This is a genomic window from Burkholderia aenigmatica (assembly GCF_048627025.1).
GTDB lineage: Bacteria > Pseudomonadota > Gammaproteobacteria > Burkholderiales > Burkholderiaceae > Burkholderia > Burkholderia aenigmatica.
In genome coordinates this window covers 3,131,370-3,244,005 of sequence record NZ_CP184469.1, presented here as the reverse complement: position 1 = coordinate 3,244,005, position 112,636 = coordinate 3,131,370, and the positions used below count along the sequence as shown (strand labels likewise).

The window sequence follows — 112,636 nt, the reverse complement described above, 5'->3', positions numbered from 1 at the left end:
AGGAAGTCGAATGGCTGGCGCAGTGGGACGACGCGCGTCTGCCGCTGGCCGCGAAGAAGGAATTGGGCAAGCGCGAAGAACCGGCGATCGCCGCGCGCTGAAGGAAGCACGCCGCCGCGCCCGAACGGATGAACGGACGCAGCGGCGGCGGATGGCCGGCTTACTGCAGGCCGAAGTCGACGCGGGTCGTCGCGCCCTTGTCCTCGATGCCCTTCGCGTCGAGCTTCGGCGCGACGACGAACACGCGGCTCGAATCGATCTTGCCGTCGAGGTACTGGCGCACGGCCTGCGCGCGCTGCTGCGCGAGCGCACGCAGCGCGTTGTCGTCGGCCGGCGCGTGCTCGGCGAGCGCCTTCTTCATGTCGGCGTCGGGTAGCGTCTTCTGCAGGCCGATCAGGTTGCGCGGCTTCTTGAAGTCGGCGGCCTTGTACGCGCGCGTCAGGTACTTGCTGTACTCGGCCGGCTCGACCTTCACCGACATCGGGTCGATGCTCTCGCCCTGCCCGACCACGTCCTTCAGCTTCTGCTGGCGCACCAGCCGGTCGACGTACGCGTCGCCGAGCCCCGACGTGTCCTTCGCCGGATCGACGCGGCCGATCAGGTCGAGGCGGATCGACGGCTTCTCGGTCAGCATCTTCACGACGGTGTCGAGCTTCTTCTGCTGCGCATCGTCGAGCTGGTACGAGCCCGGCGCGAATTCGACATAGCCGAGATCCTCGCCGCCGCTACCGAACGCATGCGCGAGCAGCGAGAACGGCGACGTGACGGCCTTCGCGATCAGGTTCAGCACCGCGCGCCAGATCAGCCCGCCGACGCTGAACTCCGGATTCGACAGCGATCCGGACACCGGCAGGTTCACGTCGATCTGGCCGCGCGTGTTCTTCAGCAGCGAGATCGCGAGCTTCACCGGCAGCTTGGTCGCCGTGTCGTTCTCCACATGGTCGCCGAACGTGAGCTGGTCGATGAAGATGTGGTTGTTCGCCTTCAACTGGTCGTTCTCGAGCGCGTAATGCAGGTCGACGTTGAGCTTGCCCTTCGTGATCGGGTAGCCGGCGTACTTCGCCGAGTACGGCGTCAGGTTGGTCAGCTCGATGTCGTGCGCGGTCGCGGTGAGGTCGAGCGCCGGCTTCTCGATCAGCGGGTTCACCGAACCCTTGATCGAGATCGGCCCGTTGCCCGCGAGGTTCGCGGCCACGTCGACCGGCGCGGACGTCGTCGAATCCGTGCCGAACGCGCCGACCGTGCCCTTGATCGCGACGAGGTTCGCCGTGTAGTTCGGCTTGATGAAGTTGTCGGTGTAGGTGACACGGCCGCTCTGCAGCAGCAACTCGCCGAAATGCATCCGCACCGGGTTCTGCGGCGGCGTCGCCGCCTTCACGACCACCGTCGCGGATGCGGCGGCCGGCGCCGACGCCTGCTGCGCGGCCGCAGCCGATGCTGCCTGGGCGGCGGCCGGCGGCGTCATGCCCGGCGACAGCGGCACCGGTTCGCTCTTGCTCGCATCGCGCGTGAGCGACTGCGCGGGGCCCGACTCCTTCGCGACGACGTCCTTCAGGTTCAGCCGCCCCTGCGCATCGAGCAGCACGCGGCCGTAGAAGTTCGAGAACGTCACGCGCGACGCATCGACGTCGGTGCCCTTCTCGTCGTAGTTCGCCTTCAGGTTCGTCAGCGCGAGGGAGCGCCAGCCCGCGAACGGGTCGGAGGTCGCCTTGTCGAGCATCCGCACGTCGACCAGCGCGACGTCGCCGCGGTAGGTCGCGCGCGGCGTGTCCTTCACCTGCGCAAATGTCAGGTTGCCCTGCGCGTTGAGCAGCGCGCTAGCGATCGTCGCGTTCAGCGCACTGCCGAAGTACGGCTCGAACGCGGCTGCATCGAGGCGGTTGCCGTTGATCTTCAGGCCGAGTTTCAGCGGCTGCGCGGTCACGTCGCCCGTCACGTTCAGCGAGCCCTTGCGGTTCAGCGTCGCCTTCAACTGCACGGGCAGCGGCTTGGTCATGTCGTCGCTGATCTTCTGCACCGACAGGTCCAGCGGCTTGATCGCGAGCTTCACCGGGCGCGGCGTCGACAAGTCGGTGAAGTTCGCGGACGAATCCTTCACGTTCAGCGCGTCGATCCGGTAATGCCACGACGGCGCGGCGGCCTCGGCCTTGCGCGCGACCGTGCGCTTCGGCACCGACGCCTGCGCGGGTTCGGCCAGCGCCGCGAGGTCGATCTTGCCGTCCTTCAGGCGCTGCACGTCGAGCGCGAGCCCGCTGGCGTCGACGCTCGCGATCTCCGCGGTGCGCGCGGCCACGTCGACCTTCGCGATCTTCGCGCTCGCGTCGGGCAGCACGATCGCCGGCGCCTTCGCGTCGGGCGTCGCGATCTTCAGCGACTTCAGGCTGATCGTGCTGTCGGCGACCTGCGCGGCGAGCGGCGTCTTGCCCCAGTCGGCCTTCGCGTTGACGGTCGCGCCGAGCGTGCCGTCGAGCACGCGCGCACGCGTCGCTTCGCCCAGGTACGGCTGCAACGCCGGCAGCGCGAGCGCGGCGACCGTCAGCTTGCTCTCGGCCTGCTTCTCCGCGAGATTGAAGGTGCCTTCGGCCGTCACGTCGCCGCCGCGCGACAGCGACGTCGACAGCGTGTATTTCGCGGGCGTCTTGCCCTGCATCGAGAAGCCGTCGAGCGTCGCGGCGAGCTTCGTGAGCGACAGCGCGGTCGGCGTCGCCGGCACGCGGTCGTCGACGTTGACCGTGCCGCCGTCGATCGCGAAGTGACGGATCGTCAGGTCGAGCGGCGGCGCCTCCTTCGCGCCGGCTTCGGCCTTCACGCCGCTGGCGGCGGCAACGGCCGCGGCGGAAGCGGCCGCGACGCCCGACGCCGCCGGCTTGCCCTCGGCGGCCTTCGATGCGGCGGCCGGCTGTGCGGCGAGCTTCTCGACGTTCAATACGCCCTGCTTGTCGCGCGACAGGTCGACCACCGGCTGGTCGATCCGGATCTCGTCGAAGTGCATCGCGTTGCGCAGCGGCTCGAGGCTGGCCGCCGCGACGTGCACGCTACGCGCGGCGAACAGCGGCGCGGATGCGTGATCGGTCACCTTCGCGTCGTTCAGGTCGACGGTGCCCGATACGCGCAGCGCGGGCGTCTCGCCGCTCATCACGAAATTGACCTTGAGGTCGCTGCTCAGCAGGCCGCTCGTCACGGCCACCGGCAGCTTCGCCGGCACGTACGAGATCAGCTTCGGCACGTCGAGGCCGTCGAATTTCAGCGCGATCTCCGATTCGCGCGACTGCGCGAACGGCTTGGTCTTGCCGTCGATCGCGATCGGGCTGCCGTCGAAGCGTGCGCGCAGCTTCGGTTCGACGAAGATGTCGGTCTTCGATGCCAGCGTCGCGATATACGGAATGCCGAGCGTCCAGTTGTCGACGACGTGCTTTTCGTTCAGCAAGCGGTCGTCGAAATCGATCCGGCCGTTGTTGACCTGGATGTTCGACACCGAGAACTGCGTCGGCTTGCTTTCGGGTTTCGGCGACGGCGTCGAGAACTTCTCGATCAGGTCGGTGAAGTTGAAGCGCTGCGCGTCATAGCGGACGATATGGAAGCGCGGCGAATCGAGACGGACTTCATTGACGATCGGCGCGCCGCGGAACAGCGACGACCACGACGGCCGCACGACGAGCTTCGCGATGTCGATGAAGTCGCCCTGCCCGCCTTTGTCGCCGAGATGAATACCGTCGGCTTCGAGGTTCAGCGTGTACGGGTTCAGCGCGATGCGCTGGATCGTGGCGGGCCGGTCGAGCTGCTTGCTCAACTGCTGTTCGGCGATATGGCGGATCAGCGGCGGCGCTGCGAAGAACCCGAGCAGTCCGAATAAAACGATGAAGATCAGCAGGCCGATGCCGATGCGCCGGGTCCGGCGCGAGCGTGCAACGCCACCGAGGGCATGGAGGGTCGAGGATACGGTTTCTTTGTCTGCGCTTGCCATGCTTGAATGCCTCGGGATGGAATGCCGGGCCGCACCGGACAACCGGGCGGCCGCGCACGCTATCCCGAAAGTATAGGCTCAGGAGGTGACGGTACGGGGTTCGGGCGCCGTCGCGCCCGCCGGTCGGACAACGCCGCCGGTCATCCGTTCATTTCCGGACGATCACGGGCGGCATCCACGACCCGTCGCTCGCCTGCGGCTTCGGGGCGTACAGGCGCAATGCGAGTGCGAAATCGGCGCGCGGCGCCGGCAGCCAGTTGGCCGCGTGCGTGCCGCCCGGCGACGCCGACACGACGATGTCGATCGAGCCGTCGTGGTTGCGGCGCAGCCGGTCGCGATCGCCGAGCGAGCGGCGCGCCGATCCGACGTCGGGCAGCGCGCCGTTCGTCGAATAGGGCGTGAGCGTCCAGAACGCGCGCACCGGCGGCAGCGCGCCCGGCGCGAAATGCAGCATGTAGCGGTTCGCACCGTTCAGCGGATGGCCATCGCTGTCGACGCGGACGACCGCGAGCGTTTCGTCGTCGCGCGTCGCGGTGCCGAATTGCGTGTAGGCCGCGTACGCGCGCAGCGTGTAATCCTGGCCGTACTTGCCGGCCGTATCGCCGATCCAGCTCCAGCCGTTCGCGTTCAGCAGGTTCGACGGCGGCGTCGCCAGCCGCGCGCGCGCCTCGGCCACGCCGGCCGTCGCGGCCGCCAGGCGGTCGCCCGTCCACAGTACCGGGTAGCCGGGCGACACGCCGATGTCGCCGAGCAACGCCTGCGCGTGCGCGTCGTCGGCCGGTGCCGGGTTGTCCTGCAGCGCCTGCGCGAAGCGCGTGAAGAACGCCTTCGGGTCGAGCGCGGCCACCTGCTCGGCCGGCGTGCCGCCGCCCACCGCTTCGGACGGCGCGCTGCCCGCATGGACCGCGACCGACGCGCCGCGCGCGGCGCCCGTGTAGACCGACAGCGGCACCACGCGGATCGCGCGCTGCAGTTTCTTCACGTTCGTCAGGTCGCGCCCGCCGCTCGTCTGCAGCCGGACTTCGAGCCACGCGTTGGCCGACGGGACGTCGATCCGGACCGCGCCCTTCGGCAGCGTGCCCTGCCAGTCCTTTGCGGCGAAGGCAATCGTTTGCGATCGCGCGCCGCCGCGGACACCGCGTGCCGCCACGCTCGGCCCCGACCACAGCACGTTGGTCCACATGTCGAGCGCACGCGCGTCCCAGTAGCGGCCGCGCGTGTCGGGCAGCGTGACGATCACGGGTTCGGCGGCGACGTCGAGCCAGCCGGTCGAGTCGAGCGTGTCGACGCCCGGCAGCGGCGGATTGACCGCGCCGACGGGCGGCAGCGCCTGCGCGTGGCGCAGCGTGTTGAGGGGCGCCTGCCCCGGTTGCGCGCCGTCGCCGCCCGTCGCCGCTTCCTTCGCGACGTCCATCAGCACGAGCGGATACGCATAAACATAGGAGTCGGCGACTTCCGCGCGCATCCAGCCGGTTTTCCGCTGGATCGCATCCGGTTGCGACGCGCACCCCGCCAGCAGCGCCGCCATGGCCAGCGGCACGCACGCGCGCCGCAGAGCCACGGATTCTCGTAGGTTTTCAATCATCGATTCTGGCCGAATATTCTTTCTTTTCAGTCAACGCCCGGTTCGGCTCGAAAACGGCGAACCCGGGCACCTCAGCCCGCCCGGATGGCCGTTTCGTCACGTTTCGCTACGGTGGGCGCTGATGTCAGCGCCGGTATCATAGCGCCTAAGGGCATCCCCCAATATGCCGAATAACAGGCGGGGCCTAGCTGCGGCATGGGGACGCCGCCGATATTTCGTCCGAGCTGCCCAATCAATCGGGGCGAGATCGCATCGGTTTCGGCCTGTGCGGGCTCGATCCGAACGCGAATCGAACCGCCGCCCGGATTGAAAAATGGTGTCATTATTGACACCATTCGGTATGGCACGCGATTGGAAGATCCTCGAGCAAATGAGATGCGAGCCCGCGAATGTGCGATTCAACGATCTGTTCAAGGTCTGCGAGGCGCACTTCGGACCGGCCCGCCAATCCGGTTCCAGCCATGCCATTTTCAAGACACCGTGGCAAGGCGACCCCCGAGTGAATATCCAGAACGATCAAGGGAAAGCAAAGGCTGATCAGGTGCGGCAGGTTCTCGACGCGATCGATCGGCTGAAGGAACAGAAATCATGAACCAAGACCACTTTACGTACCGCGTGACGTGGTCCCCGGAGGACGGGGAGCACGTCGGCCTGTGTGCGGAGTTCCCATCTCTTTCGTGGCTCGACGGAACACCGGAAGGCGCGCTGGCCGGCATTCGCCGGCTCGTCGCCGAGGTCGTGCGCGACCTGACCGCGAACGGAGAGAAAGTGCCCGAGCCGATCGCCGACCGAACCTACAGCGGCGAATTCAAGGTTCGCATCCCGCCGCAGGCGCACCGCGCGCTGGTGATCCAGGCCGCCGAACAAGGCGTCAGCCTGAATCGTCTCGCGAGCGCCAAGCTCTGCGCCTGACCGCGCCATCGCGCTCGCCAGTATGAGTTGCCCGGCTTTCCGTCTGGAGGCCGGGCATCTGACTTTTCGGGACCGTGGCACCCTGTGTGCATCGACGACCTCGCACCGATCCGCTCGACCTGCGTCACATCGTCATCGCCGCTTGACCTTACCATCATGGGAATGTTGATACTGGAACCATTCGCGGCATGAACCGCGCATTTGGGGAATCCGACATGACTGAACCACTCGCCTCCACCGCACTGCAAACCATCGAACTGAGCGTCGACGGCATGCATTGCGGCGGCTGCACGGGCCGCGTGCAGCGCGCGCTGGCCGCCGTGCCGGGCGTCGTCGACGCGACGGTCGATCTCGATGGCCACTCGGCGACCGTGACCGCGCAGGAAACGATCGACGCCGCGCAACTCGTCGATGCGGTCGGCGCTGCCGGCTACCGCGCGGCCGTGCGCGAGCCGGCGCTCGAAACCGCTGTGCCCGTGCCTCGTGCCGAAGCGTCGCCCGCACCGGCGGCCACAGCCGTTTCGACCACGAGCCAGCCGCTTCCGGCTGAAACCACGATCGAACTCGATATCGACGGCATGACCTGTGCGTCGTGCGTGTCGCGGGTCGAAAAGGCGCTGGCGAAGGTGCCGGGTGTCACGCGTGCGTCGGTCAATCTGGCAACCGAACGCGCCACCGTCGATGCCACGGCGGACGTTTCCGCTGCGCGACTGGTGGAAACCGTGAAACAAGCCGGCTACGGCGCAACGCCGACCATAACGGATACAGGCGTCGCCACGTTCGTCCCTTCCCCGCCTGCCGCGCCCGCCAGCATCGAACTCGACATCGACGGGATGACCTGCGCGTCCTGCGTGTCGCGTGTCGAAAAGGCGCTGGCGAAGGTGCCGGGCGTCACGCGCGCGTCGGTCAACCTTGCGACCGAGCGAGCCACCATCGACGCGACACCCGACGTGACCGCCGCACGGCTCGCCGAAGCCGTGACACAAGCCGGCTATGGCGCGACGCCGGTTGCCGGCGCGGCCATCCCGCCGGCAGCCTCCACGGCCTCCGCCGATCTCGAACTCGACATCGGCGGGATGACCTGCGCGTCCTGCGCCGGCCGCGTCGAAAAGGCGCTGGCCGCCGTGCCGGGCGTCGCGCGCGCTTCCGTCAACCTCGCGACCGAGCGCGCATCGGTGCATGGCGCCGGCGCGCTCGACGCCGCCACGCTGATCGCCGCCGTCACCACCGCCGGCTACCGCGCGTCGCTCGCCGCCGCGTCATCGGCCGTTGCCACGGCCGGCGCTGACGCGCAACCGGCCAACGCCGCGCAGGACCCCGATGCGCGCAAGCGCCGCGAAGCGATTCGCGAACGCAACCTGGTGATCGGGGCCGCCGTGCTGAGCGCGCCGCTCGTCGCGCCGATGCTCGTCGCGCCGTTCGGCATCGACCTGATGCTGAACGGCTGGCTCCAGCTCGTGCTCGCATCGATCGTCCAGTTCGGCTTCGGCGCGCGCTTCTATCGTGCCGCCTGGCATGCGGTGAAGGCGCGCGCCGGCAACATGGACCTGCTCGTCGCGCTCGGCACGTCGGCCGCGTACGGGTTGAGCCTGTGGATGCTGCTGCGCGACCCCGCACATCCCGGCCACCTGTATTTCGAGGCGTCGGCCGTCATCGTCACGCTGGTGCGCTTCGGCAAATGGCTCGAATCGCGCGCGAAGCGCCAGACCACCGACGCGATCCGCGCGCTGAACGCGCTGCGGCCCGACCGGGCGCGCGTCGTCGAGCACGGCGTCGAGCGCGACGTGCCGCTGGCGCAGGTGCGCGTCGGCACCCGCGTCAGCATCCGCCCCGGCGAACGCGTGCCCGTCGACGGCCGGATCGTGTCGGGCCGCTCGCACATCGACGAATCGCTGATCACCGGCGAAAGCCTGCCGGTGCCGAAGGACGACGGCGACCCCGTCACGGCCGGCTCGATCAACGGTGAAGGTGCGCTCGTCGTCGAAACCACCGCGATCGGCGCGGAGACGACGCTCGCGCGCATCATCCGCCTCGTCGAATCCGCGCAGGCCGAGAAGGCGCCGATCCAGCGGCTCGTCGATCGCGTGAGCGAGGTGTTCGTGCCGGCGATCCTCGGCATCGCGGTGCTGACGCTGGCCGGCTGGCTGATCGCCGGCGCCGGGACGGAAACCGCGATCCTCAACGCGGTCGCGGTGCTCGTCATCGCGTGCCCGTGCGCGCTCGGCCTCGCGACGCCCGCCGCGATCATGGCCGGTACGGGTGTCGCGGCCCGGCACGGCGTGCTGATCAAGGATGCGCAAGCGCTCGAACTCGCGCAGCGCGCGACCGTGATCGCGTTCGACAAGACCGGCACGCTGACCGAAGGCAAGCCGTCCGTGACGGCGTTCGAAGCCGTTGGCGTGCCGCATGACGAAGCGCTCGCGCTCGCGGCGGCGGTGCAGCGCCAGAGCGACCATCCGCTCGCGCGCGCCGTGGTCGCCGCGCACGACGCCGACGTTGCCGCGCGCGGCAATGCGGTGCCGCCGGCCGTCGCGGCCGATGCGCGCGCGGTGGCCGGACGCGGCGTGGAAGCGCGCGTCGGCGGGCAGTTGCTCGCGCTCGGCAGCACGCGCTGGCGCGACGAACTCGGCATCGCAGTGCCGCCCGCGCTCGACGCCCGCGCGGCAGAGCTCGAACGCGCGGGCAACACGATCTCGTGGCTGATGCGCGCCGATGCGCCGCGCGCCTTGCTCGCGCTGATCGCTTTCGGCGACACCGTGAAGCCCAGTGCCCGCGACGCGATCGCGGCACTGTCGGCGCGCGGCATCGCGAGCGTGCTCGTGACGGGCGACAACCGCGGCAGCGCGGCGGCCGTCGCGGCGGCGCTCGGCATCGGCGAAGTGCATGCTCAGGTGCTGCCCGACGACAAGGCACGCGTCGTCGCCGAACTGAAGCGCACGCACAGCGGAATCGTCGCGATGGTGGGCGACGGGATCAACGACGCGCCCGCGCTCGCCGCGGCCGATGTCGGCATCGCGATGGCGACCGGCACGGACGTCGCAATGCACACGGCCGGCATCACGCTGATGCGCGGCGATCCGGCGCTCGTCGCCGACGCGATCGACATCTCCAGACGCACGTACCGGAAGATCCAGCAGAACCTGTTCTGGGCGTTCGTCTACAACCTGGTCGGCGTGCCGCTTGCGGCGCTCGGCTGGCTGAACCCGGTGATCGCGGGCGCGGCGATGGCGTTTTCCAGCGTCAGCGTCGTGACCAACGCGTTGCTGTTGCGGAGATGGAAGGGTCGCGCGCGGTGACGTGTGCCGGTGACGTGTGCCGGTGACGTGTGCCGGTGACGTGTGCCGGTGACGTGTGCCGGTGACGTGTGCCGGTGACGTGTGCCGAACGGCCTGACGGCCGTTCGGCGCTTTCGGCAGGCGGAAGAAGCGGGAGGGTTGGCCGGTGTTGGCCGATCGCGGCGAGTCGAATCGCCAGCGCATGACGACGCCGTGCCGGCCTGTGGCTTCAGTCCGAAATGACCGGCTTGATCAAGGTCGTCGTGATCGGCACGAAGCCGCACGCGCGATACAGCGCACGGGCCGCCGCGTTGTGATTGAACACCGACAGCCCGATCTCGGTGACGCCATACTGACGTGCTTCGGCGTCAAGCGCCTCGAGCGCGCGTGTGGCCCAGCCCTGGCGGCGCCGGGACGGGGCGATGTCGAGGTCGTAGATGAACAGCGTGCGGTTCGGCCCTTCGGGCACGATCGCGTACCAAAGGTCGCCCACCGCGTCGCCGCTGGCGCCGTCGATGAGCACGACGAGGGTCTGGCCGGAAGTACGCAGGCCGTCCGGCAGCAGCGTGTCGAAACAGGAGCGCGCCCGGCTGGTCGCGTCTTCGACAGCATTTTGTCCGGATGAGACGAGATCGCGCGCGTAGCCGTCGATGGCTCGCGTGCGGTACGCGTGGAATTCGCTGGCCGTCATCGGCCGCATCTGCAGCATGGCCCGGTCACCGTGAACGGAATCGGACTTCCAGTGTAGCGGGACGGTCGCGCCGGCGCGCGATGCGGCGGCGGAAAGCGGGCGGGCAGGTGCGGCGGGCGCCGCGCCGAATCAGCGAATCAGCGAATCAGCGAATCAGCGAATCAGCGAATCAGCGAATCAGCGAATCAGCGAATCAGCGAATCAGCGACGATACAGGACGATCGGCACGAGGTGCGCACGGCGCACGCGCTCGGCTTCGGCACGACGCGCAGCGTACGAGTATTCGGCGTCGAGCGGCAGGTGCGGGGACACGAACAGGTCGTCGATCTTTTGCAGCAGGGCGAGGATGAAGCTCATGTGAGACTCCTGACAGATATGGCTAGGGTTTTCCCTAGGACGGACTCCATTCTAAGGGTTTTCCCTGAACTCTGCCAGCGCGCCGCATCAGTTTGCCGCATGCGCGCGACGACCGATCGCCGATGCAGAACGGCGATCCTTGCTCCGTCTAGCTCCCAGGATAGGGTCGAAACGATTAACGCGTGCGGCGAGCACGCTTCGCGACGGCCGCCTCGCGATTCGCGTTGCGCTGCAGCCGGTCGACTTGCGACAGCAGCGCTTCGTGATGCTCCTCGAGCGTCATCAGCGTTGCCTGTTGTGTCGACAGATCGGCCGTGAGGCGATCGATCCGCTGCTGCTTCGTGGCCACGTCCTGCTTCAGGTGCGCGATCTGCCGCGTCTGCATCACCAGCGCGACGAGCCCGGCCAGCACGACGACAGCCAACGCCAGCAGCAGGCGGTTGACGCGACGCATCTCGCGATCGGCCGCGTGCGTCAGCCCGTCCACGTCGGCTTGCAGGGCAGCGAGCCGGTCGGTCAGCGGGCGCAGGTGCGTATCCGGATCGAAGGCTGGCGCGGCCGGCTGCGCGCGTTCCGCCGACGGCTTGGTAACGAAGGATGCAGAGGAAGCCACCGGCTGCGTCATCGGGGATACGCTGGCATCGGCCGACGGTGCGGCGTCATGGGTGTTCGCGGTGTTCGCGGTGTTCGCCGTGTTCGCCGGCTGCGCCGACGTCTGCGGCTCGACCGTCGACACCACTTCCGGTGCCGGGCCCGCCTCGCCCGATTCAGCCGCCGTGTCGACGCTCGTCACGACCGACGCGACTTGCACCGCTGTCGCGTCGCTTGTACCGGCAGCCGCCCGGCGTTTGCCGCCAGACGATGCACGACGCTCTTTCACGGCGTCACCGGAAGATCGCCCGGCGCGGGATTTGACCGTGGTGGCGTCGACAACAGCCTTCTCGACTTCACCGCCAGCCGCTTGCGATTCGATCGCCTTCGCCGCAGCACCATCGGCCGCTTGCTGTTCGGTCGTCACCGTCGTGACGCCGTCGACCGCAGACACATCGGCGGCCTTCGCTGCAACCTCATCGGCCAGAGGAACATCGACTGCCTTCACCGCAACACCGCCAGCAGCCGGCGCGACATCAGCGTTCGCGACATCCCCACCTTCAGGCACCGAAACACCGTGCACCACCGTCGCGACTTCCTGCGTCACCGCGCCGTCAGCCGCTTCCGCATGCCCTGCCGCGGCCGCCCTCCCGCGCGCATCGAACCCGTCCAGCGCGGGCTGCCGCCCGGAGGCCACGTCGTCCGCGATATCGACCACCGCATCGGCTTGCGCGCCCGCTTCGTCGCGCGCCGCAACCGCCGCGCGCTCACCCGGCTCGAGCACCGGATCGCCGAACAGGTCGAGCGTCCGTTCGTCCCGCGCCCCCTCGCCGGCCGGCGCACTGCCGGACCGCGCCGTCGCCCTCGCGGACGTACTGCTCGCGGCAGCAGCCGAACGCTGGCGGGAACGGGTCGACGAACGATTGGAACGGGAGCGGGAGCGAGGCGAGGAAACGGATTCGGTCATGGAAATCGGATAGCAGGGCCCGCGAGCGCGGAACCGGATGTCGAACGGAATCGGTACTCGGTCATTGTCGCATGCCCCGATGACGATTCCGCCTATTCGTCGCCCGACAACCCGTTGCCCTCTTCGAAACGCGTCACCCCCTTCAGCGTGCGCAGCTTGTCGCAGATCGCCTGGTATTCGAGCTCCGACACCCGCGCGAGTGCGATGCGCACCTCGTCGTGCTCACCCGTGTCGTCGGCGCGCTGCACGATGAACTGCTTCACGCGCGCGCTGTCCGCGCCGAGCGCCGCGTGCAGCGAATCGAAGTTCAGCGTGCCGCTCACGACCGTCAGCGCGAGCTGGCGCCGCTGGCGCACCGTGAAGTAGCGCCGCTCCAGCGGCTTGATGCCGGCCAGGATGATCAGGATGATGATCGTCGCCGAAATCGACGCGACGTAGAGCCCGCCGCCCACCGCGAGGCCGATCGCCGCGACCGACCACAGGCTCGCGGCGGTCGTCAGCCCACGCACGATCTCCCCGCGCAGCAGGATCGACCCCGCGCCGAGGAAGCCGATGCCCGACACGACCTGCGCGGCGATCCGCGACGGATCGAGCACGATGTGCTCGCTACTGCCGAGAACGTCGGCGAACCCGAACGCCGACACGATCATGATCAGCGTCGAGCCGACGCATACAAGCATGTGCGTGCGCAGGCCGGCCGCCCACGACAGGCGCTCGCGCTCGAAGCCGATGACGCTGCCCAGCGCCGCCGCGAGAACGAGCCGCATCACGAGTTCCAGGTTGCTCAGCATGCGATTTATCTCCTTTTTTGGTGCCGGCCGTGCGGAATGTTTTATCCTTGGCCCCGGCCGCGCCGATCCTCCGGGCCGCGCCGACACGTTTCGAACCCAGCGCTCAACCCCGTCATGTCCGTTTCCGACTCCGCTTCCGCCCAGGCCGCCCAGCTGCGCCACCATTTCGCGCACGTCGTCTTGCCGATCTGGCGAGGTTCAGGGTTCGACCAGACATTACAGTTGCCGTTCGAAGCCGTCGATCCGGCCACCCACGCGCCGCTGCCCGTGACCCGTTATCGCGCAATGGCCTGCGCACGGCAATTGTTCGTGTTCGCGCAGGCCGGCGACACCGCGCACGCGGCCACGCTGTTCGACGCACTGGGCCGGCGCTTTCGCGACCCGCGCCACGGCGGCTGGGTCTACAGCGTCGACGCGCAGGGCGCGCCGCTCGACACGACCAAGGATCTCTACACGCACGCATTCATCGTGTTCGCGTGCGCCGCGTGGTATGCGGCGTCGGGCGACGCCGCCGCTCGCCAGGCGGCCGAGGAGACCGCCGCGCTGATCCAGGACCGCTTCGCGCCGCGCCCCGGCGACGCGCGGCTCGATGCGGCGCGCCACGCCGACTTCTCGTCATCCGGGAGCGGTGCGCTGCAGAATCCGCTGATGCACCTGACCGAAGCGTGGCTCGCGGCTGCCGATGCATTCGGCGACGCGGCGTTCGACGACGCGCTCGCGCGCACCGCGCAGGCCATCGAGCACACGTTCGTCGACCCGGCGACCGGCTGCGTGGCCGAGCTGCCGCTCGGCTCCGCCGACAACCGTTTCGAGCCCGGCCATCAGTTCGAATGGTTCTACCTGGTCGATGCGGCCGGTGCGCGGCTCGCGCAGACCGGGCTCCCCGGCGCGCTGGCGCGCGCGTTTGCGTTCGCGGAGCAATACGGCGTCGATCCGCAGACGGGCGGCGTCTGCGCGGCGCTCGACGCGCAAGGCGCGTGCGTCGACGGCACGCAGCGGATCTGGGCGCAAACCGAGTACCTGCGCGCGCTCGCGACGCACGGCGGCACGCCGGCCTCCGCGCCGCTCGCGCGGCAGATCGAGCGCTTCGCCGCGCGCTTTCTGCATCCGCGCGGCTGGTTCGAGTGCAAGACGGCGGACGGGCAGGTGTCGCGCGCCGACATGCCGTCGACGACGCCCTACCACCTCGCGACCGCCTACGCGGCGCTGCCCGCCGGCGCGTAATCCGTCTCGGCGAACGACGGCGCCGCGCGTTCGCCGCGTGCGGCGCGTCCATCGCCGAGTTCGAACACCGACACCGCCTGCATCAGGTGCGCGGTCTGGTCGTTCAGCGACGCGGCCGCCGCCGCGACCTCCTCCACCAGCGCCGCGTTCTGCTGCGTGAGCTGATCCATCTGCGTGACGGCCTGGTTCACCTGCTCGATCCCGACACTCTGCTCGACCGACGCCGACGTGATCTCGGACATCGTCTGCACGACGCGCGTGATCGACGTCGACACCGTCCGCATCGCTTCGCCGGCGCGCTCGACGAGCTCCGCGCCGCCGTTGATCTGCGCGACCGAATCCTCGATCAGCGCCTTGATCTCCTTCGCCGATTGCGCGCTACGCTGCGCGAGCGAGCGCACTTCGCCCGCGACGACCGCGAAGCCGCGCCCCTGTTCGCCGGCCCGCGCGGCCTCCACCGCCGCGTTCAGCGCCAGGATGTTGGTCTGGAACGCGATGCCGTCGATCACCGAGATGATCTCCGCGATCCGGCCCGAGCTCTGCGCGATGCCGCGCATCCGGTCGATCACGCTGTCGACCACGCCGCCGCCGTGGCTCGTCGCCTCGAGCGCCGCATCAGCCAGCGCGCTCGCCGCGCGTGCGCTGTCGGTGTTCTGCCGGACGGTCGCCGTCAGTTCCTCCATGCTCGCGGCCGTTTCCTCCAGCGACGCGGCTTGCGTACCGGTGCGCGCCGACAGGTCGGCGTTGCCGCCCGCGATTTCGCCCGCGCCGAGGTGGATCGCGTCGGACGCGTGGCGCACCGTGCGCACGGTGCCCGCGATGCTCGTCTGCATCGCGGCGAGGCCGCGCAGCATCCGGTCGATCTCGAACACGCCGCCCGCCCGCACGACTTCATCGAGCCGGCCCTGCGCGATCCGCTCGAAATGGCGGCCGGCTTCCTCCAGCGGCGCGACGACCGCGCGCCGCGCGGCCGCGTAGATCGCCGCACTCGCGACGAGCATCGCCACCAGCAGCACGATGCCGACCGACTTGAACCAGAGCATGCCGCCGTCGATCGTGTCGAGCGCCGTGCGGCTCGATGCGCCGCCATAGTCGGTGAAGCGGTGCAGCTCGGCGATATAGGCGTCCTGGATGCTCTGCGTCGGCTGGTCGAGGAAGGCCTGGATGTTGTCGGCATCGAGGAACTGCACGAGTTCGCCCAGCGCACCGCGCAGCGCGCGATAGCGCTCGGCGAGCGCCGCGACGCGCGCACGGTTGGTATCGTCGACCGGCTGCGCGGCCGTCAGCGCGGCGAACGCCTTGTCCGCCTCCGCGAGCGAAGCGCCGGCATGGCGGATGATGTCTTCCGGCTTCGGGCCGCCGCGCACCATCCGCGTGCCGGCGCGCGACAGGTTGATACGCGCGTCGAGCAACTGCTGGGTCGCCTGGCTGGCCGCGTCGACCTGCGCGATCGCGACGTTCGACAGATCGTCGACGCCGCTACGCGTCGACTTGAGCGCCCAAAAACCGAGCGCCTCGATCGCGAACAGGAAGAGGCAGAACACGGTCAACACGCCGAGCAGACCCGACGCGAGCTTGATTTTTCCGAACATGGGGGAATTCCTGAAAGCGGACGATGAGGCAATGCCCCGGCATTAGCGGCATTTCTTCGTCGGACTTTAGGAACGGACGGTGACGAAGTGCGCGTTGCCCGCGCATTCCCGCCGAATGTCCCGCAAACGGGGAAATCTACGGCGTTCGACGCAATAATCGCGTCGCATCGCACCAGAATTCGCACGAAACGCGGACGAATTTCCTTGCTTATCCGCAGCCCCCTTCCTAGAGTTCAGCGCAAGCGGGCACTCATTTCGAGGAAAGTCGATGACCGACATCACGGATCACGCGCGCGGCGCATTGCGTGCGCAACCGTTCAGCATGCTGCTGGGCACGGAGCTGATGCATATCGGCGACAACGAGGTGTCGCTGTGCCTGCCCGTGCGCGAAGAACTGCGGCAACAGCACGGTTTCGTGCACGGCGGCGTCATCAGCTACCTCGCGGACAACGCGCTGACGTTCGCCGGCGCGCTCGTGCTCGGCCCGCGCGTGATCACCGCCGAATACAAGATCAACTACCTGCGGCCGGCCGTGAACGGCACGCTCGTCGCCCGCGCGAAGCTCGTCTATGCGGGCCGGCACCAGGCGACCTGCCAGTGTCATGTGTTCGTCATCGACGGCGATCACGAGCGGCTCGTCGCGATCGCGCAGGGCACGATCAACCGCGTTGGCGACGGCAAGATGCCGGATGCGCCGGAGGAAACGGCGTGAGCGGGCGGCAGCCGGTTTCGCGCTAACCCGCCCCGCCCCCCGCCAGCGGCAAAAACCGCGGCGCCACGCGCGCCCGCACGTTGCCGTTCTCATCCGTCCGATAGATCCCGCGTGCCGCGTTGTGCGGATGCGTAGCCGCGTCGGCCACGCTCAGCAGCGGCGCAAAGCACACATCGGTACCCTCCAGCAGCGCGCGCCAGTGCGCGGACGGCTGCTGCGCGAACACCTCGGCGAAGCGCACCTTCAGCGCAGGCCAGCGCGCGCGGTCGTACTGCGACGCCGGATCGACGTCGGTCAGCCCGAGCCGTTCGACCAGCAGCGCATAAAACGGCGGCTCCAGCGCGCCGATCGTCACGCATTCGCCATCCGCGCAGCGGTACACGTCGTAGAACGGCGCGTCGTGAAAGAGGCTCGGCTGCGCGCCGTCGAGCTGCCCGTTCGCGCGCGCCCACAGCGCGAGCGAACCGAGCATCGATACGATGTCGACGATCGCACCGTCGACCACGCGCCCCGGCCCGCCGCCACGCACGTCGAACAGCGCACAGACGATCCCGAACGCGAGCCCGAGCGCGCCGCCCGCATCGCCGACGACGGTCGGCGGCACCCCCGGCCGGCCGTCGCGCGGTGCCGATAGCGACAACAGCCCCGTCAACGCGACGTAATTCAGGTCGTGTCCGGCCGCAGCTGCGAGCGGGCCGTGCTGCCCCCAGCCGGTCATCCGCCCGTACACGAGCGTCGGATGGCGGCGTGCGCAATCGTCAGGCCCGAGGCCGAGCCGCTCCATCACGCCGGGCCGCAGGCCCTCGATCAGCGCATCGGCCTGTGCGATCAGGTCGAGCGCGGCGTCGCGGCCGGCCGGCGACTTCAGGTCGAGTTCGACGATCGTCTTGCCTTCGCGCAGCAAGTCGCCGTCGCCTGACTTCAACGCGTCCGGCGCGCTCGTGCGGCCGGCCGGGCGCGCGATCAGCGTGATCCGCGCGCCCATCCCGGCGAGGATCCAGCCCGCAAGCGGGCCGGGGCCGAGCCCTTCGAATTCGATGATGTGGATGCCGGAAAGCGGCGTGTTCAATGGCATGGCGACCTCGCTGAAATGCAGCCGGGACAGAAGCAACGAAACCTCCCGATTCTATGCGAATGCCTGCGCGCGCCAACTTCAGCCGGCTAGCCCGCCGCGGCATCCGGCCCCTGCCCGGCCAGCACCTCCCGCATCGCCCGCACGATCGCGTCGCGCTGCGCTTCGATCCGCTCGACCGGCCCGGCCACGCCCATGGCCAGCGGCAGGCCGTTCCAGCCGTCCGCGATCACCATCGAGATCATCGCGGCGCCCTGCGTGACCGTGTGCGCCGAATAGGAGTAGCCGAACCGGCGCGTCTGTTCGACCTTGTCGAGCACGACATCTTCGTCGATCGTCCGGCCCGTCTTGCCGAGCCGGCGGATGCTGCGCGACACGAGCCGGCGGATCACGCTGTCCGGCTGGAGACTCAGCAGCGCCCAGCCGAGGCTCGACATGCAGATCTCGCGACGCGTGCCGATCGGCGCGTAGAACTGGATCGGAAGCGTATGCGCACCCTCGACCGCATCGATGTACTGCACGTACAGGTCGCTCTGCACCGCGATCACGACGGCCTCGCGCGTGCGGACCGCCAGCCGCTTTGCGACGGCATGCCAGTACCGTCGGCTGCCTGCGGTCGAATCGACGAGCGCTTCACCGAGATTGACGAGCCGCGCCGTGGGCGCATACGTATGGGTGGCATCGTCGTACGCGAGATAGCCGAGCGCCTTCATGCTGGTCAGCAACGCCGCCGCGCTCGACCCCGGATAGCCGCAGCGCGTCGAGATCTCCCGCACGCTCAGCGGCCGCTGCAATGCGCTGAACAGCTCCAGCACTTCAAACACGCGCGCCGCGCTCTTGACCACGTTTCCGCTCATCCCGCCGTCTCCTCACGCCACCGGGCGAGCCTTCCACGTATGTGGAACGGAATTTCCCGCCGCCAACCGTCGTGACGATACTAGGCTTCGGCCGGCGGCGTGAAGTCGCGCGGCACGGAACATTCGGAGACACCATGACAGCCTTTCTGATCCGTGAACGGCAGGGACCGATCCTGACCGTCACGATGAACCGTCCGGAAACACGCAACGCCATTTCGGACAACGATGCGATCGACGCACTGACCGAATGCTGCGACGACGCGAACCGCGACGAATCGATCCGCGTGCTGGTCCTGACCGGTGCCGGCACGACGTTCTCGTCGGGCGGCAACGTGAAGGCGATGCGTGCGTTCATGGAATCGGACCCGCACGACCTCACCGCGATCCGGACACGCTATCGCCGCGGCATCCAGCGCATTGCGCACGCGTTCCAGCACCTCGAAGTGCCGGCCATCGCGGCGATCAACGGCCCGGCCATCGGCGCCGGCACCGATCTCGCGTGCATGTGCGACATCCGCATCGCCGCCGAACGCGCCCGCTTCGCCGAAAGCTTCATCGCCCTCGGCCTCGTGCCCGGTGACGGCGGCGCGTGGTTCCTGCCGCAGATCGTCGGCGCCGCCGTCGCCGCGGAAATGTCATTCACGGGCGATGCGCTGGACGCACAGGCGGCGCTGCGCTGCGGGCTCGTATCGCGTGTCGTTCCCGATGGCGACCTCCTTGCGCACGCGCTTGAACTGGCCGGCCGCATCGCCCGGCATTCGGGCACCGCGTTGCGCCTGACCAAGCGGCTGCTGCGCGAAGGCCGCCACGCGAGCCTCGACACGCTACTCGACCTGTCGGCGTCGTACCAGGCGTTCGCGCACGCCACCCCCGAACACCGCGAAGCCGTGAACGCACTGTTCGCCGCGCGCGGTTGAATCCGCGCCGCATCGCATGCCGGCGTGCCGGCCCGCCGAATCCCACATCGAAGGAAACATCGTCATGACAAGCAGTACCGAAGGCGCACTCGCAGGCGTGCGCGTGGTCGACCTGAGCCGCGTCTACGCGGGGCCATTCTGCGCGCAGACGCTCGCCGACCACGGCGCGGACGTCATCAAGATCGAACCGCCGCAAGGCGACGAAACGCGCGACTGGGGGCCCGCGATGCCGAGCGGCATCTCCAGCTACTACTGGGGGCTCAACCGCAACAAGCGCAATCTCGCGCTCGACCTGTCGCATCCGGACGGGCGCGACGTGCTGTTCCGCCTGCTCGACACGGCCGACGTGCTGATCGACAACTTCAAGCAGGGCACGCTCGAACGCTGGGGCATCGGCTACGAGGGCTGCCTGCGCGAGCGCTTCCCGCGCCTCGTCCACTGCTCGATCTCCGGATACGGCACCGACGGCCCGCTGGCGCGGTTTCCGGGCTACGACGCCGTCGCGCAGGGTCTCGCCGGCTTCATGTCGATCAACGGCGAACCGGGCGGCATGCCGCTCAAGGTGCCGTTCCCGGTCGTCGACTACGCGGCGGGCCTGAGTGCCGTGTCGAGCGTCCTGCTCGCGCTGGTCGAACGGACCCGCTCCGGTCTCGGCCAGCACGTCGACATCGACCTATTCAGCACCGCGCTGTCGATGCTGCATCCGGTCAGCACGACCTGGATGGCGACCGGCGACGTACCCGTCGCGACCGGCAACGTGTATGCCGCGATCGCGCCGTACGGCGTCTATCCGTGCAAGGACAAGCCGATCTCGACCGGCGCCGGCAACAACCGCACGTTCGCGCGGCTCGTCGAAGCGCTCGGCGTGCCCGAGCTGGCGCGCGATCCACGGTTCACGACCAACGCGAAGCGCGTCGCGCATCGCGATGCGCTCGATACGCTGCTCGGCCAGCTGACTGGCGAACTGCATGCCGACGACATCGTCGAGCGGCTGCTGAATGCCGGCGTCGCGACGGGCCCGGTGAACACCGTCGCCGATGCGTTCGGCCATCCGCAAGCCGCGCACAACGCGATGTTCGTCAAGACCGACACGTACACCGGCGCGGGCGTCCCCGCCAAACTCTCCCGCACGCCCGGATCGATACGCCGGCCGCCCCAGCTGTTCGCCGCCGACACCGACGCCGTGCTCGACGCGCTCGGCATCGACGCGGCGCGCCGGGACGCGCTGCGGCAAGCGGGTGTGCTCCACGACACGCGTGCAGACGCCACCGGGAGCGCGTCATGACCCCATCCGGCTCGTTCTCTTCGCTGACGGGCGACGACGCCCCGTCGATCCTGCGCAACGACGACAGCGGCATCGCGTGGCTGACGATCCATCGTCCGCACGTCGCCAATGCGCTGTCCGCCGAAGCCATCCGGCGGCTGTGCGACGAACTCGTCACGCTCGACGACGACCCGTCAATCCGCGTCATAGTGATCCGCGGCGCGGGCGAACGCGCGTACTGCGCGGGCGTCGATCTCGGCGATCCCGAGATGCGCGGCATGCAGCCGATGCGCGGGCTCGCGCGCAACGTGCACGAGCTGATCCTCGAGCTGCGCAAGCCGACCATCGCGGCGATCAACGGCTACGCGATCGGCGGCGGCTTCGAGATCGCGCTCGCGTGCGACCTGCGGATCGCCGCCGACCACGCGACCTTCGCATTGCCCGAAGCGCGCGTCGGCATGGGCGCGAACTTCGCGAGCGTGCTGCTGCCGCGCTTGCTGCCGCGCGCGATCGCGATGGAGCTGCTGTTCACGGGCCGCCGCTTCGACGTGGACGAGGCGCAGCGCGCCGGGTTGCTGAACCGCGTCGTCCCCGGCGCCGCACTCGACGACACCGTGCGCGAACTCGCGCAGACGATCGCCGGGAACGCGCCGCTCACGATCCGCCGCATCAAGGAAACCGCGACCCGCAGCCAGGGGCTGCCGGTGGCCGTCGCGCTGCGGCTGGACGTCGGCCCCGACGTCTATGCGAGCGAAGACCGGATCGAGGGCGCCCGCGCGTTCCTCGAGAAGCGCAAGCCGGCATTCAAGGGGCGCTGAGCCCGACGCGACACGGCGGCATCACGCGCGCAACCGCTCCCAGAACGCGGGCGCGCGAAAAAAGACATGGAACGGAGACACCTTCATGCAACGGAAAGCATTCCTGGTCGGCGCGTGCGTGCTATGCGCCACATCGGCGCACGCGTCGTCGGTCACGCTGTACGGGATCGTCGACAGCTACGTCGAATTCGATCGCATCGGCAGCCTGTCGAGCGTGCGGCAAAGCGGCGGCGGCTCGTCGACGAGCCGGTTCGGGCTGACGGGCGTCGAGGATCTCGGCGGCGGCACGTCGACGAAGTTCGTGCTGGAAAGCGGCTTCTCGCCGGCCGACGGGTCGTTCCAGGGCGGCGCGCTGTTCTACCGGCAGGCCTATGTCGCGCTGCAGAACACGCGCTACGGCGACCTCCGGCTCGGCCGGCAATACACGCCGTCGTTCTACATCGTCTATGACGGCGATCCGTTCGGGCTCAACGAACGACTGTCGCCGCTCGCGCTGCTCGCGACGTCGACGGACACGATCACCGCCAACACGACGCCGCCGATTCCGCGCTTCAACCAGGCGGCGTCGTACCTGAGCCCCGACTGGAACGGCCTGCGCGTGATGGCCACGTACGGCTTCCCGACGCCGAACGCGCTGTCCACGCAGGCCGGACGCAACTACGGCGCGGGGCTCCAGTACCGGATCGGCGGGCTCTACGTCGGCGCCGGCTTCCAGGGCGACACGTCGGCCGGCAACCTGTCGCCCGTCGTCTCCCCGTCGACGACCCGCCACTACGTGTTCGCCGCCAACTATGCATTCGCGCGCGTCAAGCTGTACGCCGCGTTTCTCTATGGCGTCAGCACGGCGCGCAACCTGCCTGCGTTCTCGACCGCAAGTGCCGGCGCGTCGATCAACGTCGGCGCGCTCGATCGCGTGCTCGTCTCGATCGTACGCCGCGACGTGAAAGGCTCGGCGAACGACGCGACCGCGCTCGGCATCGGGTACGACCACCCGCTGTCGAAGCGGACGTCGCTCTACGCACGCTATCTCTACATGAAGAACGGCGGCGACGCCCGCAACACGGTCGTCGTCGGCCTGCAGCCGCAACCGGGCGGCACCGAGCAGGTGTTCGCGCTCGGCCTCGTTCACCGCTTCTGACGGAGTGCTCATGACCCCGACCCTTTCGACCCACCCGGCCACGGTTGACGATGGCACGACGCCGGCGCTCTACCGCCGGATCTCGCGCCGGCTGCTGCCGTTCCTGATCCTCTGCTACACGCTGTCGTTCATCGACCGGATCAACATCGGCTTCGCGCACGCGCAGATGGCGGCCGAGCTGCACTTCTCCGACGCCGTCTACGGGCTCGGCGCGGGCATCTTCTTCATCGGCTACATGGCGTTCGAGATTCCGAGCAACGCGCTGCTTGCGCGGATCGGCGCGCGCAGGACGATCGCCCGGATCATGGTGCTGTGGGGGCTCGGCTCGGCCGCGACGATGTTCGTCACGACGCCCGCGCAGTTCTATGCGTGCCGCTTCCTGCTGGGTGTGTTCGAGGCCGGCTTCTTCCCCGGCATCCTGTTCTATCTCGGCGCATGGTATCCGCCGAAGCAGCGCGCGAAGGCGTTCGCGCTCTTCATGACCGCGCTGTACCTCGCGGGGATGATCGCCGGCCCCGCGTCGGGCGCGATCCTGTCGTACTTCGACGGCGCCGCGGGCCTGAGCGGCTGGCAGTGGCTGTTCCTCGTGGAAGGACTGCCGAGCAGCGTGCTCGGCTTCGTCGCGCTGCGGTTTCTCGACGACCGGCCGGACGACGCACGCTGGCTGTCGGACGCCGACAAGGCCGCGCTGCACGCCGCGCACACGCGGGCCGAAGCCAGCACGCCGGAGGCGAACATGACCCGCCCGCTGCTCGCGCACCGCGATTTCTGGCTGCTGTGCGCGGCCAATTTCGCGATCGCGGCCGCCGGCTATGCGCTGGTGTTCTGGATGCCCGTGATTCTTCATCGCGGCGGCCTGCATGGCGCGATGCAGATCGGGCTGCTGTCCGCGCTGCCCTACCTGTGCGGCATCGTCGGCATGCTCGGGATGGGCTGGCGCACCGAACGCCGGCGCGAATGGCGCGGGCATGGCGCGATCGCGATGATCGCGTGCGCGGCGGCGCTCGTCGGGCTGGCGCGCGTCAGCGGCACGACCCACATGATGATCGCCCTCTGCGTCGCGGTCGCGACGCACGCCGCGACGTTACCGGCGTTCTGGGTGCTGCCGGGGCTCGCGCTGCCGAAGCGCTCGATGGCGGTCGCGATCGCGGCGATCACGATGTCCGGCGCGATCGGCGGGTTCGCGAGCCCGTTCCTGATGGGCGTGCTCAACACGGCCACCGGGTCGATGCGCGGCGGACTCTATTTCAACGCCGCGCTGCTCGCAGCCGGCGCCATCGCGTTGCTGTTCACACTGCGCGCCCGCGCATCGTCTCGTCCGGACGCGGGCTGACCGCGTCGGTCTTTCCTCCCTCACTCTCATCGACCCTCATGAATTTCGAACTCGAACTCGACCACCGGATGATCCGGGACCTCGTCGCACGTTTCGTGAAAGACGAACTGATTCCACTCGAAGCCGCCGTGATGGCGCGCGAGGCCGACGGCCAGCGCTTCGGGCTGCTCGACGACGAGCGCGCGCACCTCGACGAGCGCTCGCGGCAGCTCGGCCTGTGGGGGCTCGACGCGCCGCTCGATGCAGGCGGCGCCGACCTGCCGGCCGTCGCGATGGTCGGTGTAAACGAAGCGATCGGCACGACCGTGACCCCGTACATCCTGCCGCCGGACTCGCCGAACCTGCGGATGCTGTGCGAAGTGGCCGACGACGCGCAGCGCGCGCGCTATCTCGATCCGTACGCACGCGGCGTCACGCGTGCCGCGATGGCGATCTCCGAGCCGGGCGCCGGTTCGGATCCGGGCGCGTTGTCCACGACGGCCGTGCGTGACGGCGACAGCTGGGTGCTGAACGGCCGCAAGATCTGGATCAGCCATGCGACCGAAGCCGACTGGACGATCGTGATGGCGCTCACCGATCGAAGCAAGGGCAAGCGCGGCGGCATGTCGGCGTTCATCGTCGACCGCGATACGCCGGGCTTCATCATCGAACGCCGGATCCCGATGATCGGCGGGCTGTCCACGTATGAAATCGTGCTGGAGAACTGCCGCATTCCCGCCGCGCAACTGCTGGGCCGGGAAGGCGCCGGGTTCGCGCCGATGCAAGCACGGCTCGCGAACCGGCGGCTGGAGATGGCCGCCTGGTGCATCGGCCGCGCCGAGCGCGCGGTCGCGATGCTGTGCGACCATGCGAAACAGCGCACGACCTTCGGTGTGCCGCTCGCGGAACGCCAGGCTGTCCAGTGGTGGGTCGCCGACGCGCTCACGCAAATCCACGCGTGCCGCCTCATGACCTACGAAGCGGCCGCGCGTGTGGATGCCGGGCAGGACGCGCGCACGCAGATCTCGATGGTCAAGGTATTCGCGACCGAAATGGCATCGAGCGTCATCGATCATGCGATGCAGACGCTCGGCGCGATGGGCATGACGAAGGAAATGCCGCTACAGCAGATGGCCAGCGAAGCGCGGTTGATGCGCATCTTCGAGGGCCCGACCGAGGTACACCGTTGGGTCGTCGCGCGCAGCGTGCTGTGATCGCGCGGCCCACCGTCACGATGGAGCCATGCGTTGGATACCCTGCATCTCGTCGATCCTGAAATCCGCCCGCTGCTCGCGATCTGGCCGACCGTCACGCTCAGCACCGACAACCTCGCGCAGTCGCGCGAACGCGTGCTGCCGCTGCCACCGCCCGACCTCGCCGGCAGTACGCTCGAACGCCGCGCGGTGCCCGGCCCTGCCGGCGCGCCGGACGTCCCGGTCCTCGTCTATCTGCCCGAGGCCGGCGCACGCCCGCTCCCGGCGATCGTCCACATGCACGGCGGCGGTTACGTGCGCGGCGCGGCAAAGGACCTCGAGGCGGTACACCGGTCGCTCGTGACGCAGCTCGGCTGCGCGCTGATCTCGATCGATTACCGCCTCGCGCCGGAAACCGTGTTTCCCGGCGCGATCGAGGACTGCTACGCGGCGCTCGCGTGGGTCTTCCGCCACGCCGATGCACTCGGCATCGATGCGGCGCGGATCGGCGTGGCAGGCGAAAGCGCGGGTGGCGGGCTCGCCGCCGCGCTGGCGCTGCTGGCACGCGACCGCGGTGAATACCGGCTCGCGTTCCAGCACCTGATCTATCCGATGCTCGACGATCGCACCTGCACGCGCACGCCGCATCCGCATGCCGGCGAGTTCGTCTGGCATGCGGCCAACAACCGGTTCGGCTGGAGCGCGTTGCTCGGTCATGCGCCGGGCCTCGACGGCGTGTCGCCGTACGCCGCCGCCGCACGCGCCACGCGGCTCGACGGCCTGCCGCCCGCGTTCCTGTCGGTCGGCTCGCTCGACCTGTTCCTCGACGAAAATCTCGACTACGCGCAGCGCCTGCTTCGCGCGGGCGTGCCGACCGAACTGCACGTGCTCCCCGGCGGCGTACACGGTTTCGACATCGTGCCCGGTGCGCGCGTGTCCGAAACGGCGCGCCGCCTCAGCCACGATGCACTGCGCCGGTTCCTGCACGGATGACGAAAACGACGCGGGCGGCCGAAGCCGCCCGCATCCGTACCGCTCAACCGGCTACGCTCAGAACGCGTCGCCCGGCACGCGCACCCAGCCTTCCATCAGCACGCGTGCGCTGCGGCTCATGATCGCCTTGGTGACGGTCCACTCGCCGTTTTCGAGCTGCGCTTCCGCGCCGACGCGCAGCGTGCCCGACGGATGCCCGAAGCGCACCGCGTTGCGTGCGCCGCCGCCCGCCGCCAGGTTGACGAGCGTGCCGGGGATCGCCGCGGCCGTGCCGATCGCGACCGCCGCCGTGCCCATCATCGCGTGGTGCAGCTTGCCCATCGACATCGCGCGCACCAGCAGGTCGACGTCGCCCGCATTCACGCGCTTGCCGCTCGACGCGACGTAATCGGCCGGCTTCGCGACGAACGCGATCTTCGGCGTGTGCTGCCGCGTCGCGATTTCGTCGAGCGTGTCGATCAGGCCCATGCGCAGCGCGCCGTGCGCACGAATCGTCTCGAACTTCTCGAGCGCCTTCGCATCGCCGTTGATCGCGTCCTGCAGCTCGGTACCCGTGTAGCCGATCGCTTCCGCTTCGACGAAGATCGTCGGGATCCCCGCGTTGATCATCGTCGCCTTCAGCGTACCGACGCCCGGCACCGCGAGATCGTCGACGAGGTTGCCGGTCGGGAACATCGACCCGCCCGCGCCTTCTTCCTCGGCGGCCGGATCCATGAATTCGAGCTGCACTTCGGCGGCCGGGAACGTGACGCCGTCCAGCTCGAAGTCGCCCGTCTCCTGCACCGCGCCGTTCGTCACCGGCACATGCGCGACGATCGTCTTGCCGATGTTCGCCTGCCAGATCCGCACGGTCGCGACGCCGTCGCGCGGCACGCGCGCCGGATCGACCAGCCCGCCGCTGATCGCGAACGGGCCGACCGCCGCCGACAGGTTGCCGCAGTTGCCGGTCCAGTCGACGAACGCCTTGTCGATCGACACCTGACCGAACAGGTAGTCGACGTCGTGGCCGGGCCGCGCGCTCTTCGACACGATCACCGTCTTGCTGGTGGACGACGTCGCGCCGCCCATCCCGTCGATCTGCTTGCCGTACGGATCGGGGCTGCCGATCACGCGCAGCAGCAGCGCGTCGCGCGCGGCGCCCGGCGCCTGCGCGGCGTCCGGCAGGTCCTGCAGCCGGAAGAACACGCCCTTGCTGGTGCCGCCGCGGATATAGGTCGCGGGAATCCTGATTTGAGGAGTGTGAGCCATGTGTGCGTTATCCCTGTGTGACTCGATCAAGCCGCCTGCGACGATTCGAGGAAGTCCTGTGCGAAGCGCTGCAGCACGCCGCCCGCCTCGTAGATCGACACTTCCTCGGCCGTATCGAGCCGGCACGTCATCGGCACCTCGACGCGCTCGCCGTTCTTGCGGTGAATCACGAGCGTCAGGTCGGCGCGCGGCGTGCGCTCGCCGATCACGTCGAAGGTCTCGGTGCCGTCGATGCCGAGCGTCGTCCGGTTGGTACCCGGCTTGAACTCGAGCGGCAGCACGCCCATCCCGATCAGGTTCGTGCGGTGGATCCGCTCGAAGCCTTCGGCGGCGATCGCCTCGACACCCGCGAGCCGCACGCCCTTCGCGGCCCAGTCGCGCGACGAGCCCTGGCCGTAGTCGGCACCGGCCACGACGATCAGCGGCTGCTTGCGATTCATGTACGTCTCGATCGCTTCCCACATCCGCATGACCTTGCCTTCCGGCTCGACGCGCGCGAGCGAGCCCTTCTTCACCGCGCCGTCGACGATCGCCATCTCGTTGATCAGCGTCGGGTTCGCGAAGGTCGCGCGCTGCGCGGTCAGGTGGTCTCCCCGGTGCGTCGCGTACGAGTTGAAGTCTTCTTCCGGCAGGCCCATCTTCGCGAGGTATTCGCCGGCCGCGCTGTCCAGCAGGATCGCATTCGACGGCGACAGGTGGTCGGTCGTGATGTTGTCGCCGAGCACCGCGAGCGGGCGCATGCCTTGCAGCGTGCGCTCGCCGGCCAGCGCGCCTTCCCAGTACGGCGGACGGCGGATGTACGTGCTCTGCGCACGCCAGTCGTACAGCGGCGCCGCGCGCTCGCCCGCATCGGCGCCACGCGCGAACATCGGCTCGTAGACCTTGCGGAACTGCTCGGGCTTCACGCTCGACGCGACGATCGCATCGATCTCCTCGTCGGTCGGCCAGATGTCCTTCAGCGTGACGGGCTGGCCGTTCTGGTCGTGGCCCAGCACGTCCTTCTCGATGTCGAAGCGGATCGTACCGGCGATCGCATACGCGACGACCAGCGGCGGCGACGCGAGGAACGCCTGCTTCGCATACGGGTGGATGCGGCCGTCGAAGTTGCGGTTGCCGGACAGCACGGCCGTCGCGTACAGGTCGCGATCGACGATCTCCTGCTGGATCTTCGGGTCGAGCGCGCCCGACATCCCGTTGCAGGTCGTGCACGCGAACGCGACGATGCCGAAGCCGAGCTTCTCGAGTTCGGGCAGCAGGTTCGCTTCTTCCAGATACAGCTCGACCGCCTTCGAGCCGGGCGCGAGCGAGCTCTTCACCCACGGCTTGCGCGTGAGGCCGCGCGCATTCGCGTTGCGTGCGAGCAAGGCCGCTGCGATCACGTTGCGCGGGTTGCTGGTGTTCGTGCAGCTCGTGATCGCGGCGATGATCACCGCGCCGTCGGGCATCTCGCCCGCTTTCTCTTCCCACGCACCGGCAATGCCGCGCGCGGCGAGGTCGGACGTCGGCAGCCGCTTGTGCGGGTTCGACGGGCCGGCCATGTTGCGCACGACGCTCGACAGGTCGAACGTCAGCGTGCGTTCGTACTGCGCGTTGGCGAGCGTATCGGCCCACAGGCCCGCCGCCTTCGCGTAGGTCTCGACGAGCTTCACCTGCTCGTCGCTGCGGCCGGTGAGGCGCAGGTAATCGGTCGTCTGGCCGTCGATGAAGAACATCGCGGCCGTCGCGCCGTATTCGGGCGCCATGTTCGAGATCGTCGCGCGATCGCCGAGCGTGAGGCTCGCCGCGCCTTCGCCACGGAATTCCAGATACGCGCCGACCACCTTTTCCTTGCGCAGGAACTCGGTCAGGGCGAGCACGACGTCGGTCGCGGTGATGCCGGGCTGGCGCTTGCCGGTCAGCTCGACGCCGACGATGTCGGGCAGGCGCATCCACGATGCGCGGCCGAGCATCACGTTCTCCGCTTCGAGGCCGCCGACGCCGATCGCGATCACGCCGAGCGCATCGACGTGCGGCGTGTGACTGTCGGTGCCGACGCAGGTGTCCGGATACGCGACGCCGTCTTGCGCCTGGATCACCGGCGACATCTTCTCGAGGTTGATCTGGTGCATGATGCCGTTGCCCGGCGGGATCACGTCGACGTTCTCGAACGCCTTCTTCGTCCACTCGATGAAGTGGAAGCGATCCTCGTTGCGGCGATCCTCGATCGCGCGGTTCTTCGCGAACGCGTCCGGATCGAAGCCGCCGCATTCGACGGCGAGCGAGTGGTCGACGATCAGCTGCACGGGCACGACCGGGTTGACCTTCGCCGGGTCGCCGCCGCCGTCGGCGATCGCATCGCGCAGGCCGGCGAGATCGACGAGCGCGGTCTGCCCGAGGATGTCGTGGCACACGACACGCGCCGGGAACCACGGGAAATCACGTTCGCGCTTGCGCTCGATGATCTGCTTCAGCGAATCGGCAAGGATCGCCGGATCGCAGCGGCGCACGAGGTTTTCGGCGAGCACGCGCGACGTGTACGGCAGCGTGTCGTAGGCACCGGGCGCGATCGCTTCGACCGCGGCGCGCGCGTCGAAATAGTCCAGCGACGTGCCGGGCAGGGGTTTGCGGTTGGCGGTATTCATGGTGTGGGGAACTCGGGTATGGCGTCCGGCGCACGCCGGCCCCCGTCACGCGGGAGGCCGGTGTGCACGGTGGGCGATCAGCGCTTCTCGATCGGCACGAACTGCAGGTCTTCCGGACCGGTGTAGTTCGCGCTCGGGCGGATGATCTTGTTGTCGATGCGTTGCTCGATGATGTGCGCGCTCCAGCCCGACGTGCGCGAGATCACGAACAGCGGCGTGAACATCGCGGTCGGCACGCCCATCATGTGATACGACACCGCGCTGAACCAGTCGAGGTTCGGGAACATCTTCTTCGCTTCCCACATCACCGATTCGAGGCGCTCGGCGATGTTGTACAGCTTCAGGTCGCCCGCTTCCTTCGACAGCTTGTGCGCGACGCCCTTGATCACCTTGTTGCGCGGATCGGAGATCGTGTAGACCGGGTGGCCGAAGCCGATCACGACTTCCTTGTTCTCGACGCGGCGGCGGATGTCGGCTTCGGCGTCGTCCGGCGAGCTGTAGCGGCTCTGGATCTCATACGCGACTTCGTTCGCACCGCCATGCTTCGGCCCGCGCAGCGCGCCGATCGCGCCGGTGATCGCCGAGTAGATGTCCGAGCCCGTGCCCGCGATCACGCGGCCGGTAAACGTCGACGCGTTGAATTCGTGCTCTGCGTACAGGATCAGCGACGTGTGCATCGCCTCGACCCACGACTTCGACGGCGTCTTGCCGTGCAGCAGGTGCAGGAAGTGGCCGCCGATCGAGTCGTCGTCGGTTTCCGTCTCGATGCGCTTGCCGTTGTGCGAGAAGTGATACCAGTACAGCAGCATCGAGCCGAGCGATGCCATCAGGCGGTCGGCGATGTCGCGCGCGCCCGGCAGGTTGTGGTCGTCCTTCTCCGGCAGCACGGTGCCGAGCACCGACACGCCCGTGCGCATCACGTCCATCGGGTGCGCGGACGCCGGGATCTGCTCGAGCGCCGCCTTCAGCGCGCTCGGCAGGCCGCGCAGTGCGCGCAGCTTGGTCTTGTAGGCGGCCAGTTCGGTCAGGTTCGGCAGCGTGCCGTGAACGAGCAGGTGCGCGATTTCCTCGAATTCGCACGATTCGGCGACATCGAGAATGTCGTAGCCGCGATAGTGCAGGTCGTTGCCGGTCTTGCCGACCGTGCACAGCGCCGTGTTGCCGGCCGTCACGCCCGACAGCGCCACCGACTTCTTCGGCTTGAATGCGCCTGCGGCGGCCGGTGCTGCTGCGTCTTTCGTCTCGCTCATGTTTCTGCTCTCCAATGTGTATCGGGGGGATCAGCTGTCGGCCGGACTTGGCGCTTTAGCGCCTAGTGCGGCCCCATGCTTCGCGGTCGGCCGGACTTGGCGCTTCAGCGCCTGGCCCGGCCCCATGCAAAACGCTCCGGAATCGAATCCCGGCGCGCGGGCACGTTACTTCTTGCCCTGCGCGAACAGCTCGTCGAGCTTGCGCTCGTATTCGTGATAACCGAGGAAGTCATACAGCTCGGCGCGCGTCTGCATCGTCGGCACGGCTGCCTTCTGCGTGCCGTCGCGGCGCAGCGTCTCGTAGAAGTTCAGCGCGGCCTTGTTCATCGCGCGATAGGCGCCGCAGCAGTACAGCGCGATGTCGACGTTCGCCTCGCGCAGCTCGTCGAGCGTGAACAGCGGCGTCGAGCCGAATTCGGTCAGGTTCGCGAGGATCGGCACCTTCACGGCTGCCTTGAAGCGGCGGTAGTCGTCGAGCGACTTCATCGCTTCCGGGAAGATCATGTCCGCGCCGGCTTCGACGTAAGCCACTGCGCGCTCGATCGCCGAGTCGATCCCTTCGGCGGCAGCGGCGTCGGTACGCGCCATGATCACGAACTGGTCGTCGGTACGCGCATCGACCGCGGCCTTGACGCGATCGACCATTTCTTCGACCGGCACGACTTCCTTGCCCGGACGGTGGCCGCAGCGCTTCTGGCCGACCTGGTCTTCCAGGTGCACGGCCGCGACGCCGGCCTTGATGAACGAACGCACCGTGCGCGCGATGTTGAACGCGCCGCCCCAACCGGTGTCGATGTCGACCAGCAGCGGCAGGTCGGTTGCGTTGGTGATCCGGTTCGCGTCGATCAGCACGTCTTCCATCGTGCTGATGCCGAGGTCGGGGATCCCGAGCGAGTTCGCGGCGACGCCGCCACCCGACAGATACACGGCCTTGAAGCCGACGGCCTGTGCCATTTTGGCTGCGTACGCGGTGATCGCGCCGACCACCTGCAGCGGCTGCTCCGCCGCGACTGCCGCGCGGAATTTCGCGCCGGCGCTCTGAAGATGCGTATTGCTCATGAACGGCCTCCTGAAGGAACGACCATTAACAGCAAGGACCGGGCCAGCTCGCGCAACGTCGCTAACCCACTGATTCTTAAGCAACCGGCCCAGGCATCGCACTGCCTTGCGATTTCAATCCAGCAATTTCAAGTTTCAAAAATGAAATCGCACGCGCATAATCGACCGTCATGGACCTCTCCTCGACCAAACCCGTCGGCCCGGCCGATCGCGCGGCGCGCCCGCGCATCTGGGCGATGGGCATCAGCCGCCTGCGCGACCTCTTTCGCGAGATCGCCGGCGAATTCGACGAACGCGCCGACGTGCGCATCGTGACGCGCGCCTATGAGGATGCGCTCAGCGCGATCGCCGAGGCCGGCACCGCGCGGCCCGACGTGATCGTCGCGGCCGGCTCGAACGGCGGCTTCCTGAAGACGCGTGCGCAGGTGCCGGTGGTGGTCGTGTCGCCGACCGGCTTCGACGTGATGCAGGCGCTCGCGCGCGCCCGGCGCGACGCGTCGCGGATCGCACTCGTCAGCGCCGGAGAAACGCCGCCCGAAGTGCGCCGCTTCGTCGCCGCGTACGGCCTCGACGTGCAGTTTGCGTCATATCAGTCCGCGCAGGAAGCGGAAGCCTGCGTGCACGAGCTGCGCGACCGCGGCATCGAGACGATCGTCGGCCCCGGCCTCGTCACCGATCTCGCGGCCAGCGCCGGCATGGGCGCGGTGTTCCTGTATTCGCACGCATCGGTGCGCAAGGCCGTCGATACGGCGCTCGAAGTCGCGTATGCGACGCATGCCGAGGCATTCCGCCGCCAGCGGCTCGACAACCTGCTCCAGCACCTGCGCGACGGCGTGGTCGCACTCGACGCGCGCGGCCGCGTGGAAGCGATCAACGAACGGCTCGCGTCGGCGCTCGGGGTCGAACCCGCGGCGGCCGTCGGCCGCGCGCTCGTCGACCTGCGGCCCGAGCTGCGCACGCTGCGCGGCGAGGACGGCGACGCGCTCGCCACCGTGCGCGGCGTGCGCTATGTCGTGCATCGCGGGCCGCTCGTCGATCGCGGCGTCACGTCGGGCAGCGTGCTGACGTTCCAGGAATCGCGCGCGGTCGAACGGCTCGACCGCGCGCTGCGTTCGCAGCCCACCACACAGCAGTTCGCGGCGCGCTACGCGCTCGACGACGTGGTCGGCGCGTCGGCGCCGATGGCGCGCGTGCGCGATCTCGTGCGCCGCTACGCGAAATCCGACGCGACCGTGCTCGTGCTCGGCGAAAGCGGCACCGGCAAGGAGATGATCGCGCAAAGCCTGCACGCGCTGTCCGCGCGGCGCAGCTACCCGTTCGTCGCGGTCAACTGCGGCGCGTTCCCGGAAGCGCTGCTCGAGAGCGAGTTGTTCGGCTATGAGGAAGGCGCGTTCACGGGCGCGCGGCGCGGCGGCAAGACCGGCCTGTTCGAAGCCGCCCACCGCGGCACGCTGTTTCTCGACGAGATCGGCGAAATGCCGCCGTCGCTGCAGAGCCGGCTGCTGCGCGTGCTGCAGGAGCGCGAGGTGATCCGCCTCGGCTCGACCGAGCCGATCCGCATCGACGTGCGCGTGATCGCCGCGACGCACCGCCCGCTGCTCGCTGCCGTCGAGGCCGGCACGTTCCGCGCGGATCTCTACTACCGGCTCAACATCCTGAACGTCGGCCTGCCGCCGCTGCGCGAGCGCGCAGCCGATATCCCGGCGCTCGCGGCCACGCTGCTCGTGCAGGCCGCACGACGTGAACCGCGCCTCGCCGAACGCCTGCGCGACGCCGCCGACGCCGCGCGCGTGCTCGGCACGACGCAGGCCGCGCTCGCGCGCTACCGGTGGCCCGGCAACGTGCGCGAACTGCAGAACGTGATCGAGCGGATCGCGGTGGAGCTGGCCGAGGAAGTCGACGAAAGCGACCCGGCCGCCGCGTGCGGCGCGCTCGATCCCGGCGCGCTGCAGGCCATCGCGCCCGAGCTGTTCGCGGTGCCCGCCGACACGGCCGACGCCGACGATGCGCAGACGCTGCACGCGCGCCGCCGTCGCGCGGAAGCCGACGAGATCCGCGCGGTACTCGATGCATGCGGCGGCGACCGCGACCGCGCGTGCGCGATGCTCGGCATCAGCAAGACGACACTGTGGCGGAAGTTGTCGGTGAAGTAGGTCGGGCGCTGCGCCGTGAACGAGCCGACCGTCAGCCGGCCTTGTGATAGTGGCGGTACGCCTTCGCGCGATTGCCGCACGACGACATCGAACACCAGCGGCGGCTGCCGTTCTTGCTGTCGTCGATGAACAACCACTGGCAGGCGTCGTTCGCGCAACGCTTGACCTTCGCGAGCCGCGCACCGCCGAGCAGGTCGATCGCCGACCACAGTACCGGGCTCAACAGCCCGGCCAGCGTCGCACGCCCCTCCCCGACCCGCCACGCATAGCCGCCATCGATGCGCGCCAGCGCGACGCGCGGCGCCGCTTCCGCCAGAAAACCGCCCAGCAGGGCAAGATCGTCGGCCTGCGGCTCGCGCTGCTCGGCCTGCGCATGGAAAAGCCGGTACAGCGCCTCGCGCAATGCGAGCGCGCGCGTCAGCATCGCCGGCCCACTCTCCTCTTCGCCGCGCGCGCGGCACGCTTCCGCCAGACCGGCCGGCACGCCAGCCTGCTCGCGACACCACGCCAGCAGGTCGTCCATCGTGCCGAAGGTCTCCGTCGGCGGGTCGCTGCCACGCCAGTAAAGCGTGTTCGCGAAATCGATGCTCAGGGTCTCGGGCGGTGCCGGAATCAGGCAGTCCATCGTGACGGAAGGTTGCGTTTTGCTCATGACGCGATCGTATCTAACCATCATGCCGGTTGACAAGCCCACGGGCGCTTCCTAACATAACCAGCATGGTAGTTATAAAAAGGTTTGCTGCACTGACACCCGCCTCAGTTCAAGGAGCCACAGATGATCGATCGCCTTTCGTCCGGCGTTATCCACAACAACAGCGGCCGCGCGTTCTACGACCGCACACTCGGCGCACTGCGCTACAAGCGGCTGGCATGGTGGTTATAAGCAGGTTTGCTGCACTGACGTCCCTCTTCAGTCCAAGGAGCCACAGATGATCGATCACCTTTCGTTCGGCGTTGCACACATCGGCCGCAGCCGGACGTTCTACGACAGCACGCTTGGCGCGCTCGGCTACAAACGGCTATACAGCGACGACGGCTCCATCGGGTACGGCACGACCGAGCCGGAGCTGTGGTTGCAGCACGCGGCTCGCCCCATCGCCGCCGATCCCGACTCGGGGCTGCACCTGTCGTTCAAGGCCGCGTCGCCGGTCGAAGTCGACGCGTTCTACCGTGCCGCGCTCGAGCACGGCGGCCAGGACAACGGCGGGCCCGGCAAGCGCGAACACTACGGCCCCGGCTACTACGCGGCGTTCGTCGTCGATCCCGACGGGTATCGGCTGGAAGCGCACTGCGAACTCGACAACGTCGTCTGATCCGGCCCGCGTACCAACGCCAAGGGCCCGATTCCGCGCAATGCGGAATCGGGCCCTTGCCTTTGAATCATCGGTATCCGGCGGTCGTTCAACGGGATCGCCGGATGCGCGGTTATCGCGCGTCGCGCGTGTGCTGCAGTTGCTCGCCGAGTCCTTCGACACCGAGCCGCACCATCTGGCCGGCCTTGAGGAATACCGGCGACGGCTTGATGCCCATGCCGACGCCCGGTGGCGTGCCGGTCGTGATCACGTCGCCCGGCTGCAGCGTCATGCAGCGCGACAGATAGGCGATCAGCTGCGCGACGGTGAACACCATCGTGCGCGTGTTGCCGTTCTGATAGCGGTGGCCGTCGATTTCGAGCCACAGGTCGAGACGCTGCGGATCGGGCACCTCGTCGCGCGTGACGAGCCACGGGCCGATCGGGCCGAACGTGTCGAAACCCTTGCCCTTGTCCCACTGGCCACCGCGCTCGATCTGCCATTCACGCTCGGACACGTCGTTGACGACGCAGTAGCCCGCGACGTAATCGAGTGCGCGCGCTTCGTCGACGTCCTTGCAGGCCGCGCCGATCACGACGCCCAGCTCGACTTCCCAGTCGGTCTTGACCGACCCTTTCGGGATGTCGATCCCGTCGTTCGGGCCGCAGATCGAGCTTGTCCACTTGCCGAACACGACCGGCTCCTTCGGCACCGGCATGCCGGCTTCGGCCGCGTGATCGGCATAGTTCAGGCCGATGCCGATGAACTTGCCGACATGCCCGACGCACGCGCCGATGCGCGGCTCGCCTGACACCAGCGGCAGCGTGGCCGGATCGATCGCGCGCAGCCGCGCGAGACTCGCGTCGGACAGCACATCGCCGGACAGGTCCGGCACATGTGCGGACAGGTCGCGAATCCGGCCGTCCGCGTCGAGAATACCGGGCTTTTCCTGGCCGGACGGGCCATAGCGAAGCAGTTTCATCGTGCTCAACCTCTGTTGTCGAATGGGACAGGATACCGGCTGACTCGGCCTTTAGTGGCCGCGCGCCGGACTGATTGTCGATCGTCGATTGCGCGCGTCGGCGCCGCATCCGGCATGCCGTCGACGCGCGAGGGTCGCGCGGGCGCAGCGATCGTGACGCCGCACGGAAGTACGGCGCGCATCGAACGGGCGGCCGCCGGTCTGCGCATCGGCGACGACGGCCTGGCACCCGCGACATGGTCCAGCCCGTAGCGGCCGGCTTCACGCGCGGCCGCACCGTCGCTAGCCCGCCAGCCTTTGTACCATCGGCCGCGCGCCGTGAAATGACCCGCGACGGATACCGACTATTGGTGCGCCCGCCGACGCTGCGGCGCAGCATCGGGGGCGGCGCGGCCCCTCGATTGCCTTTCAAACGCCTTGAACCGGTGCCACCTGTCATGAATACCGGGTATTCGGGGCTTCCCTGTCATCCTGAAAGGGAATCGATCCGTTCTTGTCCGGTAACGATCGGTAAAAAGACGCTGCATTGCACACTAAATGTTTGTTGTTAAGCTCAAACGGATGGCGTTCGTCGCCACACGCGGGCTCGACACAAGCGTGTTGCAGAATCGGTCAGCGTGCGTCGCCAATCGATCGAAAGTCACCCCCAACTCCACACCGACAATGCAAACAACCAACGACCTGATTCCCGGCTGCGACGCTCGGGAATCGATGGGCGCAATCGACCGCTATCGCGCACCCGCGCTCGACAAGGGTCTCGATATTCTCGAACTCCTGTCGGAGCAGAAAGAAGGCCTTACCCGCACCGAAATCACGAAGGAACTCGGCCGCAACGCGAGCGAGATCTACCGGATGCTCGAGCGCCTCGTCGCACGCCGCTACGTGATGCGCTCGACCGGCGGCGACCGCTACACGCTCAGCCTCAAGCTGTTCTCGCTCGCGCATCGGCATCCGCCGATGAGCCGGCTGATCGCCGAAGCCTTGCCGCCGATGCAGCGCTTCGCCGACGCCTCCGAACAATCGTGCCACCTGTCCGTCTACGACCGCGGCAACCTGCTCGTGATCGCGCAGGTCGACGGCCCCGGCTCGTGGGGCGTATCGGTCCGGCTCGGCTCGCGCGTCGGGCTCGCCGATACGGCATCGGGGCGCGTGATGCTGTCGTTCCAGGGCGCCGAGCATCGCGCGCACATGCTCGCCGAGCACCGCAAGGTCAAAGGCGAAGCGCCGCTGAACGAGCAGGAACTCGCGTATGCGTGCCAGTCCATCCGGCAAACCGGCTACCTGCGCCAGGACAGCCGCCAGGCCTACGGCGTGACCGACCTGACCGCGCCGATCCTCGGGCCGTCCGGCCATGCGATCGCGGTGCTGACGTGCCCGTACATGCGCCGGATCGATGCGCACATGGCACCGTCCGTCGACACGGTCGTCGAAGGGTTGCGCGACACGGCCGCCCTTCTGTCGATGTGCCGCGACGAGACCTGCTGACGCGCAGGCTCGGCGGAGCGCACCGGGTACGGCGCCGTTGCGCCGGCCCCGGCCGCCCACAACATCTCTGCGGAGCGCGACGCACGGTGCCATATCGTGCGTCCTCGGCGCTACGCTAAAATAGCGGCCCTCTCAAAAACTACGGCGGCCGGTTGTCGCGGCCGTCGTGTCCGATGGATGTCATGGCCAAACTTCTGAACGATCAAGAATTCCAGCGTTTCTCCGAACTTCAGCAGAAGCAGGCAAGCTTCACGATCACGCCCGAAGAGGCGGACGAGCTGCGCGATATCGTCGCGCGCGCACAGAAGAAGCGCGACGATCGTGCCACCGCAATGCAGGCGATCGAGAACTACATCGAGCAGTTCGACATCACGCCCGACGAACTCTTCTCGCCCGAGCAGATCGGCGACGCGGCCCGCACCTACGGGCTCATCACGGCGACCAAGAAGGAACGCACGCTGCCGCCGTCGATCACGTTCAACGGCAAGCCGTACCAGTGGACCAAGACGCTTCCGGACGACGTGCGCGGCGCGCTGTTCGAAGCGTTCACGTCCGGCGAATCGGTCAAGCGCTTCATCGCAATGCCCAAGGACACCGCGCGCTGTGCACTGACGATCGCCCGCCTCGAGCGCGAAACCGGCGCCGTCTATGCCGATCCGCACCTCGAGGAACTCGCGATTTCGCGCGATCAGGTGAACGACGCGGCGACGAAACTCGCTGCCTGAAGGTAGCCGCGGGCACGGTTCATGCGTGCCCGCCCCCTGCGTGACGCCGGCCTTGGCCGGCGCTGCGCCTGTGGGAGCCGTGCATCCGGGTGCTCCCGAAAAGTCTCACCTTGGCATCCCGCAGGCACTCACCTGTGCCTCCCGAAAAAGCTCACCAAGGCTCCTGGAAAGCCTCACCCAAGCCTCCCGGATGTCCTCACCGACACTTCCCGCAGACCCTCACCGATACGCCCCGGAAAGGCTCACCGACGCCTCCCGCAGAGGCTCACCGGCTACTCCCGCAGAGGCTCACCGGCTACTCCCGGGAAAGCTCACCAAGCGCTCCCGTATCGGCTCACCTCCGCCCTCCTGAAGAAGCTCACCCGAGGATCCCGAAAAGTCTCACCTATTGGGAAAATTCGAATTTTCGAGGCTGACATGCGGCGGTCAATGCGTGTGAAACCTTGCAAAAAACAGCGGTGCGGGATGGATATCGCGGCAGGCGGCACGCGTCTCGCAGCGCCATATGAGCGTCGGTATTTCCGTTGCGAACAGGCGCCGACACGTTCGTGGTTGCTCCGCTCGCGAGACACGTTCAAATGCTCTGCATTCCTGACCGTTAATATCCGCAACATGCCAGGAGGCTGGAGACATCCACGACATGCAACGTCTCCGCGCGTCGGATCGCCGGCAGACGCTACGGCTGCAGCTTCATCCTGAAGCCCACGACGCCGGGCTCCTCTGTCGTCGACACAGCAAAACCGCACGACTTCGCAAGCGAGATCATCGCCGAGTTCTCGCGCAACGCCTCGCCGATCATCCATGCGGTTCCGCGCGAGCGCGCATAGTCGATGATCCGGGCCATCATCAGCCGGCCAAGGCCCTTGCCCTTCTGATCGGGTCGTACCGCGATCGCGAACTCCGCCGTCTCGTTGTCGGGATCCGCAACCGCGCGCGCGACCGCAAGCGTGTGATCCCGCCCGGACACATCGGTGAACGACACGATGAAGGCCATCTCACGGTCGTAATCGATCTGCGTCATGCGCGCCACCTGCGAATGATCGAAGCTGCGCACCGCGCCGAAGAAACGCATCCGCAGATCGTCCGGCGTCATCGCGCCGAGCAGTTCATTGTGCGCAGCCTCGTCTTCCGGACGGATCGGGCGGATCGTCACAGTCTCGCCGCGCCACTCGAGCGTCTGTTCGAGGTGGCGCGGATACGGCATGATCGCGAGCCGGCTGCGCCCCGCGGCCAGCGTGACGCGCGGCGCAATCACGTGCGCGCGGTCGGACCGCACGCGCAATGTGACCGACATCGCAACGACTTCGCGCACGTCGCAGACGACCTGCGACAGCGCCGTCAACGCATCGAGCGTCGGCTCGATGGGTGTGCTGCGCGCATACGGCGAGCGCTCCATCACCGCACGAGCGAGCACGGTGTTCAGCGGCGGCAGGCCATAGACGACGAACGGCGCCGATACGCCGTCCGCAGGCGGCACGGCATAGCGAAACACCGGGCCAAAGTTCGAATCGTCGTACATGTCGACCGTGACATCGACGACTTTCGTGCCGGCCGGCTCGACAGCCAGCTCACCCTGCAAGCCGAAATGCGACAGCCAGCGCAGCGCGGCTTCGCCGGTCAGCTCATGCTGGCCCGCTTCGACCATCCGGCGCGCCTCGGCCTGTGCGGATGCCACGCACTCGGCCGGCTGCGGCAGCGTGCCCTCGGGCGTTTGCATCAGCAGTTGCCGCCCGAGGCTGTAGTCGACGAGACGCGCATACGCGCGTGCGAGCCGCTGCGGCGTGGTGTGCACGGGAATGCCGTTCGCGTGCAGTGCATCGCGCGTCGCGGCATCGACCGCGCCGAAGAAACACGCGAGGATGCCGCGATGCGCATGCTGCCGCGCTTCGATCAGCGTGTGCGCAACCGCATCGGCCGGTGCGCTGTGGGAGGTCGAATGGACGACGAACAGCGTGCCTGTTTGCGGGAACGGCGCGAGCGCCTTGATCGCCGCCGCAAAATGCTCGGGGCGCGCATCGTCGCCCAGTGTCAGCGGATTGCCGGGCGACGCGAGATGCGGCAGCGCAGCCGACACGGCCGACGTGGCCGCGGGTGACCAGTCGGCCAGCACGTCGCGCACCTCGGCCACCGCGTCAACCGCGAGTTTCGCGACGCCCGCATCGCTCGTCACCAGCGTGGCCGCGCCGCGCGCGGTGACGCGGCCGACGCCGAGCGTCTCGATCTCGTCGAGCAGATCGTCGAGCGCATCGACACGCACCATCCCCGCGCGCTGGAACGCCGCCGTATAGAGCGCGTCGCCGGGATCCGCGCGGCCGGTGCGCAATGCGAGCACCGGCTTGTTGCGCGCGGCCGCGCGCGCGGCCGACATGAACTTGCGCGCAGCGCGCACGGTATCGAGTTCGAGCAGGATCGCACGCGTGCCGGGATCGCTCGCGAGATAGTCGAGCACGTCGCCCGCATCGACGTCGGACTCGCCGCCGAGCGCGACGACATGCGAAAAACCGAGGCCCCGCGCATCGGCCCAGCCGAGCACCGCGTTCGTCAGCGCATTCGATTGCGACACCCACGCGACGCCGCCCGATCGCACCGTATAGGCCGGGGCACCGAAATGCGCATGCCGCGCAGGCGACAGCACGCCGAGACTGCCCGGCCCGACGATACGAAGCACGAACGGCTTCGCCGCCTTCAGCGTGCGATCGAGCGCGGCGCGATCGGCGTCCGTGCGCGCCTCGCCGACGATCACCGCGACGCGTGTGCCGAGCTCGCCGAGCTTGCGCACGATGCCGGCCCAGGTCGCAGGCGGCGTACAGATCACGGCAACCGACGGCGGCGCGGGCAACCGGTCGACATCGGACACGACCGCATGCCCGTGCAGGTCACGATACTTCGGATTGACGGGCCACACGGGCCCCTGGAATGCACCGTCGAGCACGCGCGACCACACCATCGCGCCGATACTGCCCACGCGCGACGACGCGCCGACGACCGCAACGGACTTGGGCTGGAACAACGCATCGAGATGGCGAACGGTCACATCGGCTCCCTGCGGTAACGAAAGACGACCCGATCGGCATGCGGCACGCACCGCGCCATACGCCGATCGACGCGAACCCCAAGCATAGGCGAAGCGCATGCGGCTGCCTATATGCCGAACGGCCGACTATTCGACACGCATCAACGCTCGCACCATGAGCCTGCAACACGAGCACGGCCCGCCGTCGCCGCGCACCGGCCGAGCCCATTCGCCCGGCGCACCCGGTGCCGGCATGCGGTGCAACGCTGCGTCCGCTGCGTCAAAGGTGAGGATTTACAGGAGCTATGGTGAGTATCTTCGGGAATTGCACGGCGCCATCCACAAACACGCGAGCGGTGATCGGAATTCGCGGCACGCGTGCACCGCGAGAATGGCGCTGGCCGATGCGCATAGGCTGCGCAGTTGCAGGTCTGTTTACGGGAATTCGCCGCGATATGCGGTCGAATCGCGGCGAATTCGCAAAACGGGATCCGTTAATTGCGCAGCGTCGCAGTTCAATACGCCAGCGGGAATCACGCCGGGAATGCACAAAAACAAAACGGTGCGACGGCCGTATGGCCATTCGCACCGTCAGTCAGCACGCTAAAGGTGAGGTTTTTCGGGAGTCAGTCCTTGATCAGGAAACGCTCGCGATTCTTGCCGAGCCACGCCGGCGCCCGCCCGCGGCCACTCCAGGTTTCGCCCGTCTTCGGGTTCTGGTATTTCGGCGGCGACGTCCGCTTCGGCTTCGCTGTGGCAGCGGCTCCCCCTACCGGGCGAAACCCGAGCTCTTCCGGCGTAATGTCGTATTCCTCGATTTTCGCGCGGATATCGGCAATCGCATCGGCAATCGCCTTTTCGCGTTCCTTGTCGATCTTTTGCTGAAGCCGTTCGAGCTGCACGGTCAGTTGCCTGTAGGTCGCCATATGGATGGGACTCCGTGAGGGTTATTCGTGAAAAATAAATGACGCTCAGCCAACAGAAAAGCGCTTCGCCCGATCGTGGTCTCCTCAGCCGGTTATCTCGGGATCAGTAACCGCTTTTCTTCTTGCACGCGAAGAGAAGATTTCGCGTTGTGTCATCACTCGATTGCTGAAGCACGTCGAAATCCCCGTTGCAGATCGCCCGGGCGTTGTCCGTGCAATTGCTCCAGTCGCGGCCGGTGCATTGCACCTGCGTAGTCGGACGCCCGTCCGAGGTGAACAGTGGCGCGGCGCCGCCACACCCGCCGAGCCCTGCAACCAGAGCCAACACGACGGCCGCCCGAGGCCACCGACAGACCGACGCAAGCATGTGTTTCATTGTTCTTCCCGTCAACCTTTTTTTGAATGTCGCGAGTATGCCATGCGCGGCCCTTCCACCGTCAGTCCGGCGTGCGGCCGGGTTGCCCGCGCGCCTTGTACGGCAAGCGCTTGCGCGGATCGTCGGTGATGCGAACGAATACCTGCTCGACGTCCGGAAGCGCCTCGAGTTCGCGTTGCAACGCCTGGCGATCGAACGCCGTATCCGCACATCCTTCGACGTAAATGAAACGCCGCTGCACGGTGATCCACAGGCTCGTGCCATGCAGCCGATCGGAGCCGGCGAAGTGCGCCTTCACCGCGTCGGCGATCGGTGCGTCATACATATACGAGTTCGGCTTCGAGCAGCGGTGCGCGAGCCAGCAGGTGGTGCCGCGTTCCGCGCGGTAATGCGCATCGTCCGTCATCTCGGCCCGGGTCATCCACGGGCCGAGCGGCAACGGGCATTCGGCCACGTCCTGCGACAGCGCGATAAATGGATCGTTGTACCAGTTGCGCCGCGCCTCGGGTGTGTCGACGTCGCCCGACTGCGCGAGCGCAGTGGTCGCCAGCACCATCGTCAGCCACCCTGCGATGCCGATCCGCTTCATCGTGATCTCCTGTTCGATGCGTCACGTCCGACCGCGCCGGCTTTGCCGATCGGCCTACCGGTCGATGCCCAGCGCCGCCAGCTTCTTGTACAGCGTCGCGCGGCCGATCCCGATGCGCGCGGCGGCTTCCACCACCTTCCCGTCGCAGGCCGCCAGCGCATCGGTCAGGAACTGGCGCTCCCACGCCGCCAACGCATCCGCATACGAAGCGGCGGGCGCGGCAGGCACCTCGCCCGCCCGCCGCTCGGCCGGCGATACGGCCGCCCGCTGCGCCGATGCTGCGCCGTCCGTCGATACGCGCACCGGCCCAAGGAACGGCGCGAGCGCACGCGCATCGATCACCGACCGGTCCGACAGCATCAGCGCGCGTTCGAGCGTATTGCGCAACTCGCGCACGTTGCCGGGCCACGGATACGCACACAGCATCCGCAACGCATCGTCGGTCAGCTCGCAATGGGCGGCGCGGCCGTGCTGCGCGGCCAGTTCCTCGAGCGTCGCGTAGACGAGCGCCGCGATGTCGGACGCGCGCTCGCGCAGCGGCGGCGCGTGGATCGTCAGCACGTTCAGCCGGTAATAGAGATCCGCGCGGAAACGCCCGGCCGCGACCAGCGCCGGCAGGTCGGCGCTCGTGGCAGCGATGATCCGGACGTCCGCGCGCACGATCCGGTTCGAGCCGACCGGCTCGAATTCCTTGTCCTGCAGCACGCGCAGCAGCTTGCCCTGCAGCGGCAGCGGCATGTCGCCGATCTCGTCGAGAAACAGCGTGCCGCGATCGGCCAGCTCGAACTTGCCGACGCGGCCCTTGCGGTCGGCGCCCGTGTACGCACCGGGCGCCGCGCCGAAGAATTCGGTTTCGAGCAGCGTGTCCGGAATCGCGGCGACGTTGACGGTCACGAGCGGCTGGAGGGCACGCGCCGACGCCGCATGGATCGCATGCGCGAGCAGTTCCTTGCCGGTGCCCGTCTCGCCGAGCAGCAGCACCGGCGAATCGACCTGCGCGGCGCGGCGCGCCTGGCGCTTGGTTTCGAGGCTCGCGGCGCTCGTGCCGACGAAGCTCGCGAACGTGTATTTCGCGCGGCGCGCCTGCGCGAGCGAACGCTGCGTCGCGATCAGTTGCTGCTGAAGCTGTGCATAGCGGGAAAAAATCGGCGTGAGCGTCTTCAACTGGTCGAACAGCGCGAAGCCGATCGCGCCGACCGTTTCGCCTGCCTCGTTCTTCAGCGGCAGGCGCGTGACGACGAGCGGCTCGCGGCCCGTCTCCATGATGTCGAGCAGGATCGGCTGCCCGGTCGACACGACCTCGCGCATCAGGCTGTTCGGGATCACCGCCTCGCAGTCGAGGCCGACGGCCTGCTGCGGATCGGCGAAACCGAAACGCGCCGCGTACCGTTCGTTCATCCACACGACGCGCGCATCGCGATCGACGACCACCGTGCCCGCGCTCGAATCCTCGAAGGTCCGGAACAGCGACTCGGCGGCGCGCCGCAGCACGTCGCCGTAGTTGACGGGCAGGCGGGCCCAGTCGTTCATCATCGTGTCTTCGTCTCCGTGTATTTTCGACCGGTTGTCTCCGGATCGAGACGGATTATCTCACTTCGGAGACACGCCGCGATGCGTTGTCCGGGAAAGCCCTGCCCGATTCCAGGGGCTGGCCGGACGGCCATTTCGTCTCCGGATGGAGACGTTTTATGTAGAATCGTCAGACAACGACCGGCGCGGGCCCGCCGGTCTCCGGCGGACCCACGTCCGGCGGCGCAATCCGGCCGATGGCACGAAACCTGCACGAACCTGAGCCGGTCCGCGGCGCGTCGCGCGATCGAACAACAACCAAAGCCATTAGGAGACTCCCTTGTCTTTCGTGATCGTCCTCGCCGCGCTGGCGTTCCTGATGTTTGCCGCGTATCGCGGCTACAGCGTGATCCTGTTCGCGCCGATCGCCGCGCTCGGCGCGGTGCTCCTGACCGACCCCGCCGCCGTCGCCCCGGTCTTCTCCGGCATCTTCATGGAGAAGATGGTCGGCTTCGTCAAACTGTATTTCCCGGTGTTCATGCTTGGCGCGGTGTTCGGCAAGGTGATCGAACTCTCCGGGTTCTCCGAGTCGATCGTCCACGCGGCCATCCGCTACATCGGCCGCTCGCGTGCGAATGCGGTGATCGTCGCGGTATGCGCGCTACTCACCTATGGCGGCGTGTCGCTGTTCGTCGTGGTGTTCGCGGTCTATCCGTTCGCGGCCGAGCTCTATCGCCAGAGCAACATTCCGAAACGATTGATGCCCGGCGCGATCGCGCTCGGCGCGTTCTCGTTCACGATGGATTCGCTGCCCGGCACGCCGCAGATCCAGAACATCATCCCGACCACGTTCTTCAAGACGACCGCGTGGGCCGCACCGGCGCTCGGTACGATCGGCTCGCTGTTCATCATCGTCGTCGGCCTCAGCTATCTGGAATGGCGCCGCCGCTCGGCGATGGCGAAGGGCGAAGGCTACGGCACGTCGCTCGTCAACGAGCCGGAGCGCGTCGAGACGACGTCGCTGCCGAATCCCGCACTCGCGATCCTGCCGCTGATCCTCGTCGGCGTGTCGAACTTCGCGTTCACGAAGCTGATCCCGCAGTGGTATGGCGCCGCGTCGTACACGGTCGCGCCGGACGTGCTGCCGGGCGTGCATGCGCCCGTCACGGCATCGATCAAGACGGTCGTCGCGATCTGGTCGGTCGAGGCCGCGCTGCTGCTCGGCATCGTGCTGGTGGTGCTGACCGCGTTCAAACGCGTCAGCGATCGCTTCGCGGCCGGCTCGAAGGCCGCCGTCGGCGGCGCGCTGCTCGCCGCGATGAACACCGCGTCGGAATACGGCTTCGGTGGCGTGATCGCCGCACTGCCGGGCTTCCTGGTCGTGGGCGATGCGCTGAAGAGCATTCCGAACCCGCTCGTCAACGCGGCCGTGTCGGTCAGCTCGCTCGCCGGTATCACGGGCTCGGCGTCGGGCGGCATGAGCATCGCGCTCGCCGCGATGTCGGACCTGTTCATCAAGGGTGCGCAGGCCGCCAATATCCCGCTGGACGTGCTGCACCGGGTCGTCGCGATGGCGAGCGGCGGCATGGACACGCTGCCGCACAACGGCGCGGTGATCACGCTGCTCGCGGTCACGGGCCTCACGCACCGCGAGTCGTATCGCGACATCTTCGCGGTCACGGTCATCAAGACGCTCGCCGTGTTCTTCGTGATCGCCGTGTACTACACGACGGGGCTCGTGTAACACCCTCCGCGGCGGCCCGTCTCAGGGCCGCCGCCCGCCGGCCGCGTCGATGCGGCCGGTTCCTCCCCGCTCCTCCCCTTTTTGCCGGGTCCGTTCAGGCACGCTCGACGGCTCGCTCATTGTTGTCTTCCGCAGAACACTACGTTGGGCGTAGCGGCATTTTTCGCGAGTCGGGCGAGGCCTACACTGGTTTCGACGGTCACCGTGTGCGATCGGCACCGTCGAAAACATGGAGGTATCCGCTCATGAACCCGCTGATCCGCACGATCGCCCTCGCGGCTGCATTCGCCGCCCCCGTCGCCGCGCTGGCACAAGCCAACTCGCCGCTCACACGCGCCGAAGTTCATTCAGAAGTGGCTGCACTGAAAAAGGCCGGCTTTCAGCCGAGCGACTGGTTCTACCCTGCCAGCATTCAAGCCGCCGAGGCGAAGATCGCCCGGCAACAAGGCACGCCGCAGGCCGCAGGCACCGGATACGGCCGTCGCGGCGCGTACACCACGGGTCAATAGTCGGGTTTCGAACCCGTGAAACGCGCTCGCGTCAGCGCCGCGTTCCCGGCCCGCGCAGCGCGCACCGGTCAGCGCGGCTCGATGCTCGCTTTCGCGTAGGACTCGCGCTCCAGCTCCAGTATTTCCGCGCACAGTTGCAGGTGCGTGCCGGGCGGCGCGACGACGTGCCGCTTCAGTTCCGCCAGCACCTGCTCCGAGAATTCGCGCTTGACGTCAATCGTCCGGCCGCTCAGCACCGCGAGCTTCGCATGGACGAACGCGCGCGGCGCCGGCGACGTGCCGACCGCGAAGGTATCGAACCGCAGCGCGCGGCTCTTGATGTCGAGCTCGTCGAAATGACCGGACGCGGCCAGTACGGCATTGAGCGCGCGCAGGGTCGCGCCGGCGTCGAACCCGTCGAGGTTCGCGGAATATTCGAGCGTCAGATGGGGCATGGTGTCGGTGGCCTCGTTGGTATCGGGAAAAGCGCCGGCCGGCATCCCGAAAGCGCACGCAGTGCCACCGGATGCTATGCCTTGACCGGCTGGATCAGGCGCACGCAGGCGCTTGCCTGCGGATCGCCGGCGGGCAGTTTCCCACAGATGCCGTCGAACTGCTTCGCGATCGACCTGACCGATGCATCGTGCGCGCCGCTGCCGCGCCAGCGGTTCAGCTGCGTGACGACCTTGGTCAACGCGCGCAGGTTCGCACCGTAGAACGCGTCCCGGGTCTTGTCGGCCTGCGCGAGCACGCTCGCGGCAATCCCTTCGATGCGCGCCGAATCATCCGGCGCCAGTTCGACCGCATTCGCAAAATAGGTCGCACCCCAGCGCAGCTTCGTCGCCGGCCCGCTCGCCGCGTCGTATGCCTTGCGGTACCAGTCGAGCGCCGCGGCCTTGTCGCCACGCGCTTTCGCATTCGCGGCCAGCCCGGACATGAAGTAGTACGGGGTGGACGAACGCGGCAACTCGGCCTTCAGCAACGCTTCCGACTCGTCGTACAGGCCCGCGTCGGTCAGCGTGTCCGCGCCTTCGCTGACGAGCGCCTGCCGCTCGTAGGCATTCGCGGCGCCCTGCACCGATGCGGCGATCTGCTTGCGCGCGGTATCGGCCAGCGCCGGCGCCGTCAGCGGCGCGCCCTTGTGCGCGTCGCCGCCCGCGAGCAGCACGCGGCCGTGCAGCGCCATCAGCCGGTCGATCGACGACAGCGTGGCGTCGGTCGACAGCCGCGCAAGCGCCGCGTCGTATGCGCCGCGCAATTTCGCGCGCTGCGCATCGCCGCCACCGAGATACGCGACCACGCGCGCGGGCGCCGCGACCAGCACGTCCGAATCGGCCCGCGACCATGCGGGATCCTGCAGCACCGTGCGCAGCGAATCGGCAAGCGCCGCCTTGTCGAGCGCGCCGGCCTGCGCCGGATCGTCGGACGCGGCGACCACGGCCGCCTTCAGCGCAAAGCGCGCCGATTCGGCCTTCGCGCCGGCCGCGCGCGCGCGTTGCGCGAGCGACTGCAGCGTCTCGGCGACGCGATCGGCCGGCACCGGCAGCGCACCGTCGGTGTCCCACGAATAGTCGGCCAGCAGGCGCCATTCGTCCGGCGTCAGCGATGCACCGTTCTTCAGCGCGGTCGCGAGTGTCTGCCGCACCGGATGCGCAGCCGTCATCCCGAGCGACAGCGCCTGCATGTAGCGGTCGAGATCGGCTTCGCCCGGCAGCCGCGTCACTTCGGTGCCGTCGGGGCGGAACAGGATCATCGTCGGATAGCCGTGCACCTTGAAACGCTCGCCGAGCTTCTGCGCGCTTTCGGTATCGCCGTCGAGATACACGGGCACGAAGAACGACGAGCGGGTCTTGAATGCCTGCTGGCTGAAGATCGTCGACTTCACCTGATTGCATGACGGGCACCACACCGCCCCCCAGTAGAGCAGCAGCGGCTTGCCGGAGCGCCTCGCCAACGCGAAGGCGGCGTCGACGTCGCCGTGCTGCCATGCGATGCCGGGCGGCAGATGCGCGCCGTCGGACGATGCGCTCGTCACCGGGGTGCCCGTGGGCGTGGCAGCGGCAAACGCCGCACCCGCGGCGGCGAACAGGCAGGCGGCAGTCAGGTTCCTGAGAGCGGATTTCATCGAAGCGGGTCCGTTGAAAGAGGCGGTTGCGGGAAGGTGCGGCGCGCGAAGCGATGGCTGTGATGCGTGAGCCATGAAGCGATGACGATGAAGCCAGCCGACGTGCAACGCCGCGCAGGATCGTTACGGAAAAGCGCACGCCGGCCGAGGCGACCGGCAAATCGTTCAACGATACGACGGGCGCAGCCGGCAGAAAACGAACGAATTCTCGAATGAATATGACGCGCGGCCTCGCGGCCGCGCGTGCTGGCGGATACGCGTCGGCCGAGCCTTTACTGCCGTGCCTTGATCCGCGCCATGTGATACACGGACACATGCACGCCGTCGCGCAATGCATAACCCGGCGATTCGCCCTCGATCCGGAAGCCATGCTTCTCGTAGAGCGCGATCGCCGCACGGTTGTCGGTGAACACGGTCAGCTCGAGACGCGTGACGTTCAGCCAGTTTTCCGCGAGATCGATCGCGGCCGCGAGCAACCGGCTGCCGACGCCGCGCCCGTGATACGCCGCGTCGACCATCATGCCGAGCCCCGCCGCATGACGCCGGCGCGGATTCGGCTCGAGATCCAGGCCGAGATGGCCGACCACGACGCCGTCGATTTCGGCGACAAGGCTCATGCCGCGCTCGCGCACGCCATCGAGCCGCTTCTGCCACTTCTCGAGCGACGGAAACGGATGCTGCAACGTATTCGCATACACCGCGGGATGCGCGGCGATCTGCCGGATCGCGTCGACGTCGTGCGTCTCGCTGTGCCGGATCTTGATGTCGGTCATGGGTGGGCCGGTTCCAAAAAGGCGCGCTGAAGGCGCGGACTGCGCGTACGCGCAGCAATGTGACGAGCTTATCCGATTTCACGCATTTGAAACATGGTCGTCACGCCGTCGCACGTCATGTTGCATCCGCAACGAACTTCGCCACGCGATTCGAATGGAATCCGGAAAATTCTGACCGGTCACGCATGCGGCAATCGGTAATTCCCGACCTTTTTCACTCGCGCATCGCGCCTGAACAAATCGTTGCACACACAACGTCACGCAAGCGACATGCGATGTCATGTCTTCATCACGTCGACGTCACGTCGTCTCCCTAGACTGGGCGCCGCCCAGCCCGGCATGCGCCGGGCCGGCGTGTGCCGACACCCTGGCCCGCGCATCACGAGCGCGCGTCGCGCAGGATCGCGGCAACGGCCAAAGCATCTGCGCGACATCGCGCATCGCGCACGATGCGCGCACCTCCGCCCCATGCGGCCGATGCGCCCGAACGCACACGCAGCGCGAATCGTCCCAGGGGGGGCGACGCACGGGCGCCACCAGACGAAGTCACGAACGCTCCCATCATCACAGGACCCGAACGCCATGACGTCACGCCGCAAATTCCTCCAGCAGACCGCCACTTCCGGCCTCGCCGCCGCCGCGCTGTCCGCGTTTCCGCCGAGCATCCGCCGTGCGCTCGCGATTCCCGCGTTTCACGAAACGGGGACCATCAAGGACGTGAAGCACGTCGTGCTGCTGATGATGGAGAACCGCGCATTCGACAGCTACTTCGGCACGTTCAAGGGTGTGCGCGGTTACGGCGACCGCTTTGCGGTGCCGTCGCCGAATGGCCGCAACGTGTTCTACCAGACGTACACGAAGCCGACGCCCGCCACCACCGTCACGCCGTATCACCTCGACGCGAGCCAGGGCAACGCCCAGCGCGCGGGCGGCACGCCGCACACGTGGGCCGATGCGCAGGCCGCGTGGGACCACGGCCGGATGAACCGCTGGCCCGACGCGAAGACGCCGCTGTCGATGGGCTACTACGACGCGGCGGAAGTACCGTTCCAGCGCGCGCTCGCCGATGCGTTCACGCTGTGCGACCACTATCACTGCGGGATGCACACGGGCACGATCGCGAACCGCCTGTTCTACTGGAGCGGCACCAACGGCCCGAACGGCATCAGCCCGGCCGACGGCAGCCACGTGAAGATCGCCGCGCTGAACAACCAGTTCAACGGCGGCAACGACATCGGCCCGTCGAGCCAGGGCTGGACCTGGACCACCTATGCCGACCGGCTGCAGCAGGCCGGCGTGAACTGGAAGGTCTACCAGAGCCTGATCGACAACTTCGGCTGCAACGAGATGATGAGCTTCCGCCACTGGCGCGCGGCGATCGAGCAGATGCCGCCCGCACGCCGGCCGGCGTACGTCGCATCGACGGACATCACGCAGCCGGTGACGGCGGCCGGCGCGTTCTACGACCCGGCGATCGACGATCCGCTGAGCCCGCTCGCGAAGGGGTTCGGCAACACGATGCCGTACGGCTTCCTCGAATCGTTCCGCGACGACATCCGCAACGGCACGCTGCCCGAGGTGTCGTGGATCATCCCGCCGTCCGTGTACAGCGAACACCCGGGGCCGTCGAGCCCCGCGCAGGGCGGCTGGTACGTGCAGGCCGTGCTCGATGCGCTGACGGCGAACCCGGAGGTGTGGAGCAAGACCGTGCTGCTGGTCAACTACGACGAGAACGACGGCTTCTTCGACCACATGCCGTCGCCGGCCGTGCCGTCGCGCAACGCCGACGGCACGCTCGCGGGCGGCCATACGCTGGCGGCCGCCGACGTCGCCGCCGAGTACCACGACTTCACGCCGGCCACGGCGAGCCAGCCGGCGACCGACGGCCGTCCGTACGGTCCGGGCCCGCGCGTGCCGATGTGGATCGTGTCGCCGTGGAGCCGCGGCGGCTGGGTGAACTCGCAGGTGTTCGACCATACGTCGACGCTGCTCTTCCTCGAAAAGCGCTTCGGCGTCGCGGAGCCGCAGATCAGCGCCTACCGCCGCGCGGTGTGCGGCGACCTGACGAGCGCGTTCAATTTCCGCTCGCCGAACAACGAACCGCTGCCGACACTCGCGGGCCATACGACCAAAAGCCAGGTCGACGCCCTGAGCGCCGCACAGCAGGCCGCACCGAAGATCGTGCCGCCGGCCGCACCGTCGCTGCCCGCGCAGGCCACCGGCGTGCGCCCGTCGCGCGCGTTGCCTTACGAACTGCATGCGAGCGCGCAGACCGATGCCGGCAGCGGTACGGTCACGCTGAAGTTCGCGAACACGGGCCGCGCCGCCGCCGTGTTTCACGTCTATGACAAGCTGAATCTCGACCGCCTGCCGCAGCGCTACGCCGTCGAGCCGGGCAAGACGCTGCGCGGCGACTGGGCCGCGCGCGCCGACAATGGCGGTAAATATGACCTGTGGGTGCTGGGCCCGAACGGCTATCACCGCCGCTTCACCGGCGACCTGAGCCGCCTGGCCGGTGCTCGCGCGCCCCATCCGGAAGTGCGCGTCGGCTACGCGGGCGCGAGCGGTAGCCTCCACCTGAAGCTGCGCAACCACGGCGGCGGCACGGTGCGTTTCACCGTGAAGTCGAACCAGGTCTACGGGCCCCTGTCCGGCCGCGGCGCACACGACGATCGCGGTCATGGCCAGGGTAACGAGGACGGCAACAGCCAGGGTCACGGCCACGATCGCGGCGCCGGTACCACGTGGACGGTCGCGGTGCGCGCCGGCGACCAGGCCGAACTGCACTGGCCGCTCGACTCGACCGGCCACTGGTACGACTTCATCGTCACCGCGGACAGCGACGCGAGTTTCTCGCGCCGCGTCGCCGGCCGCGTCGAAACCGGCCGCCACTCGGTCAGCGACCCGGCGATGGGGCTCGCCGACCGCTTCTGATACCGCCGCGGCGACACGCGTGGCACCGCGTGTCGCCGCCCGTGCCGGCCCGGCCGCGAACGGCGGTCAGGCGCCGGCCGCGGCCGCGCGCAATCCGTCTGAAACGCCCGCCCCGCGCGGCTCAAACATCAGAAGGATGCGTGGTTCAGCCCTCATTTCCCCCCACGAAAATGCTCCGAATTGCGGCCCGTTCGCGTTAAACTGCGTCAAGCTGTATTCAACAAAGACATCTTCGCCACTACGGCATCCACGATACGAGGATAGGTTCGATGCGCACTACCGGCTCATCCGGGGCAATGACCCTGCTCACCGAACACGACCCGGCCGACGGCCGCGAATTGCGCTCGCTCCGGCTCGAAGCGACCGGCGACGGCAAGAGCGTGCTGCTGATCGAGATCGACGAACGCAAGCCCGGCATCCATCGCGAAGTCCGTTACGAGATCACGCCGGCCGAACTGATCGCGGCGATCCGCTCGCACGGCGCCGAGCTCCCCGGCGAAAACCACGGCGCCGCATCGCTCGCCCGCACCTCCTCCTGATTTCGACCGGTGAGCCACGCGCCACGCGCCGGCTCACCGACATCTCCCTGCCGCCGTCAGGCGCTTTGCGTTATTCCCTCCGCCGACTTGAAAAAGGCCGATAATCGGCCCATCTGCGTGCTTTCCGCACGCGTTTCCTTTTCGGCCAGCCGTCATGCTCCTCCGTGACCTCGTCGCCCAATACGGGCCGCTTCTCGTCTTCGCCAACGTGCTCGCGGCGGCCATCGGGCTGCCGGTGCCCGCGATGCCGACGCTCGTGCTGTTCGGCGCGATGTCCGCGATGCATCCGGCGATGATCGGCTCGCAACTGGTCACGGTGGTCGTGCTGTCGGTGCTCGGCGCACTGATCGGCGATACGGTCTGGTACCTCGCCGGCCGGCGCTACGGCGGCACGACGCTGAAGACGATCTGCCGGCTGTCGCTGTCGCGTGACAGCTGCGTGAAAAAGACCGAACGCTTCTTCGGCCGCTACGGCGTGCGCGTGCTCGCGGTCGCGCGCTTCATTCCGGGGCTGTCGCTCGTGTCGGTGCCGATGGCCGGCGCGTTCGGCACGCGCTATCGCACGTTCGTCGGCTACGATGCGCTCGGCGCCGCGCTGTGGACGATCGTCGGGCTGGTGGTCGGGCTGATGTTCGCTCGCCAGATCGACTGGCTGTTCGCGGGTGCAGGCCAGCTCGGCCGCGTGGCGCTGCTGGTGGCCGTCGCGGTGCTGGCGGTGTACGCGGCGATTCGCTGGATGCGTCGCCGCGCGCTGATCCGCCAGCTCGCGAGCGCGCGGATCGGCGTCGACGAACTCGACACGCTGCTGCGCGATACGTCCGCGCCGGTGGTGCTCGACGTGCGCTCGCCCGAACACCGCAAGCTCGACCCGTTCACGATTCCCGGCGCGCAGTTCGCGGACGAGCGCCAGATCGGCGACATCGTCGCGCGCTATCCGCTCACGCAGAAGTTCGTCGTGTATTGCTCGTGCCCGAACGAGTTCACGGCCGCGCTGATGGCGAAGCGCCTGCTCGACGCCGGCTTCACCGATGCGCTCGCGCTGCGCGGCGGCCTCGACGCATGGCGCGACACGGGCCGCCAGCTCACGTCGCTCGTGGAAGACATGCCCGCTGCGAACGATCCGGTCGCGGGGCTGCACAAGCCGGCCTGATCGTTTCGATCGCAGGCCGGCCGTGCGAGGCGGGGGCGCATGCGCCCCCTTCGATCAGAACGCGTGCAGCGGCAGGTTCACGACCAGACGGTACTCGGTGTTCGTCGCGTCCGAGTAGTGCGACGAACCGGCGTGCCACATCGCGATGAACGTGACCTTCGTGTCCTTCAGCTTGCCGCTCTGGAACGTGTACGACGGGATGAAGCCGAACTCGTGGTGACGGCCCTGCACCGGCGCGCCGTTGCTCCAGTAGATGCTCGACTTGCTCGGGTCGTTCGCCGCACCCGCGCTGCCGTCCGCACCCCAGCCCGTCACGCCCCAGACCATCGCCTTGAAGCCCGGCAGGCCCGCTTCCTTGCCGTAGAACGTGTAACGCAGCTGCAGCGACTTTTCGTGCGGCGCGTTGTAGTCGACGTCCATCGAGTTGGTCAGGAAGATGCCGTTCGTTTCGTTCAGGTAGTCGAAGAACTGGTCGCCGAGCACCTGCTGGAAGCCGAGCAGCAGCTCGTGCGGGCCATGCTGCGCGGCCAGCGACAGGCTGTATGCGTTGTTGTTGATCTTGCCTTGCAGCGCATCGCCCGTGTCGTGCGTCGAGTAGACGTTACCGAAGCCCGTCCACTTGATCGTCTGCGGGCTGCCGATGCTGTGCTTCACCGACGCGTAGTACTGGTGCCACACGTCGTCGGCCTGGTTCGCGTACAGCGCGACTTCGCCGTTCGGCGAGTAATCCCACGTGCCGCCGACATACGACAGGCGATTGATGCGCGTGCCGCCGTATTGCGTCGTCAGGTTGGTGAGCGTCGTGTGACCGCGCGCGTCGGTCTTCGTGAAGCTGCCGGCCTCGACCATCACGTTCTTGAATTCATTGCTGACGAGAGTCGCACCGAGGAACGTCGGCGGCAGCGCACGGTTGTCGTGCTGCTCCATGAACGGGTTGTCGACGGCCTGCAGACCGTACTTGACCACCGTGTTCGAGATGCGCGCCTTCACGTCGTAGATGCCGGGATAAGCCCATGCGAGCTGGTTGCCGCCACCGCCGCCCTTCGCGATGTGCACCATGCTGCCGGCGCCCTGGCCGCCGTCGAGCTTCAGCGCCGCATACAGCGATGCGTCGAAACCGATACCGATCAGGCCCGTCGTATAGCCCGACTCGAAGTTCGCCATCGCGCCCTGGACCCATGCGTGGCGATGCGGCCCGCCCTTGGCGTCGAGCACGTCCGCGTAGTTGCGGAACAGGAAGTTGAGATGGCTGTCGGCAATGAAGCCCTTCGACTGCGACTGGGCCGACGGCTCGTCGGGCGGCGTGACGGCCTGGTTCGCTTCGGCGTTGACAATGGCGTTCGGGGTCGTTGCCTGTGCAACGGTCGTGCCCGGTGCGGCCTGTGCGACCGTCAGCGGTGCGGGGGCCGCGTCGTCGGCGTGCGCGACGCCCGTCAGCGAAACACCGGCGAGTGCCGGCAGCCCCCATGCAAGCAGCATTTTCGATGCCGTCCCGATCGTCTTCTGTTTTTTCATCGTAATTCTCGTCTTGTGTTGATATCGTCCACGCCGGTTGCGATCCGCTCCCGGCCCCCCGGCGTGCCCGGCTAAGGACGCGCCTGTACCCGCGGCGCGAAGATCGTTCGCGCCGCACCTACCCCTGTTGACCAGCCTTGGTTATGTTTTCTGCGTCACTTCAGCTCACGCCACGCCCGCGCGGATGCACGCGACACGCGCGGCCGACCCCTGCCGAACTTCCGGCAGCGGCACGTCCTGCGCGCACGCATCGATCGCGACCGGGCAGCGCGTGCGGAACGCGCAGCCGGACGGCGGGTTGAGCGGCGAGGGCATCTCGCCCGCCAGCAGCATCGGACGGCGAGCACGCTCGCGCGCCGGCTCCGGCGTCGGCGCCGCATCGAGCAGCGCCTTGGTGTACGGGTGCTGCGGCACGCCGTACACGTCATGCCGCGTGCCGAACTCCATCACGCGGCCGAGATACATCACGAGCACGCGCTGGCTGATGGCCTTCACCACCGCCAGATCGTGTGCAACGAACAGATAGGACAACGACAGTTCACGCTGCAGGTCGCGCAGCAGGTTCACGATCTGCGCCTGGATCGACACGTCGAGCGCCGATACGGGTTCGTCGCAGATCACGAGCTTCGGCTCGCCGATCAGCGCGCGTGCGATGCCGACGCGCTGGCATTGCCCACCGGAAAATTCGTGGGGATAGCGCAGCAGGTGATGCGCGTTCAGGCCGACGCGTTCGAGCATCGTGACCACGCGGCGGCGCACCTCGGCGCGGCCGAGGCCGCCCTGGTGCGTGACGAGCGGCTCCGCGACGACCTGTTCGATGGTCATGCGCGGATCGAGCGACGCGAGCGGATCCTGGAAGATCATCTGCACTTCGCGCCGCATCGTGGTGCCGCGCAGGTGATCGGGCGACACGGCATCGCCGCGCCATTTCACCGTGCCGGCCGTCATCGGCACGAGGCCGATCAGCGCACGCGCGAGCGTCGACTTCCCGCAGCCCGATTCGCCGACGAGCCCGACCGTCTCGCCGCGCTTCACGTCGAACGACACGCCGTCGACGGCACGCAGCGTCCCTTTCGGCGACCACGGATAGCCGCCGAGCGGCACGCGGAAATGTACTTTCAGACCATCGACGGACAGCAGCGTGTCGTCCGTCGCGCCGGCATGGCGGCGTTCATTGACGCTCATCGCAGACCTCCCGTCAGATCGGCCACGGGACGGTGGCACGCGCGCACCGCGCCCACGGCGCCATAGGTTTCGAGCGCGGGACGCGCCGCGCCGCAGCGTTCTTCCGCATACGTGCAGCGCTTCGCGAACGCGCAGCCGGCCGGTGCGGTGCCGGGCATCGGCGGGTTGCCGGGAATCGCGACGAGCGGCGCATCGTCCGCGTCGGTCAGGCGCGGCAGCGCATTGAGCAGGCCGATCGTGTACGGATGCGACGGCGCCGCGAAGATCGATTCGGCCGGCGCGTATTCGACGGTGCGGCCCGCATACATGACCATCACGTCGTCGGCGAGGCCCGCGACCACGCCCATGTCGTGCGTGATCAGCACGATCGCCGTGCCGCGCTCGCGGTTCAGCTCGCGCAGCAGGTCGATGATCTGTGCCTGCACGGTCACGTCGAGCGCGGTGGTCGGCTCATCGGCGATCAGGATTTCCGGCTCGGACAGCAGCGCCATCGCGATCATCACGCGCTGGCGCATGCCGCCCGAGAACTCGTGCGGATACATGCGGATGCGGCGCGCCGCGTCGGGAATGCGCACCGATTCGAGCGCCTCGATCGCGCGCTTGGTCGCTTCCTTGCGCGACAGCTTGCGGTGCAGCTGCAGCGTCTCGGTCATCTGCCGCTCGATCGTCAGGAACGGATTGAGCGACGTCATCGGATCCTGGAAGATCATCGCGATCCGGTCGCCGCGCACCTTGTTCAGCGCACGCCCATCCATCTCGAGCAGGTTGTCGCCGCGATAGCGCGCGGCGCCGGTCGTCGTGCCGTTGCCGGCCAGCAGGCCGAGCAGCGCCATCACGGTCTGGCTCTTGCCCGAGCCCGACTCGCCGACGATACCGAGCGTCTTGCCGGCTTCGAGCGAGAACGACACGCCGCTCACGGCGTCGACCGGCGGTGCGTCCTTGCGCGTGAAGCGCACGCCGAGGTTGTCTACTTCTAGTAGGGCTGCCATTTCAGCGATCCTTCGGGTCGAGCGCGTCACGCAGGCCATCGCCGACGAAGTTCACGCAGTAGAGCGTCACGCACAGCATGACGGCCGGGGCCAGCAGCAGCCACGGCATCGATTCCAGTTTCTGCGCGCCGTCCTGGATCAGCACGCCCCAGCTCGTCATCGGTTCCTGCACGCCGAGGCCGAGGAACGACAGCACCGATTCGGTCAGCACGATGCCCGGCACCGAGACCGTCGCGTACACGACGACCACGCCGAGCAGGTTCGGCACGATGTGGCGGAGCACGATCGATGCCGGCGACACGCCGATCGCGCGGGCCGCATCGACGAACTCGCGGTTGCGCAGCGACAGCGTCTGGCCGCGCACGACACGCGCCATGTCGATCCACGAGAACGCGCTGATGGTCAGCACGACCAGCATGAACGAGCGGCCGAACAGGGTCATCATCAGGATCGCGATCAGCAGGTACGGGATCGCGTACATCATGTCGACGATGCGCATCATCACGGAGTCGACGCGGCCGCCCGCGAAGCCCGCGGTCGCACCCCATGCGACGCCGAACAGGCCCGACACGAGCGTGCCGAGCAGGCCGACCTCGATCGACACGCGGCCGCCGATCAGCGTCCGCACCAGCAGGTCGCGGCCGAGCTCGTCGGTGCCGAACCAGTGCTGGTTCGCCCAGGTGGGCGCCAGGCTGATCGAGCCCCAGTCGCTTGCCGAAGGATCGGCCGCGAGCAGCCACGGGCCGACGAAACAGGCGAGCGTGATGAGCGCGAGCAGCACGAGGCTGAACACGGCCGCACGGTTGTGAAGGAAGCGCGCCATCGCAAGCGCGAGCGGCGAGCGCGAACGCGGCGGCGAGTCGGTCTGCACGGGCAGGCCGACGACGGGAGTAGTCGGAGTCATCGCTGTGCCTCGCTCAATAACGGATGCGCGGATCGAGCCACGCGTAAGCGAGGTCGACCAGCAGGTTGAACAGCACCGCGCAAACGGTCGTCAGCACGACGAGGCCGAGCACCAGCGTGTAGTCGCGGTTGATGGCGCCGTTCACGACGAGCTGCCCGAGCCCCGGCAGCGCGAACACCGATTCGGTGACGACGGCCGCCGTGATCGACGTGATGCAGACCGTGCCGAACAGCGACACGACCGGCATCAGCGCGGGCTTCAGCGCGTGGCGCAGCACGATCGTCGAGCCCGGCAGGCCCTTCGCGCGCGCAGTGCGGATGTAGTTGCTCGACAGCGTCTCGATCATCGAGCCGCGCATCACGCGCGCGAGCAGCGACATGTTGATGAAGGTCAGCAGCACAATCGGCAGCAGCCGGTACTGCCAGCCGCCGTCACCCCAGCCGCCCGCGGGCAGCCAGCCGTTGCCGGACGACGTCTTCAGCAGGATCGCGAAGATCCACACGAGGACGGGGCCGAGCACGAACGGCGGAATGACGTTGCCGAAGTTGCCGATCAGCATCACGAAGCGGTCGATGAAGCTGTCGCGGCGCACGGCCGCGACGGTGCCGAGCAGCACGCCGAACACGATCGAGATCGGGATCGACACGCCGCCCACGCCGAGGCTCACGGGCAGCGCCTTCTTCACGAGATCGTTCACCGACCAGTCGACGTAGCGGAACGACGGACCGAGATCGCCGTGCAGCAGCGCGTTCAGGTACAGCAGGTACTGCTTCCACAGCGGCTCGTCGAGGTGATACTTCGCGTTCAGGTTCGCGAGCGTGGCCGCGGACAGCTGCTTCTCCGTATCGAACGGGCCGCCGGGCGTGAAATGCAGGAGCAGGTAGCAGACGGTGACGACCGCGAGGATCGTCGGCACCGCCCACAGCGTGCGCCTCAATGCGTAGGCCAGCATGATCGCTCCGCTCAGTGCTTGATCAGGTACATGTCCTGCGAAGCACGCATGTCGATCACGTTCTTCAGCGAGTAGCCGCCGACGTACGACTTCACGAGACGGTCGGCCGTGTACTGGAACAGCGGCACCATCGGCGTGTCGTTCATCGCGAGATCGTGCGCCTGCGTGAGCAGCGCGGCGCGCGCCTTGTCGTCGAGCTTCTGGTTGCCTTCGTCGACGAGCGTGTCGGCCTGCTTGTTGCAGTAGCCGACCGTGTTCTGCGAGCTGCCGCAGCGCAGCAGGTCGAAGAACGTCATCGCGTCGTTGTAGTCGGCGAACCAGCCGTCGCGCGCGACCTGCACCTTGCCGTCATGCCGCTGCTTCATCAGCACCTTGAACTCGACGTTCTCGAGCTTCGTGTTGACGCCGAGCTTCGTGCGCCATTCCGACGCGGTGAACAGCGCGACCTTCTTGTGCAGGTCGTTGGTGTTGTACGTCAGCGTGAACGAAAGCGGCTTCGCGTCCGAGTAGCCGGCCTGCTTCAGCAGGTTCTTCGCGGCCTCGACGCGCTTGGCCATCGGCCACGACGCCCATTCCGGCGTGAACGGCTGCACACCCTTCGTGCCGTTCGGCATCAGGCCGTACATCGGCTTCTCGCCCGACTGCGTGAGCTTCGACGTCAGCACGTCGCGATCGATCACCATCGACAGCGCCTGGCGGACGCGCTTGTCCTTCAGCGCCGCGTCGTTGTTGTTCAGGTAGTAGTAGTACGTCGCGAGCTGCAGGCCCGGGCGCAGGTCGCTGCCGAACTGCTTGCTGACCTGCGGGAAGATGCCCGACGGAATCGTGTACGTGTAGTCGACCTGACCCGCCTGGTACATGCGCATCGCGGTCTCGTCGCTCTCGATCGGCAGGTACGTGACCTTGTTGATCACGACCTTCGGCGCGTTCCAGTACTTGGCGTCCTTCGTCACGACGATGCGGTTGTTCGGCTGCCAGTCGACGAGCTGGTATGCACCGTTGCTGACCATGTTGCCCGGGCGCGTCCACGCGTCGCCGAACTTCGCGACGGCGTCCTTGCTCACCGGCACGAGCGGCGCCATCGCGGTCAGCTCGGGGAAGAACGCGACGGGTGCGTCGGTCGTCACTTCGAGCGTGTACGGATCGACGGCGCGCACGCCGAGCGTCGACGGCGCGGCCTTGCCTGCGATGATGTCCTTCGAGTTCTTCACGAACTCGACGAGGATCGTGTATTTCGAGCCCGTCTTCGGATCGACGAGGCGCTGCCACGAGTAGACGAAATCGGCGGCCGTCACCGGCTGGCCATTGCTCCACTTCGCGTCATGGCGAAGCTTGAAGATCCACGTCGTCGGCGTCTTGCGTTCCCACGACAGCGCGACACCCGGCACGACCTGGCCGGCTGCGTCGATGCGGGCCAGCCCTTCGAACAGGTCGAGGCCGATCGTGTTGCCGGTCCACGACTCGATGTGCGCCGGGTCGAGCGACTCGACTTCGGCGGGCACCTGGCGCGTCAGGTCCTGTTGAGGAGCGAGCGCGACGTTCGACGGAACGGTAACGGCGTGGGCGACAGGCGTCAGGGCGAGCGCGGCCAGCACGGCCGACATGGCATGCAAGGATTTCATCGTGGCAGTCTTGAGAAGAGTTGTTCGGTGAGCGTTGCGCGGCGGATGCCGCGAATTACGCTTGAGACGCTGACGGGTGCAGCGATTGAGGAGGCCCGTGATTCTCGTATTGCATTTTAGTATTCCTTACGTTTCTTTCGACAGGTATTCCGTCTTCGAAACGAAGGAATACCTGTGCGTTAGAACAGCCTCGGTGTACCGACCCAGACCACCACCGACTCGATCTTCGCGGTGTTGACCCAGCTGTGCGGGACCGTCGACTGATAGTGCGAGCTGTCACCGGCCTGCAGGACGAACGTCTTGCCTTCCAGCGTCAGCGACACTTCCCCTTCAATCACATACAGGAACTCCTCTCCTGCATGTGTCGTCACCTCCGACCGCTTCTGCCCCGGCGGCATCCTAACGAGGATCGCCTCCAGCTGGCGCCCTTCGGATACGTTCGTCAGCCGCGCGAACAGGTTCGCCGAATCGGCAAACCCGAAGAAGCGCAGCTGCTCGCCTCGGCAAACCGAGCGTTCTTCGCTCGGCGTATCCACAAAGTACTGCACCGTCACACCGAGCGCGTGCGCGATACCGGCCAACGATGTCAGCGACGGCGACGCGAGCCCGCGTTCGACTTGAGACAGAAACGGCTTCGAAATCCCCGCGGCGGTAGCGGTGTCGTCGAGCGTGCGCTTGAGTCGTTGGCGCAACGCGCGAATCTTGCTGCCCAGTGCGGCGGTAGCGTTTGCAGACCGCGAGTTTTCAGTGGGGGGAACCATAGCAGGCCGAAAAGTGATCGTCAAAAAATGTTTGATGGAAAATAACTAAGTTAGAACGATATAGCTTAGTCTTCGGGTTCGCACACGTCTTCGGTGTTGAGCCCGGTGCACTAAACGGGACACGAAGCGAGCGAAATGACGCGCTATCTTGCCAGACTCGCCGGCTTCACAGGCAAGCTGCAAGCGGCTCTCCGGGAATCTTCGGAGGGCCGGCATGAAAGCTTACAACTAGATGATGAGACGAATGTTCCTGAAAGCTACTGCCACATTGGGAGTTTCCCTAGGTGGCAGATACGTGACGCACCGGACCGGCAGCCGTTACCATGCGCGCGCCGGTCGGGGCCCCTCCCCGCCACATCAGGCGGTGTCCGACCCCGGCCCGGGCTAACCGCCCGACTGTTCCATCGCCAGCACGAAGCCTACCCGGCCCATTGTGCACCGGCTCCAGTTCGACCCCAAGACGACGCGCGATCCGTGCCGTCCGTTTCAACCGAGATTGATGATGCAACCACCTGTTTCACAAACCCGATCGTTCACGACGGTCTTCCTCATCGAAATGTGGGAGCGCTTCGGCTACTACGGCATGGCCGCGCTCCTGGTCCTCTTCATGGTCGACCGGCTCGGTTTCACCGACAGCCATGCGAACCTGACCTGGGGTGCGTTCACCGCACTCGTCTATGCGGCACCGTCGATCGGCGGCTGGATCGGCGACAAGGTGCTCGGCGCCCGTCGCACGATGATCATCGGCGCGTCCGTGCTGTGCGCCGGCTACCTGATGCTCGCGTTTCCGAACGATCACCTGACGTACATGTACGCGTCGCTCGGCGTGATCGTCGTCGGTAACGGCCTGTTCAAGGCCAACGCGGCGAACCTCGTGCGCCGCATCTATGAAGGCGACGACGCGCGCATCGACAGCGCGTTCACGATCTACTACATGGCGGTCAACATCGGCTCGACGGTGTCGATGCTCGCGACGCCGTGGATCAAGGATCACTGGGGCTGGCACGCCGCGTTCGCGGTCTGCTGCGGCGGCATGCTGTTCGCGATCCTCAACTTCATGCTGATGCATCGCACGCTCGCGCATGTCGGCTCGAAGCCGGACGACGAACCGATCCGCTGGAAGCGCCTCGGCGCGGTCGCGCTCGGCGGCGTCGGGCTCGCACTGATCACGCTGTACGTGCTGCAGCACAAGCAACTGGCGGTCGCCAGCGTGTGGACGGCAGCGTTCGCGATCCTCGCGATCTTCGCGTACATGATCGCGAAGTCGGAGCGCTCGGAGCGCGCAGGCCTGATCGCGGCGCTCGTGCTGATCGGCCAGGTGATCCTGTTCTTCATCTTCTACGTGCAGATGTCGACGTCGCTGACGCTGTTCGCGCTGCGCAACGTCGATCCGCGCTTCATGCTGTTCGGCACGACGCTGTTCACGTGGAGCGCCGCGCAGTTCCAGGCGCTGAACCCGATCTGGATCATGCTGCTGAGCCCGGTGCTCGTGTGGATCTACAACGCCGTCGCGAAGGGCGGCCGTGACCTGCCGGTCGCCGCGAAGTACGCGCTCGGCTTCGGCGCAGTGGCCGCGGGCTACCTGGTGTTCACGATCAGCGGCCGCTACGCGATCGATGGCCGTGTGTCGTCGTGGTTCATGGTGTGGGGCTACGGCCTCTACTCGCTCGGCGAACTGCTGGTGAGCGGCCTCGGCCTCGCGATGATCGCCCGCTACGTGCCGGCGCGCATGAGCGGCTTCATGATGGGTGCGTATTTCGTCGCAACGGGCGTGTCGCAGTATCTGGGCAGCGTCGTCGCGAACTTCGCGCAGATGCCGTCGCACGAACTGCCGGCCACCGAATCGCTGCCGCTGTACCTGTCGCTGTTCGAGAAGCTCGGCTGGCTCGCCGCGATCGGCATGGTGCTCGCACTGCTGCTGCTGCCGCTGATGAACCGCCTGTCGCGCCAGCACCAGCGTTGTGCAGAAGAGCGCCGCGAAGAAGCGCTGCAGGCGCAGGGCGTCGCCGCCGCGCAGTAAGTACTATCCCTCGGCGTGCGGCCTGCACGCCACATTCTCCCGCCAGGCACGCGAACGCGTCCTACACTGGTTGCAGGAAGCGCATCCGCTTCGCGAGATGCGCACTGGCGGGAGAACACAATGAAAAGCAAAACAACACGGCTCTTGAGGATACTGTCGGACATCCGGCACGCTCAGCGCTGCACCGCGATACGCGCCGCGCGAGCCGCAGCCGAAGCCGACGCGGTACTCGCGGAACGCGACGATCCGGCGCCCGACGAACGCGACGACGCCAAATCCGACGACGCCACCGCCGTTCCCCGCTCCCGTATCAGCTCACCTCACTGACACCGCGCGGCACATTCCGTGCCGCACGCGCCGCCTCCCGCGCCGCTCACGCGGCCGCTCCACGCCACCGCGCGATCCACGTTCCCGAACCGGCCACGGCCATCATCAGTCCGAGCGCGCACGCGTCGGCCACGAGACCCACGCCGACATGCCGCAGATCGGCGCTGCGCACGACCGGATGCAGCAGCGAATCGATGACGAGCGAAATCGCCGCGCCCGCGACGAAGCAGATCAGCCCGCGCTGGCCCACGGCCACGACGGGCCGCACGCCCTGCGCGATCCGCGCGATCCAGCCGAAGCGCACGCAATCGGCCATCAGCCACGCGATGGCCGCGAAGCTCACGACGCGCGGCAGCGCGAGATCGCGCTTGAACACGCCCTCCGGCAGCGGCAGCCCCGAGAACAGCTTGTAGCTCGCACAACCGAGCACGACCGCGCACGCGACGCCCGTCGCGGCCGCGCCCCAGCGCCCCAGCGCGATGTGCCGGTAGAACGGCTGGCAGCGCGCGAGCACGCCGGCGACGAACATCAGTTGCCACGCGAACGGATTGAAACTCCAGCGGAATCCGTCGGTATCGAGCAACTCGGGGCCGAGCCAGCCCGCCGCGATCCACGACGCGACGCTGAACGCGACGAGCAGCCACGGATGCCGGCGCGCGAACGGCACGAGCACCGGCGACGCGAGCGCGAACAGCACGTACATCGGCAGCACCGAGGCGAGATAAGGCTGGCGCTGGAACGTCAGCAGCTCGGCTGCGCCCGTCAGCGGCGACGCGAGCATCACGCTGACGTCGTCGAGCGCGAGGTTCGGCGCATCGATCCCGTAGTGGTCGAGCACGGCCGACACGACGAGCATCAATGTCGAGGTCGCGAGAAACGCGCGGTAGATCTGCATCGCGCGGCGCACGAACCGCTTTTGCGCGGCGCGCGCGCCGTGCCGCTCGGCGATCGCGCCATAGGCGCTCGCGGTCGCGAAGCCGCCGAGAAAGACGAAGACCTCGGCCGCATCGCACAGCGCGAACGCGTGCAGCGTGACGCGCGACAGCACGCTCGCGCCGATGTGATCGACGACGATCATCAACAGCACGATGCCGCGGAAGAAATCGACTTCGATCAGGCGGCCGCTGCGCGACGGCTGAACCGTGGCGGGCGGCACGCTCAACGACATGAGCGCACCCGCACGACGGTGGTGCCGAACGCACCGGGGAATGGATCGAGAAGGAGAAGGCGAGCGGGATCAGCCGCGATACGCGTATGCCCGCATCGCGCCAACCCGGCCGGCCAGGCACGGAGATGACCGTTCATTGAAAGGCTGCATACGAAGGGAAGTCGGTGAGGCCAGTCTAATGGCCGATCAGGGGAGACCCTAAGTAACAAAGTGCAACCGAATCTTCTGTTCGATTACAGGCGCGCGCCCGATGGGACGAAACAGGCAGCGTCGCCAGACTCGCGTCAGCGCGACGCCAGTTCGCGGTCAGCGTCGATGAATTCGACCGCTGCGCGACGGCCATGCGATGCGCGGCACGTTCCGTGCGCCGCCACGCATCGCGTCCGGCGCTTAGCCGCGCGCGGGCAGACGCCGCATCAGCATCGCGCTGTGCCACGCGGTCAGCGCAACGGCGACCCAGATCGGCCCGTAGGTCGCGAGCTTCGCGACGCTCAGCGTTTCGCCGAGCAGCAGCAGCGACACCGCGACGAGCAGCACGGGCTCGACGTAGCCGAGAATCCCGAACAGCGCCATCGGCAGCATCCGGCTCGCCTTCAGGTAGCTCGCGAGCGCGAGCGTGCTGAGCACGCCGAGCCCCGGCAGCAGCGCGGCCCACAACACCGGATGGTCGGCCACGCGCGTCGTGCTCGTCGCGACCATCGCGAACGCGATCGGGCACAGCAGCGCGATCTCGACCGCGAACGCGGCGAGCGAATCGGCGTTGATCCGCCGGCGCAGCACGAAATAAGGCGGATAACCGAGTGCGACGACGAGCGTCGGCCACGCGAACGCGCGCGTCGCCCACACTTCGTGCGCGACGCCGAGCGCGGCGCACGCGACCGCCGCCCATTGCAGCGGATCGAGCCGTTCGTGATAGTAGAAGCGGCCGACGAGCACCATCGTCAGCGGCAGCAGGAAATAGCCGAGCGACACTTCGAGCATGCGGCCGTGCAGCGGCGCCCACAGGAACAGCCACAGCTGTACGCCGAGCAGCGCGGCGCTCACGGGCAGCGCAATCAGCAAACGCCAGTCGCGCACGCTGCGCCGAACGAGGTCGACGAGCGCCGGCCAGCGGCCGCGCAACGCGATCAGCGCGAGCGCGCCCGGCGCGGTCCACAAGACGCGCCACGCGAAGATGTCGAGCCCCGTGAGCGGCGCGAGCAGTTTGGCGTAGGCGGACATCAGCGCGAACAGCATCGACGCCGTCACCGACAGCATGAGGCCACGCCCGGCCTCCGGATACCCCGTCATGATCGTTCTTGCCTCTTACTGCTGCTGGAAGCGATCGAAGCGCCTTTCGGTCTGACGTTCCTCGAACGTCACTTCGGTCACGCGCGCGGCCGGCGGCCCGTGACGCAGCCACGCGAGCATCCGGTCGATCTGTGCGCCGGGGCCCTGGATCATCGCCTCGACGGTGCCGTCCTCGAGATTCGCGACCCAGCCGCGCAGCTTCAGCGCATGCGCCTCGCGCACCGTCGCATGACGGAAGCCGACGCCCTGCACGACGCCGCGCACCCGCACGTAGTAGGTCTCGATCCGTTCGTCGTGTTCATTGCGGCTCATCGCGTCGCCCTCCCGTTGCATTCAAGCCCGGCATTGTAGTCGCGTCGGCCGCTTCGCACACGGGCCGGGGCCGGCTCACCGCCATCACGGCCTGGCGTCGCCGCGCGTGCCGACCACGTACAATCTCGCCGATGCTCAACCGCCGCGCCGCTCGCGCGCGGCCCCGAAGGAAACGCATGACTGATACCTCCCGCGATCTCGTTCTCGTCACCGGCGCGTCCGGTTTCGTCGGCTCGGCCGTCGCGCGCATTGCGCAGCAGAAAGGCTATGCGGTGCGCGTGCTCGTGCGCTCGACCAGCCCGCGCACGAACCTGGCGGATCTCGACGCCGAGATCGTCACCGGCGACATGCGCGACGAGGCGTCGATGCGCGCCGCGCTGCGCGGCGTGCGCTACCTGCTGCACGTCGCGGCCGACTACCGGCTGTGGGCGCCCGATCCCGACGAGATCGAGCGTGCGAACCTCGAGGGCGCGGTCGCGACGATGCGCGCGGCACGCGCGGAAGGCGTCGAGCGGATCGTCTACACGAGCAGCGTCGCGACGCTGAAGGTGACGAGCGCCGGCGATCCGTCCGACGAAAACCGGCCGCTCACGGCCGAGCAGGCCATCGGCGTCTACAAGCGCAGCAAGGTGCTCGCGGAACGCGCGGTCGAGCGGATGATCGCCGACGAAGGGCTGCCGGCCGTGATCGTCAATCCGTCGACGCCGATCGGCCCGCGCGACGTGAAGCCAACGCCGACCGGCCGCATCATCGTCGAAGCCGCGCTCGGCAAGATTCCCGCGTTCGTCGACACGGGGCTGAACCTCGTGCACGTCGACGACGTCGCGCACGGCCACTTCCTCGCGCTCGAGCGCGGCCGGATCGGCGAGCGCTACATCCTCGGCGGCGAGAACCTGCCGCTGCAGCAGATGCTCGCCGACATCGCGCAGATGACGGGCCGCAAGCCGCCGACGATCGCGCTGCCGCGCTGGCCGCTCTACCCGCTCGCGGTCGGCGCCGAAGCGGTCGCGAAGTTCACGAAGAAGGAGCCGTTCGTCACCGTGGACGGGCTGCGGATGTCGAAGAACAAGATGTATTTCACGTCCGCGAAAGCCGAGCGCGAGCTCGGCTACCGTGCGCGCCCGTACCGCGAAGGGCTGCGCGATGCGCTCGACTGGTTCGGCTCCGCGGGCTACCTGAAGTAACACAAAGCGGCGTGCTCCACGCCGCTTTGCGCACTTTGTTACACGTCCCGCGCGGCCCGGTACCGGCGCAGCGGTTAAAATCGCGGGTCTTACGCAGAGAAGACACGCATGAACCTGAACGATCAGATCGCTTCGCTCACCATGGGCGTCGATCAGCTCCTCCACGATCACCACGCCGCGCAGCAGGCGGCCCGCAGCGCGGAAGCCTTCGCGCGCGCCGCAGCAGCGGAAGCCCAGGCGGCGGCAGAACGTCACGCCGCCGCGGAAACCGAAGCGCAGGCCGCCGCGCAACGCCACACGGCCGCCGCCGCCGAGGCCGAGGCCGCGCAGCAGCGCCACGCCAGCGCGACCGCCGAAGCCGAAGCCGCCGCCCAGCGCCATACCGATGCCACCGCGCAAGCCGAAGCCGCGTCGCAGCGCCATGCGGAAGCCACCGCGCTGACCGAAGCGCTCGCGCAGCGTCACGCGGATGCCGAAGCCGCGTCGCAGCGCCACGCGGCAGCGATCGCCGAAGCCGAGGCCGCCGCTCAGCGTCATCACGCGGCAGCAACCGACGCCGATGCGGCCGCGCAGCGCCATGCGACCGCGACCGTCGAAGCCGAGGCCGCTGCGAAGCGTCACGCGGAAGCGACCGCCGAAGCCGAAACGGCCACGCAGCGTCATGCGGAAGCGATCGCCGAAGCCGAAACCGCCGCGCAGCGCCACACGGCTGCCATCGCCGAAGCCGAAGCGCTCGCGCAGCAGCACACGCAGGCGATCGTGGAAACGCAGGCCGCCGCGCAGCGTCACGCCGACGCGACCGCCGAGGCCGAAGCCGTCACGCAGCGCCATACCGAAGCGATCGCGCAGGCCGAGGCCGCCGCACAACGCCACGCCGACGCCACCGCGCAGGCCGAGGCGCTCACGCAGCGCCACACCGAAGCGATCGCACAAGCCGAAGCGGCTGCGCAGCACCACGCGAAGGCCATCGCCGACGCCGAGGCGCTGGTCGAGGCCGTCGTCAAGGAAGCCGCGACGAACGCCGTCGCCGCCACGGCCATTGCCGCGGAAGTCGTCGAACCTGCGCCGGCCGGCACGCCGGCGGCGGAGCCGGCCGTGATCGCGCCCGCGCCGGCTGCCGCCGAGACGGTCGAAGCGGTCGAAGCAGCGACCGACGCCGAAACGGCCATCGTCGCGACGGCCCAAGCCGAAACGCCGGTTGAAGGCGAAACCGAAGCCGAACCCATCGCCGACGCGCTGGTCCCGGCCCCGGCCGACAAATCGACGCTACACGTGTCGCGTCCGACGCAGAACGAACTCACGCTGACCATCAACGGCGAATCGATCACGCTGCATCCGGAGCAACTGAGCCAGTTGATCGAGGAACTCGCGCATGCACGTGCGTCGATGCAGCCGGAGCCGCCGCCCGGCATCCCGGCCGGCTGGCGCTTCGTGACGACGAAGAACCCGATGATGGCCGTGCAGAAGCAGACGAACGGCGACCGCCTGCTGGTGGCCCGCCACACGGGCTACGGCTGGGTGCCGTTCACGTTCTCGCCGGACGTCGTGGTGCAGATGTACATGATGCTGACCCAGCGCTAAGCACCGGCAAGCCGTCCCGCCGAAAACGAAACAGCCCGACCGGTTCGCACCGATCGGGCTGTCTGTTTTCTTCCGGCTACCGGGAGGAGCGCCTCCCGGCAAACGCTCAGCGATCCACCGGCGCCTGCACGCGCGCCTTCCACTGGCCGCCCTTGCCGCGCCAGTAGCGCCACGCGGACGCGAACGTCGCACCGACGTAGAACAGCGCGACGAGCGGCAGCGCGGGCGCCCACAGCGGCGAGCGCCGGTAGTAGCGCAGCATCGGCGCATACGCGGCGCACATCGACGCCCACGCGAGCCACGCCGGCCATGCGCGCGCGCCGTACGCGAGCGCCGCGGCGGGCGGCACGAGATAGATGATCGTCATCCCGAGCAACGTGCCGGCCAGCAGCAGCGGCGAATAGTGCAGCTGCGTGAACGCGGTGCGCGCGATCATGTTCCAGATGTCGCGCCAGCTGTCGTACGGACGCAACGACACGCTGCGATCGGCCAGGTCGAGCCGGATCGGATGGCGGCCTTCGCCGCGATGCTTGATCTGCGCGGCGAGGCTGCAGTCGTCGATCAGCGCGCCGCGGATCGACTCGATGCCGCCCGCTTCCTCGAGCGCCGTGCGCTTGACGAGCATGCAGCCGCCCGCGGCGCCGGCCGTCCGGTTGCGCGGGTTGTTGATCCACGAGAACGGGTAGAGCTTCGCGAAGAAGAACACGAACGCCGGGATCAGCGCCTTTTCCCAGAACGAATCGCAGCGCAGCCGCACCATCAGCGACACGAGATCGCGGTTCTCGGCCTGCGCGCGCGTGACGAGCTGCGCGACGGCGTCGGGCGGATGGCCGATGTCGGCATCCGTCAGCAGCAGGTAGTCGGCCGGCAGGCCGAGCGTCTGCACTGCGGCGATCCCCTGCGACTGCGCCCACACCTTGCCCGACCAGCCGGCCGGCAGCGGCTTGGCGGTCAGCACCGTCAGCCGGTCGGCGCGGTTGATCGCGAGCGCGGCCGCGCGGGCCGCGTCGGCGGTGCCGTCGTCGCTGTGGTCGTCGACAATGATCAGATGAAAATCACCCGGGTAATCCTGCTCGAGCAGCGAAGTCGCTGCCCGGGCGATCACGTCGGCCTCGTTGCGCGCCGGCACGACCGCGACGACGGCCGGCCAGCCGGCCTCCGCCGCGGCGCCGCGCGCCTCGGGCGGCAGCGGCCGCGCGGGCACCGCGCGCCAGAAGCCGCCACGCGCGACGAGCAGCACGATCCAGATCATCAGCGACAGGCCGGACACCAGGAAAGCAAGGACCAGCATCATCGGCACGCCTCCTGCCGGGCGCCGGCATCGGCAAATTCAATAGGGGTCAGGAACAAAACGCCCGAAACCGCATGGGCGGCCGGGCAAAACGCGTAAGAATCGACGGTCATCGAATGGCCTTGAAATGAGCGCGACGCCGGGCAGCCGGAGCGGCTGCCCGCGAAACCGCATAGTTTACTGGGTTCCGCGCGCGCCAGCGCCGACGCGGCTCTCCCGCAAATGCAACACGCCATTCACAGCACCAAAGCAAGGACTTCCCGATAGAGTTAAAATGCGCGATTAATTCGGGGTTCCGGGGCCTGGCCGGCCGGTTCGTTCCTGCCTTCATAACATCAAGCCGGGGCGAGCGAGCGAGTGCCAGCTCCTCGAACCCCGGCGTCTGTCGTCGGAGTTCGCTCACTTATGCGAGTCATCCTTGCCCAGCCCCGCGGCTTTTGTGCGGGGGTTGTCCGTGCGATCGAGATCGTCGACCGCGCGCTGCAACAGCACGGTGCGCCGGTCTATGTGCGTCATGAGATCGTGCATAACCGGCATGTCGTCGAAAACCTGCGTAATAAAGGGGCGCGATTCGTTGAGGAACTCGACGAGGTGCCCCACGGTGCTGTCGCGATCTTCAGCGCGCACGGTGTCGCCCAGACGGTCGAGCGCGACGCGGAAACGCGCGGCCTCGACGTGCTCGACGCCACCTGCCCGCTCGTCACGAAAGTGCACGTGCAGGGCCGCCAGTATGTCGCGGCGGGCCGCCGGCTGATCCTGATCGGCCATGCGGGCCACCCGGAAGTCGAGGGTACGATCGGCCAGATTCCGGCCGAGGTGATCCTCGTGCAGAGCGAAGCAGAAGTCGATACGCTGACGCTGCCCGTCGACACGCCGGTCGCGTACATCACGCAGACCACGCTGTCGGTCGACGATACGCGCGGCATCATCGAAGCGCTGCAGCGCCGGTTCACCGACCTCGTCGGCCCGGACACGCGCGACATCTGCTACGCGACGCAAAATCGCCAGGCCGCCGTGCGCGAGCTGAGCGAACAGGTTGACGTACTGCTCGTCGTCGGTGCGACGAACAGCTCGAACTCGAACCGCCTGCGCGAGATCGGCACCGAAAGTGGTGTGCCGAGCTACCTCGTCGCCGACGGTTCAGAAGTAAAGGCCGAATGGTTCGCGAATGCGAAGACCGTTGGGCTGACCGCCGGGGCGTCCGCGCCCGAGGAGATGGTCGAAGATGTAATTGGCGCGTTGCGCGCGCTGGGTCCCGTCGACGTCACGACGATGGCGGGCCGTGAGGAAAAGGTCGAATTCAAGCTGCCGGCGAAGCTCACGCAAGCTGTCGCCCGCGAAGTTTAAGGAGGACATCTCTTGTCTATTCCGCTGCTCCAGCAAGTCCGCGTCGGCGCGTACATCACGCGCCAACACCTGTCCGGCAACAAACGCTATCCGCTCGCGCTGATGCTCGAGCCGCTGTTCCGCTGCAACCTCGCGTGCAACGGCTGCGGCAAGATCGATTACCCGGATCCCATCCTGAACCAGCGTCTGTCCGTCCAGGAATGCCTGGAAGCGGTCGACGAGTGCGGCGCACCGATCGTGTCGATCGCGGGCGGCGAGCCGCTGCTGCACAAGGAAATGCCGGAAATCGTCAAGGGCATCATGAAGCGCAAGAAATTCGTGTACCTGTGCACGAACGCGCTGCTGATGGAAAAGAAGATGGACGACTACCAGCCGAGCCCGTATTTCGTCTGGTCGGTCCACCTCGACGGCGACCAGCAGGCGCACGATCACTCGGTGTCGCAGGAAGGCGTGTACGACAAGGCCGTCGCGGCGATCAAGGAAGCGAAGCGCCGCGGCTTCCGCGTGAACATCAACTGCACGCTGTTCAACGATGCCGTGCCGGAACGCGTCGCGAAGTTCTTCGATACGCTGGGCCCGATCGGCGTCGACGGCATCACCGTGTCGCCGGGTTACGCGTACGAGCGCGCACCGGATCAGCAGCACTTCCTGAACCGCGACAAGACGAAGAACCTGTTCCGCGAGATCCTGAAGCGCGGCGACGGCGGCAAGCGCTGGTCGTTCAGCCAGTCGTCGCTGTTCCTCGACTTCCTGGCCGGCAACCAGACGTACAAGTGCACGCCGTGGGGCAACCCGGCGCGTACCGTGTTCGGCTGGCAAAAGCCGTGCTATCTGGTCGGCGAAGGTTACGTGAAGACCTTCAAGGAGCTGATGGAAGACACGAACTGGGACAACTACGGCGTCGGCAACTACGAGAAGTGCGCGGACTGCATGGTCCACTGCGGCTTCGAAGCGACCGCCGTGATGGACACGATGGCGCATCCGCTGAAGGCGTTCGCCGTGAGCCGCAAGGGCATCAAGACCGACGGCCCGTTCGCACCGGACATTCCGATCGACAAGCAGCGCCCGGCCGAGTACGTGTTCTCGCGCCACGTCGAGATCAAGCTCGAGGAAATCCAGCGCGCCGGCAAGGGCAAGCTGCAAAAGCCGGCGAAGCCGGCCGCAGCAGCCTAAGCGCGTTTCGCCACGCGGGGGCCGAGCCTCCGCGCCGGCGGGAAAAAAGAAGCGCCACGGAGTCCGCTCCGTGGCGCTTTTGTTTTGGGCCGCGGCTTTGGGTCGCGTTCCGCCGTCATCGTATCGGTGCCGCAGCCGCGCAATCGTCGACATAGCGCGATTGCGGCGGCCACGCCGGTGCGGCTGGCCCTGTCTCCTCCACCCTCCCTGCGAAACCGGTGCGCCGCTACGCGGCCAGCGATTCGGCCGCGTGCATGCGCATCTTCTCCGCCGCGCTCGCGACGAGCGCCGGCTGACCGCTCGACGCGAACGTGCAGACGTGCTCCCACAGCTCGGCCAGCCGATGCCGCGTGAGCGTCGTGACGCACGCGTCGTTCGCCGCGAGCACATGCTCGAGCACCGCGCATTCGTCGTCGCGCAACGTCCATGTGCCGCTTTGCGCCGCGCGCGCCACGCCTGCATCGAGCGCACGCTCCGCATCGACGCACAGGTCGATGTCCGCATCAGCGCACACCACGTCGTCGAGCGCCAGGAACACCAGGTAGACACTGGTGCGCAAGCGCAACAGCAGCGCCTCGCTGCCATGCCCGCCACGCAGCGCGACGAGCGCCATGTGGCATTTCAGCGAGATGTCGCGCGCATGCACGGGCGGCAGCGGCAGCAGCCACTCGCGGGTCAGCGGCACGTGGCGACGGTGCTTCCGGGAGCTCTTCATGATTGGCCCCCGCTTGCGGGCGCGTCGCCCGCCGCGACGGCCGGCCATGCGCTGCGGCACGCAACGGCGTCACGGCGCGCATCGCGCGGGGGCTTCGCACGACGCTGCGCGCCGTGCCCATCGTTGCGCCGCTGCGTCGCTCGCGTATCCGGCAGCCGGCGCGGCGCCGACGCGCGTACGACGCCGGCAAATCGGATCGTGCAAGCCATGCTCGTCTCCTGCATCAGAACGTGTTCTCGCCCTTCAGGTAGTACGCGGTCTTCACGAAGAACGCCTTGACCGGATGGCCGCCCTGCACGTCGCGCGCGGCACGTGCTTCCATCTCGGCCCGCTCTTCGCGCGACCGGTCCGGCACCGGATTGCGGACACGTTCGAGCGCACGCTGCATCGCGAGCGGATAGTTCTGGTTACCGGCCGACGTCGCGCGATAGCCGGTGCGCGTCATCTGCATCAGTTGTGCGTCGGTCTCGGCACGCGCCGCCCACCAGCTCGACAGTGAGGCATTCGGTGCGCCATCGGTGACGGCACTCTGGGCAAAACTGACGGCGGGCAGCGCAACGAGTGCGCAGGAAAGTACCGCAACGGGAACGAGGGATCGCATAGTGGCCTCCAGTTGGTTGTCCCCGCATCGATCGTGTTCGACGATGCGTTGAAACCATCGTATGTCGCGCTGCATTCCGCTTGAATAGCCGAATCTGCAATTGATATTTTCGGCTTCGGAATTCGATGCGCAAACCGCGTCATGCGCGAATCCCGCCAAATCGGAATTTCTTTAATTCATTCAACGCCCTGATCGCCATTGTTCAGACGATCCGAAGCGGCGCGCACCGCGCTTTTTCAGTTTCTGAAATGACGTGTTGCCGATGCGATCGTGGCTGGCGTACCTGCGACAAGGCTTCCGGCGTGATATCGCGCGTGCGGATATCTCGAGCGCCGGCTTTTTCGAATCGAACCGTTTTTGTGATTCAGGACAAATCATCGCGCCCGGACGACCGGATTGCGACACGACGCGCCCGGCAAGGACGCGCGATAATCACGCATCGGCCGTTTCGCACGGCACCTCATGCATTCCCATTTTTATCGAGTCCTTTCATGGCTGCCCTCGACACCACCGCCATCGACAGTTGGCACGCGCACGTCTATTTCGATGCCGCCAGCCGCGACGCGGCCTGGGCGTTTCGCCAGGTCGTCGACGAACGGTTCGGCGCGGTCATCGAACTCGGCCGCTTTCACGAGCGCCTCGTCGGCCCGCACCCGGCCTGGTCGTACCAGATCGCATTCGACGCCACGCGCTTCGACGACATCGTGCCGTGGCTCGTGCTGAACCACGGCGCGCTCGATATCTTCCTGCATCCGAATACGAACGACGAACTGCGCGACCATCGCGATTGCGCGGTGTGGATCGGGAAGTCGTATGTGCTGAATCTCGACGCGCTGGCGGGATAACAGCCGGCACGCGGCCGCGTGCGCCACGGTGACATCCACGTTTCGGGTTGACGTGAAACGTCCCGCGGCGACGCGCCCCTACAGTGGGTTCCGTTATCGATGCTTCCAGGAACCCGCCATGTCACACGCCGACACCGATGTCCGGCACATTTATGAAGGCTGGCACGCAGCCGTCGTTGCGCGCGACGTCGATGCGCTGATGGCGCTGTATGCCGACGACGCGGTGCTCGAGACGCCGCTGATCGTCGTCACGCTGCCCGATCACGGCTCCGGCGTGCTGCGCGGCAAGGCCGCCATCGGTGAATTCTTCGCGGCCGGCCTGCGCAATCCGGGCAACAAGTTAGGGCGCTGGTACCGCACCGGGCTGTTCTTCTCGAACGGCCGCCAGCTCACGTGGGAATATCCGCGCGCCACGCCGGAAGGCGACCAGGTCGATCTCGTCGAGGTGATGGATCTGCGTGACGGGCTGATCGCGCATCATCGCGTGTACTGGGGATGGGTCGGGTTTCTCGCGCTGCGAGCCGCCACGCCGGCACCCGACCGCGCATGACCGCCGCCGCGCCGAACCGCGCCGCGGCCCGCCGCGTGCTTGCCGCAACCTGCGTGAGCTACACGCTCGTGCTGCTCGACGCGTCCATCGTCAACGTCGCGCTCATCGACATCGCCCATACGTTCGGCAGCCACGTTGCGGGCCTGCAGTGGATCGTCAACGCGTACACGCTCGCGTTCGCGAGCCTGCTGATGACGGGCGGCACGCTCGGCGACCGGCTCGGCGATCGCACCGTCTATATCGCGGGGCTCGCGGTATTCGTCGCCGCGTCGGCGCTGTGCGGCGTCGCGCCGAACCTTCCGGCGCTCGCGATCGCCCGCGCGTTGCAAGGTATCGGCAGCGCGATGCTGGTGCCCTGCTCGCTCGCGCTGCTCAATCGCGCATTCCCCGAACCGGCCGGGCGCGCATCGGCGATCAGCCTGTGGATGGGCTGCGGCGGCATCGCCATGGCGTCGGGCCCGTTGATCGGCGGCCTGCTGATCCATCTGTTCGGGTGGCGCAGCCTGTTCTTCGTGAACCTGCCGCTCGGGCTTGCCGGCATCTGGCTCGGCCGCACGGTCACGCGCGCCGCCGTCGTCGACGCCTCGCGGCATTTCGACTGGGGCGGCCAGGCCGCGGCCATCATCGCGATCGCGGCGCTGATCGGCACGCTGATCGAAGGCCCGTCGCTCGGCTGGCGCTCGGCGCCGATCGTCGGCGGAGCGGTGACGAGCGTCGTCGCGTGGATCGCGTTCGTCGCGATCGAAGCGCGCCGCCGCGAGCCGATGCTGCCGCTCGCGTTCTTCCGCAACCGGCTGTTCGCCGGCTCGACGTTCGTGTCGATGGCGTCGGCGTTCGTGTTCTACGGCTTGCTGTTCGTGTTCAGCCTGTTCTATCGGCAGATCCGCGGCGCGAGCCCGCTCGACACGGGGCTCGCGTTCCTGCCGATGACCGCGATGGTCGCGCTCGGCGGGCTGTGCTCGGGCTGGCTCGTTGCGCGCTTCGGCTCGCGTGGCACGATGTGCGCGGCGTTTGGGCTCTATGCGGCCGGCGCGCTCGGCATGACGGGCATCGGTGCAACGACACCCGCGTGGCTCGCTATCGCGCCGATGCTCGCGATCGGCTTCGCATCGGGATTCATCTCGCCGGCCGCGACGTCGCCGGCGCTCGGGACGGTCGACCGGCGCCGCGCCGGCGTGGCGGCGGCCGCGCTGAACGCGGCGCGGCAGAGTGGATCGGCGCTCGGTGTGGCGATTTTCGGTGCATGCATCGCGACACTGCAGCCGTTTCCGGCGGCGATGCGGGTGGCGCTCGGCATCGCGACCGGATTGTCGGCACTCGCCGCCGCGACATGGTGGATCACGGCGCGGCCGACACCGGCACCCGGCGAACCGGCCGCGCAGCTGCGGACCGCGACGCGCCGGTAACGCATACTCCGGCAGGCGCACCCGCGATGCAGCGCGCCGTCACCGGATCAACGGTACCCTTCGCTCACGCGACATACATCGCGACACTGACGAACTGGCACAGGCTCCCTGCCAGCACGAACAGATGCCAGATGCCGTGCCCGTGGCGGATACGCTCGTCGTTGATGAAGAAGTAGATCCCCGCGCTGTAGATCAATCCGCCGGCCACGAGCCACGCGGTGCCGACCGGCGGCAGCGCATGGATCAGCGGGCGCACCGCGACGAGTGCGAGCCAGCCCATCGCCACGTACAGGATCATCGACAACATGCGCGTGCGCCGGCCGAGCGTCAGTTCCTGCACGATCCCGAACACGGCCAGCCCCCAGCTCACGCCGAACAGCGACCAGCCCCACGGGCCGCGCAACGTCACCAGCGTGAACGGCGTATAGCTGCCGGCGATCAGCAGGTAGATCGCCGAGTGGTCACACTTCTGCAGAATGGCTTTCAGGCGCGGATTGCGCACGCTGTGGTACAGCGTCGAGATCGCATAGAGCAGGATCAGCATCGCGCCGTACACGCTGAAGCTCACGACCTTGTACGGATCGCCTTCGAGCGCGCCCATCGTCACGAGCGCCACAAGGCCAGCCACCGACAGCACCGCGCCGACGAGATGGGAAATGCTGTTGAAACGCTCACCGACATGCACGACGTGTTCTCCTGCGGGTCCATCGGGAAAGATACGCCCTATGATACCGGCCGCCGGTCCGTGCCGTGCTGCGCGCCGGCAAACGGCGCGGCGATTCCCGCTGCATGCGCGCCGCCGCCGCCGGCCCGCCAAAGAAAAAGCGCCGCGAAATCCCTCGCGGCGCTTCCCTGTCGATCACCGAACCGCTGCGGCGGTGCGGTTCAACAGCACTTCCCTGCCCCCGACCCGTACCGCGCATTCTGACGCTCGCGGAAGAATTCCTCGTACGTCATCGGCTCGCGGTCCGGATGGGTCTCGCGCATGTGCGCGACGTAGGTGTCGTAGTCGGGCAGGCCGACCATCAGCCGCAACGCCTGCCCGAGGTAACGCCCCGCGCTGCGCAGGTCGCTGCCCAGATCGCTGAACATCGCGGCCTCCCCTTAACGTCCGCTGCCGAGCGCCTGCGCGGCCGGCATCGCTTCGTACGGCGTCTCGCGCACGGTCGGCTTCGACTCGCGGCGCGCGCGCAGCACGGCGATCACGCCGTACACCGCGATCGCCACGACGACGAAGATGAACAGCCCGGCCAGCGCCGCATCGATGTAGTCGTTGAAGATGATCCGCTGCATCTGCGCGATCGACTTCGCCGGCGCGAGCACCTTGCCTTCGTCCACCGCGGCCTGCAGCTTCGCGGCGTGCGCGAGGAAGCTGACCTTCGGGTTCGCGTCGAAAATCTTCTGCCAGCCGGCGGTCAGCGTGCAGATCAGCAGCCACACGGTCGGCACGATCGTCACCCACGCATAGCGCTCGCGCTTCATCTTGAACAGCACGACGGTGCCGAGCACCAGCGCGATCGCGGCGAGCATCTGGTTCGAGATGCCGAACAGCGGCCACAGCGTGTTGATGCCGCCGAGCGGATCGACCACGCCCTGATACAGGAAGTAGCCCCATGCGGCCACGCACAGCGCGGTGGCGACCAGGTTCGCGGGCAGCGACTCGGTACGCTTGAGCGCCGGGTGGAACGTGCCGAGCAGGTCCTGCAGCATGAAGCGGCCCGCGCGCGTGCCGGCGTCGACGGCCGTCAGGATGAACAGCGCTTCGAACAGGATCGCGAAGTGATACCAGAACGCCATCATCGCTTCGCCGCCGATCACCTGGTGCAGGATGTGCGCCATGCCGACGGCCAGCGTCGGCGCGCCGCCCGCGCGCGCGATGATCGTCGTTTCACCGACGGCCTTCGCGGTCTGCGTCAGCATGTCGGGCGTCAGCACGAAGCCCCATTGCGTGACCGTGTTCGCCACCGCTTCCGGCGTCGTGCCGAGCACGGCGGCCGGCGCGTTCATCGCGAAGTAGATGCCCGGTTCGATCACGCTCGCGGCGACCAGCGCCATGATCGCAACGAACGATTCCATCAGCATCGCGCCGTAACCGATGAAGCGCGCGTTGGTTTCGTTGTCGATCAGCTTCGGCGTCGTGCCCGACGAGATCAGCGCGTGGAAACCCGACACCGCGCCGCACGCGATCGTGATGAACAGGAACGGGAACAGGCCGCCCGACCACACCGGGCCCGTGCCGTCGACGAACTTCGTCAGCGCGGGCATCTTCAGTTCCGGTGCGACGACCAGGATGCCGATCGCGAGGCCGAGGATCGTGCCGATCTTCAGGAAGGTCGACAGGTAGTCGCGCGGCGCGAGCAGCAGCCACACCGGCAGCACCGATGCGACGAAGCCGTAGCCGATCAGGATCCACGTGAGCTGCGTGCCCGTGAACGTGAACCACGCGGCGAGCGTCGGCGAATCGTGCACGTGCTGGCCGAACGCGATCGACGCCATCAGCAGCACGAAGCCGATGATCGACACTTCGCCGATGCGGCCCGGACGGATGTAGCGCGTATAGACGCCCATGAACAGCGCGATCGGAATCGTCGCGGCGACGGTGAACGTGCCCCACGGCGAATTGGTCAGCGCCTTCACGACGATCAGCGCGAGCACCGCGAGGATGATCACCATGATCAGGAACGCGCCGAACAGCGCGATCACGCCGGGCACCGTGCCGAGCTCCATCTTGACGAGATCGCCGAGCGAGCGGCCGTCGCGGCGCGTCGAGATGAACAGCACGATGAAGTCCTGCACCGCGCCGGCGAACACGACGCCGGCCAGGATCCACAGCATGCCGGGCATGTAGCCCATCTGCGCGGCGAGCACGGGCCCGACGAGCGGGCCGGCGCCGGCGATCGCGGCGAAGTGGTGGCCGAACAGCACGTACTTGTTGGTCGGCACGTAGTCGAGGCCGTCGTTGTACTTGACGGCCGGCGTCATGCGCAGCCCGTCGAGCTGCATCACCTTGCTGGCGATGAAACGGCTGTAGAAGCGATACGCGATCAGATACACGCAGACTGCGGCGATCACGATCCAGAGGGCACTGACGCGCTCGCCGTGTGCGAGTGCGATCGTGCCGAACGCGAACGCGCCAAGCAGCGCGACCGCAATCCAGAGCAGGGTACTGGAAGCCCGATTCATGGCGTCTCCTGGTCTCCAATGTGGTTTTAGATGGCGTGCGGCGAAGGTGCCACACACGCGTGACGTCGATGCGTCATGCCACGGCCTCGCAACGGCCGTGACGATGGGCCGTAGTATTCCGTGCGACGGGGGCGGCTTACAAGCGGATAACTACGTATGCGGAGCTACGTAGAATTACGTAGATGCGCGTGCAACGTTCGGGTGGAAGCGTCGGTTTGCATGACTGCGTTCCTTGCCAGCCATGTCCACGTCGCGCCTGTTTCCGTCGAAACGACCGGCTCGTCCCGGCGCGTGTCGGGCGAATGGCGCTCCCGGGCAGAGGCGGGAGCCGCGGGTCACGATACTTTGAAAGTTCCGCTCGCGCGAATTAAGATCGTTTGGCGCTCGATGCCACGCCCTTTCATCTCTTGATCAACCTTTGACCATCCGTCATGTACTTCACTCGACTTGCCGTTTCGACGCTCGCCGGTTTCTGCGCCCTGTTCTCTGCGAATGCGCTGGCGGAGGCCACGCTGCATCTTGACGTCGAAGCGGCCCGTGTCGACGAGAATTCGCCGCACGTGTCCCTGCTTGTGAAGGTCACGGACACCGACGCGAGCAAGGACAACTTCGGCCAGGTGACCGGGACGTCGCTCCCCCCGCCGGGCACTTGCATTGCACGGTTCGACGGTGACGAAAAGAACCGGGTGGGGCCATGTGCTGCGGTTCATGTCCGCGAGAACGGACGCCCGGTCAAGACGGTCAACGTACGCGTTCTGGATACGCATGGCGATCATAACTGGATGGTCTTGACGTGGAATTCCGAATTCGCGGTTCCACGTTCGCAGCGATCGGTCCAAGTGATCGTGGGCGTGGCCAACGGCTGGTATTCCAATAATCCGGAAGAAGCGTTCCCGTTCGGCAATTTCCCGTCGTTCGATCCCGCGCGCCCCTACAAGTGGCTCTATCAGCGCGCCGATCGGGCGCTCAACGACAACTACCGACGCATGCTTTCCCGCTACGCAACAAACAACGATGAGGCTCAGGCTCGGAGTTTGCGCGTCGAGGAGCGCATTTGGGTCGACCACAAGGAGGACGAGTGTCGCGATTCGGGCGAGCCCGAGCGCTGCCGCTGGCTGGCGACTGAAGATCGTGTGGACATGATTCTCCAAGGCAACGGCAACTAGCCATCTCGCCGTCACGCACCGGCTTCCACGCGCGTCGCCATGCAAAACGGCCGGCAACGAATGGGCCGGCCGCCAGTGCGAAACGAATCAATCCCGCGGCGCGCGCGGCCGCCGTCTCGGCCGGCCACGCCCATGCGGTGTGCAGCGCTACGACTGCCGTTCGGCCATCACAACCGGCTCGGCCCGGCTCTCGCGCGCGCCGCTCGCCTCGCTCCGCTTCTCCCAGAACGTCGCATTCGCGATGCCGAGCGCGGCCGGATCGAACGACGGCTCGCGTCCCGCGCGCTTCTGCGCCTCGTAGTCGCGCAACGCCTTAAGCGCCGGCTTCTGCAGCAGCAGGATCGCGACGATGTTCAGCCATGCCATCAGCCCGACGCCGATATCGCCGAGCGCCCACGCGACGCTCGCGCTCTTCACCGCGCCGTACAGCGTGGCGAGCAGGATCACCGCGCGCAGCACGAACGTGCCGGCGGCGCTGCTGCGCGTGCGGCTCAGGTACGCGACGTTGGTTTCCGCGATGTAGTAGTACGCGAGGATGGTGGTGAACGCGAAGAAGAACAGCGCCATCGCGACGAACGCCGCACCGAAGCCCGGCAGCACCGATTCGACGGCCATCTGCGTGTAGCCGGGGCCGGCCTCGATGCCGGCCGCGCCCGAAAACAGCGCGCGGCCGTTCGGCGCGACCACGTTGTAGGCGCCCGTGATGAGGATCATGAAGCCCGTCGCCGAGCAGACGAACAGCGTATCGACGTAGACGGAGAAGGCCTGCACGAGCCCCTGCTGCGCCGGGTGCGTCACTTCGGCGGCGGCCGACGCGTGCGGGCCCGTGCCCTGCCCCGCTTCATTCGAATAGACGCCGCGCTTCACGCCCCACTGGATCGCCATGCCGAGCACCGCGCCGAAGCCGGCCTCGAAGCCGAACGCGCTTTCGAACACCAGCCTGACGACGCCCGGCAGGCGTTCGATGTCGAGCGCGATCACGACGCACGCGATCAGGATGTAGCCGAGCGCCATGAACGGCACGACGATTTCCGCGACGCGCGCGATCCGCTTCACGCCGCCGAAGATGATCAGCCCGAGCAGCAGCACGAGCACCGCGCCGGTGACGGGCTTCGCGATGCCGAAGGAATTCTCGATCGCGGACGAGATCCCGTTCGCCTGCACGCCCGGGAGCAGCAGCCCGCAGGCGAGCACGGTGGCTATCGCGAACGCCACCGCATACCAGCGGATGCCGAGCCCCTTCTCGATGTAATACGCGGGGCCGCCGCGATACTGTCCTTCGCGCCGCACCTTGTAGATCTGCGACAGCGTCGATTCGACGAACGCGGTGCTCGCGCCGAGGAACGCGACGAGCCACATCCAGAACATCGCGCCGGGGCCGCCGAACGTGATGGCCGTCGCGACGCCCGCGATGTTGCCCGTGCCGACGCGCCCCGACAGCGACATCGCCAGCGCCTGGAACGACGACACGCCTTCCGCCGATGCCTTGCTGCCGCGCATCAGGCGCAGCATCTCGATGAAGTGGCGAACCTGCGCGAAGCGCGTGCGCAGCGAGAAGTACAGCCCCGCGGCAAGACAGAGAAAGATGAGCGCGGGGCTCCAGATAACACCGTTGAGCAAATCGACGAGTTGTTCCATGAGGCGTTTCAGTTGAAGTCGGGCATGACGCGTGACGGAGGGTCGGATCCGTTACGCGAGCGCGCGGGAGTCACGACTACGGACAGATCCGAATTGATCTTTCATTTATATTACATGCCTTACGATTTGCTTCGCATTGGGGCGTGCCCCAAGCGGTGCGTGACGCACGCGGGCGGCGTGGCAACGACGTGATCGGCAATCGGGCAGCGCGCCGCGCATCGGGCGCCTCGACTCGCGCGGCGCTGTACAGCCCTGCGCCCGAACGGCATTGATCCCGGCCGGCGCGCACCGTACAGTGTTCGCCTGCCTCGATACCGGAACCGCCATGCCGATCGGATTTCAGAAAATGCACGCGAACGGCGACGACTTCGTCATCGTCGACCTGCGCGGTCAGGATCAAGCGCACCGTATCGACCGCGATCTGGTGCGGCGCATGGGCGACCGGCGTTGCGGCATCGGCTTCAACCAGCTCGCGGTCGTGTCGGACTGCGACGACGCGGCGGCCCGCGTCGCGTTCTGGAACGCCGACGGCTCGCCGCTCGACACCTGCGGCAGCGCGACGCGCGGCGTCGCCTGGCAACTGATCCGGGAAACCGGCCTGGCGTCGCTCGTGTTGCGGACCCGCCGCGGGTATCTCGTGTGCTCGACGGAGCCGAACGGCCTGATCACCGTCGAGATGGGCCTGCCGCTCACCGGCTGGCGGGACGTGCCGGTCGCCGAGGCACTCGACACCCTCGCGCTGCCGCTGCCCGGCGCGCCGGCCGCGTGCAACATGGGCAATCCGCATTGCACGTTCTTCGTCGACGATCTCCGCGCGATCGATGTCGCGGCGCTCGGCCCGGCCATCGAAACGCATCCGCTGTTTCCGCAGAAAACCAACGTGCATTTCGTTCAGGTCATCGATCGCACGCATATTCGCCTGCGCATCTGGGAGCGCGGCGGCGGCGTGCCGCTCGGTTCGGGATCGTGTTCGTGCGGCGCGGTCGTCAACGGCATCCGGCGCGGGCTGCTGGATGCGTCAGTGCGCGTCGAATGCGACGGCGGCGACGTGACTGTGAGTTGGGATGGCGCCGGCAGTGTGCTTCTGAGCGGGCCGGTCGCGTTCGGGTTCAGCGGAAACTGGCTGGGCGAGCAAGTGCCCGCGGCCTGAGTGTCTGGACCGACGTGCGAGCCTCCTGGGCGCGCGGTCGGCCGGACCCGGCCCGGCGCATTGCGCCCCGGGCCGGGTAAATCAACGTTGCTCAGTGCTTGTCGTCGACCTTCTTCGGCTTCGGCGGCGACGGCACCTTCGCGTACTGGAACGCGGGCGTCGCCTTCAGTGCGTCCTTCGTCGCGCCCGGCAGGTAGATGTTGCCGTTGCGCACGTCGAGCGACGCGATCGGCACCGCGACGTCGTGCGCGGCCACGCCGAGGAAGCCGCCGGCCGATACGATCGCCGCCGACACCGAGCCGTCCGGTGCGACGATCAGGTCGCGCACGGTGCCGACCTTCTGGTTCGCGTCGTTGTAGACGGCCTTGCCGAGCACGCTCTTCTTCACGCTCCAGCCTTCGAGCAGCGCCTGCGATTGCTCGACGGTCACGCTGATCGGCTGCGCGCCCGCGATCTGCGCGTGCGCGCTGACGCTCGAGGCGAGGACGGTTGCTGCGATGAGGGTCTTGTAGAAAGCCATGCTGTCAGGTACTCCAGTGAATTGTTGTCGGTATCGGCGGCCGGCCAAGCCGCCTCCGTGCCTGCGTCGCATGAAGCGCGGCGGCCTGCGCACGACGCATCGCACCGGCCCATGTTAGCGCCACTCGCGCAACGCTGCATCGGACGCGATGACGCAGCCCCTGTCACGCTCCCCACGCGATGGTGACGTTACGGACACCGCAGCGAATCGCGTACGCGGTAGAACTCCGGTAGATAACGCGCGTAGTTTTCCTCGCGCGCCGTGTAGACCAGCGCGCAGGTCTTCGTGTCGCCGGAGGTCACCACGACCGACTGGTGGACGACTACTTCGCGGAGTGTCTCCTTGTGCTCGCACTTCTGTGCGGGCCGGCCGGCTATCGTGTTGTTCGCCGCGTGCGACGATCCGATCGCGCTGCCGCCTTCCTCGACCGGCTCGTCCCACCCGTCGCATAGGCTCGTCAGGGCATCGTCGCTCTTGTCGTCGATGGCGAAGTCGATCCCCGCCGAGATCAGCCCGAACCTGAAACGCCGGATCCGGTAGCTCACGTCGCCGCGACCTTCCGGCTGGCTCACGACCCGCCATTCCGGAGGCAAACGCAGCTCCGCAGGCACCGGATAACTGCGCAGGATCTGCAGGTCGTTGTTGAAGTTCAGCACGCCCGCGACACCCAGCGCCACGCCCACCACGGCAATCGACAACCAGACGCCGAGCAGCGTCAGCAGGCCGATTCCCGCCGCGCGCCAGTTCGATTCCAGCGCGCCGCCGGCGGCCCTGTGAGCGGCGACGGCCGCGCCTTGCACGTGTCGTGCATAGACGATCGTCCCGGCGAGACCGGCAATGACGACGGCATGCACGAGCGCGTGCTGCACCACCGTGGTTTCCGGTATGTCCACCATCGCATACAGCGCGATCGACACGAGCGTGACGAGCGCCGTTGCGAGAATCTGCCGCTGCGCGAGCGCGCGATTCCCGAGACGCCGTGCGTTCGCCGCGAGCAGGATGCCGCCCGCGAGCGGCGAACCGAGCATCGCCGCCCACCCGACGCCCGACATCGTGAACAGCTTGCCGGGTGGCACCCGTGCCCGTGCCGTCATGCCGGAAGCAGAAGGGTCGCCCTGCATGACCGGCGCGTCGGACGGGAAACCGGTCATGTCGGGTTCACCCCCGTCACGCGTTGCGCGACTGCGCGCGCCGTTGCCGCACCGCGTCGGCCAGCACGTCGAGCACGGGCTCCGTCTGCGTCCAGCTCAGGCACGCATCCGTGATCGATACGCCGTACTTCAGCGCCACGCCCGGCTTCAGGTCCTGGCGCCCGGCTTCGAGATGGCTCTCGACCATCACGCCGACGATCCGCTGCTCGCCCTGCGACAGTTGCCGCGCGAGATCCTGCGCGACGTCGATCTGCCGGTCGTGCGACTTGTTCGAATTCGCGTGCGAGCAGTCGACCATCACCTGCTCGCGCAAGCCGGCCTTGCGCAGCACCGCGCAGCTCGCCTCGACATGTTCGGCGTCGTAGTTCGGGCCGTTCTTGCCGCCGCGCAGGATCACGTGCGCGTCGTCGTTGCCGCGCGTCTCGAAGATCGCGGCCATCCCCATCTTCGTCATCCCCATGAACGCATGGCTCGCGGCCGCGGCGACGATCGCATCGGACGCGACCTGCACGCCGCCGTCGGTGCCGTTCTTGAAGCCGATCGGGCAGCTGAGGCCCGACGCGAGCTGGCGATGGCTCTGGCTCTCGGTCGTGCGCGCGCCGATCGCGCCCCACGCGATCAGGTCGGCGATGTACTGCGGACTCAGCAGGTCGAGGAATTCGGTCGACGCCGGCAGGCCGAGCGCGTTGATGTCGAGCAGCAGTTGCCGCGCCGCGCGCAGCCCTTCGTTGATGCGGAAGCTGCCGTCGAGGCGCGGATCGTTGATGTAGCCCTTCCAGCCGACCGTCGTGCGCGGCTTCTCGAAGTAGACGCGCATCGTGATCAGCAGGTCGTCCTTCAGCGCATCGGCGGCCACCTTCAGGCGGCGCGCGTAATCGAGTGCCTGGTCGTGATCGTGGATCGAGCACGGGCCGACGACGAGCAGCAGCCGGTCGTCGCGGCCGTGCAGGATGTCGCCGATCGCGCGGCGCGTATCCTCGACGAGCGTCTGCGTGGCGGCCGGCACCGGCATTTCGTCCAGCAGCAGCGCCGGCGAAATCAGCGGGCGCACGGCGCCGATGCGGACGTCGTCGATGCGCGTAGTGTCCTGCGTCGCGTCGGCGCTGCCTACCTCGCGATCATGGGAAGGATTGTCGAGGTTCTGCATGGTGATTCTCCGGGGGACGTCTGGAATGATGGGCAGGCTCGATTATGGCACCCGGGCGGGACGGCGGCGGGTTGCGGCGGGGGAACGGGCGCGGCTGCATGACGGCAGCGCGACGGAAATCAACCGGCGAAAAGAAAAAGGCGACCCGCGCAGGGTCGCCCGGCCACGCGCCGCATCACACGCGGCGTTGCGGCTAATGCAGCGTCTCGGGCGCCAGCGAATTGCTCGGCAGCAACGACGTCAGCCAGCAATTGCTCGGCGCGGTTTTCCCGTTGAAGCGGTCGTAGAGCCACGGCAGCATGCCGGCCACCCACGGCACGATCGCACCCGCATGCTCGAGCGGATATTCGGTGTACGTGACCGGCGTGCCGCTGGCGCAGAACTTCTGCGCGAGCGCGCGCACGTCGTACGCCATCATCACGCCGTCACCCACCTGGCTGCTGAACGTGCCATCGAGCGCGCCGGCCGTACCCTGGCCGATGAACATCGGGATCGTCGGCGATGCGGCCAGCCCGGCATTCACCTTGTTCGCATACGTCACGTACACGGGAATGCTGTTGATGTCGTTCGCGTATTGCGGCTTGAACAGCGTGCCCCAGTGCAGCCCCGTGTACTTCGGCAGGATGTAGGCGAGCGACTGGCTCTGGATGTCCTTGAACACGGCGACGCCGGTGTCGCTGAGATAGGGCGTCAGGTCGAAGCCGTAGCCGCGCGACAGCCCGGCCAGCGCGGCCGCGGCCACGCCGCCCCACACGATGCTGCCGTCGACATAGCGCAGGTTGTGCGCGGGATCGACCAGCACGCCGCCTTCCGCCGCACCGACGAGTTGCCTGTTGATGTCGGGCGCGTAGCTCGGCGCGAGCTGCGCGGCCCAGTTCGTCGCGATCGCGCCGCCGGAATAGCCGATCATCGCGACCTTGCTCGACGGGTTCAGGCCCGTCGACGGCGTATTGAGCGCCGCGCGGATCGAATCGAGCGTCGTCATCCCGTATTCGGGGCCGGCAGCGAAGTCGGCCGTCTGGCCCTCCGTATCGGGCACGATGACGTTGTAGCCGAGCAGCAGCAGTGTCGACAGCGGAATCGATTCCGCGCTGTAGAGCAGCGTGCCGACATTGATGACCTTGGTCACGTCGCGGTCGCCGGCGATCACCTGCGACGGCTCGTCGTACGGGTTCAGCGAGTCATAGGCCGACTGGTACGAGATGGCCTGGCCGTTGCTGACCTGGCTCTTGATCACGGACGTCACGTTGACGACCGGCTGGTTCAGCGCGTTATGGGTGCGATACAGCAACTGCTGCGCGGTCAGCGCGGTGGGGATGCCGGCCACGTGATAGGTAACGTTGCGCGTCTTGAGCACCGTGCCTGGTGGAATCGATGCCAACGGCGTGGTGCCGGTGTACGTGTAGAACGGGTCGGACACGGTCGGCGCGGCGGCGCTGGCGGGCGGTGCAGCGATGGCCAGCGTGGCGGACATGGCCGCCACGGCCATCATGAAACGTCGGGAGGACATGGGTGGAGCCCCTGGGATAACCTGCTTTCATCGAAGGAAGTTCGGCGGTGTTGCAGACCATCGTGCGTGCCGCTTCAAAACCGTTTCCGAGCCATCGACTGTCTCCTGTGAATGAATGATCCGGGCTGTTCTGAATTTGTAATTTTAGTAGGAGTACCAACCGGATTCATTGAAGCACAACGCGCCCGCACTCGATGGGCGTTTTCCATTGTTTGAAGGTAAACGTCTAAACCCATCGACGCGTGATACGGGTCGCTCCGGCCGTTCGGCCGACTGTCCGCGTTTTGCCGAAGTGCCGTACGATCTCGGCTGTCCGGCACCGAAGGCCGCGTCGTGCGATGCCGGCCGCGCGGCGCACCGCCTGCCTGTGACCGATCGTTCCCTGCCCAACCGACACGCCACGATGACCGTCTCCGAACTGCTCCACGCCATCCGCCAACCGTATGCCGACCGGCTCGCGAAAGCGGCTGCGCAACCGGCCGTATTCGTCGAACCGGCCTACCGGCGGGCCGACGGCACGCTCGCCACCGAAGGGCCGCTTGCGTTGCCGTGCCGGTCCGACATCATCGCAACCGAAGGCGAATCGGCCGGCCAGCCGGTGATGGTCGATTCGACCACGCAGCTGGATTTCGAGCCGTTCGCGTTCACCCTCGAAACGGCGGCCGTGTCGATCCGCCCGTTCGTATGGGACTGGGCCACGATCGAGGCCGACGGTCTCGACGAAAGTGCGGCGGTCGAGGCGTTCAAGACGTGGTTCTTCGCATGGTTCGATGTCGACGACGAGAACACGCCGGGCGAAGACGGGCTGCATGCCATCGTTCACTATCTGTCGGAACCCGTTCGCACGGAGCACGGGTGGCGCGTCAATGCGGATCTCGGCTCCGCACCCGGAGCGGCCGTCGAGGATCTGCTGTTCCAGCTCGTCGATGCGGGCGCCACGCGGATCAGCATCGGTTGACGTACCGCTTCATTTCTCACACAACGCGATGAAAACAGTCCTCACCGCCGCGCTGCTCTGCCTGTCGCTGCCGGCATTCGCCAAGGTGTCCACCGACGTGTTCTGCTTCAGGTCGGAGGGCGACAAGCCCGTGCGCTTCGAGATGCGCACCTACTATGACGATGCGGTCAAATGGTCGGGCGGCATGGTCCGGTATGCGCAATCGAAAACCGCCCTGCCGCTGGTGATCGAGCACGAGGAAGACGCAGTGCTCGACGAAAGCCGTCCGCACCAGTACACGACGACCTGGGTCGAAATGGTCGACGGCAAGTTCAACGGGCGTTACGAAATGATGTCCCAGGGCGCGATCATCTATTCGATGACCTATACCAGCGCGCGCACCGGCAAGAAGACCGCGTTCGGCCGCGCGCTGGATGTCGACGCATCCGAACAGACCGGGTGCCGCTGGTGATGCGCCCGCTGATCCGGACAGCGTGGGTGCTGGTCGCACTGCACGCGGGCTTCGCGAATGCCGCACCGCGCACGGTCTACGAAGGAACGCTGCAAGGCGCCGGCGCCGTCGTGATGGAACTCGACAATCGCCCGGCTGCGGATGGTTCAATCTCGGGTCGCTACTTCTATGCGCAGCACGGCGTCGATATTCCGCTGCACGGCACGCCCGCGGAATTGATCGAACCGCTCGTGCGAACGCAGTTGCCGGACGAGGCGCGCAGTCCATTGGGATTCGGCGAACAAGCCGATTTCGATCATGCCGCGGCCACCTGGCACGGCACGCGGGACAAGGGCGGCTATCGCGGCCACTGGACCGACGCGCGCACCGGCAAGACGCGCAGCTTCACGCTGCGGCGCATGGCTGAATACGATCCCGACGCGGTTGCGCCCGGCTCCGTCGAAGCCGTTACCAACAGCATCGCCGGTGGCGTCGGCAGCGGTATCGCAAGCGGCGTGGCCATCGACATGCGGCAGGCGCCTTATGCCACGCTGAAGCTTGCCGGGCACGCGCAGCCGGCCGGCCCCGAGATTGGGAGCGGCACCGTCGCATACCGGATGTGGCGCGACCCGCGCACGAAGCTCATGTATCCGCGTCTGAGCCGTCATCCCGATCCGGCGGTCATGGCACGGGTCAACTGCCTGCTCGAGCAGCAACATTGGCAGATGAATCTCGCCGCGCTCGAATGCGCGTCGACCCGCTACACCGACGACGGGCCGGCAGCCGGTTCGCTCGGCGACTACGACGACGAACAGGTGACAGTCACGTGGCTGTCACCCGCGGCACTCGGCATCGTGGAATCGGGCAGTACGTACTGCGGTGGCGCCCATCCGAACAATCACTACGATCCAGTCACGTTCGACCTGCTGCGTGGTACGTACCTCGACTGGAATCGCGTGATCGACGCGACTACGGTAGGCAAGGACGGCGATCCGGGAACGAGCCCCGCGATGGTGAGCTTCATTACGCGGTTGCGCGACAAGGCAACGCAGGGTGAACACGTGACGGACGGCGAAAGCGATTCGATGGCATGCGCCGACGTGTTCCCGCAGTATCTGGCGTTCGAATTCGATGCGCCCGGCAAGCTGTCGTTCGTCGTCTCCGGTATCGGGCACGCAATGGGGGCCTGTCTCGGGCCGCAGCTCGATGCGCCGTTTGCGGCGCTGGCACCGATCCTGAAACCGGGCGGTTCACGCTATCTCGTACCGGGCGTCAAGCTGAAGTAACGCGGCGATGCGGGGGGTATCCGCATCGCGCCCCAGCCCGGCTGTGCAACGACGGAGCCGGCCGATAGGCAGGCACCGCCGCCCTCGGCGTCAGGACGCGTCGCCTTGCGCGTCGACGTCGATGCCCAGCTCGCCGGCCATCCGCAGAACCAGCGCATTCAATCGCGCCACTTCATCCGCGAGGCGCTTCTGTTCGGCCTTCAGCGCTTCGAATTCGGACGGCGGCACGGAATCGGCACCGCCGGCATCCGCGCTCGCGAAGTCGGCCACGTTCACTTCGCCGCACATCAGGTGCATCCAGCGGTTCTCGCGTGCGCCCGGCGCTCGCGGCAGCCGGATGACGAGCGGCTGCGCGCGCGCCGCGAGTTCGTCCAGGAATGCCTCGACCGACGAGATATCCGCGAAACCGTGCAGGCGCGCGCTGTTCAGGCGCAGTTCGGCGGCCGTCTGCGGGCCGCGCAGCAGCAGGATCGTCAGCAGCGCGATCGCCTGGCTCGGGATGCCGAGCACGCGGTTCACGTTGTGCTCGAAGCGCGGCACGCGGCTGCTGCTGCCTTCCATCACGATGCTCAGATGCTTCAGCCCGTCGAGCGCGGTCGTGACTTCATCCTCGCTGACGTTCATCACCGGCGAGCGCGCGGTTTTCTGGTTGCAGCCCGCGGTCAGCGCATTCAGCGACAGCGGATAGGTGTCCGGCACCGTGTGCTGTTTCTCGACGAGCACACCGAGAATGCGGGCCTCGAGGGGCGTGAGTTCGCGAAGGGCGCGTGGCGTGGGCGTATCCGGCGTGGTGTTCATGGTTGGCGTCGCAGCGTGCAGCAGGTGAAGGGAAACGGTCGCGGCCCGTCCGGCATCGCGCACGGGCGAGCCATATGATAGCTCGCGAGGCGTGGCCGGGCGCCGCGCGGCGTGCCGGCGCGCGCACTTGCCGCAGCCGGCTTTCGTCCAACCTGTCGGCCGGCCGGTGCCGTGAGGCAATGGATGCGGTGCCGCGCAGCGGATGCCGCGTCCTCGCCCACAGCGGCGTTTGCGCGACGCGCAGCCGGGCGCTACGATATGCGTCACCTAGGCGTCCGCAGCGGCGCGCGACCGCCTTCGCACGCCACACCACGCATCGCCCGTCCCGCCCGCCATGCCGCCGCGCATGCGCACCGCGCGTCGACGCCGCTATCCGTTCACCCCTTCGAACCGCTCACCGCCATGACCGCCTCCTCTTCCGCCCCGCACGTGCGCGCCATCGTCACCGGACACACGCGCGGCCTCGGCGCGTCGCTCGCCGAACAACTGCTGCTGGAAGGCATCGCCGTGCTCGGCGTGTCGCGCAGCCGTCATCCGTCGCTCGCGTCGCAAGCCGGCGACCGTTTCACCGAAATCGAACTCGACCTGTCGGACACGTCGGCCGTCGCGGCCTGGCTGGCCGGCGATACGCTGCGCCGCTTCGTCGACGGCGCGTCGATCGTGCTGCTGTTCAACAACGCGGGCATCGTCGATCCGATCGGCCCGCTCGCCGCGCAAGATCCGACGATCGTCGCGCGCGCGGTCGGCGTGAACGTCGCGGCGCCGCTGATGCTGTCGGCCGTGCTCGCGCAGGCGGCATCGGCCACGACCGAATGCCGGATCCTGCACGTGTCGAGCGGCGCGGCGCGCAACGCTTACCCGGGCTGGAGCATCTACTGTGCGACCAAGGCCGCGCTCGATCACCATGCGCGTGCAGTCGCGCTCGACGCGAACCGCGCAGTGCGGATCTGCAGCGTCGCGCCGGGCGTCGTCGATACAGGCATGCAGGCGACGATCCGCTCGACCAGCGAAGACAACTTCCCGATGCGCGAGAAATTCGACCAGCTGAAATCGAGCGGCGCGCTCGCGACGCCCGAGGCAGCCGCGCGACAGCTGATCGGTTATGCGCTGAGCGATGCGTTCGGCTCGGTGCCGACCGCCGACGTGCGGGAACTGCCGAGCCACTAAGTTACGCGGCCACGCGGCCCGTCAACTTCCTTCGAGCCGCTTCGTCCAGTCTTCGACCTGTCGCTCCGTCCGGCGCTTGTCGAGCATCTTGCGCCAGCCGGGCGGCAGGTCCGGCACGTCGCACAACGCGTCGAGTGCGGCCATGTCGAGCGTGCGCCGGTACAGCACGTCGAGCACGGCCGACAGCGGCCATTGCGGATAGTCGCGCCGATGTAGCGCCAGCACGTCGCCCGGCGCCACCCAGCCTTCCTGCAGCACACGGTAGTACCAGCCGGTTCGGCCGCTTTGCTGCACGAGCGCGGCCATTCGCGAATGATCGAAACGCGCATTGAGCTTCCAGCACGGCTGCCGCGACTGCGACACCTGAAGCACGGCGCCGCCCAGCGTGAACACGTCGCCGAGACACACGTCGTGCTCGGTCACGCCGCGCGTCGACAGGTTCTCGCCGAACGCACCCGGTTGCGCGAGCACGTCGCGTGTGCCGATCTGCGCGGACCACCACGCATAGTGATCGTACGCATAGTGGTGGACCGCCTTGTCGGGGCCGCCGTGATGCCGCGCATCGGCCTGCTCGTCGCCGGCGAAGCCGAGCGTGCCCAGCCACAGGCGCGAGTCGACCGACCGCTTGTCGATCGCGCTGGCGTGCGACGTGCCGGCCAGCGGCCGGCTCGTACCGACCCGCACCGCGCCGATGGCGGCCGAGATCGCCGGCCGTGCTGCATCGCTCATGTCGTCACACCGTCCGGCAGTGCCGCGAGCAGGCGTTCGAGCTCGCGCGTGCGCGCGTCGCCGAGCGGCATCAGCGGCTTCCTCGGTTCGCCCGCATCGAAGCCGCGCAGGCGCAACCCGGCCTTCACGGTCACCGGCAACCCGCCGTTGACGATGAACTGCAGCAGCGGCAACTGCGCATGAAAAACCGCCCTGGCGCGCGCCAGGTCGCCCGCGCGCATCGCGTCGAACAGCGCCAGCGGCAACGCCGCATTCAGGTTCGGCGCGGCCGTGCACCATCCGGCCGCCCCCGCCGCGAGCGCGGCAAGCGCCATCGGATTGCTGCCGTTATAGAACGGGATCGCGCCGTCGCTCAGTTGAGCAAGCCGGTGCATCCGCCCGATGTCGCCCGTACTCTCCTTCACCATCGTCACGTTGTCGACGGTTCGGCAGATCGTCGCGATCAGGTCGGGCGACATGTCGACGCCGCTCGTCGCCGGGTTGTTGTACAGCATGATCGGGATGCCGATGGCAGCGCCGATCGCGCGATAGTGCGCAACGATCTCGTCGTTGCCGAGCTTCCAGTACGACACCGGCAGCACCATCACCGCATCGGCGCCGGCCTGTTCGGCGAAGCGCGCGCGGCGCACCGCGCCCGCCGTGGTGAGATCGGAAATGCCGACGACGGTCGGCACGCGCCGGCGCACCGCGCGAATCGACGCGGTGGCGACTGCCTCCCATTCGGCGTCGGACAGGTACGCGCTTTCGCCGGTACTGCCCAGCGGCGCGATCGCGTGGACGCCGTCGGCAATCAGGCGGTCGATCAGCACATCGAGCGCGTTCAGGTCGACATCGCCGTCCGTGGTGAACGGCGTAACCGGGTAGGCAATGATGCCTTTCAGCAAGATGGACACGATTTGTATTCCTCAGTGATGGTCTGGCACGACGGCGACGAATCGCCCGCTCATGCGACGCAGTCTTGATGTGTGCGCAATGCCCGGCGCGCGTAGTAGTCGAACGTCACCGCATCGCGCTTCGGCTTCGAAATCCAGTCGTGCGCTTCGCGCGCCAGCGCCGGCGGCACCGGCTTGATCTCGCCGGCCGACATCGCGAGCAGTTGCAGCTTCGCGGCCCGCTCGATCAGCAGCGCGAGGATGCAGGCCTCCTCGATCGTCTTGCCGACCACGAGCTGGCCGTGATGCGACAGCAGGATCGCGCGCTTGCTGCCCAGCGCCTTCGAGATGATCTCGCCCTCCTCGTTGCCGACCGGCACGCCGGGCCAGTCTTTCAGGAACGCGCAATCGTCGTACAGCGGGCAAGTGTCCATGTGCGACACGACGAGCGGCTGCTCGAGCATCGACAGCGCCGCGACATGCGCCGGATGCGTATGGATGATGCAGTTCACGTCCGGGCGCTCGCGGTAGATCCACGTATGGAACCGGTTGGCCGGATTCGGGATGCCTTCGCCGTCGACGACGTCGAGATCCTCGTTGACGCGCAGCAGGTTCGCGGCCGAGATCTCGTCGAAGCCGAGCCCGAGCCGCTGCGTGTAGTACGTGCCGGCGTCGCCCGCGCGGCAGGTGATCTGCCCGGCCAGGCCCGAATCATGACCGGCGTCGAACAAAATCCGGCACGTAAGCGCGAGCTTCTGCTGCGCGGACCAGCCGCTGTCGCCCACCGCGTTCTCCAGCCGCCGCTCCGCCAGCGCGACCAGCGCGTCCTTCGTCAAATTCAGCGTTTCCGCCATGTTCGCCTCCTGAATGGATCGGGTTTGCCGCGCCGTCCGCGGCCGTTTCCCCGGCATCACGTGACACACGATACACCAAAGGACACTTTGTGTCATGCGTTACAATCGGTTTTTCGAAGGACACCTGGCGCCCCATGACGATTCGCCTGAAGCTGCTCAGAAAACAGAAGGGCTGGACGCTCGACGTGCTGGCCGACGAGACGGGCCTCACCAAGAGCTACCTGTCGAAAGTCGAGCGTGGCCTGAGCGTGCCGTCGATCGCGGTCGCACTGAAGCTGTCGAAGGCACTGAATGTCGATGTCGAGCAGTTGTTCTCGGAAAGCCACAACCGCGAGCTGATCACGGTCACGCGTGCCGGCGAGCGCACGGCGATGGGCGCGGCGGCCGACAGCCACGCGCACCGCTTCGAGAGCATCGCGGCCGGCGTCGCGCCGAAGAAGATGCTGCCGTTCATCGTGCATCCTCCGCACGAATTCGTCGCATCGACGCTCCGCGAGCATGAAGGCGAGGAATTCCTGTTCGTACACAAGGGGCGCGTCGAAATCGAGTTTCCGAACGAGACGGTGCAACTCAAGGCCGGCGATTCAGTCTATTTCAACGCACTCATCCCGCACCGCACGCGCAGCCTCGGCACCGCGCAGGCGGAGATCCTGGTCGTCGTCAGTCACGACGACTAGCATCGTCACCTCTTCGCGCAAGGATCCCCGATGGTCACGAAGGCCACCGCACCGTTCCAGCAGATCAAGACGCTCGTTCGCCAGAACGTCGAATCGGGCGACTGGCGCCCCGGGGATCGCATTCCGTCCGAGCTCGATCTCGCCGCGCAGTTCGGCGTCGCGCGCATGACGGTCAACCGCGCGCTGCGCGAGCTGACCGAGGAAGGCGTACTGAAGCGCATCGCGGGCGTCGGCACCTTCGTCGCCGAAGTGAAGCCGCAGTCGAACCTGCTGATGATCGCGCACATCCGCGACGAAATCCGCGCGCGCGGGCACGAATATCGCTGCCGCGTGCTGAGCCAGTCGAGCGAACCCGCGTCGTTCGACGTCGCGGCCGCGTTCGGCCTGCCGGTCAACACGCCGGTGTTTCATGTGGTGTGCGTGCACGAGGAAAACGGCCGCCCGATCCAGCTCGAGGACCGCTACGTGAACCCGGCCGCCGCACCCGGTTTCATCGACCAGGATTTCCAGGTCGAGCCGCCGTCCGAGTACCTGTACAACAACGTGTCGCACTACGAACTGGAGATCGAGCACGTGGTCGATGCGGCGCTGCCGACCGGCGAACAGGCACAACTGCTCGACATGCGCGCCGACGAGCCGTGCCTCACGCTCACGCGCCGCACCTGGACGAACGGGCTGCCCGTCACGTTCGTGCATTTCCTGCATCCGGGCAACCGCTACCGGCTCGGCTCGCGCTTCAAGCCGGGCGCCGGACGCCACCCGACCTGATCCTTTTCCCGCACACAAGCGCGCGGCGGCCGTTTCATCCGGAAACGGCCGCCGCGTCCGTCATGCCCTTCCAGCAACGTCAGATCGCGCCGGCCTGCCCCGCGCCACGTGACCACACGACCGGAAACAGCGGGTGATCGAGCGGCGCGCCGTCGGGCAGCTGCTCCGCGAGCCCGGGGAAATCGGGCGACGTCTTCCAGCGGCGCGGCGCGTGACGGATATCGTCGCCGACGAAGCGGATCGAGAACGCGCGGCGGCGGTTCTGCGTGCCACCCGACGCGTGCAGCGTGAGCATCCGGAAGCACACCATGTCGCCGGGCTCGAGCGCCCAGTGGCGGATCGGAAACGCCGCGCGATCGCTTTCGATGTCGGGCAAGTCGGCCAGGCTGCCTTCCGGGAACCACTTCGCTTCCTTGTCCATGAACGTGCGCGGCATCAGCCACGGCCCGAGATGCGAGCCCGCGACGAATTCCAGCGTCGATTCGAGCGGCACCGGATCGACCGGAATCCACATGCTGACGTTGTCGTCGCCTTCGATGTTGTAGTACGGCTGGTCCTGGTGCCACGGCGTGCGTTGCCGCGTGCCGGGTTCCTTCACGAGCAGGTGGTCGTGATGCAGCCGCACGTTGTCGGTGCCCATCAGCGCGGCGGCCACCGACGGTGCCGGCGAGCGCACGATGAAATCGCGATACGCGTCGTTGTGCTGCCAGTTGCAGAAATCCTCGAAGAACCAGCCCGGATCGTCGGGCCGGCTCGCGACTTTCGCGCGCTCGCTCGGCTGTGCGAGATTCGTGTCGATGCCGGCGCGCAGCGCGGCGACTTCGTCGGGCGAGAAGATTCCCTTGATGCAGACCGCCCCTTCCTCGCGGAACGCGGCGATCAGTTCGGGCGTCACGGCTTGCGCGACGCGGTCCTGGATACTCGTCATGGTGTGCCTGTCGATTGAATGAATCACGGAATCACGGTGCCGAAGTCAGCTGCTGCTTCGCGCCGTAGATGTCGAAGTCGAAGTATTTCGCGGCGATCTTCTGGTACGTGCCGTTCGCGCGGATCGCGACGATCGCGTCGTTCAGCCGCTTCTTCATCGCGTCGTCGCCCTTGCGCACGCCCATCGCGACGCCGTAGCCGGTAATCCGCACGTCGGTCACGTCGGGGCCTGCGAACGCGTAGCCCTTGCCGCGCGGCGTCTTCAGGAACGAGTAGCCGGCCTGCGTCTTGTCCTGGAAGGTCGCGTCGAGGCGGCCGTTGACGAGATCCTGGTACACCTGGTCCTGATTCTGGTACGAGACGATCGTCACGCCCTTGGTCGCCCATTCGGCCTTCGCGTACGTCTCCTGCGTCGTGCCCTGGTCGATCCCGATGCGCTTGCCCGCGAGCGACGCGGCGGTCGGCAGCAGCTTCGAGCCGACCGGCGCGACGAGCGCGCCCGGCGACGCATACAGCTTGTTCGAGAAGTCGATCTGCTTGAGCCGCTCGTCGGTGGCCGTCATCGCGGACATGATCACGTCGAACTTGCGCGCGCGCAGCGCCGGAATCATCCCGTCGAAGCCCTGCTCGACCCACACGCACTTCGCATGCAGTTGCTCGCAGATCGCATTGCGCAGGTCGATGTCGAAGCCGGCGAGCGAGCCGTCGGCCTGCTTCGCCTCGAACGGCGGATACGTGGGGTCGATGCCCCAGCGGATCGTCGACGTGTCCTGTGCGAACGACACGAGCGGCGCGAACGCCAGCGCGGTAACGAGGAGCTTTGCAGTGCGGTTCATGGCGTGTCCTAGAAAGTCTCGACGCGGCGGGCAAGCGCCGGCGTCCGGTGGGAGCGTTGCGCCGGAACGCCCGGCGCGGTGCGCGAAAGACAGGGACTTCGATGAAACTGCGATGCAGTCTAGACCGCTCAATTTTTGAGCGCAAGCGGGGGAAACGGGGGCGGGGTGAATGGAGGATTGAATCGGGAAGGAAGAAGGCGACGGGCTTGAAACATGACTGCCACGCGTGGCTTTCATCACATTCCGAGGTGTTTACCCTGCACGATGCCCCCTCGCCACAGCGCGTGTTTTTCCGGATATCTGTGGGATGACGATGTCTATACCGATGATCTCGGCACGGCCTCGACCAAGCTTGTCCGGCGTTGTGGGCGATGCGCCCTATACCACGATGGAATTCTCCGAGAACGAAAACCATCCAGGGATGTAAGATATAACTTACATTCGAGATCGCTGTACCCACGTCGGAAGGTCGCCATGCAACTCTATGAAATTGGTCAGGCTGTTGCGAAACGGCGGGCAGAACTCGACCTCACACAGGCTCAACTTGCAAAGCTCGCCGGCTTGTCTCGCCTCACCGTGAACCAGCTCGAATCGGGCAAGGTCAAGGATCTCGGCGTCAACAAGCTGATTCCGCTGCTCAGCGTGCTCGGCATCGAACTCCTGGCGCTACCGCGACAGCCGCAGAACGGTCTCTACAAGGCCGTTGTGAGCTCAAACGTCAGTTACAAGGGTGAATTGACCGAACGGCTGCTGGCCGACGCGTTGGCTACCGGACGGATTCCGACGGGATATGAATCGCAGTTTTCCGTCATCCTCGACGAAGTGCCGCTGCCGGTGGTGGTGAAAGCCGCCGAGGAAGCCGCCGAGCGCTCAGGCACGCCCCTTCGGACCATCTGGAAAAACCTCGCCGCATGGTCGAAGGATCTTCATCTATACCGGGAGGTATGGGCATGACGACACCATCCACCTTGCCCGACGGCCCATGGCAAGGTCTTTTCCGTCACGCGCTGGCGCTGGTCGAAGAGATACGGAAGCACGGCACGTCAAATCCGTTCTGGACGTTTGGCGGTGGCACGGTCCTGATGCTTCGTCACGGCCATCGCGTCAGCAAGGATGTCGACATCTTCGTACCCGATCCACAGTATCTCGGATACGTGAATCCACGCATCAGCGACGCTGCAGCCGACATCGCGACGAACTACGAGGAACACGCCGGGTTCGTGAAGCTCGTGCTGCCCGACGGCGAAATCGACTTCGTGGTCTCCCGGAATCTGACGTCTCCCGGCTATGACGAATGGATGCTGATGGATCACGTCGTCAAGGTCGAGACTTCCGCGGAGATCGTCGCCAAGAAAATGTGGCACCGTGGCGATCGACCAACCGCGCGGGACCTGTTCGATCTGTGCCTGGTCATCGAGCGTGAACCGGAGAGCCTGATCGCAGCCGGTGCATTCCTCGTCCGGCATCGCGATACGTTTCTGCGCCTGCTCAAGGAGCATCGTGCGTTCGTACAGCCACGCTTCGACGACATCCGGACACTCGGCTACACGCCGTCGTTCGACTATTGCGTCGAACTGGCCGAAGCATTCCTGCGGAAACTTCCCGGTGGCACGCCCGAACCAAAATCGCGCCGTAGGTGACCCCTACCGCGCCCCCGCCGTCACCAGCACCCGCTCGATCGCCCCATATCCGCGCTGCCGCGCATGCTGCAGCGGCGTCTCGCCGTTGGAATCGGCCAGATCGACGTTCGCGTGCCCGTCCACGAGCAGTTGCACGATCCGCACATACCGCTCGCTGCCGTCGCCGAGCATGATCGCCTCCAGCAGCGCGGTCCAGCCGAGCCGGTTCACATGGTCGACGTTCACGCCCGCATCGATCAGCGTGCGCACCGTATCGACATGGCCGCGCTCCGCCGCCGGAATCAGCGCGGTGCCGCGATAGCGGTTCGTGCTGCGCAAATCGGCGCCATGCGCGAGCGTCATCCGCAGGATGTCGAGATAGCCGCGCGCACCGGCATACAGGTACGGGCTGTCCTGGATCGCATCCTTCGCGTTGACGTCCGCGCCCGCGTCGATCAGCACGCGCGCCGCATCGACGTGATTGCCGTGCGTCGCGATCAGCAGCGCCGTGCGGCCCTGCCCGTCGCGTGAATCGATCTGCGCGCCGCGCTCGAGCAGCGTGCGCACTTCACCCGCATCGCCGCGATCGGCCGCGCTGCGCAGCCGGCCGTCCAGCGCGCCACCATCCGCGGCGGCCACCGCCGACGTGAGCGTGGTCAACGCGAACGAACCGACGATCGCGAGCCGTTTGAAAAACATCCCGTTTCCTCCTTGCGTGCCGCGCACGCCGATGCGCGGCCGATGCCATGCGTCAGGCGCCCCGGTCGCGCCGCGCGACGCCGCACCGAGTCCGGCGAAACCGCGATTGCCCGCGGCGTCCGGCCATGTTAAAAGTCGTCGCACGCATTTGGAAATGAAATGTTCGAATCCACAGAAGTGCAGAAATGAATAGACCCCTGTTCGACCTCGACCTGCTGCGCGCGCTCGTGATGGTCGCCGACTGCGGCAGCTTCACGACGGCGTCCGCGCGCCTGCATTCGACGCAGTCGACGGTCAGCCAGAAGGTGCGCCGGCTCGAGGAAATCGCCGGGCACCGCCTGCTCGACCGCGGCACGCGCGACGTGCGGCCGACCGATGCGGGCGTGACGGTGCTCAGCTACGCGCGGCGCATGATCGCGCTGAACGACGAAATGCAGGAAGCGCTGTCGGGCACCACGGTCGCGCTGACGATCCGGCTCGGCGTGCCCGACGATTTCGCGGCAGGCCGCACGACGCACGCGCTCGCGGCGTTCAACCGCGAGCATCCGCAGGTCAAGCTCGAAGTGATGTGCGGGCTGAGCCGCGACATCAGCGCGGCATACGACCGCGGTGAGCTCGACCTCGTGCTGATCAAGCAGCGGCGCGACAGCCGCGAAGCCGTCGTGCGCTGGCCCGAGAAGCTGCGCTGGATCGACAGCGCGAAGCATCCGTCGATCGATCTCGACCCGGTGCCGATCGTCGTGTTTCCGCCGCGCGGGCTCTATCGCGACGACATGATCAAGGCGATCGAGGAGCGCGGCCGCCGCTGGCGGATCAGCTTCACGACGTCGAGCCTGAGCGGCATCCAGGCCGCCGTCGCGGACGGGCTCGGCATCAGCGTGCTACCGGCGCGCGTGGTGACGGACGAGCACGTCGTGCTGACCGCGAAGCAGGGTTTCGCACCGATCGAGCACATGGACATCGCGATCCTGCATCGACCCACGGCCGACCCGATGGTCAGCGAACTGACGAAGTCGCTCGCGACGATGCTGGAGCTCGAGGAGTAGCAAGAAAGCCGGATGCGGCGGCAATGTGAAGGACGCCGCCGCCGCGCCGGCACGGCCGATGCAATGAGATCGCGGAGCGCGTCGACACGCCCGGTACCCGTCAGAACATCGTGTTCCCGTTCGCGGCCTGCTCGGGCACGGGTTGATTGACGTCCCAGTGCTCGACGATCTTGCCGTTCTCGAGCCGGAAGATGTCCATGATCGCGCTGCCGCGCGTGCCGGGTTCGCGCACCGCGTGCACGTGCAGGATCACGTAGTCGCCGTCGACGAACGAGCGCTTGATCTCGCTGTGCGACTGCGGATATTTGTCGCGCAGGAATGCGACGAACTTGCGGAAACCGTCGCGGCCGTCGGCCGCGTTCGGGTTGTGCTGCACGTAGCGATCGCCGACATACGCGAGCGCGGCGTCCGCGTCTTTCTCGTTCAGGCCTTTTTCGTAGAACGCGAGCACCGTCCGCCGGTTGGCTTCCTGCTGCGCGTCCGTCGGCCCGGCCGCCACCGCATGCGCGGCGCTCACGGCGAACAGGGCCGCCGCCATCCATCGTGCGGCCCGTGCCGCTGTCGTGCGTCGCATCGTCGTCTCCCGGGAGATCCGGCTGAAAACCGGATCATACCGGGGCGACGCCGCGCGCAGGCGTCACTCAGACCAGCGCGCCGTTGCGCGCGACGATCTTCCCCGACGACACGACGAGCCGCCGCACCGGCCGTGCGACGACGGCCTCGGCGAACGTCAGCGCGTCGACCAGCACGACGTCCGCGCGGCTGCCCGGCTGCAGCCCGTAATCACCGAAGCCGCAACCGCGCGCCGCGCCGTTCGTCACGCAGTCGAGCGCGACTTCGAGCGCATCGTCGCGGCGGAAATCGTTGCGCATGCCGATCAGCATCGCGCGTTCGAGCATGTCGGGCGATCCGTACGGCGTCCACGTATCGCGCACGCCGTCGTTGCCGCCGATGACCGTCACGCCCGCCGCGCGGCACGCGGCCACCGGCGGCACGGGCACCGCCGCGGGCGCGGTCGTGACGAGCCCGACGCCGAGTTCGGCCATCCGCGCCAGCAGCGCATCGCGCTCGCGTTCGGCGATATCGCCGAGACAGAACCCGTGGCTGATCGTCACCTTGCCCTGCATGCCGTGCGCGGCCGTGCGCTGCAGGATCAGGTCGAGCGAGTACGCGCCCATCGATCCGCGCTCGTGCAGGTGGAGGTCGAGCCCGCGGCCGTGGCGCTCGGCGATCGCGAACAGCACGTCCACCGCCTCGACCGGATCGCCCTCGATCGCGCACGGGTCGAGCCCGCCGAGCAGATCGGCGCCGGCGGCGAGCGCGTCGGACAGCAGCGCATCGGTGCCCGGCCGCTTGAGCACGCCCGATTGCGGAAACGCAACGATCTGGATGTCAACTTGCCCGCGCAGCGTCTCGCGCGTCGCGAGCACACCGTGCAGATGCCGCAGCCCAGCTTCGGTATCGATGTCGACGTGGGTACGGATGCGCGTCGTGCCGGCCGCGAGAAACGCGCGCGCCAACGCGAGCGATGCGACACCGGCATCATGGCCGCTCGTCGCGCGATAGTGGCGTTCGTTCTCGATCCGGTCGACGAGGCGCGGCCCGACCTGGTTGCGATACCACGGCATCCCCCAGTGCGTCTTGTCGAGGTGCGTGTGGCCTTCGACGAGGCCCGGCAGCGCAAGCGCGCCCGCGCCGTCCTCGATCGCGCAGCCGGCGGGCGCGTCGAGCGACGGGCCAACGCGCGCGATGCGATCGCCTTCGATCAGGATGTCGAGCGCGGCGTCGGCGCTCGGGCGGACGTTGCGGATCAGCAGGTTCGTCATGTCGGTTCCGGTGTGGTCGGTCAGTGCAATCAGTGCAGTCACAATGCGAACGGGGCACGGCGCGGGCCGTGCCGCCGCTCAGGTCGGTCAGCGCGTGAAGCGCAGCGCGGGGGCGAACGGTGCGCCCGTGTCGCTTTCGCCACGGCGGAACACCCAGCGCTCGGCCGGCACGCCCGCGACGGCCGCCGCCGCGTTCGGCGCACGCACCGCGACGAACGTCGCATCGCAGCCGACCGCGATTCCATAGTTCTCCTTGCCGATCACGCGCGCGCCGGCGTGCGTCGCCATGTCGAGCGCGATGCCGAGCGCTGCGTCGGTGTAGAAGCCCGACCGATAGCCGACCATCATCGCGCGCTGCAGCATGTCGCCGTTGCCGTACGGCCACCATGCGTCACGGATGTTGTCGTTGCCTGCGAACACGTGCACGCCCGCATCGCGCAGCGCTTGCACCGGCGGAAACGCGCAGTCGCCCGGCGCGTTCGTCAGGATCGACACGCCGGCATCGGCCAGCGCCGCCGCGGTGCGCTGCACGTCGTCATCGCTCACCTGGCCGAGCGCATACGCATGGCTCACGTTCACGCGGCCGCCGAGCCCCGCCGCGCGCGTGCGCGCCGCGATCCGCAGCAGCTGCGCGATACCCGTTTCGCCCGGCTCGTGCAGGTGGATGTCGATCTTCGCGCCGCGCTTCTCGGCGATGCCGAACACGATGTCGAGCTGGCCGTCCGCATCGCCGTCGAGCGTCGTCGGGTCGATCCCGCCGACCACGTCCGCGCCTTCGCGCACGGCTGCGTCGAGGATCTCGGCGGTGCCCGGGCACGTGACGACGCCGGCCTGCGGAAACGCGACGAGTTCGATATCGACGATCCCGCGCCATTGCTCGCGCGCGGCCATCACGGCCTGCAGGTTCGACAGGCCCGTCGTCGCATCGACGTCGACGTGACTGCGCATCGCGACCGTGCCGAATGCGGCGGCCTGCGCGATCAGCGCATTCGCACGCTCGACGATCGGCGGCGCGGCCGCGAGCTGGCGCTTCTCGACCGCGAGCCGCTCGCGCAGCGAGCCGACGGATTCGTGCGGCACCCAGCGATCGCCGACGAAGCTCTTGTCGAGGTGGATGTGGCCGTCGACGAAGCCGGGCAGCACGACGCGGCCGTCGAGGTCGATCGTTTCCGCGCCGGGCGCGGCCGCGCAATCGGCGCCGATCGCGGTAAAGCGGCCGTCACGGACGACGAGGTTGATGGGCTGGCCGCCGGCGTCGACGGCGTTGATGAAGAGGCGTTCGGTCATGGCTCGGAATGTGGGGCGGTCGCGGCGCGACGCCGGCGCGGACAGGGGAAGGCACCGCAGCCGGCACGGCGCGACCGTTGGCAGGGAATCCGGCCACGATATCGGACGCCACCGCCCGAGGCCAATTAAATGTCGCGATGCCGCGCATTCGATTTCGCGATGCGCGGCGCGCGCGGCCGCCGGCCCCGGCACGGCGATGGGGCGGGATCGCGGTGAAAGCGACCCAAAAACCGCTGGCCGCGCAGTGTCGGCATCACCGGAAAGCGGGTGTCCGGAGGCCGTCTCGCGCCCTCGCCGGCCGCCGTTTCAGCGCGCCGCCCGGGCGGCGATTTACGCGGCAACAGACTTTACACGTTGTTACCCGGCCGCACCGGACGCGCCTCCGGCCATTCCTTATACTCACGCCGAGTTCGCCACCCGTCCCGGAATTCGTCGGCGAACCCGTTGCCGATGCAGGAAACATCATGATGCGCATGCCTTCCACGAAGACCGTTCTGTTCGCCTCGCTCGTCGCCGTCGCGGCGCTTCCGCTGACCGCCTGCGTCGCGCCGGGTTACTACGGCGCGCAGCCGGGGTATCCGCAGCAGCAGCAATACGCGACGCCCGGCTACGCGCAGCCCGCGTATTCGCAGCCGGGCTACGTGCAGCAGCAACAGCCGTATCCGAACCAGGCGCCGCAGCCGTACGATCAGTACGGCAACCAGCAGCAATACGGGTCGCAGCCGTATGACCAGTACGGCAATCAGCAGCAGTACGGCAACGGCTACGGCACGCAGTACGGCACCGTCTCGAACATCCAGCCGGTCAACGGTTCGGTCGGCCCGTCGGGCGTTGCCGGCACCGTCGTCGGTGCGCTGGTCGGTGGCCTGGTGGGCAACCAGTTCGGCCGCGGCCACGGCCGCGATGCGGCGACCGTGATCGGCGCGCTCGGCGGTGCGGTGGCCGGCAACCAGATCGGCCAGCAAATGGGTGCCGCGCAAGGCCCGAGCAGCTACCGGATCGACGTGCAGGTCAGCGACGGCACGATGCGCTCGTTCGACGTGCAGTCGCCGGGCAACCTGCGGCCGGGCGATCGCGTGCAGATCAACGGCAATCAGCTCGCACGCTATTGATTCCGATCCGGTGCGCCTGACCTGATCGGGCGCATCGTTGCGCGGTTGACGTCGGGCGCGGGTCCGGCGCGACCGCGCGCCTGCTTCACGCCATCCTTATCGTTCGTGCCGGCGCGGCGCGCATGACGCGCCGCCGGTACTGCCACGACGCCTCGCCCCCATCGCACGACCGCTCCCCCCACACCAGCACACCTGGCCGTCACACACGCTCGACGCCAAGGCCGACGCGCGTCGACCGCGCAGCCGCCTGCAGGTGCCGTGAACGCCGGTAGATGATCGCCATCAGCGCCATCACCGCCGCGCCGGCATACAGCGACCCGCGCGTCGTCGGATCGACGCCGAGCATCACGAACACGAACGCGACGAACACGAGACAGATCCACGACGTGACCGACGCATACGGCATGCGGAACGCCACCGTCTCGCCGCGCGCAGCCAGCGCGCGCCGGAACCGCATGTGCGTCAGCACGATCATTGCCCAGATCACGGCCACGTCGAACGACAGGAACGACATCAGCCAGCCGAACACGCGCGCCGGAATCACGTAGTTCAGCACCACGCCGACCGACATGAACAGCACGGTCGCCCGCACCGCGCGCGACGGCGACCCGCTCGCGCTCAGCGCGGCGAACGACGCAGGCGCGAGGCCGTTGCCGGCCATGCTCGACAGCATCCGCGCACCGCTGAACACGATGCAGTTGAAGCTCGACAGCGCAGCCGTCACGACCACGAAGTTGACGATGCCGGCCGCCTGCCGCAGCCCGAGCGATTCGAACGTCGTCACGAACGGGCTGCCATGCTCGCCGAGCTCGTGCCACGGATACAGCGCCATGATGATGAACAGCGCGCCGACGTAAAAAATCAGGATGCGCCACAGCACCGAGTTGATCGCGCGCGGGATCATCTTCTGCGGCTCGCGCGCCTCGCCGGCGGTCAGGCCGATCATCTCGACGCCCGCGAACGAATACGCGACGATCGGCAGCGCGCTCACGACCCCGAGCACGCCGTGCGGGAACACGCCGCCGTAGCGCCACAGGTTCGACAGGCCGACGGGCACGCCGCCGTGGCCGATTCCCGTGAACACGATCAGTGCGCCGCCCGCGATCATCAGCACGATCGTCACGACCTTCACGATCGCGAACCAGAACTCCAGCTCGCCGTACACCTTCACGTTGAGCAGGTTGAATGCCGAGATCGCGGCGATCGCCGACACGACCCACAGCCACTGCGGCACGTCCGGAAACCAGAAGCCCATGTAGATGCCGATGGCGGTCGTCTCCGCGACGCCGACGCCGACCATCAGCAGCCAGTAGCTCCAGCCGACCACGTAGCCGGCGAACGGCCCGACGTATTCGAACGCATACGCGCCGAACGAGCCGGACACCGGCCGGTGCACGGCCATCTCGCCGAGCGCGCGCATGATCAGGAAGATCATCGCGCCGCCGATCAGGTAGGCGACGAGCGCGCCGGGCCCGGCCGCCTTGATCGCGGACGCCGAGCCGAGGAACAGGCCGACGCCGATGGCCATGCCGAGGGCCATGAACGAAATCTGGCGCGCGCCGAGTTCGCGCCGCATCGTGTGCTGTTGCATGTTGTCTCCAGTCGTTGATCGTCGCGGCAAGCCGGATCGGCCAGCCGCTGGACGGAGCGACCGGCGTCGTGCGCCGGCCGCCCTGCTGCAGCGCACGGTCGCCGGTTCAGCGGCCGTGCAGAAAGCGTTCGACGCGAAACGGCGCCGGGTCGACGAACGGCTGCGTGCCGGTCATCAGGTCGGCGACCAGCCGGCCGGTCACGGGGCCGAGCGTGAAGCCGTGATGCGCATGCCCGAACGCGAACCACAGATCGCGGTGGCGCGGCGCCGCGCCGATCACGGGCAGCATGTCGGGCGTGCACGGCCGGCGGCCGAGCCACGGTGCGCCGTCGACGCGCGCGCCGAGCGGAAACAGCTCGCGCGCGACCGGTTCGACGGCGGCGAGCTGGGTCGGCGTCGGCGGCGTATCGCGATAGCCGAGCTCGACGCCGGTCGTCAGGCGGATGCCGCGCGTCATCGGCGTGATCAGGAAGCCGCTGTCGGCATCGAGCACGGGCCGGTTCAGCCGCGCGCCCGGCTGCGCCGCGTAGTGCATGTGATAGCCGCGCTTGACCGCGAGCGGCAGCGTGTAGCCGAGCCGCTCGCACAGCAGGTCCGACCAGGGCCCGAGCGCGACGACCGCCGCGCGCGCGTCGACCGGGCCTTGCGCGGTGTCGACACGCCAGCCGTTCGCGGCCGACAGCGTCAGCGCATCGCCGGTCAGGATGCGGCCGCCGAGCTGCTCGAAGTGACGCGCATAGGCGGTCACGAGCGCATTCGGATCGCTGATCGAATCGGAGCCCGTATAGCGCAGCGCGCCGACCAGCGCACGGCTCAGGTTCGGCTCCGCGTCGCGCAGCGCGGCCGCATCGAGCGCGTCGAAGGTCACGCCGTATTCGGCGCGCCAGCGCTCGGCGTCGCGCGTTTCGGCATCGCGCGTCGCGGCCGTGCGGAACACCTTCAGCCAGCCGCCTTCGCGCAGCAGCGCGCCGGCGCCGGCCGCTTCGATCAGCGCGCGATGCTCGGTCACGCAGTGTTCGATCAGCGGCGCATAGGCGCGCGCGATCTCGGCATGGCGCGCCGGATGCGAATTGCGCCAGTAGCGGTACAGGAACGGGATCAGCTTCGGCAGCGCGCCGACGTGATAGCGGACGTCGGGCGAGCGGTTGCACGCGTATTTCAACAGCGTGCCGAAGCCGCGCGGAAACGCATACGGATACACGCCTTCGCGCTGGATCAGCCCGGCATTGCCGAGCGACGTCTCGTTGCCGGGCGCCTTGCGGTCGACGAGCGCGACCGACAGGCCGCGCTGTTGCAGATGAACGGCGACGGATACGCCGATCATGCCGCCGCCCAGGACGAGCGTGTCGAATGTCATCGGGAATTCCTCGGGGCGGGCGGCGCGGGCGTCAGGCGAGCGCGGTCACGGCGATCTCGACGTCGAGACCGGGCTTCATCAGCAATGCCTGCACGCATGCGCGGGTCGGCGCGTGGCCGGCCGGTACCCATGCGTCCCACACCGCATTGAACGCGTCGAAGTGCGCGGCATCGCTGAGCCACACGTTGGCCGTCAGCACGCGCGTCTTGTCGATGCCGGCCGATGCGAGCAGCGCGTCGATGCGCGTGAGGATTTCGGTCGCCTGCACGGCGATCGGCGCGCCGGCCGTATCGGGCACCTGGCCGGCCAGATGGACGAAGCCGTTCGCGATCACGACCTGGCTCATGCGTGCGCCGGTCTGCAGACGTTTGATTTCACTGGACATGGATTGCACCTTCGCGGGCCCGGCCGCGAGCGGCCGGAGAAATGACTGGGAAAGACCGCTGCCGTGCGCCGGATCGGGCAGCCGCCGCACGGGCGAGCTGCGCCGATTCGCACACGTGTCGTTCACGCCGGCCGCACCGGCCCCGCGAGTTTCGCGTCGTCCGATGCTAGAGTGGCCGTCACGCCCACCATCGGCGATTTCGACGAAAATTATCATATACGAGAAAATTTATTCTCGTATACGACAAAACCCGTATTCACGCCGCGCGTGTCGCGCCCCGTATCCGCATGCCCAAATCCACCGTTCCCGTTCCGCCGCCCACCGACGCCCCGCCGCAGCTCGACCACCAGACGGTCGGCGCGCGGCTGCGCGACGCGCGCAAGTCGCGCGGCCTGACGCTCGCGCAACTGTCCGAGCGCTCCGGTATCGCGGTGTCGACGATTTCGAAGGCCGAACGCGGCGACATCGCGCTCACCTACGACAAGTTCGCAGCGCTCACGCATGCGCTCGCGCTCGACTTCGACACGATGTTCGGCCGCCCCGCGCCCGCCGGCGCGATGACGCCGTCGTTCACGCCGGCCGGCCAGCAGATGGTCTACGACACGCCGAACTATGCGTACGGGATGCTCGCGAACGACCTGACCGGCAAGCGGATGGTGCCCGTGCGCGGGCGGATCCATGCGCGCAAGCTGTCGGACTTCGCCGACTACATCCGGCACAGCGGCGAGGAGTTCGTGTTCGTGCTGAGCGGCGAGCTGGAGCTGCGCTTCGAGAACGGCCATGCGTACCGGCTGAGCGCCGGCGACAGCCTGTATTTCGACAGCGCGGTCGGGCACGTGTACCTGAGCCTCGGCGACACCGATGCCGAAGTGCTCGCGTGCTGCGTCGACGGCGATGCAACGCGGCCGCGCGACGCGATCTGAAGACTGCCGCGCGGCACCCGACGCCCGATACAGTCGGGATGCGCAATGCGTCGAACGCCGCGACGCGGCATCCGGATTCC

At 67.7% G+C, this 112,636-nt stretch carries 101 protein-coding genes (1 of these 101 running past the window's edge); 44 read left to right on the top strand and 57 right to left on the bottom strand.

Features of this window, described 5'->3' with window-relative positions; all coding sequences use genetic code 11:
- On the top strand, positions 1–101 hold the 3' end of the coding sequence (locus ACN8ZM_RS31630) for a hypothetical protein (protein WP_027790361.1). 124 nt of this gene lie to the left of the window's left edge; only the last 101 of its 225 coding nucleotides appear in the window; its start codon lies beyond the left edge, outside the window; its stop codon occupies positions 99–101.
- 59 nt (positions 102–160) lie between these two features.
- Here ACN8ZM_RS31630 and ACN8ZM_RS31625 read toward each other — a convergent pair whose 3' ends face one another.
- Both ACN8ZM_RS31625 and ACN8ZM_RS31620 read right to left on the bottom strand, forming a co-directional pair.
- Positions 161–3,964, bottom strand: a complete 3,804-nt coding sequence (locus ACN8ZM_RS31625; RefSeq protein WP_420211749.1) for a DUF748 domain-containing protein — start codon at positions 3,962–3,964, stop codon at positions 161–163.
- 148 nt (positions 3,965–4,112) lie between these two features.
- Complete coding sequence (locus ACN8ZM_RS31620) at positions 4,113–5,549, bottom strand: DUF1254 domain-containing protein (protein ID WP_420211748.1); 1,437 nt, start codon at positions 5,547–5,549, stop codon at positions 4,113–4,115.
- 313 nt (positions 5,550–5,862) lie between these two features.
- On the opposite strand from ACN8ZM_RS31620, the gene ACN8ZM_RS31615 reads away from it, so the two are divergent.
- From ACN8ZM_RS31615 to ACN8ZM_RS31605, 3 genes are all read left to right on the top strand, one after another.
- Positions 5,863–6,141: a toxin HicA gene (locus ACN8ZM_RS31615; protein ID WP_420211747.1), complete on the top strand. Its 279-nt coding sequence runs from the start codon at positions 5,863–5,865 to the stop codon at positions 6,139–6,141.
- Positions 6,138–6,461, top strand: coding sequence for a type II toxin-antitoxin system HicB family antitoxin (locus ACN8ZM_RS31610; RefSeq protein ID WP_175025031.1), 324 nt, complete (start codon positions 6,138–6,140; stop codon positions 6,459–6,461). Before ACN8ZM_RS31615 ends, ACN8ZM_RS31610 begins: the two co-directional genes overlap by 4 nt.
- Positions 6,462–6,676: 215 nt before the next feature.
- Positions 6,677–9,757 carry a heavy metal translocating P-type ATPase gene (locus tag ACN8ZM_RS31605; protein WP_420211746.1) on the top strand — a complete coding sequence of 1,027 codons (3,081 nt, stop codon included), beginning with the start codon at positions 6,677–6,679 and terminating at the stop codon, positions 9,755–9,757.
- Between the two features lie 208 nt (positions 9,758–9,965).
- Here the strand turns inward: ACN8ZM_RS31605 and ACN8ZM_RS31600 are convergent, their stop codons facing one another.
- The 4 genes from ACN8ZM_RS31600 to ACN8ZM_RS31585 form a co-directional block, all read right to left on the bottom strand.
- Positions 9,966–10,445: a GNAT family N-acetyltransferase gene (locus ACN8ZM_RS31600; RefSeq protein ID WP_420211745.1), complete on the bottom strand. Its 480-nt coding sequence runs from the start codon at positions 10,443–10,445 to the stop codon at positions 9,966–9,968.
- 183 nt (positions 10,446–10,628) lie between these two features.
- Positions 10,629–10,784: a hypothetical protein gene (locus ACN8ZM_RS31595; RefSeq protein WP_006481665.1), complete on the bottom strand. Its 156-nt coding sequence runs from the start codon at positions 10,782–10,784 to the stop codon at positions 10,629–10,631.
- 175 nt (positions 10,785–10,959) lie between these two features.
- Positions 10,960–12,342: a flagellar hook-length control protein FliK gene (locus ACN8ZM_RS31590; RefSeq protein ID WP_420211744.1), complete on the bottom strand. Its 1,383-nt coding sequence runs from the start codon at positions 12,340–12,342 to the stop codon at positions 10,960–10,962.
- Positions 12,343–12,434: 92 nt separating this feature from the next.
- The gene (locus ACN8ZM_RS31585) at positions 12,435–13,133 is read right to left on the bottom strand and encodes an MgtC/SapB family protein (RefSeq protein WP_043181134.1); all 699 of its coding nucleotides are present in this window, start codon (positions 13,131–13,133) and stop codon (positions 12,435–12,437) included.
- A 114-nt stretch (positions 13,134–13,247) separates the two neighbouring features.
- On the opposite strand from ACN8ZM_RS31585, the gene ACN8ZM_RS31580 reads away from it, so the two are divergent.
- Entirely contained in the window at positions 13,248–14,357 is a 1,110-nt protein-coding gene (locus tag ACN8ZM_RS31580) for an AGE family epimerase/isomerase (protein ID WP_043181137.1), read from the top strand.
- Here the strand turns inward: ACN8ZM_RS31580 and ACN8ZM_RS31575 are convergent.
- Positions 14,330–15,949, bottom strand: a complete 1,620-nt coding sequence (locus ACN8ZM_RS31575; protein WP_089451648.1) for a methyl-accepting chemotaxis protein — start codon at positions 15,947–15,949, stop codon at positions 14,330–14,332. The two genes, ACN8ZM_RS31580 and ACN8ZM_RS31575, sit on opposite strands and share 28 nt — an antisense overlap.
- A 268-nt stretch (positions 15,950–16,217) precedes the next feature.
- On the opposite strand from ACN8ZM_RS31575, the gene ACN8ZM_RS31570 reads away from it, so the two are divergent.
- Complete coding sequence (locus ACN8ZM_RS31570) at positions 16,218–16,661, top strand: PaaI family thioesterase (RefSeq protein WP_011353771.1); 444 nt, start codon at positions 16,218–16,220, stop codon at positions 16,659–16,661.
- 22 nt (positions 16,662–16,683) lie between these two features.
- Here ACN8ZM_RS31570 and ACN8ZM_RS31565 read toward each other — a convergent pair whose 3' ends face one another.
- Together ACN8ZM_RS31565 and ACN8ZM_RS31560 are read right to left on the bottom strand one after the other, a co-directional pair.
- Positions 16,684–17,736, bottom strand: a complete 1,053-nt coding sequence (locus ACN8ZM_RS31565; protein WP_420211743.1) for a CaiB/BaiF CoA transferase family protein — start codon at positions 17,734–17,736, stop codon at positions 16,684–16,686.
- A gap of 86 nt (positions 17,737–17,822) precedes the next feature.
- The gene (locus tag ACN8ZM_RS31560; protein WP_420211742.1) at positions 17,823–18,590 is read right to left on the bottom strand and encodes an IclR family transcriptional regulator; all 768 of its coding nucleotides are present in this window, start codon (positions 18,588–18,590) and stop codon (positions 17,823–17,825) included.
- 134 nt (positions 18,591–18,724) lie between these two features.
- Between ACN8ZM_RS31560 and ACN8ZM_RS31555 the strand changes: the two genes are divergently transcribed.
- From ACN8ZM_RS31555 to ACN8ZM_RS31525, 7 genes are all read left to right on the top strand, one after another.
- Positions 18,725–19,507 (top strand): crotonase/enoyl-CoA hydratase family protein, encoded by a 783-nt coding sequence (locus ACN8ZM_RS31555; RefSeq protein ID WP_420211741.1) that lies wholly within the window; start codon positions 18,725–18,727, stop codon positions 19,505–19,507.
- 64 nt (positions 19,508–19,571) lie between these two features.
- Positions 19,572–20,792 (top strand): CaiB/BaiF CoA transferase family protein, encoded by a 1,221-nt coding sequence (locus ACN8ZM_RS31550; protein WP_420211740.1) that lies wholly within the window; start codon positions 19,572–19,574, stop codon positions 20,790–20,792.
- Positions 20,789–21,589, top strand: coding sequence for an enoyl-CoA hydratase/isomerase family protein (locus tag ACN8ZM_RS31545; RefSeq protein ID WP_420211739.1), 801 nt, complete (start codon positions 20,789–20,791; stop codon positions 21,587–21,589). The genes ACN8ZM_RS31550 and ACN8ZM_RS31545 overlap by 4 nt, the downstream gene beginning before the upstream one ends.
- A gap of 85 nt (positions 21,590–21,674) precedes the next feature.
- Positions 21,675–22,727: a porin gene (locus ACN8ZM_RS31540; protein ID WP_420211738.1), complete on the top strand. Its 1,053-nt coding sequence runs from the start codon at positions 21,675–21,677 to the stop codon at positions 22,725–22,727.
- A 10-nt stretch (positions 22,728–22,737) separates the two neighbouring features.
- Positions 22,738–24,060 carry an MFS transporter gene (locus ACN8ZM_RS31535; protein ID WP_420211737.1) on the top strand — a complete coding sequence of 441 codons (1,323 nt, stop codon included), beginning with the start codon at positions 22,738–22,740 and terminating at the stop codon, positions 24,058–24,060.
- Positions 24,061–24,098: 38 nt separating this feature from the next.
- Positions 24,099–25,253 (top strand): acyl-CoA dehydrogenase family protein, encoded by a 1,155-nt coding sequence (locus tag ACN8ZM_RS31530; protein WP_420211736.1) that lies wholly within the window; start codon positions 24,099–24,101, stop codon positions 25,251–25,253.
- A 33-nt stretch (positions 25,254–25,286) separates the two neighbouring features.
- Positions 25,287–26,225 (top strand): alpha/beta hydrolase, encoded by a 939-nt coding sequence (locus ACN8ZM_RS31525; RefSeq protein ID WP_420211735.1) that lies wholly within the window; start codon positions 25,287–25,289, stop codon positions 26,223–26,225.
- A 57-nt stretch (positions 26,226–26,282) separates the two neighbouring features.
- Here the strand turns inward: ACN8ZM_RS31525 and prpF are convergent, their stop codons facing one another.
- The 4 genes from prpF to prpB form a co-directional block, all read right to left on the bottom strand.
- A complete protein-coding gene (gene prpF / locus ACN8ZM_RS31520) occupies positions 26,283–27,473 on the bottom strand; it encodes a 2-methylaconitate cis-trans isomerase PrpF (protein ID WP_089451639.1) in 1,191 nt (396 codons plus the stop codon).
- Positions 27,474–27,499: 26 nt separating this feature from the next.
- Positions 27,500–30,094, bottom strand: coding sequence for a Fe/S-dependent 2-methylisocitrate dehydratase AcnD (gene acnD, locus ACN8ZM_RS31515; RefSeq protein WP_420211734.1), 2,595 nt, complete (start codon positions 30,092–30,094; stop codon positions 27,500–27,502).
- Positions 30,095–30,171: 77 nt separating this feature from the next.
- Positions 30,172–31,344, bottom strand: a complete 1,173-nt coding sequence (gene prpC, locus ACN8ZM_RS31510; RefSeq protein ID WP_043181158.1) for a bifunctional 2-methylcitrate synthase/citrate synthase — start codon at positions 31,342–31,344, stop codon at positions 30,172–30,174.
- Positions 31,345–31,509: 165 nt separating this feature from the next.
- Positions 31,510–32,403: a methylisocitrate lyase gene (gene prpB / locus ACN8ZM_RS31505; RefSeq protein WP_011353756.1), complete on the bottom strand. Its 894-nt coding sequence runs from the start codon at positions 32,401–32,403 to the stop codon at positions 31,510–31,512.
- 170 nt (positions 32,404–32,573) lie between these two features.
- Between prpB and prpR the strand changes: the two genes are divergently transcribed.
- The gene (gene prpR / locus ACN8ZM_RS31500; RefSeq protein ID WP_043181161.1) at positions 32,574–34,556 is read left to right on the top strand and encodes a propionate catabolism operon regulatory protein PrpR; all 1,983 of its coding nucleotides are present in this window, start codon (positions 32,574–32,576) and stop codon (positions 34,554–34,556) included.
- Positions 34,557–34,587: 31 nt separating this feature from the next.
- Here the strand turns inward: prpR and ACN8ZM_RS31495 are convergent, their stop codons facing one another.
- The gene (locus ACN8ZM_RS31495; RefSeq protein ID WP_244912020.1) at positions 34,588–35,208 is read right to left on the bottom strand and encodes a CGNR zinc finger domain-containing protein; all 621 of its coding nucleotides are present in this window, start codon (positions 35,206–35,208) and stop codon (positions 34,588–34,590) included.
- A gap of 277 nt (positions 35,209–35,485) precedes the next feature.
- Here ACN8ZM_RS31495 and ACN8ZM_RS31490 point away from each other — a divergent pair, with 277 nt between their 5' ends.
- Complete coding sequence (locus ACN8ZM_RS31490; RefSeq protein WP_043181166.1) at positions 35,486–35,869, top strand: VOC family protein; 384 nt, start codon at positions 35,486–35,488, stop codon at positions 35,867–35,869.
- 112 nt (positions 35,870–35,981) lie between these two features.
- Here ACN8ZM_RS31490 and ACN8ZM_RS31485 read toward each other — a convergent pair whose 3' ends face one another.
- Complete coding sequence (locus ACN8ZM_RS31485) at positions 35,982–36,830, bottom strand: ureidoglycolate lyase (protein WP_420211733.1); 849 nt, start codon at positions 36,828–36,830, stop codon at positions 35,982–35,984.
- Positions 36,831–37,493: 663 nt separating this feature from the next.
- On the opposite strand from ACN8ZM_RS31485, the gene ACN8ZM_RS31480 reads away from it, so the two are divergent.
- On the top strand, positions 37,494–38,315 hold the full coding sequence (locus ACN8ZM_RS31480; protein ID WP_043181176.1) for an IclR family transcriptional regulator: 822 nt from the start codon (positions 37,494–37,496) through the stop codon (positions 38,313–38,315).
- Between the two features lie 173 nt (positions 38,316–38,488).
- Positions 38,489–39,040 (top strand): hypothetical protein, encoded by a 552-nt coding sequence (locus ACN8ZM_RS31475; protein WP_043181178.1) that lies wholly within the window; start codon positions 38,489–38,491, stop codon positions 39,038–39,040.
- A gap of 676 nt (positions 39,041–39,716) precedes the next feature.
- Here the strand turns inward: ACN8ZM_RS31475 and ACN8ZM_RS31470 are convergent.
- The 5 genes from ACN8ZM_RS31470 to ACN8ZM_RS31450 all read right to left on the bottom strand — a co-directional run bounded on the left by ACN8ZM_RS31470 (position 39,717) and on the right by ACN8ZM_RS31450 (position 45,477).
- Positions 39,717–42,074, bottom strand: a complete 2,358-nt coding sequence (locus ACN8ZM_RS31470; RefSeq protein WP_089451635.1) for a GNAT family N-acetyltransferase — start codon at positions 42,072–42,074, stop codon at positions 39,717–39,719.
- 605 nt (positions 42,075–42,679) lie between these two features.
- Complete coding sequence (locus tag ACN8ZM_RS31465; RefSeq protein ID WP_043181183.1) at positions 42,680–42,979, bottom strand: H-NS family nucleoid-associated regulatory protein; 300 nt, start codon at positions 42,977–42,979, stop codon at positions 42,680–42,682.
- Between the two features lie 103 nt (positions 42,980–43,082).
- The gene (locus ACN8ZM_RS31460; RefSeq protein WP_063763449.1) at positions 43,083–43,355 is read right to left on the bottom strand and encodes a hypothetical protein; all 273 of its coding nucleotides are present in this window, start codon (positions 43,353–43,355) and stop codon (positions 43,083–43,085) included.
- Positions 43,356–43,416: 61 nt separating this feature from the next.
- Positions 43,417–43,944 (bottom strand): BON domain-containing protein, encoded by a 528-nt coding sequence (locus ACN8ZM_RS31455; protein WP_420211732.1) that lies wholly within the window; start codon positions 43,942–43,944, stop codon positions 43,417–43,419.
- Between the two features lie 54 nt (positions 43,945–43,998).
- The gene (locus ACN8ZM_RS31450) at positions 43,999–45,477 is read right to left on the bottom strand and encodes a sigma-54 interaction domain-containing protein (protein WP_175024884.1); all 1,479 of its coding nucleotides are present in this window, start codon (positions 45,475–45,477) and stop codon (positions 43,999–44,001) included.
- Between the two features lie 316 nt (positions 45,478–45,793).
- Between ACN8ZM_RS31450 and ACN8ZM_RS31445 the strand changes: the two genes are divergently transcribed.
- Complete coding sequence (locus ACN8ZM_RS31445; RefSeq protein WP_043181187.1) at positions 45,794–47,197, top strand: GntP family permease; 1,404 nt, start codon at positions 45,794–45,796, stop codon at positions 47,195–47,197.
- Between the two features lie 245 nt (positions 47,198–47,442).
- The gene (locus ACN8ZM_RS31440; protein WP_420211731.1) at positions 47,443–47,706 is read left to right on the top strand and encodes a DUF4148 domain-containing protein; all 264 of its coding nucleotides are present in this window, start codon (positions 47,443–47,445) and stop codon (positions 47,704–47,706) included.
- Positions 47,707–47,774: 68 nt separating this feature from the next.
- Here ACN8ZM_RS31440 and ACN8ZM_RS31435 read toward each other — a convergent pair whose 3' ends face one another.
- The 3 genes from ACN8ZM_RS31435 to ACN8ZM_RS31425 form a co-directional block, all read right to left on the bottom strand.
- Entirely contained in the window at positions 47,775–48,140 is a 366-nt protein-coding gene (locus ACN8ZM_RS31435; protein WP_301768291.1) for a 5-carboxymethyl-2-hydroxymuconate Delta-isomerase, read from the bottom strand.
- 74 nt (positions 48,141–48,214) lie between these two features.
- Positions 48,215–49,810 (bottom strand): thioredoxin family protein, encoded by a 1,596-nt coding sequence (locus ACN8ZM_RS31430; RefSeq protein WP_420211730.1) that lies wholly within the window; start codon positions 49,808–49,810, stop codon positions 48,215–48,217.
- A gap of 272 nt (positions 49,811–50,082) precedes the next feature.
- Positions 50,083–50,583 (bottom strand): GNAT family N-acetyltransferase, encoded by a 501-nt coding sequence (locus ACN8ZM_RS31425; RefSeq protein WP_175024889.1) that lies wholly within the window; start codon positions 50,581–50,583, stop codon positions 50,083–50,085.
- Between the two features lie 582 nt (positions 50,584–51,165).
- Between ACN8ZM_RS31425 and ACN8ZM_RS31420 the strand changes: the two genes are divergently transcribed.
- From ACN8ZM_RS31420 to ACN8ZM_RS31410, 3 genes are all read left to right on the top strand, one after another.
- On the top strand, positions 51,166–53,517 hold the full coding sequence (locus ACN8ZM_RS31420) for a phosphocholine-specific phospholipase C (RefSeq protein ID WP_043181193.1): 2,352 nt from the start codon (positions 51,166–51,168) through the stop codon (positions 53,515–53,517).
- Between the two features lie 269 nt (positions 53,518–53,786).
- Entirely contained in the window at positions 53,787–54,056 is a 270-nt protein-coding gene (locus ACN8ZM_RS31415; protein WP_011353737.1) for a hypothetical protein, read from the top strand.
- Positions 54,057–54,210: 154 nt separating this feature from the next.
- Positions 54,211–55,206 carry a DedA family protein/thiosulfate sulfurtransferase GlpE gene (locus tag ACN8ZM_RS31410; protein WP_043181194.1) on the top strand — a complete coding sequence of 332 codons (996 nt, stop codon included), beginning with the start codon at positions 54,211–54,213 and terminating at the stop codon, positions 55,204–55,206.
- A 54-nt stretch (positions 55,207–55,260) separates the two neighbouring features.
- Here the strand turns inward: ACN8ZM_RS31410 and ACN8ZM_RS31405 are convergent, their stop codons facing one another.
- The 7 genes from ACN8ZM_RS31405 to ACN8ZM_RS31375 all read right to left on the bottom strand — a co-directional run bounded on the left by ACN8ZM_RS31405 (position 55,261) and on the right by ACN8ZM_RS31375 (position 63,134).
- Positions 55,261–56,721 carry an OprD family outer membrane porin gene (locus ACN8ZM_RS31405; protein ID WP_420211729.1) on the bottom strand — a complete coding sequence of 487 codons (1,461 nt, stop codon included), beginning with the start codon at positions 56,719–56,721 and terminating at the stop codon, positions 55,261–55,263.
- Positions 56,722–56,886: 165 nt separating this feature from the next.
- Complete coding sequence (locus tag ACN8ZM_RS31400; RefSeq protein ID WP_043181198.1) at positions 56,887–57,906, bottom strand: ABC transporter ATP-binding protein; 1,020 nt, start codon at positions 57,904–57,906, stop codon at positions 56,887–56,889.
- The gene (locus tag ACN8ZM_RS31395; protein WP_420211728.1) at positions 57,903–58,895 is read right to left on the bottom strand and encodes an ABC transporter ATP-binding protein; all 993 of its coding nucleotides are present in this window, start codon (positions 58,893–58,895) and stop codon (positions 57,903–57,905) included. The genes ACN8ZM_RS31400 and ACN8ZM_RS31395 overlap by 4 nt, the downstream gene beginning before the upstream one ends.
- 1 nt (position 58,896) lies before the next feature.
- Complete coding sequence (locus ACN8ZM_RS31390) at positions 58,897–59,799, bottom strand: ABC transporter permease (RefSeq protein WP_043181202.1); 903 nt, start codon at positions 59,797–59,799, stop codon at positions 58,897–58,899.
- 13 nt (positions 59,800–59,812) lie between these two features.
- On the bottom strand, positions 59,813–60,751 hold the full coding sequence (locus tag ACN8ZM_RS31385) for an ABC transporter permease subunit (protein ID WP_043181204.1): 939 nt from the start codon (positions 60,749–60,751) through the stop codon (positions 59,813–59,815).
- 11 nt (positions 60,752–60,762) lie between these two features.
- Positions 60,763–62,373, bottom strand: coding sequence for a peptide ABC transporter substrate-binding protein (locus tag ACN8ZM_RS31380; RefSeq protein ID WP_043181205.1), 1,611 nt, complete (start codon positions 62,371–62,373; stop codon positions 60,763–60,765).
- Between the two features lie 179 nt (positions 62,374–62,552).
- Positions 62,553–63,134 (bottom strand): cupin domain-containing protein, encoded by a 582-nt coding sequence (locus tag ACN8ZM_RS31375; protein ID WP_011353729.1) that lies wholly within the window; start codon positions 63,132–63,134, stop codon positions 62,553–62,555.
- 499 nt (positions 63,135–63,633) lie between these two features.
- Here ACN8ZM_RS31375 and ACN8ZM_RS31370 point away from each other — a divergent pair, with 499 nt between their 5' ends.
- Together ACN8ZM_RS31370 and ACN8ZM_RS31365 are read left to right on the top strand one after the other, a co-directional pair.
- Positions 63,634–65,154, top strand: a complete 1,521-nt coding sequence (locus ACN8ZM_RS31370; protein WP_089451627.1) for a peptide MFS transporter — start codon at positions 63,634–63,636, stop codon at positions 65,152–65,154.
- Between the two features lie 120 nt (positions 65,155–65,274).
- Entirely contained in the window at positions 65,275–65,481 is a 207-nt protein-coding gene (locus ACN8ZM_RS31365; RefSeq protein WP_205824334.1) for a hypothetical protein, read from the top strand.
- Between the two features lie 46 nt (positions 65,482–65,527).
- Here ACN8ZM_RS31365 and ACN8ZM_RS31360 read toward each other — a convergent pair whose 3' ends face one another.
- The 3 genes from ACN8ZM_RS31360 to ACN8ZM_RS31350 form a co-directional block, all read right to left on the bottom strand.
- Positions 65,528–66,649, bottom strand: a complete 1,122-nt coding sequence (locus tag ACN8ZM_RS31360) for an OpgC domain-containing protein (protein ID WP_089451625.1) — start codon at positions 66,647–66,649, stop codon at positions 65,528–65,530.
- Positions 66,650–67,039: 390 nt separating this feature from the next.
- Positions 67,040–67,939, bottom strand: a complete 900-nt coding sequence (gene rarD, locus ACN8ZM_RS31355) for an EamA family transporter RarD (RefSeq protein WP_043181213.1) — start codon at positions 67,937–67,939, stop codon at positions 67,040–67,042.
- Positions 67,940–67,954: 15 nt separating this feature from the next.
- On the bottom strand, positions 67,955–68,251 hold the full coding sequence (locus ACN8ZM_RS31350) for an acylphosphatase (protein ID WP_043181215.1): 297 nt from the start codon (positions 68,249–68,251) through the stop codon (positions 67,955–67,957).
- Between the two features lie 176 nt (positions 68,252–68,427).
- Here ACN8ZM_RS31350 and hpnA point away from each other — a divergent pair, with 176 nt between their 5' ends.
- Complete coding sequence (hpnA, locus tag ACN8ZM_RS31345; RefSeq protein WP_043181217.1) at positions 68,428–69,435, top strand: hopanoid-associated sugar epimerase; 1,008 nt, start codon at positions 68,428–68,430, stop codon at positions 69,433–69,435.
- A gap of 108 nt (positions 69,436–69,543) precedes the next feature.
- Positions 69,544–71,016 carry a phage tail protein gene (locus ACN8ZM_RS31340; RefSeq protein ID WP_420211727.1) on the top strand — a complete coding sequence of 491 codons (1,473 nt, stop codon included), beginning with the start codon at positions 69,544–69,546 and terminating at the stop codon, positions 71,014–71,016.
- Positions 71,017–71,122: 106 nt separating this feature from the next.
- On the opposite strand, the gene ACN8ZM_RS31335 is transcribed toward ACN8ZM_RS31340, so the two are convergent.
- Positions 71,123–72,310: a glycosyltransferase gene (locus ACN8ZM_RS31335; RefSeq protein WP_043181222.1), complete on the bottom strand. Its 1,188-nt coding sequence runs from the start codon at positions 72,308–72,310 to the stop codon at positions 71,123–71,125.
- 402 nt (positions 72,311–72,712) lie between these two features.
- On the opposite strand from ACN8ZM_RS31335, the gene ispH reads away from it, so the two are divergent.
- Entirely contained in the window at positions 72,713–73,654 is a 942-nt protein-coding gene (gene ispH / locus ACN8ZM_RS31330; protein ID WP_039349543.1) for a 4-hydroxy-3-methylbut-2-enyl diphosphate reductase, read from the top strand.
- Positions 73,655–73,666: 12 nt separating this feature from the next.
- Positions 73,667–74,827, top strand: a complete 1,161-nt coding sequence (gene hpnH / locus ACN8ZM_RS31325) for an adenosyl-hopene transferase HpnH (RefSeq protein ID WP_043181228.1) — start codon at positions 73,667–73,669, stop codon at positions 74,825–74,827.
- Positions 74,828–75,053: 226 nt separating this feature from the next.
- On the opposite strand, the gene ACN8ZM_RS31320 is transcribed toward hpnH, so the two are convergent.
- Complete coding sequence (locus tag ACN8ZM_RS31320) at positions 75,054–75,542, bottom strand: hypothetical protein (RefSeq protein ID WP_043181229.1); 489 nt, start codon at positions 75,540–75,542, stop codon at positions 75,054–75,056.
- A 223-nt stretch (positions 75,543–75,765) separates the two neighbouring features.
- A complete protein-coding gene (locus ACN8ZM_RS31315) occupies positions 75,766–76,143 on the bottom strand; it encodes a hypothetical protein (RefSeq protein ID WP_089451618.1) in 378 nt (125 codons plus the stop codon).
- 491 nt (positions 76,144–76,634) lie between these two features.
- On the opposite strand from ACN8ZM_RS31315, the gene ACN8ZM_RS31310 reads away from it, so the two are divergent.
- The 3 genes from ACN8ZM_RS31310 (at position 76,635) to ACN8ZM_RS31300 (ending at position 78,944) form a co-directional block, all read left to right on the top strand.
- Positions 76,635–76,988, top strand: coding sequence for a DOPA 4,5-dioxygenase family protein (locus ACN8ZM_RS31310; RefSeq protein WP_043181234.1), 354 nt, complete (start codon positions 76,635–76,637; stop codon positions 76,986–76,988).
- A gap of 118 nt (positions 76,989–77,106) precedes the next feature.
- The gene (locus ACN8ZM_RS31305; protein WP_420211726.1) at positions 77,107–77,538 is read left to right on the top strand and encodes a nuclear transport factor 2 family protein; all 432 of its coding nucleotides are present in this window, start codon (positions 77,107–77,109) and stop codon (positions 77,536–77,538) included.
- On the top strand, positions 77,535–78,944 hold the full coding sequence (locus tag ACN8ZM_RS31300) for an MFS transporter (RefSeq protein WP_420211725.1): 1,410 nt from the start codon (positions 77,535–77,537) through the stop codon (positions 78,942–78,944). Before ACN8ZM_RS31305 ends, ACN8ZM_RS31300 begins: the two co-directional genes overlap by 4 nt.
- A gap of 64 nt (positions 78,945–79,008) precedes the next feature.
- Here the strand turns inward: ACN8ZM_RS31300 and trhA are convergent, their stop codons facing one another.
- From trhA to ACN8ZM_RS31285, 3 genes are all read right to left on the bottom strand, one after another.
- On the bottom strand, positions 79,009–79,629 hold the full coding sequence (gene trhA / locus ACN8ZM_RS31295) for a PAQR family membrane homeostasis protein TrhA (RefSeq protein ID WP_043181237.1): 621 nt from the start codon (positions 79,627–79,629) through the stop codon (positions 79,009–79,011).
- A 200-nt stretch (positions 79,630–79,829) separates the two neighbouring features.
- Positions 79,830–80,036 (bottom strand): YbdD/YjiX family protein, encoded by a 207-nt coding sequence (locus tag ACN8ZM_RS31290; protein WP_006480280.1) that lies wholly within the window; start codon positions 80,034–80,036, stop codon positions 79,830–79,832.
- A gap of 12 nt (positions 80,037–80,048) precedes the next feature.
- Positions 80,049–82,127: a carbon starvation CstA family protein gene (locus ACN8ZM_RS31285; protein ID WP_043181239.1), complete on the bottom strand. Its 2,079-nt coding sequence runs from the start codon at positions 82,125–82,127 to the stop codon at positions 80,049–80,051.
- A 431-nt stretch (positions 82,128–82,558) separates the two neighbouring features.
- Between ACN8ZM_RS31285 and ACN8ZM_RS31280 the strand changes: the two genes are divergently transcribed.
- Positions 82,559–83,293: a lysozyme inhibitor LprI family protein gene (locus tag ACN8ZM_RS31280; RefSeq protein WP_420211724.1), complete on the top strand. Its 735-nt coding sequence runs from the start codon at positions 82,559–82,561 to the stop codon at positions 83,291–83,293.
- 147 nt (positions 83,294–83,440) lie between these two features.
- Here ACN8ZM_RS31280 and ACN8ZM_RS31275 read toward each other — a convergent pair whose 3' ends face one another.
- A complete protein-coding gene (locus ACN8ZM_RS31275) occupies positions 83,441–84,931 on the bottom strand; it encodes an alanine/glycine:cation symporter family protein (protein WP_420211723.1) in 1,491 nt (496 codons plus the stop codon).
- Between the two features lie 325 nt (positions 84,932–85,256).
- On the opposite strand from ACN8ZM_RS31275, the gene dapF reads away from it, so the two are divergent.
- Entirely contained in the window at positions 85,257–86,081 is an 825-nt protein-coding gene (gene dapF, locus ACN8ZM_RS31270; RefSeq protein ID WP_420211722.1) for a diaminopimelate epimerase, read from the top strand.
- Positions 86,082–86,172: 91 nt separating this feature from the next.
- Here dapF and ACN8ZM_RS31265 read toward each other — a convergent pair whose 3' ends face one another.
- The 4 genes from ACN8ZM_RS31265 to ACN8ZM_RS31250 all read right to left on the bottom strand — a co-directional run bounded on the left by ACN8ZM_RS31265 (position 86,173) and on the right by ACN8ZM_RS31250 (position 90,409).
- Positions 86,173–86,601, bottom strand: a complete 429-nt coding sequence (locus tag ACN8ZM_RS31265) for a PRC-barrel domain-containing protein (RefSeq protein ID WP_043186457.1) — start codon at positions 86,599–86,601, stop codon at positions 86,173–86,175.
- 188 nt (positions 86,602–86,789) lie between these two features.
- Positions 86,790–87,752 (bottom strand): hypothetical protein, encoded by a 963-nt coding sequence (locus ACN8ZM_RS31260; protein WP_420211721.1) that lies wholly within the window; start codon positions 87,750–87,752, stop codon positions 86,790–86,792.
- Between the two features lie 16 nt (positions 87,753–87,768).
- Positions 87,769–88,899 (bottom strand): 3-deoxy-7-phosphoheptulonate synthase, encoded by a 1,131-nt coding sequence (locus tag ACN8ZM_RS31255; RefSeq protein WP_420211720.1) that lies wholly within the window; start codon positions 88,897–88,899, stop codon positions 87,769–87,771.
- A 193-nt stretch (positions 88,900–89,092) separates the two neighbouring features.
- On the bottom strand, positions 89,093–90,409 hold the full coding sequence (locus ACN8ZM_RS31250) for a lipase family protein (protein ID WP_420211719.1): 1,317 nt from the start codon (positions 90,407–90,409) through the stop codon (positions 89,093–89,095).
- 403 nt (positions 90,410–90,812) lie between these two features.
- Between ACN8ZM_RS31250 and ACN8ZM_RS31245 the strand changes: the two genes are divergently transcribed.
- Genes ACN8ZM_RS31245 through ACN8ZM_RS31235 form a run of 3 tightly spaced genes read left to right on the top strand, consistent with a single transcriptional unit; the run spans position 90,813 to position 93,083 of the window.
- A complete protein-coding gene (locus tag ACN8ZM_RS31245; RefSeq protein ID WP_420211718.1) occupies positions 90,813–91,367 on the top strand; it encodes a hypothetical protein in 555 nt (184 codons plus the stop codon).
- Positions 91,368–91,395: 28 nt separating this feature from the next.
- Positions 91,396–91,818, top strand: coding sequence for a hypothetical protein (locus tag ACN8ZM_RS31240; protein ID WP_420211717.1), 423 nt, complete (start codon positions 91,396–91,398; stop codon positions 91,816–91,818).
- Positions 91,818–93,083: a hypothetical protein gene (locus tag ACN8ZM_RS31235; protein WP_420211716.1), complete on the top strand. Its 1,266-nt coding sequence runs from the start codon at positions 91,818–91,820 to the stop codon at positions 93,081–93,083. The genes ACN8ZM_RS31240 and ACN8ZM_RS31235 overlap by 1 nt, the downstream gene beginning before the upstream one ends.
- 90 nt (positions 93,084–93,173) lie before the next feature.
- On the opposite strand, the gene ACN8ZM_RS31230 is transcribed toward ACN8ZM_RS31235, so the two are convergent.
- A complete protein-coding gene (locus tag ACN8ZM_RS31230; protein ID WP_420211715.1) occupies positions 93,174–93,881 on the bottom strand; it encodes a YceH family protein in 708 nt (235 codons plus the stop codon).
- A 402-nt stretch (positions 93,882–94,283) separates the two neighbouring features.
- On the opposite strand from ACN8ZM_RS31230, the gene ACN8ZM_RS31225 reads away from it, so the two are divergent.
- Entirely contained in the window at positions 94,284–95,048 is a 765-nt protein-coding gene (locus ACN8ZM_RS31225) for an SDR family oxidoreductase (RefSeq protein ID WP_420211714.1), read from the top strand.
- A 21-nt stretch (positions 95,049–95,069) separates the two neighbouring features.
- Here the strand turns inward: ACN8ZM_RS31225 and ACN8ZM_RS31220 are convergent, their stop codons facing one another.
- The 3 genes from ACN8ZM_RS31220 to ACN8ZM_RS31210 are packed head-to-tail and all read right to left on the bottom strand — an operon-like array spanning position 95,070 to position 97,503.
- A complete protein-coding gene (locus ACN8ZM_RS31220; RefSeq protein WP_420211713.1) occupies positions 95,070–95,777 on the bottom strand; it encodes an MOSC domain-containing protein in 708 nt (235 codons plus the stop codon).
- On the bottom strand, positions 95,774–96,670 hold the full coding sequence (locus ACN8ZM_RS31215; RefSeq protein WP_420211712.1) for a dihydrodipicolinate synthase family protein: 897 nt from the start codon (positions 96,668–96,670) through the stop codon (positions 95,774–95,776). The genes ACN8ZM_RS31220 and ACN8ZM_RS31215 overlap by 4 nt, the downstream gene beginning before the upstream one ends.
- A gap of 50 nt (positions 96,671–96,720) precedes the next feature.
- A complete protein-coding gene (locus ACN8ZM_RS31210; RefSeq protein WP_205822190.1) occupies positions 96,721–97,503 on the bottom strand; it encodes an aldolase in 783 nt (260 codons plus the stop codon).
- Between the two features lie 134 nt (positions 97,504–97,637).
- Between ACN8ZM_RS31210 and ACN8ZM_RS31205 the strand changes: the two genes are divergently transcribed.
- The gene (locus tag ACN8ZM_RS31205; protein ID WP_043186436.1) at positions 97,638–98,180 is read left to right on the top strand and encodes a helix-turn-helix domain-containing protein; all 543 of its coding nucleotides are present in this window, start codon (positions 97,638–97,640) and stop codon (positions 98,178–98,180) included.
- Positions 98,181–98,210: 30 nt separating this feature from the next.
- A complete protein-coding gene (gene hutC, locus ACN8ZM_RS31200) occupies positions 98,211–98,948 on the top strand; it encodes a histidine utilization repressor (protein ID WP_043186433.1) in 738 nt (245 codons plus the stop codon).
- A gap of 79 nt (positions 98,949–99,027) precedes the next feature.
- Here the strand turns inward: hutC and ACN8ZM_RS31195 are convergent, their stop codons facing one another.
- Positions 99,028–99,876 carry a phytanoyl-CoA dioxygenase family protein gene (locus ACN8ZM_RS31195; RefSeq protein WP_205822191.1) on the bottom strand — a complete coding sequence of 283 codons (849 nt, stop codon included), beginning with the start codon at positions 99,874–99,876 and terminating at the stop codon, positions 99,028–99,030.
- A gap of 31 nt (positions 99,877–99,907) precedes the next feature.
- The gene (locus tag ACN8ZM_RS31190) at positions 99,908–100,711 is read right to left on the bottom strand and encodes an ABC transporter substrate-binding protein (RefSeq protein ID WP_205822192.1); all 804 of its coding nucleotides are present in this window, start codon (positions 100,709–100,711) and stop codon (positions 99,908–99,910) included.
- Between the two features lie 474 nt (positions 100,712–101,185).
- Here ACN8ZM_RS31190 and ACN8ZM_RS31185 point away from each other — a divergent pair, with 474 nt between their 5' ends.
- Positions 101,186–101,665 carry a helix-turn-helix domain-containing protein gene (locus ACN8ZM_RS31185; RefSeq protein ID WP_039340418.1) on the top strand — a complete coding sequence of 160 codons (480 nt, stop codon included), beginning with the start codon at positions 101,186–101,188 and terminating at the stop codon, positions 101,663–101,665.
- Positions 101,662–102,351, top strand: coding sequence for a nucleotidyl transferase AbiEii/AbiGii toxin family protein (locus ACN8ZM_RS31180; protein ID WP_043186516.1), 690 nt, complete (start codon positions 101,662–101,664; stop codon positions 102,349–102,351). The genes ACN8ZM_RS31185 and ACN8ZM_RS31180 overlap by 4 nt, the downstream gene beginning before the upstream one ends.
- Before the next feature lie 3 nt (positions 102,352–102,354).
- On the opposite strand, the gene ACN8ZM_RS31175 is transcribed toward ACN8ZM_RS31180, so the two are convergent.
- The gene (locus ACN8ZM_RS31175) at positions 102,355–103,029 is read right to left on the bottom strand and encodes an ankyrin repeat domain-containing protein (protein WP_420211711.1); all 675 of its coding nucleotides are present in this window, start codon (positions 103,027–103,029) and stop codon (positions 102,355–102,357) included.
- Between the two features lie 185 nt (positions 103,030–103,214).
- Between ACN8ZM_RS31175 and ACN8ZM_RS31170 the strand changes: the two genes are divergently transcribed.
- Positions 103,215–104,075: a LysR family transcriptional regulator gene (locus ACN8ZM_RS31170; RefSeq protein WP_420211710.1), complete on the top strand. Its 861-nt coding sequence runs from the start codon at positions 103,215–103,217 to the stop codon at positions 104,073–104,075.
- Positions 104,076–104,175: 100 nt separating this feature from the next.
- Here ACN8ZM_RS31170 and ACN8ZM_RS31165 read toward each other — a convergent pair whose 3' ends face one another.
- The 3 genes from ACN8ZM_RS31165 to ACN8ZM_RS31155 all read right to left on the bottom strand — a co-directional run bounded on the left by ACN8ZM_RS31165 (position 104,176) and on the right by ACN8ZM_RS31155 (position 107,188).
- A complete protein-coding gene (locus tag ACN8ZM_RS31165) occupies positions 104,176–104,649 on the bottom strand; it encodes a nuclear transport factor 2 family protein (RefSeq protein ID WP_060342270.1) in 474 nt (157 codons plus the stop codon).
- A gap of 67 nt (positions 104,650–104,716) precedes the next feature.
- Positions 104,717–105,901 (bottom strand): amidohydrolase family protein, encoded by a 1,185-nt coding sequence (locus ACN8ZM_RS31160; protein ID WP_420211709.1) that lies wholly within the window; start codon positions 105,899–105,901, stop codon positions 104,717–104,719.
- 87 nt (positions 105,902–105,988) lie between these two features.
- Positions 105,989–107,188 (bottom strand): amidohydrolase family protein, encoded by a 1,200-nt coding sequence (locus ACN8ZM_RS31155; protein ID WP_420211708.1) that lies wholly within the window; start codon positions 107,186–107,188, stop codon positions 105,989–105,991.
- Positions 107,189–107,652: 464 nt separating this feature from the next.
- Between ACN8ZM_RS31155 and ACN8ZM_RS31150 the strand changes: the two genes are divergently transcribed.
- Positions 107,653–108,300, top strand: a complete 648-nt coding sequence (locus ACN8ZM_RS31150; protein WP_027790262.1) for a glycine zipper 2TM domain-containing protein — start codon at positions 107,653–107,655, stop codon at positions 108,298–108,300.
- 199 nt (positions 108,301–108,499) lie between these two features.
- Here ACN8ZM_RS31150 and ACN8ZM_RS31145 read toward each other — a convergent pair whose 3' ends face one another.
- The 3 genes from ACN8ZM_RS31145 to ACN8ZM_RS31135 form a co-directional block, all read right to left on the bottom strand.
- Positions 108,500–109,891, bottom strand: a complete 1,392-nt coding sequence (locus ACN8ZM_RS31145; protein WP_043186400.1) for an amino acid permease — start codon at positions 109,889–109,891, stop codon at positions 108,500–108,502.
- A gap of 106 nt (positions 109,892–109,997) precedes the next feature.
- On the bottom strand, positions 109,998–111,248 hold the full coding sequence (locus ACN8ZM_RS31140) for an NAD(P)/FAD-dependent oxidoreductase (protein ID WP_205822196.1): 1,251 nt from the start codon (positions 111,246–111,248) through the stop codon (positions 109,998–110,000).
- A 31-nt stretch (positions 111,249–111,279) separates the two neighbouring features.
- Positions 111,280–111,633, bottom strand: a complete 354-nt coding sequence (locus tag ACN8ZM_RS31135) for a RidA family protein (protein WP_420211707.1) — start codon at positions 111,631–111,633, stop codon at positions 111,280–111,282.
- Positions 111,634–111,920: 287 nt separating this feature from the next.
- Between ACN8ZM_RS31135 and ACN8ZM_RS31130 the strand changes: the two genes are divergently transcribed.
- Positions 111,921–112,556, top strand: coding sequence for a helix-turn-helix domain-containing protein (locus ACN8ZM_RS31130; RefSeq protein ID WP_089451581.1), 636 nt, complete (start codon positions 111,921–111,923; stop codon positions 112,554–112,556).
- Positions 112,557–112,636: the final 80 nt, after the last annotated feature.

Excerpts from the sequence above, each read along its gene's own strand:
- ACN8ZM_RS31315 (WP_089451618.1), bottom strand. The coding sequence starts at position 76,143 with ATGCGATCCCTCGTTCCCGTTGCGGTACTTTCCTGCGCACTCGTTGCG.
- ACN8ZM_RS31235 (WP_420211716.1), top strand. The coding sequence starts at position 91,818 with ATGCGCCCGCTGATCCGGACAGCGTGGGTGCTGGTCGCACTGCACGCG.
- ACN8ZM_RS31360 (WP_089451625.1), bottom strand. The coding sequence starts at position 66,649 with ATGTCGTTGAGCGTGCCGCCCGCCACGGTTCAGCCGTCGCGCAGCGGC.
- ACN8ZM_RS31475 (WP_043181178.1), top strand. The coding sequence starts at position 38,489 with ATGGATGTCATGGCCAAACTTCTGAACGATCAAGAATTCCAGCGTTTC.
- ACN8ZM_RS31385 (WP_043181204.1), bottom strand. The coding sequence starts at position 60,751 with ATGCTGGCCTACGCATTGAGGCGCACGCTGTGGGCGGTGCCGACGATC.
- prpR (WP_043181161.1), top strand. The coding sequence starts at position 32,574 with ATGGACCTCTCCTCGACCAAACCCGTCGGCCCGGCCGATCGCGCGGCG.
- ACN8ZM_RS31585 (WP_043181134.1), bottom strand. The coding sequence starts at position 13,133 with ATGCTGAGCAACCTGGAACTCGTGATGCGGCTCGTTCTCGCGGCGGCG.
- ACN8ZM_RS31190 (WP_205822192.1), bottom strand. The coding sequence starts at position 100,711 with ATGAACCGCACTGCAAAGCTCCTCGTTACCGCGCTGGCGTTCGCGCCG.
- ACN8ZM_RS31490 (WP_043181166.1), top strand. The coding sequence starts at position 35,486 with ATGATCGATCACCTTTCGTTCGGCGTTGCACACATCGGCCGCAGCCGG.
- hpnA (WP_043181217.1), top strand. The coding sequence starts at position 68,428 with ATGACTGATACCTCCCGCGATCTCGTTCTCGTCACCGGCGCGTCCGGT.
- ACN8ZM_RS31370 (WP_089451627.1), top strand. The coding sequence starts at position 63,634 with ATGATGCAACCACCTGTTTCACAAACCCGATCGTTCACGACGGTCTTC.
- ACN8ZM_RS31425 (WP_175024889.1), bottom strand. The coding sequence starts at position 50,583 with ATGACCGACATCAAGATCCGGCACAGCGAGACGCACGACGTCGACGCG.
- ACN8ZM_RS31160 (WP_420211709.1), bottom strand. The coding sequence starts at position 105,901 with ATGACGAACCTGCTGATCCGCAACGTCCGCCCGAGCGCCGACGCCGCG.
- ACN8ZM_RS31430 (WP_420211730.1), bottom strand. The coding sequence starts at position 49,810 with ATGAAATCCGCTCTCAGGAACCTGACTGCCGCCTGCCTGTTCGCCGCC.
- ACN8ZM_RS31375 (WP_011353729.1), bottom strand. The coding sequence starts at position 63,134 with ATGGTTCCCCCCACTGAAAACTCGCGGTCTGCAAACGCTACCGCCGCA.
- prpB (WP_011353756.1), bottom strand. The coding sequence starts at position 32,403 with ATGAGCAATACGCATCTTCAGAGCGCCGGCGCGAAATTCCGCGCGGCA.
- ACN8ZM_RS31580 (WP_043181137.1), top strand. The coding sequence starts at position 13,248 with ATGTCCGTTTCCGACTCCGCTTCCGCCCAGGCCGCCCAGCTGCGCCAC.
- ACN8ZM_RS31390 (WP_043181202.1), bottom strand. The coding sequence starts at position 59,799 with ATGACTCCGACTACTCCCGTCGTCGGCCTGCCCGTGCAGACCGACTCG.
- ACN8ZM_RS31620 (WP_420211748.1), bottom strand. The coding sequence starts at position 5,549 with ATGATTGAAAACCTACGAGAATCCGTGGCTCTGCGGCGCGCGTGCGTG.
- ACN8ZM_RS31320 (WP_043181229.1), bottom strand. The coding sequence starts at position 75,542 with ATGAAGAGCTCCCGGAAGCACCGTCGCCACGTGCCGCTGACCCGCGAG.
- ACN8ZM_RS31280 (WP_420211724.1), top strand. The coding sequence starts at position 82,559 with ATGTACTTCACTCGACTTGCCGTTTCGACGCTCGCCGGTTTCTGCGCC.
- ACN8ZM_RS31545 (WP_420211739.1), top strand. The coding sequence starts at position 20,789 with ATGACCCCATCCGGCTCGTTCTCTTCGCTGACGGGCGACGACGCCCCG.
- ACN8ZM_RS31395 (WP_420211728.1), bottom strand. The coding sequence starts at position 58,895 with ATGGCAGCCCTACTAGAAGTAGACAACCTCGGCGTGCGCTTCACGCGC.
- prpF (WP_089451639.1), bottom strand. The coding sequence starts at position 27,473 with ATGGCTCACACTCCTCAAATCAGGATTCCCGCGACCTATATCCGCGGC.
- dapF (WP_420211722.1), top strand. The coding sequence starts at position 85,257 with ATGCCGATCGGATTTCAGAAAATGCACGCGAACGGCGACGACTTCGTC.
- ACN8ZM_RS31415 (WP_011353737.1), top strand. The coding sequence starts at position 53,787 with ATGCGCACTACCGGCTCATCCGGGGCAATGACCCTGCTCACCGAACAC.
- ACN8ZM_RS31480 (WP_043181176.1), top strand. The coding sequence starts at position 37,494 with ATGCAAACAACCAACGACCTGATTCCCGGCTGCGACGCTCGGGAATCG.
- ACN8ZM_RS31575 (WP_089451648.1), bottom strand. The coding sequence starts at position 15,949 with ATGTTCGGAAAAATCAAGCTCGCGTCGGGTCTGCTCGGCGTGTTGACC.
- ACN8ZM_RS31240 (WP_420211717.1), top strand. The coding sequence starts at position 91,396 with ATGAAAACAGTCCTCACCGCCGCGCTGCTCTGCCTGTCGCTGCCGGCA.
- ACN8ZM_RS31250 (WP_420211719.1), bottom strand. The coding sequence starts at position 90,409 with ATGTCCTCCCGACGTTTCATGATGGCCGTGGCGGCCATGTCCGCCACG.
- ACN8ZM_RS31465 (WP_043181183.1), bottom strand. The coding sequence starts at position 42,979 with ATGGCGACCTACAGGCAACTGACCGTGCAGCTCGAACGGCTTCAGCAA.
- ACN8ZM_RS31220 (WP_420211713.1), bottom strand. The coding sequence starts at position 95,777 with ATGAGCGATGCAGCACGGCCGGCGATCTCGGCCGCCATCGGCGCGGTG.
- ACN8ZM_RS31565 (WP_420211743.1), bottom strand. The coding sequence starts at position 17,736 with ATGCCATTGAACACGCCGCTTTCCGGCATCCACATCATCGAATTCGAA.
- ACN8ZM_RS31350 (WP_043181215.1), bottom strand. The coding sequence starts at position 68,251 with ATGAGCCGCAATGAACACGACGAACGGATCGAGACCTACTACGTGCGG.
- acnD (WP_420211734.1), bottom strand. The coding sequence starts at position 30,094 with ATGAATACCGCCAACCGCAAACCCCTGCCCGGCACGTCGCTGGACTAT.
- ACN8ZM_RS31335 (WP_043181222.1), bottom strand. The coding sequence starts at position 72,310 with ATGATGCTGGTCCTTGCTTTCCTGGTGTCCGGCCTGTCGCTGATGATC.
- ACN8ZM_RS31610 (WP_175025031.1), top strand. The coding sequence starts at position 6,138 with ATGAACCAAGACCACTTTACGTACCGCGTGACGTGGTCCCCGGAGGAC.
- ACN8ZM_RS31155 (WP_420211708.1), bottom strand. The coding sequence starts at position 107,188 with ATGACCGAACGCCTCTTCATCAACGCCGTCGACGCCGGCGGCCAGCCC.
- ACN8ZM_RS31150 (WP_027790262.1), top strand. The coding sequence starts at position 107,653 with ATGATGCGCATGCCTTCCACGAAGACCGTTCTGTTCGCCTCGCTCGTC.
- ACN8ZM_RS31275 (WP_420211723.1), bottom strand. The coding sequence starts at position 84,931 with ATGGAACAACTCGTCGATTTGCTCAACGGTGTTATCTGGAGCCCCGCG.
- ACN8ZM_RS31225 (WP_420211714.1), top strand. The coding sequence starts at position 94,284 with ATGACCGCCTCCTCTTCCGCCCCGCACGTGCGCGCCATCGTCACCGGA.
- ACN8ZM_RS31460 (WP_063763449.1), bottom strand. The coding sequence starts at position 43,355 with ATGAAACACATGCTTGCGTCGGTCTGTCGGTGGCCTCGGGCGGCCGTC.
- ACN8ZM_RS31135 (WP_420211707.1), bottom strand. The coding sequence starts at position 111,633 with ATGTCCAGTGAAATCAAACGTCTGCAGACCGGCGCACGCATGAGCCAG.
- ACN8ZM_RS31450 (WP_175024884.1), bottom strand. The coding sequence starts at position 45,477 with ATGATGAACGACTGGGCCCGCCTGCCCGTCAACTACGGCGACGTGCTG.
- ACN8ZM_RS31435 (WP_301768291.1), bottom strand. The coding sequence starts at position 48,140 with ATGCCCCATCTGACGCTCGAATATTCCGCGAACCTCGACGGGTTCGAC.
- ACN8ZM_RS31590 (WP_420211744.1), bottom strand. The coding sequence starts at position 12,342 with ATGACCGAATCCGTTTCCTCGCCTCGCTCCCGCTCCCGTTCCAATCGT.
- ACN8ZM_RS31560 (WP_420211742.1), bottom strand. The coding sequence starts at position 18,590 with ATGAGCGGAAACGTGGTCAAGAGCGCGGCGCGCGTGTTTGAAGTGCTG.
- ACN8ZM_RS31600 (WP_420211745.1), bottom strand. The coding sequence starts at position 10,445 with ATGCTGCAGATGCGGCCGATGACGGCCAGCGAATTCCACGCGTACCGC.
- ACN8ZM_RS31305 (WP_420211726.1), top strand. The coding sequence starts at position 77,107 with ATGTCACACGCCGACACCGATGTCCGGCACATTTATGAAGGCTGGCAC.
- ACN8ZM_RS31595 (WP_006481665.1), bottom strand. The coding sequence starts at position 10,784 with ATGAGCTTCATCCTCGCCCTGCTGCAAAAGATCGACGACCTGTTCGTG.
- ACN8ZM_RS31210 (WP_205822190.1), bottom strand. The coding sequence starts at position 97,503 with ATGGCGGAAACGCTGAATTTGACGAAGGACGCGCTGGTCGCGCTGGCG.
- ACN8ZM_RS31540 (WP_420211738.1), top strand. The coding sequence starts at position 21,675 with ATGCAACGGAAAGCATTCCTGGTCGGCGCGTGCGTGCTATGCGCCACA.
- rarD (WP_043181213.1), bottom strand. The coding sequence starts at position 67,939 with ATGACGGGGTATCCGGAGGCCGGGCGTGGCCTCATGCTGTCGGTGACG.
- ACN8ZM_RS31555 (WP_420211741.1), top strand. The coding sequence starts at position 18,725 with ATGACAGCCTTTCTGATCCGTGAACGGCAGGGACCGATCCTGACCGTC.
- ACN8ZM_RS31255 (WP_420211720.1), bottom strand. The coding sequence starts at position 88,899 with ATGCAGAACCTCGACAATCCTTCCCATGATCGCGAGGTAGGCAGCGCC.
- ACN8ZM_RS31130 (WP_089451581.1), top strand. The coding sequence starts at position 111,921 with ATGCCCAAATCCACCGTTCCCGTTCCGCCGCCCACCGACGCCCCGCCG.
- ACN8ZM_RS31230 (WP_420211715.1), bottom strand. The coding sequence starts at position 93,881 with ATGAACACCACGCCGGATACGCCCACGCCACGCGCCCTTCGCGAACTC.
- ACN8ZM_RS31195 (WP_205822191.1), bottom strand. The coding sequence starts at position 99,876 with ATGACGAGTATCCAGGACCGCGTCGCGCAAGCCGTGACGCCCGAACTG.
- ACN8ZM_RS31185 (WP_039340418.1), top strand. The coding sequence starts at position 101,186 with ATGCAACTCTATGAAATTGGTCAGGCTGTTGCGAAACGGCGGGCAGAA.
- ACN8ZM_RS31625 (WP_420211749.1), bottom strand. The coding sequence starts at position 3,964 with ATGGCAAGCGCAGACAAAGAAACCGTATCCTCGACCCTCCATGCCCTC.
- ACN8ZM_RS31570 (WP_011353771.1), top strand. The coding sequence starts at position 16,218 with ATGACCGACATCACGGATCACGCGCGCGGCGCATTGCGTGCGCAACCG.
- ACN8ZM_RS31440 (WP_420211731.1), top strand. The coding sequence starts at position 47,443 with ATGAACCCGCTGATCCGCACGATCGCCCTCGCGGCTGCATTCGCCGCC.
- ACN8ZM_RS31260 (WP_420211721.1), bottom strand. The coding sequence starts at position 87,752 with ATGACCGGTTTCCCGTCCGACGCGCCGGTCATGCAGGGCGACCCTTCT.
- ACN8ZM_RS31170 (WP_420211710.1), top strand. The coding sequence starts at position 103,215 with ATGAATAGACCCCTGTTCGACCTCGACCTGCTGCGCGCGCTCGTGATG.
- prpC (WP_043181158.1), bottom strand. The coding sequence starts at position 31,344 with ATGAGCGAGACGAAAGACGCAGCAGCACCGGCCGCCGCAGGCGCATTC.
- ACN8ZM_RS31420 (WP_043181193.1), top strand. The coding sequence starts at position 51,166 with ATGACGTCACGCCGCAAATTCCTCCAGCAGACCGCCACTTCCGGCCTC.
- ACN8ZM_RS31145 (WP_043186400.1), bottom strand. The coding sequence starts at position 109,891 with ATGCAACAGCACACGATGCGGCGCGAACTCGGCGCGCGCCAGATTTCG.
- ACN8ZM_RS31265 (WP_043186457.1), bottom strand. The coding sequence starts at position 86,601 with ATGGCTTTCTACAAGACCCTCATCGCAGCAACCGTCCTCGCCTCGAGC.
- ACN8ZM_RS31615 (WP_420211747.1), top strand. The coding sequence starts at position 5,863 with ATGGTGTCATTATTGACACCATTCGGTATGGCACGCGATTGGAAGATC.
- ACN8ZM_RS31300 (WP_420211725.1), top strand. The coding sequence starts at position 77,535 with ATGACCGCCGCCGCGCCGAACCGCGCCGCGGCCCGCCGCGTGCTTGCC.
- ACN8ZM_RS31550 (WP_420211740.1), top strand. The coding sequence starts at position 19,572 with ATGACAAGCAGTACCGAAGGCGCACTCGCAGGCGTGCGCGTGGTCGAC.
- ACN8ZM_RS31290 (WP_006480280.1), bottom strand. The coding sequence starts at position 80,036 with ATGTTCAGCGATCTGGGCAGCGACCTGCGCAGCGCGGGGCGTTACCTC.
- ACN8ZM_RS31175 (WP_420211711.1), bottom strand. The coding sequence starts at position 103,029 with ATGTTTTTCAAACGGCTCGCGATCGTCGGTTCGTTCGCGTTGACCACG.
- hutC (WP_043186433.1), top strand. The coding sequence starts at position 98,211 with ATGGTCACGAAGGCCACCGCACCGTTCCAGCAGATCAAGACGCTCGTT.
- ACN8ZM_RS31405 (WP_420211729.1), bottom strand. The coding sequence starts at position 56,721 with ATGAAAAAACAGAAGACGATCGGGACGGCATCGAAAATGCTGCTTGCA.
- ACN8ZM_RS31310 (WP_043181234.1), top strand. The coding sequence starts at position 76,635 with ATGGCTGCCCTCGACACCACCGCCATCGACAGTTGGCACGCGCACGTC.
- ACN8ZM_RS31340 (WP_420211727.1), top strand. The coding sequence starts at position 69,544 with ATGAACCTGAACGATCAGATCGCTTCGCTCACCATGGGCGTCGATCAG.
- ACN8ZM_RS31455 (WP_420211732.1), bottom strand. The coding sequence starts at position 43,944 with ATGAAGCGGATCGGCATCGCAGGGTGGCTGACGATGGTGCTGGCGACC.
- ACN8ZM_RS31530 (WP_420211736.1), top strand. The coding sequence starts at position 24,099 with ATGAATTTCGAACTCGAACTCGACCACCGGATGATCCGGGACCTCGTC.
- ACN8ZM_RS31495 (WP_244912020.1), bottom strand. The coding sequence starts at position 35,208 with ATGAGCAAAACGCAACCTTCCGTCACGATGGACTGCCTGATTCCGGCA.
- ACN8ZM_RS31380 (WP_043181205.1), bottom strand. The coding sequence starts at position 62,373 with ATGAAATCCTTGCATGCCATGTCGGCCGTGCTGGCCGCGCTCGCCCTG.
- ACN8ZM_RS31485 (WP_420211733.1), bottom strand. The coding sequence starts at position 36,830 with ATGAAACTGCTTCGCTATGGCCCGTCCGGCCAGGAAAAGCCCGGTATT.
- ACN8ZM_RS31180 (WP_043186516.1), top strand. The coding sequence starts at position 101,662 with ATGACGACACCATCCACCTTGCCCGACGGCCCATGGCAAGGTCTTTTC.
- ACN8ZM_RS31205 (WP_043186436.1), top strand. The coding sequence starts at position 97,638 with ATGACGATTCGCCTGAAGCTGCTCAGAAAACAGAAGGGCTGGACGCTC.
- ACN8ZM_RS31365 (WP_205824334.1), top strand. The coding sequence starts at position 65,275 with ATGAAAAGCAAAACAACACGGCTCTTGAGGATACTGTCGGACATCCGG.
- ACN8ZM_RS31410 (WP_043181194.1), top strand. The coding sequence starts at position 54,211 with ATGCTCCTCCGTGACCTCGTCGCCCAATACGGGCCGCTTCTCGTCTTC.
- ACN8ZM_RS31605 (WP_420211746.1), top strand. The coding sequence starts at position 6,677 with ATGACTGAACCACTCGCCTCCACCGCACTGCAAACCATCGAACTGAGC.
- ACN8ZM_RS31140 (WP_205822196.1), bottom strand. The coding sequence starts at position 111,248 with ATGACATTCGACACGCTCGTCCTGGGCGGCGGCATGATCGGCGTATCC.
- ACN8ZM_RS31400 (WP_043181198.1), bottom strand. The coding sequence starts at position 57,906 with ATGAGCGTCAATGAACGCCGCCATGCCGGCGCGACGGACGACACGCTG.
- ACN8ZM_RS31535 (WP_420211737.1), top strand. The coding sequence starts at position 22,738 with ATGACCCCGACCCTTTCGACCCACCCGGCCACGGTTGACGATGGCACG.
- ACN8ZM_RS31245 (WP_420211718.1), top strand. The coding sequence starts at position 90,813 with ATGACCGTCTCCGAACTGCTCCACGCCATCCGCCAACCGTATGCCGAC.
- ispH (WP_039349543.1), top strand. The coding sequence starts at position 72,713 with ATGCGAGTCATCCTTGCCCAGCCCCGCGGCTTTTGTGCGGGGGTTGTC.
- ACN8ZM_RS31285 (WP_043181239.1), bottom strand. The coding sequence starts at position 82,127 with ATGAATCGGGCTTCCAGTACCCTGCTCTGGATTGCGGTCGCGCTGCTT.
- ACN8ZM_RS31165 (WP_060342270.1), bottom strand. The coding sequence starts at position 104,649 with ATGCGACGCACGACAGCGGCACGGGCCGCACGATGGATGGCGGCGGCC.